Here is a 115,343-nt window from a genome sequence, read left to right on the forward strand (position 1 = left end):
TGGTAGGGCTTGGCACCCTTGAAGGAGGGCAGGAAGGAGTGGTGGATATTGATGACGTTGCCGTGTAGCGTCTCGCACAGGGCAGGGGAGAGGATCTGCATGTAGCGGGCGAGCACCACGAGCTCGACCTCCAGGGAGTCCACGAGCGAGAGCAGCTCGGCCTCGGCCTCCGCCTTGGTGTCCTTCGTGACGGGGATGTGGTGGAAGGGCACGCCGTAGAACTCAGCCACGTCCCGCAGGGTCTCGTGGTTACCGACCACGCCGACGACGTCGATGGGCAGGCCCTGGCTCTTGGCGCGGAAGAGCAGGTCGGACAGGCAGTGGCCCTCCTTCGAGACCATGAGGAGGGTACGGATGGGACGGTCGGCCTCGTCCAGGGACCAGCGCATCTCGTAGGTGGCGGCGAGCTCGGCGATATCCGCCTCCAGCTCGGTGCGCGGGACGCGGGTGAGGACGGCCACACGCATGAAGAACAGGCCGGACTCTGCGTCACCGAACTGCTGGGACTCAGTGATGTTGCCGCCCCGACGGGCCAGTGCCCCTGTGACCGCGTGGACGATGCCGGGGCGGTCCGGGCAGGACAGGGTGAGGACCAGGTGCTGGGCGTCGCCTGGGGTGGGACAGGAGACTGGGGTGGCCGCGGTCGCAGGCGTGGTGGTCGGGGCTGAACTCATGGCCAGAGGGTAGCGGCGGTGATTGACCGGGATGTTTCGGGTCCGCGAGGCGGACTGAGAGGCAGGTGGCCTTGGTAGTCTGTGAGTGTGACGCTCGACTCATCACGAGAAGGCGAGAACGCCGACGTCGACGAGCCGAAGTTGGGGCTGCGTGACCTTCCTGCTCGGGACTGGATCATCATCGGCGTCGTGCTGGGCGCGGTGATCGGTGAGCTCATGTGGCTGGTGCTCTCGCCGATCGGCCCCTACGCGCTGCTGAAATACGCAGGGCGTGTACTGATACCGGCTGCGATGGCGGTGTTCGGCATCGGCGGGATCTTACGTGTGCCTCGGAACGTTCCAGCTCGCCTGGATGGGGAGGGGGCGGCCTCGCGCCCTCGTCGTCACGGGGGTGGCGGGGCTGGTGGTGCTGGTGCCACTGACTGCTGGGGCAAGCGCCTGCACGGTGTGGTGGGCCGCGCCGGTGGTCCAGGACGCGCTCAGCGGGCCGCAACGACGTGTGGTCGAGCGGTGCGAGGGCTGGCAGACGGGGAAGGACTCCAGGACCGAGGAGGAGAGTGGAGCCGCCGGCTACCGACTGGTGATGGCTGACGGCGTGGTCGAGGAGCGTCAGGACGTACTGCGGCACCGATCGGCCTGGGACAAGCGGCTGCCTGCGAGGTTGCAGGAGCTGTGCAGCGGCGAGGGCGGGCCCTCCTTCGAGCTGGTGGTCTACCCGCGCACCGGCGGGATCCGGGACGTGCGGGTGCGCTGAGACGAGACCTAAGGTCTGGGGTCTGTGTTTCCGTGGTCCTGGTGAAACCACGGTGCCTCGTCCTCGCGACCAAAGGGGATACGGCGACCGCAGGACCTGCAGACCCACTCGTAGCGGGTCTGGTCGGTTTTCATCCGTGCATAGCGGCAGCGCCAGCCACAGCTAGGGCCCTCGCCTTCGCTTGCCAGGGTTGAAGCGACGTAGCGGCTGCTACGACCTGGGTGGTCGGTCTGTGTGCGGCGTCTGCGGATGACGGTGCTGAGAGCCCACATCGCCGGGAGCACGACCAGGAGCACGAGCGCTGTGCGCCCGATCAGGAACGCGATGAGGTCGCCAAGGTTGGAAGGCATCAGTCTCGCATGCTGTCTGCGGGTGAGGAACAGATTCGTTCTGTCTGTGGTCTATCGGGGATAGATAGCTGCGAGGTAGACCAGGGACGACGAGGAGGTGAAGTCTCGGTGAGAGGTAGTGGAGCGGGGGTCCCGAGCCCGGACAGGTCCAGGAACAGGCTTAAGACAGCTCGTCGTCGAAGTAGTTGTTATCGATCTTGGAGAGCGTGAAGCGGCGGGTCTCGTGAACAGCGACGCCGTCGCTCCGTAGCGGAGGACAGGGTGACCGGAGGGGATGAACTGATGGTGACGATGACCTCAACGATCTGACGGTTACCATCAGTTCATGAGCGCTATCCAGACGCACGTTGAGGGGACTGACTACGACACTCTCCTCAACGAGGCGCTGGCGGACCTGGAGCTCGACGCGACAGACAGCCTGGACGACGACTGGCACACCTACCGCCACTACGCCGCCCGGTCCCTGGACTTCATCGCCCAGATCCGCGCCCTGGACAACGCATAGAACCACCAGCCAGCACCTGGAAGGCTGCCCGCCGCGCTCGCGGACCGGGTGGTTCTGTTGTCTCAGCTTCCCGTATGCCTGTCTTCCTGGAACGGGCAGAAAGAATCGCTCGCGGGTACTGGGCCCAGGTGGTTTCTAGGACGCCCGTCTGCCGACGATGGGCGAGGCGAAGACCAACGAGGCCGCTCCGTACGCCCAGGTGTCTTCGGACCAGGGCTGGACCGTGACCGGGATGTCCCGGCGGTGGATGGGCAGGCGCGACCTGAACCCGTGGGAGAAGCCGGCCTCCCACAGCGGCCATACATCGACTCCCTCGCCAGAGATCGTGACGGTGTCCGGATCGAGGAGATGGACGAGATTCGCTGCGGCGCGGCCCAGGAGCAGTGCGGCGTGGTAGAAGACTGACCGTGCCGCCTCATTGCCGCTCAGGGCCAGAGCGTTGAGATGATCCTTGCCTTGGGTTGCGGTCAGCAGGCCGGCCTTGCGAGCCTGGCGGACAAGACCGTCGTCGCCGATGAGGGCCTCCAGGCAGCCGGAGAGGCCGCAGGAACAGGGCACGTCGCTCTCAGTGATCATCGTATGGCCGAGCTCTCCGGCACCGCCGCGTCCGCCGTGGATGATCTGCCCCTGGCTGGTGAACGCCGCCCCGATGCCGATACCGATGGTGATGAGAAGGTCGTCTCCTGTGGGCTGGGGTGAGTACAAGCGGTGGGCGAGAAGGAGAGCGTTGACGTCGTTGTCTATGATGACCGGCAGACCCGTGCGCTCACGTACGAGCCGACCCAGGTCCACCTGGTTCCAGCCCAGAATGGGAGCAGTGACGATGTCCGGGTCCTGGGGCTTGCTGAATCCTGGGATCGCAAGTCCGACTCCCATGAGCTCGTCCTGGTGTGAGCGTGCGGCCTGGGCCACGGCCTGGGTGATCTGATCCAGAGCGTCGGGGGAGCGCATGTCAAGGTCGAGCGAGGTGCTGGGTCCTTGCTCCTTGTTCATCTCCACCTCGGTCACGGCGAGGTGGTTGGGCGTGATCTTGACTCCGAGGGCGTAGCGTCGCCTGTCATTGAGGTCGAGCAGGGTCGCTGGGCGGCCTCCGCTGGACGCGTCCGTCCCCGCCTCGCGCAGGACGCCTTCCTCGATGAGAGAACGGGTGAGGTGGGTGATGGAGGCGGGCGAGACGCCTAGCTGTCGTGCAATGGAGGCGCGTGACAGGGGACCTCTGGTGCCGATCAAACCGATGATGGCGTCGGAGAGGTCATTTCCCACGTTGTGTCCCACAAGTCCTCCTCGCTGGTGCTGCCGCAAACATACGTCCCCTTGATCCGGCTCGGAAGTTGCTTGACAGTCATTACTTCATGTCTTACTTTAGCACTTAAGAAAGTACTGAAGGAGTCGAACTGACATGAGTACTGCTGCAACGACGCGGCGCTCGCGGGGTGGACATGGGCGGTGGGCGGTCTTCTTCCTCGCGCCCAGCTTCCTGCCGTTAGCGCTCTTCACCTTCTTCCCCATGGCGAAGTCGGTGTGGATGAGTCTGCACAACTGGAACCTCATCTCCGCGCCGACCTGGGTCGGCGTCGAGAACTACAAGAGGCTTCTCAGTGATTCGGCAACCATCCAGGCCTTCTGGCACACCCTGCTCTACGTCCTGGGATATCTGCCCTTGGTCTACTGCGGTGGTCTGGCTCTGGCGCTTGTGCTGAACACCCGCCTTCCAGCACGAGGCCTGCTGCGGGCGGTCTACTTCCTGCCGGTCATCACCTCCTGGGTCGTGGTGGCGCTGGTGTGGAAGTGGATCCTCAACCCCAGTAGCGGTGTAGTCAACACCGCGCTGGGGGCGCTCGGTCTGCCCGAACCAGGCTGGTGGACGGACCCCCACTGGGCGATGGCGTCAGTCATCCTGGCCTCGGCCTGGAAGGACCTCGGTTTCGTTATGGTCATCCTGCTGGCCGGGCTGCAAGGAATCCCGGGGGAGCTGTATGAGGCGGCACGAATCGACGGCGCGACCTGGTGGGCCCGGCTTCGCTACATCACCGTCCCGCTCCTGACTCCCTCAACGTTCTTCGTCGTCGTTATCAGCCTCATCAACGGCTTTCAGGTATTCGACCAGGTCTTCGTGATGACTGGCGGTGGACCGCAAGGGGCCTCACAAGTCGTCGTCGGGCAGATCTATGACCTCACGTTCCGGTACGGGCGAGCCGGCGAGGCGGCGGCCCTGTCCTGGTTGCTGTTCGGCGTGATCCTGACCATCACCCTCATTCAGATGTGGGGCCAGAGGAAGTGGGTGCACCATGCGTAACCGTCGTCTGCTTGGTCGCGGAGCCTTGACGGTCCTGGTCTGCGCCGGCGCCGTGATCATGGTGTTCCCGTTCCTGTGGACCCTCATCACCTCGATCACACCTGAAGGCTCCTTGGCAGGGGGGCCCTCGCTCGTGGTGAGGAACCCGACTCTTGACGCCTACCGTGAGCTCTTCACAAGCCTGCCGATGATGCGGATCATCGCGAACTCGATCCTGGTCTCCGTGGTCACTACTGGGCTTCAGCTCCTGACCGGCGCTATGGCGGGGTACGGATTTGCCCGGCTCGAGTTCCGTGCCAAGGGACTCCTCTTTGCCCTCTACCTCGCCACCATGATGATTCCGCTGCAGGTCCTGGTGGTGCCCCTGTTCATCATGTTCAAGGACCTGCACCTGCATGACACGTACTTCGCGCTGATCGCCCCGGCGGTGGCGTCAGCCTTCGGTGCGTTCATGCTGCGCCAGGCGGTCGAGGCCGTGCCGCGAGAGCTTGACGAGGCTGCCACGCTCGACGGCGCAGGTCATCTGAGGATCTTTGCGTTCATCATCCTTCCTCTCATTAAGCCCACACTCGCCACCGTCGGCATCCTCGCCTTCATGTCCACCTGGAACAGCTTCCTGTGGCCCCTGGTGGTGATCCGGTCTCCGGAGCTCCAGACGCTTCCCCTTGGTCTAGCGACCTTGCAGGGACAGTTCACCACGCGCTGGGACGTGGTCATGGCGGGCTCGGTGATCTCCATCCTCCCCATCGCACTGGTTTACCTCTTCGCGCAGCGTCACCTCATCGCAGGCGTGGCGCACACCGGCATCAAGTAACTACCCCACTGATGAAAGGTTCACGACAATGACGTCTTTGATGACTCGCCGAGGCTTCCTCGGCGCGACGGCGACGGCGGCCTTGGCCTCTGTGGCTGCATGCACGCAGGGCTCGGCCACCCGCGACAGTGAGGAGGTCGCCGCAGACGGGTCGGTGACCATCACTTATATGAATTTCTCCGCGAACGGAGGCCATGAGGAGGACCTGCAGGCCATCGCAGACGCGTTCCACGAAGAAAATCCTCAGATCACCGTCAAGCTGGAGACCGTTCCATACGACTCCTACTTCACCAAGCTCCAGACTGCTGTGGCAGGCGGGACGGCCTCGGACGCCTTTGAGCTGAACTACGAGAACTTCGTGACCTACGCCTCCAACGGATCGCTCAAGGCGCTCGATGGGATCGACTCCAGCTCGTACAGGCCCTCGCTCTTTGAAGCCTTTACTCGGGACGGCGCCCAGTACGGACTGCCAGAGTCCTTTAGCAATGTGGTCCTGTTCTACAACAAGACGCTCTTCGAGGAGCACGGTCTTGGTGTGCCGACGTCGGAGTGGACCTGGAAGGAGGAGCGGGAAGCGGCCGAGAGGCTGACTGACACTGCCACGCAGACATTCGGCGACTACCAGCCTGTCAGCTTCCACGAGTTCTACAAGGTACTGGCTCAGTCCGGCGGTCAGTTCCTCTCCGATGATGGCACCCGGACGGCTTTCAACTCTCCTGAAGGCGTTGCAGCGGCCTCATGGCTCGTAAGTAAGCCCGGCGCCGTCATGCCGACCGCCGCTGACGGGGCGGGAGCGCCAGACTTCGACTCCGAACTGTTCAAGTCCGGCAAGCTGGCGATGTGGCATTCAGGGATCTGGATGTTCGATGGCCTTCAGGACGTTCCCTTCGACTGGGACATCGTGGTCGAGCATGGTGAGACGACGAAGGCCTCAGCAATGTTCACCAATGGTGCGGTTGTCAGCGCGACGACGGCCAAGGCTGAGGCCGCGACGAAGTGGATCACGTACCTCACCTCCTCGTCCACGATGAGCGAAATCCGGCTCTCGTCTGCCTGGGAGCTTCCTCCCGTAGCCGATGACGCTGCCTTCGAGAGCTATCTTGACAGTGGTCAGCCTGCCAACCGCCAGGCGGTCTTGGAGTCCTTGGACAAGACGGTGCTGCCGCCGGTGATTGCCTCCCAGCAGGAGATGCAGGATGCGATGACCCAGGCGCTGGAGAGCGCGGCAGCCGGGGCGCTGTCGGTGGAGGAAGCACTGGCGCAGGCAGCCTCGAAGATCGACAGCTTGCTGGGCTAGCTCCTCCCTTAACCGAATTCGGGGCCGAGGAGAGTCGAATCCCCCCCCCCGAGCCCGATGCCTGCCTGGTTCGGCCGCTGCTCGCGCGCCGAACCGGGCAGGGAGACCACTGCCCGCAACCGACGAGAGACAACAAGAATATGACCGACATGCAGATTCTCCATCGCCCCTACGGCGTCGAGCACCCCTATGCGCGCTCCTTGGACCAACGCAGCCCTGCCGTCGCGGTAGCAGGGGAGGAGCTCATCATTGCGGCCAGGACGACGGCGCCTGCCACGGCCGTTGAGTGTGTACTCTCGCTGCCGTCAGGGACGGTACGCCTACCAATGGCCGCCGTCGATGGCGCTGACTCCGACGCCGCCTTGCTGGCTGGGGGCGACGGGCACCTCGCGGCTGCCCAAGAGGCCGCCCTGGAGGCGGACAACGGATGGCAGGTGGTACTCGCCGCCACGCCGCACGAGACGGGAACCTACTCGTTCGTGGCCTCCGGCGCCGACGGCGTTGTGCATTCGCAGGAGTTCTCCTTGCGACCGGCCTCCTGGACACAGGAGCCGTGTGGACGCCTTGAGCTGGACGACGAGCGCCTGATTCCTGGCTCGGTACGGTGGCTGCGTTCGGCCGCAGGCATTCACAAGGTCAGGTTCGGCATTCGGTTGGCGAGCGACGAGCACGTCGTTGGATTCGGGGAGCGTTACGACTGGGTGGACCAGCGCGGGCATTGCCTGGACGCCGTCGTATTTGAGCAGTACAAGTCCCAGGGGCAGCATCACCGGACCTACTTGCCGATGCCATGGGCGATGGTCGTCTCTGAGAACACCGGTCGGGCCTGGGGCTTCCACCTTCAGACCTCACGGCGCTCGTGGTACGACGTCGCAGCGTCACAGGACGGAGTCCTCCTCATTGAGGCAGATCTTGACCCCACCACCGATCCTGCCCTTCGTGTCGCGACGTGGAGCGGAACCCCACAGGAGACCCTCAACGGTTTCCTCAACGAGGTGGGGCGAGCGACCCAGATGCCCGAGTGGGTGTTTGGACTGTGGGCCTCTGGAAACGAGTGGAACAGCCAGGCTGCGGTGATGGAGCAGGTGCATCGTCACCAGTCCGAGGGGATCCCGATCAGCGCCGTCGTCATTGAGGCCTGGTCTGACGAGGAGAGCTTTACGGTGTTCCGAGACGCCTCCTACGACGTGGGCGGAGGGCAGCTGCCTGCAGCCGAGAACCTGGTCTATCCCGCAGACGGGGCCTGGCCGGACCCAGCAGGAATGATTCATGACCTTCACGAGCGCGGTATCAAGGTGCTCCTGTGGCAGATTCCCCTGCAGAAGGCGGAGCAGAGCGACAGCGCTCTAGCACAGGCGCAGAGAGACTCCCTGCTCGCCAGCGGGCACATGGTTAGGGAGGCTGACGGGTCGGCCTATCGCAACCGCGGGTGGTGGTTCCCTGGCGCTTACCTGCCTGACCTGTCAACCGCGGCTGGACGGCGATGGTGGACGGAGCAGCGGCGCTACCTGGTTGAGGACCTGGGTGTTGACGGATTCAAGACCGACGGCGGAGAGCACGCCTGGGGGCACGACTTGTGCTATGCCAATGGTCAGCGAGGCGATGAAGCCAACAACCTCTTCCCAGTCCACTACGCGGCGGCCTACGGGGAGCTGCTGCGGTCCGCCGGAAAGGATCCAGTGACCTTCAGCCGTTCAGGCTTTGCGGGGTCACAGCCACATGGGATCTTCTGGGCCGGGGACGAGAACTCGACCTGGGAGGCGTTCCGGTCCTCGATTACCGCTGGGATCACGGCTGGCGCTAGCGGCATCGTGTACTGGGGCTGGGATATCGGAGGTTTCTCCGGGCCGGTCCCGGACGCCGAGCTCTATATGCGTGCCTTTGCTGCGTCGGCGTTGATGCCGATCATGCAGTACCACTCTGAGTTCAACCACCATCGCCGTCCGTGCCGTGACCGCACGCCGTGGAACGTGGCGGAGGCTGCAGGTGAGCCACAGGTGGTGGAGGTAGCGCGTCGGTTTGTGGCACTCCGTCAGCAGCTGCGGCCGTATTTGGCCAGCGAGGCACAGGACTGTGTTGCTGGGGGAGCGCCGCTGATGCGGGCGCTGTTCTTCGACCACGCGGACGATCCGGAGATCTGGAACCACCCGTTGCAGTACAAACTCGGCAGCAAGCTGCTTGTTCATCCTGTCACGCAGCCGGGTGCCAAGGAGTGGCAGACCTACCTTCCTCAGGGTGATTGGGAGGACTTCTGGACCGGTGAGAGGCTCCACGGCGGGCAGATGGTGACCACGGCGGTCGACTTCTTCACGGTGCCTGTGTTCCGACGGGGCTGAGATCGGTGGCCGCGCAGCGCATTGCTGCGCGGCCACCGTCTGCTCTGAGCGGCTCAGTTGGGATCAACGCAATATCCCCGAGACGTCGGGGGGGGGGAAGGTCGCGTTTCTCGGCGCAGGCGCCCATTTGCTCCTTCGCATCTCCGCTCACGCGGGGTCGACTTTGCGGTCACCCACCGGCGGCGGCGCTTGCCGGGCTCATCCCCGCTCACGCGGGGTCGACCTCACCCTCCTGGACGACATCGACGAGGAAGAGGGCTCATACCCGCTCACGCGGGGTCGACTGCGGGGTGCTTTGTCGGTGAGCGGGTCCGGTCGGCTCATCCCCGCTCACGCGGGGTCGACGCCATCGAGGCTGGCGACGCTGGCATCGACGAGGGCTCATCCCCACTCACGCGGGGTCGACAACACGCGCGGGCGGCGCATACACGTCGCAGTGGGCTCATCCCCGCTCACGCGGGGTCGACAGTGCCCCCACCTACTGCAACTAGGTGAGGGCGGGCTCATCCCCGCTCACGCGGGGTCGACAGTGCCCCCACCTACTGCAACTAGGTGAGGGCGGGCTCATCCCCGCTCACGCGGGGTCGACCGCGCCGTACCCAGCCAGGTCGAGGCCCGCCCGGGCTCATCCCCGCTCACGCGGGGTCGACTCTCGCTTCCAAACGGGTTTCCTATCGCTCCTGGGCTCATCCCCGCTCACGCGGGGTCGACCGCGCCGTACCCAGCCAGGTCGAGGCCCGCCCGGGCTCATCCCCGCTCACGCGGGGTCGACCCTGCTGATGGTGGCTCTGACCGCCTGAGATCGGGCTCATCCCCGCTCACGCGGGGTCGACCGAGCCCCCGGCGGCTTGGTGGGCTTCGACGGCGGCTCATCCCCGCTCACGCGGGGTCGACCCGGGGCCGGGGCTTTCATCGCCGCCATGGCGGGGGCTCATCCCCGCTCACGCGGGGTCGACCGCGACGGTGCCATCAGGAGCGCAAGCATTGGCGGCTCATCCCCGCTCACGCGGGGTCGACCAACGATCCCGATGATGCTCGTCTGTGGCGAACGGCTCATCCCCGCTCACGCGGGGTCGACGTCTCTGGCTTCCGGGCCCTTCCAGGAGGTGAGGGCTCATCCCCGCTCACGCGGGGTCGACGTCGTCGTGGGAGTCGAGTGAGGGCGTGCGGTCCGGCTCATCCCCGCTCACGCGGGGTCGACACGAAAGCACCCTCTAATTTGTCGTAGGTGAGTGGGCTCATCCCCGCTCACGCGGGGTCGACTCCAGGGTCGTGGCGGGGGCGGCGGGGGTGGCGGGCTCATCCCCGCTCACGCGGGGTCGACCCCGTCCTCAACTGTCAGATACGGGCCTTGCCCGGCTCATCCCCGCTCACGCGGGGTCGACATTACTCCCCAACTTGCTCAGGAAGATTGAATCGGCTCATCCCCGCTCACGCGGGGTCGACCAGGGGCCCGATCTTCTCCCCGATCCCGGACAGGGCTCATCCCCGCTCACGCGGGGTCGACATCGTCGCGATGTGTTCCTGGCTGTTGAGGTTGGGCTCATCCCCGCTCACGCGGGGTCGACGATCCCCCGCGACGGCATCGTGCGGGACAAGGTGGGCTCATCCCCGCTCACGCGGGGTCGACTTAGCGTAACCGGGTTTACCGTATGCGATCCAGGGCTCATCCCCGCTCACGCGGGGTCGACGCGTGCAGGATCGACGACGGGTCGGCGACGGAGGGCTCATCCCCGCTCACGCGGGGTCGACGCTCTGACCGCCTGAGATCGTTGGCGCTGCGCCGGCTCATCCCCGCTCACGCGGGGTCGACCGCACTGCCATTGCTAGCGGTCTGTGTGCGTGAGGCTCATCCCCGCTCACGCGGGGTCGACGCCCCACCGATGAGACGCCACCAGCGCAGAGGCGGCTCATCCCCGCTCACGCGGGGTCGACGGCCTCCATGCCCTTGTTCTTCAGGATCGTCCAGGCTCATCCCCGCTCACGCGGGGTCGACCGCCCGTGGCTGGGAGTAGGCATCGCATGAGGCTGGCTCATCCCCGCTCACGCGGGGTCGACCGTCCGGAAGTCGAGCAGATCGGGGCCGCTCATGGCTCATCCCCGCTCACGCGGGGTCGACCAGAACAACGCGCTGGCCCTGCAGGAGATGGGGGGCTCATCCCCGCTCACGCGGGGTCGACGGCCTAGGCGAGGCGGGCGACAAGGCCGGCGGCGGCTCATCCCCGCTCACGCGGGGTCGACCCTTGGAAAACGCTGGAACTTCAAGCAAGCCAGTGAGCGTGTGGGCCGTATTCCTTTACTGCTGACCTAGAGAGCGTTCTGCGGAGTTCCGAAAACGCCGTCGTCGTGCTGCGATCGACCAGGACTCCTTGGCCGGCTTGACTGCTCCGGGTATGGCTGTCCAGCCCTCAGCGGCACGATAGGACGAACGCATCACCGTGCACCCCTCGATATCGATAGGTTCACGCTCATGCCCCAACGAGGCTACGGCGAAACGCTGTTCTGAACGGACCGACCAGATCAGGAGAGCGCGTCCGTCCCCGATGTAGGTCTGGACCATCTCCCACAGGTGCTCGCGCACTCGCGCGGACAACCGCCCGACGAATACTCCTGGAGAGACCTCCAGGAGCCATCTGGTCACGGCGCCGCGAAGGGAGGCTGGAGCGGCCGAGAGAATCAGGACGACCACGATGCATCCATCCCGATCGCATAATTGGCTCCACCTGCGACGGACTGCCGTTGGTAGTCCCACAGCGAGACGACATTGACGGTGAGATCCTCAGTATGTTCTTGGCCGAGAAGCCGATAGATGTCCGAGACGGAACGCTCAATGACATGCCGCTCGAAGATCTGGTCCCGCACACGACGACGCGTTGTTGCCGAAAGATCTTCCATACCTTCAGCAACAACGTCGAACGCCACGGGAATCGTCACCTCTGCCTTGTACAGGTCAGCAATGTCGTAGACGAACGATCGTTCGTGGCCGGTGTGGACAAATCCAAGGCCGGGAGAGCATCCGAGGGCCACGATGACCGCGTGCACGACTCCGTACAGGGCCGCGTGTGCCGCAGAAAGCGCCTGGTTGATGGGATCAGAGGCTTCGAAGTCGTCCGGCCGGTAATCACGGCGTGTCCACGGAACTCCGGTGCGACGGGAATGACTCCGGTAAATCTCGCGAACGCGTGCGCCTTCCTTTCCGCGAAGCTGCTGCATTGTCATGCGACTGACATCTTCATTCGCGAATCGCATGCAATACATCTCGCGAGCCACACGAAGCCGCTTCTGTGGCGAGGAAACTCTTGCAGCTTGCTCGAGAAGAAGACGAGTCGACGTAGCCAGGGAACGTCCGTGCGCGTAATAACGCACACCTCGCTCACCGACCCACACGGCAGTGGTACCGCACTCTCCGAGGAGCATCATGGCTTGGTGACTGACTGATGTTCCAGGACCGAAGAGGATCGAGGTCAGCGAGGCAGCCGGGAGCCGGATGATCCCCTTGTCATCCCTCGCCGTCACCGCGCCGTCCTCACGATGGACGACGCAGTGCTCCAGATAGAGAAATGACAACCGGTCCTGGACGCGGGGCAATGCGGAGACCGGAGCAGGAAGCACCCGCACCATGGTGGTTACCGCACTTTCGCGAGTGTCATGAGACCACAACCGTAGGCTTTGGAACGGCCAATGCCGGATATGAGCGCGGTACGCAGGAGATCAGGATCAGTGACCTGCAGAAGGCCTTCAAAGACCGTTCGGTTAATCGTCACGCGGTCCCGTCGTCCCTGTTCTGGATTCGACCGACCAAACACAGGCCGTGCCCGACGAACCACCGTCAGCGAGGACCCCACTGACTCCGCAGCCCCGTTAACTGGAAGCATGCGGAAACCATGTGCCGCCGCTCGCGAGAGCAGCCACTGGCGTTGCTGCTCGACCGTGACGTGCCCTTGTCGTTTGCCTCGAACACCGATGCCCTGCGAAATCGCTCGGGAAGGGTTGGCGGCTAGGCGGAACGCCCACACCTGATGCTCAGTCAGCTTGCTCAGGAATGGCTCATAATCAAGGGTTCGGGCCTGCGCCCCGATGCGAGCGGCCTCGTCGAGGAACTGTGAGCAGTCGGGCCTTGACGGGGTCAGGAGGTACAAGGACATCGTCGAGGATGCCTCATCGACGCGCCACAATACGCGGCCTGGTCCGCTGGAGGCAGTTGCTCCGGCAGCCTTGAGAACGACGGCGTGCATCACCTGAGGGGAGCCGAGGTACCGGCGTGCCTGTCTCCTACTCGGGTCGAGCTCGATCTTCGTCAGGAACACCTTCCCGCCTCCTCGATATCAGACATTGGGTCGTGGCTGTCGGGCCGATCGCTGTCACCGACAGGCACGAAGAGCCTCTCGACTTCCCGAGCTTGGTAGTCACGTCGTCGCGGATCGAAGGAGACGGGGGAGTCGAGCGTTGTGTATCCGGAGCCTCGCTCATCTGGAGCTAGAGAGGCAGCATCGATGACGATCTCGGCGCGGAAGCTGTTGTCTTGCCGTAGGCGGAACCAATCTGCGGCCTGCCACGGCTCATCCGTGAGTGCCTGCAGTAGAGAGGCATGCCGGATACCAAGAGACAACGGTTGACTTGGCGGACAGGAGCGCCGCCCCAGGTAGAGAGGAAACACGGGGTGACGAACAGCTACGTCAAGGCCCTCGAGCAGAGTCTTCTCTCCCTCGATGGCCGCGAGATAGACGGCGTCGGCAAGGTAATACCGCTCAGACAGCGGCATGCTTTGCTTGCCGTCCAGCGTTCGAGCGGTGTGGAAGTCACGCAGCACGGTGCCGGGTTGGTCCTTGCGGACTCCGAAACGTAGCGACAACAAGTCCTCAATCGGATCAGTCCGACGCCGTCCGACGGCGGCAGCCAGCATTCCGATGACGCCGCTCTTGGTGGGAGCGAGTTCAGTCCCACGAACAGTGAATCTGGACTTGACTCCCCACGACTGCAGAGGTCCAGCAAGTCGAAGGAGGAGGACAGACATCAGCTGTGCTCCGGGGTAAGTCCGTGAGCAGCAGCCTCGCACACCTTTCCAGGCAGGTCAGCGAAGGTGATGCGCTCGCCGAGGCTTGCGAGCTCTGGGACATCAGCGAGGGAGACCACGAACGAGGCCTGAGGCTTCAGCCCAAAGTTCTCCTCGATCGTGTGCTCGTACCTAGCCAGGGCCTCGACTGAGCGAGTCAGGAAGCCGTCGGACTCGGTGGTGCGGACGGGCTTCTCGAAGGCACCGACGAGTGAGACCGGCTGGTCGTCCCGCACCGAGACAACCACCGAGTCCGGCAGCGTCCTGTTGGCAAAGGTGTTCTGCTTCCCAGTGGGCATCGACAGGCAGAAGCCCTCAAGAAACACGCTCAGGGCTCGCAGAGCCGCGTCCCGGTCTCCCAGGTTCTCGACCAGCATGTCAAGGTTGACGGTCGCGTAGCGATACATCGTTGCCGAGGAGAACTCGACGGTTCCCATCATTCCAGCACCGGCGTCCTCTTCCATCGCACGTGACTTCTCGTCATCGACGGCGGTGAAGAAGTCATACTCGTTTTCTGCGGCGTGAGTCGAGATGGCGTGCGCGACCTGGCATGCAGCATCGACGTTGAGATCGGCGTCGTCGGCGACCATTCGCCCAAACAGGGCGATATCAACCGCATGCTCTTCCTTGAAGATCTTCTTTGTCTCCTTCGGGTCGATCTTCTCACCTGCGTGAGCAGCGCGGGTAGCCATCTCGGCCAGGCGATTGATCTGACTGGTGGACAGGAAGAGAAGATAGCCAGATTCAGCGGGTGCGTCCTTCTTGCCGCGAGGTGGCGCGACCTTGATCTTGGCTGCGGAGAACACCTGCTCGGCTAGAGCGAGGGCGGAGTCGGCAAGGTCGGGAGCGATCGCGCTGATCCGGTCTGCGAGGAGCTCAACGACTCGTTTGGTGCGGATGCCGACGTCAGTAGCATCGAGGTGCTCGTTGAAGTAGAGACGAGTGGCGCGCTTCCAGGACTGGCTCGAGACCCGCAGGCGTCGAACACCGCCGTAGAGAGCGGACTTGGGAGAGCCCGAGTCATCTCGGTTGACGCACGAGGGCGGAAGGCTCTGAATCAGGTGGATGTCGACGAAGGTGCTCATATCAGTGCTCCAAGGTTGAGTGGGAGTCAGTGGAATCGGTGTTGTCAGGGGTAGGGGTGTGCTCAAGGCCGGCGTACTGCCTCGCCCAGGTGAGTCGGACAGTCTTGGCGCCGTCCGCTTGTTGGAAACGAACAAGCTCGTCAGCTAGCGCTGCGTAGTCGAGTGGAATACGGCGAGCGCGCAGCTGCGAGACGAACGCCTGAAGGTGATGAGTCAGTTCGCTCGTCGTCGTCGAGGTCACGAGTGCGTTGAAACGTGCTCTGGCAGAGGACAGCTCGTCGTCAGGAGGCCCGATCAGGGTGCGGGCGGCCTGGCCGAGGCCTCGGCCAGGAACATGCATCGGTTCAGTGCGTGACTGCTGGTGGATACCGTAGAGAGTCATCGCCGTGTGAACAGCGATTTCTTCTCTCGTCGGAGCGTCGCCGTGTCCGGGTGGCACCGGGCACTCGGTGAGCGCCCACACCTCGGGCAACGCACCAGGGGGCATGCGGGCCGCCCGACGCAAGGCAGCGAGCTCTGCTCTGCCGGAGGACTCTCCGCCGCAGTAGCGCTGCTGGAGGCCTCGTGGTCCGCCCAGCCGCCTTTCGACCAGGGAACCTTCCCGGCGCAGTGGTCGGCGGCGCCGTGTGGCGGAATCCGACGGGCCGCTGGTGCTCTCGGAGGGCTGAGGGTCTGAGATGGGTGCTGTCATTGATCTGCCCTTTCATCGTCATGGGCTGCGGGGATCTGGGAGCCTGGCCTCGGCAGGACTTCTGCGAGCTTTCTGCGGAAGAAGAACAGCGCTCGACCGACGTCCATGCGGGATGTTCCGTCCCCGCGGCCTGTGAATGCCGTGCTGGGTGCGTTCTGTGCGAGATGCTCAGCCTGGCGATGTGCCTCGGAGCGAAGGACCTCCCGCCATTGCTCGGCAACGGACTCGGGGTCCGCGTCTGCGATGTCAGCGAGCCACCGGGGGAAGCGCTCATCAATGGCTTGGTAGAACTGCGCTCCAGCCCGTTGACGGGCGGCAGAACTAGTATCGGGGCTTCCGCCAGCAGCACGGTCCAGGTTGGCCGCGAGGTTTCTCAGTGTTCCCGCCGCCTGCTCAGTGACCTCAATAGCGTCGCTCACCAGGGTCAGGAGCCGTGTGTTGTCCCGGCCGAGCAGGGCCGAGGGCACATGAAGAGTGTCCTCGACGAGCTCAGTAATCACGGCCTCCTGGGCGCCGTATTCCATACCGACGGCGTGGATTGGTAGAAGCTTGCGAGGCGGAATGACGCGCTGATACATGAGCCGCTGATAGAACGTGATCACTGCCGGCGGGAGGAAGCGACTGACCTGGCCCCCGGCTTTGGTCGACACCATCGGGCTGAGATGCGGGACGACCGTCGGGAGACCACGCCACATCGCGCGATCCGTTGGGAGCTTGCGAGGCATGTAGACCGTCGCCTTGGCCTTCTGACTCTGGGGCTCTGAGTAGCGCCAGGCTGTGAGGGGCTCGACGTGCTGCCGGTTTTGTGGCGTCGCCTTGTCTCCATTGCCGAGGAACAGGGAGGTAACCTCCTCCTTGCCGTGGAGAAGAACGCGTCGGGTTTGCCACGTGTAGCAGGACACTGGTCCAGTGGGCTGCTTTGATGCGGACCCTCCCGGTCCGTCTGCGGGGCGCTCCCACGGCGGTAGGTCTCGCGACAGGTCGACTTCCTGCAGCCCTTCGACGCAGTTGCACACCACGGTGTTGAGCAAGAGCGTCTGCTCGAGGTTGTCGCCAGCCAGCGTGATCGTCCCGATCTGTCCCGTCCAACCTGGTCCGATGGGATATCCCTTCCCATTTCTTACCTGAGGGTCCCCAACGGCGCCAGAACGGATTCCTGAAGGATCGAAAGCATGGACATGGATGAGCCAACGTGCTGCCTCGGCCCAGGTCATCTGGGACAAGCCCTCACCCATCCGGGTGGTGAAGAACGGATGCCCGTTCGGGATGTCTGCGATTAATGACTCTAGGCCGGAGCTCTTCCCTGAAGCAGTGTGGATACCGGCAACCTGGAAGAACGGCTGCTCGGGATCGCGCAGATCGAAGCGACTGCGGAACCGCTCCAGGTAGGTCGATGCGTCCTGTCCGAGGCTTCCTGGCGAGCTCCAGTATTCTCTCCAGACCTCGAGATCCTCTGGTCCGTCCATCGTCCTGTGGCAGATCGCCAGGAGTAGCCGAAGGATGGCGATGTTCTGGCTGGCGATCTCGCCGTGAATGCCCTCGATCTGTGTAGCGTCGCGAAACAGCGTCAGCAGCGATACCTCTTCTGACTCACCGCTCAGCCAGGTCACGCGGATCCAGGGTTCGTCAAGAAGATTGAAGCTCGGTGTCATCGGGGTGAGACCTCCTTGAGACCCGTAGACGAGGAGTACTCGAGCGTGATGCCTGCCAGGGTGGCTCGGCCGTGTTCCAGGGGGAGGACTAGCTGGCCAGCAAGCTCAGGAATACTCTGCCAGGCAGGTACGAGCCGTGTCTCAAGTTCGGAGATCACGGTGTCGATCACGCGAGGGTTGGAGAGCCGAGGAGGTAGCCGTACCGCGGACATCGCCATAGCTCGTGCGACTTTGGGCTCAGGAGCGTCGTCGTCAGGAATCGGGAGAGCCGGTGCTCCTGCCGTCGGCAGCGTGTAGAGACCGACCTGCCCGCCCTGCCGTCGAGCGTCGATGAGGATGACCTCGAGAGAGTCCTCGCCGTCGCGTACCTGGGCACGCCCCTTCTCATCATTGTCTAAGGCTGCGGAATGCAGCCATCCGATCAGCGACGATGCGCAGGACGCGCGTGGAGGTGATGACAGGAGGAAGGTCCGTGCGGCATCGGTCTTCGCTCTCTTGAGCTCGTCAGCCTTGCTCGCGGCTTCCGCGAGCGCTTTGTCCCAGGCTGGAGGAGTGGATACCAGCTCTCCGTAGACACCCTCGATCAGGGCGTGCACGTCCTGCGGGATGCGTACTTCTCCTGGTCCTTCCATGACCTTGTGCAGCACGGCAGCGCTGCGCAGCAGGTCCAGGGAGCCGTAGATCGCCTGAGCGCCGCCCTCCAAGGAGGGGCTCTCCGATGTCGGCGTCGGCAGCCAGTCAACGAGGCAGGTCGCCTCTGTCAGGCTTGCGGGTCGAGGTCGTTCATGGCGATGAAGACGTCCCATGCGCTGGAGGATCAGATCGATCGGCGCCAGATCGGTGATGAGCAGGTCGAAGTCGACGTCGAGAGACTGCTCGACGACCTGCGTTGCTACGACGACGGCGCGATGGGGACGGTCAGGGCCGCTGCGGGGAGGGCCGAACTTCTTCAGCAGCTCGTCGTCCTTGGCGAGCCTGTCACCGACCGTGAACCGTGCGTGGTGGACGCTCACCTCCTCTCCGAGCTCTGAGCGCAGCAGCTCGTAGGTCTCCTGCGCACGGCGCACTGTGTTCCTGACGACGAGTGCGCACCCGCCGTCGGACAGTGCCATACGCAGGGTGGGAACGAGCTGGTCCCGTCCGAGCCGATCAACGTGCACGCGGGCCGTACGACCGGCCGATGAGGAACCGACGACGCGGGATCCTGCCAGTCCGGTGGAGACCAGACAGGGGAAGGGCGTGCTCAGAGGATCTGGGGACGGGTGTCGTGGCACCCGCTGACCGTCGGCTAGGGCAAGCCCGTGCCGGTAAGCGGAGGTGAGCTCGGCGCAGCGCGCCTGCGAGAGTGTCGCCGAGAGCAGGATGACAGGTACCCCGTAAGCGGCGAGCCACGTCAGAGCGCGGTCAAGGTAGACGTTCATGTGTGTGGAGTAGGAGTGGACCTCGTCCACGATGACCACTTTGCGGGAGAGACCAAGATGACGCAGTGCCAGGTGTGGGGACCGCATCGCGCCGAAAAGGAGGTGATCAACGGTGGTGACGACGAAGTCAGCCAGCATGGCCTTCTTGCGTCCGTTAAACCACGCGCCGATCGCGATATCTGCGCGCCTGCCGTGGGAGCTGTCGAGCTCGCGACCGGCGCGCGCCTCGATCTCGTCCCAGCCGATCTGACAGGGGTGGGGGAGTGTCGAGTCGTCCCCACCAAGGGAACCGAGAAGCTGGCTGCGCAGCTCATATCCGCGGCGGCGGAGCTGACCTGCCTGCTTGTTCAGACGCGCACGGCCGTGAATGAGCTGGACCGCGAAGGTCGATGGAGCGCCGTCAGAGGCATATGCCTCCTCCAGGCTCTCCAACCAGGACAACTCTCGGGCGAACATGGCGTCTGTAGTGGCTTGGGTGGGAAGGGCGAAGAGCACCCCTGCACGTCCGCTGCGCGCGGCGAGCACCTCTGCCGCCATGAGTGCAGCCTCGGTCTTCCCACCACCGGTGGAGTCCTCGATGATGAGCATGCCTGGCATGGGCATCGTTCGGGCCATCTCGACGGCACGAGTCTGAACCTCGGTGGCCGTGGACCCTTCCGGCAGTGAGAACCGGTGTCTCAGGGTGTCGCTGACGCCAGCCTCCTCGTCCCTGGGCCTCCATGGTGCCGGAAGCTCGATTCGGGCCAGTCCTTGTGTGACGCGCTGGCGGTGTCGGTCAGGGGCAAGAAGGTCTCGGCCGTCGTCGTCGGCAGGGACAAGAGGGAAATAGTCTTCAGTGGAGGCCAGCCAGTCAGCAACGATGACCAGACCGGACAGAATGACCAGGAACGGCTGGGACCACGTGCGCTTAGACCAGTGGGCAAGTAATGAGCTGACCTCGCAGCGCTCCGTCACCAGCTCGAGCAGCTCGTTCTGGACCGTGGTCCACGTGCCGGTGCCGATGAGCGGCTCGCGTCCCTCGCTCTCCTGCAGGCTGGCGTACGTGGGCGGGATGCCATGGTGAGCTCCGACTATGCAGGCCAGTGCCTCGGCGGACTCGAAGGACCATCCGTGAACGTTCTCCAGCCATTGCTGAAAGATGCGATGTCCGGCTAGCCCGTGGGGGACTTTACGGCGCTCGAGTGGATCTACTGGGACGCGCTCGAATCCGGACTCGCACATGCGGTCGTACAGCTCAGGAACCTTGCTGGCGAACGCGGGGGAGGCCTTGCCGATGTCATGGACGCCCGAGATCCATGCGGCTAAGGCAGTGAACTCCTCAGAAGGGGACAGGCCAGATGGGGACGTGGCGAACTCGCGGTCGATGATCGAACAGATCGATGGGGAGAGCCAGTTCTTGGCGAGGTGGCGGGAGACGGCGGCCGTATCAAGAAGATGGATCGGAAGTGGAAGCCATCTTTCGCGCTCAGGGTTGTAGCCAGATTTCGCCCAGGCTGCGGCGGCAGTGCTCGACAGGTTCATAGGGACTCCTTCGTCGTTCGGGTGCCACGATATGACCTGGCGCGAGCTGGGATGAGCCGGCATAACGTAACGGCGACACCGTTCACCCCGCGTCAGCGGGGATCTGCGCAGGCGAGGTGCTGAGACTTCTCACCCTCGCCTGCGCTCTTGGACGTACCATGGCCCCGTCGTCGTGACTGGCGTTTGGGTGGACCACCACCGGGGAGCGGCGATCGTGCTCACGGCCTGACCGTCCACCAGCCTGGCTGGGGGCCTGCCGTACCCGGCCACGAGCACGCACCTGTACCTGGTCGCCCGCCTGGGCCGAGGTCGACGCCCCGCGCGGTACGCCGCGCTCAGACAACGCACCGAGGAGAACCATGACTGGTCCCGCCGCCACCTCACTCAACGCCATGCCGCTGGCCGAGCTCGACCCTGAGATCGCCGCCGTCCTGGACGGCGAGCTCGCCCGCCAGCGCGAGACCCTGGAGATGATCGCCTCGGAGAACTTCGTTCCCCGCGCGGTCCTCCAGGCCCAGGGCTCGGTCCTGACCAACAAGTACGCCGAGGGCTACCCCGGCAAGCGCTACTACGGCGGCTGCGAGGTCGTCGACGTCGCCGAGTCGCTCGCTATCGAGCGTGCCTTGAAGGTCTTCGGTGGTGACTACGCCAACGTCCAGCCCCACTCCGGCGCCCAGGCTAACGCCGCGGTCCTTCACGCCCTGGCGCAGCCGGGTGACACCATCCTCGGCCTGGCCCTGCCCCATGGTGGCCACCTCACCCACGGCATGAAGATCAACTTCTCGGGCCGCCTGTACAACGCCACCGCCTACGGCGTGGACGAACACACCCACCGCATCGAGATGGACCAGGTGCGCGAGGCCGCCCTGCGCGAGCGCCCCAAGGTCATCATCGCCGGCTGGTCCGCCTACCCCCGCCACCTCGACTTCGAGGCCTTCCGCTCCATCGCGGACGAGGTCGGTGCCTACCTGTGGACGGACATGGCCCACTTCGCCGGACTCGTCGCCGCGGGCCTTCACCCCAGCCCCGTCCCCTTCGCCGACGTCGTGTCCACCACGGTCCACAAGACCCTCGGCGGCCCGCGCTCGGGCATGATCATCTCCTCGCGCGGTGAGGAGCTGGGCAAGAAGCTCAACTCCGCCGTCTTCCCCGGTCAGCAGGGTGGCCCGCTCATGCACGTCGTCGCCGCCAAGGCGGTGGCCATGAAGGTCGCCGGCACCGAGGAGTTCAAGGACCGCCAGCGCCGCACCGTCGAGGGCGCCGCGATCCTGGCCGAGCGTCTCCTGCGCGAGGACGTGGCCAAGGCCGGCATCACGCTGGTCACCGGCGGCACTGACGTCCACCTGGTCCTCGTTGACCTGCGTGACTCTGCCCTGGACGGCCAGCAGGCCGAGGACCTCCTCCACGCCGCTGGCATCACCGTCAACCGCAACGCGGTCCCCTTCGACCCGCGTCCGGCCCGCGTCACCTCGGGACTGCGTATCGGTACCCCGGCGCTGGCCACCCGCGGCTTCGGCGCCACCGAGTTCACCGAGGTCGCGGACATCATCGCCACCGCCCTCGTGGCCGGTGCCGCCGGCGCGGCCGACGACGAGCTGCTCGCTGGCCTGCGCGCCCGCATCCAGGCCCTGACCGAGGCCTTCCCGCTCTACCCGGGGCTGGACCAGTGAGGGCCCCCTGGACCGGCGCCGCCCAGGTCCTGGACGGCAAGGCCACCGCGGCCGTCATCAAGGCCGAGCTCAAGGAGCGTGTGGACGCCCTGCGGGAGCGCGGTATCACCCCGGGGCTCGGGACCGTCCTAGTGGGTGAGGACCCCGGTAGCGTCAAGTACGTGGCCGGCAAGCACGCCGACTGCGCCGAGGTCGGTATCGCCTCCATCCGGGTGGACCTGTCGGCCAGCGCCACCCAGGCCGAGATCGAGGCAGCGGTCGATCGTCTCAACGCCGACCCTGCCTGCACCGGCTACATCGTCCAGCTGCCGCTTCCCAAGGGCGTGGACACCAACGCCATCCTGGAGCGGATCGACCCGGACAAGGACGCGGACGGCCTCCACCCGACCAACCTCGGGCGCCTGGTCCTGCGTGGCTCTGAGCCGATGACCTCGCCTCTGCCGTGTACCCCGCGTGCCTGCATCGAGCTCATCACCCGTCACGGGATCGCTCTGGCGGGCAAGGACGTGTGCGTCGTGGGTCGAGGCGTGACCGTGGGCCGCTCCATCGGCCTGCTGCTCATGCGCAAGGACGTCAACGCCACCGTCGACGTCTGCCACACCGGCACCGCGGACCTGGCTGAGCACGTGCGCCGCGCTGACGTCGTCATCGCCGCCGCCGGCTCGGCCGGGATCATCAGCCCTGACATGGTCAAGCCCGGCGCCGTCGTCCTGGACGTGGGCGTGAGCCGCGTCGTGGACCCGGCCACCGGTAAGGGCCGGATCATGGGAGACGTGGCCGACGGCGTCGACCAGGTCGCCTCGTGGCTCTCACCGAACCCCGGGGGAGTGGGACCCATGACTCGCGCCCTGCTGCTGGCCAACGTCGTCGAGACGGCTGAGCGGCAGGCCTGAGACAAGCCTGAGAAACAGGCGGCGCCGTCGTTCCTGCGCTGAGGGACGACGGCGCCGCTCGTCCTCTCGGCCAGGCAGGGCCAGGTGGCCATGGCCGGCTCAGCCAGGCACCACCTGGGTCCCGGCCCGTCCCGCCACGATCTGAGCGGCCTGGCCCAGCGCCCCGATGACAGCGCGCCCGCCGGTGCGCTCGACGAAGGAGGCACACGCCCGCGCCTTGGGGCCCATCGACCCCTCCGGCAGCCCGAGGGCCCGTAGCCGGGCCGGAGTCACCTGCTCCAGCAGCTGTGCCTCGGCGGTCCCGTAGCCCTCCACCACGCCGGGCACATCCGTGAGCACAATGAGCAGCTCGGCCCCGATCTGCTCGGCCAGCACCGCGGAGGCCAGGTCCTTGTCCACCACTGCCTCCACGCCCTCGTGCGTCCCGTCCTCCCAGGTGCGCACGGCAACGCCCCCGCCACCGGTGCACACGACGACGGCGCCCTGGTCGAGCAGGCGGGCGACGACGTCGGCCTCGAGCACGGAGCGGGGCTCAGGGGAGGGGACCACGCGGCGCCAGTGCTCACCGTCGCGCGCCATCGTCCAGCCGCGCTCGGCGGCCAGCAGCCGCGACTCCTCCTCGCTGAGCACCGCGCCCACGAACTTGGTGGGCTGGGCCATCGCTGGGTCAGCGGGGTCGACGAGGGTGCGCGTGAGCAGCCCCGCCACCGCACGCCCGGGCAGGGCGTCAGACAGCGCCTGGGTGATCCAGAAGCCGATCATGCCCTGGGTCTGAGCCACCAGGGTGTCCAGCGGGTAGACATTCGCCGGTAGGTCCGAGGAGGCTGTGGCTGCCGCGAGCAGCCCGACCTGTGGTCCGTTGCCGTGGGTGATGACCAGCTCGTGGCGCGCGGCCAACGGCGCCAGCGCAGCGACCGCCAGGCGTACCTTGGCCACCTGGATCGCCGTGTCGGGCGTCGCGCCGCGAGGAAGCAGAGCGTTGCCACCCAGCGCGAGGACGATCCTCATACCAGTCCCTTCTTCCGGCACCTACTCACCAGGAGCCACCTGAGCGCAGCGCCTGCCAGCCTGCTGGATCGTGCGGGTGGCTGCGCCTAGAGCTGGTACTCCACCACCAGCGGAGCGTGGTCGCTCCACCGCTCGGCGTAGGAGGCGGCGCGGTCGACGACGGCGCTCACCGCCCGGCCGGCGAGGGATGGGGTCGCCACCTGGTAGTCGATGCGCCAGCCGGCGTCATTGTCAAAGGCCTTGCCACGCTGGGACCACCAGGTGTAGGGCCCCTGAGCCTCAGGTTCGAGGTGACGAGCCACGTCCACCCACCCAGAGGCGAACCAGCCCTCTAGGTGCGCGATCTCCTCATCCAGGACACCGGCGACCTTGTTGTGGTTCGGCTTCCAGTTCTTGATGTCCCGCTCGCTGCGCACCACGTTGAGGTCACCGGCCATGACCACCTGCGGCCCGCCGGCCTGGGCACTGGCCAGGAGCTCACCCATCCGGGTATCGACGAGCTCCAGGTGGGCGTACTTCTGGTCCATCTTCTCCGTGCCGATCTGGCCCGAGTGCAGGTAGGCGGACACGACGGTGAGGACGGTCTGAGCATCGGCGTCGGCCAGGTCCACCTCCAGCCAGCGCCCGGAGTCCACGTCCGGCTCCTCGGCCTGGCCAGCCACGCCGTAGCGGGACTCGCCCAGGCGGACCGGCCCGCCCTCGCGCACGGCGACGCCCACCCCAGCGCGCCCCTTGATCCGGCAGGGCCAGATCAGCGAGGAGTAGCCGGGCAGCAGGGCCGCGGCCGTCTCCTCGTCCGCCCGCACCTCCTGCAGCAGCAGGACGTCAGGAGCTGAGGCCTCCAGCCAGGTCCCCATGCCCTTGCGGGCAGCGGCCCGGATGCCGTTGACGTTGACAGTGGCGATTCGCATGCGACCAGACTACGTGGCCCCACGCCTCCTCCAGAGGCAAGCAAGTCATAGAATCGTGCTATCCCGAGGCCGGCGAAGGCGAGGAGACCATGAGGAGCAACGAGACCAGCGCTGCCACCCTCGCGCAGGCGGAGCTGGAGCGCGCGCGGCGCACTGACACCCGCGGTAAGCGGATGCTCATCGCAGGCCTGGTCATCATGCTCGCCGCGGCCCTGTTCCCGGTCCTCGCCTCCTGGGCGCTCGACGGCGAGGCCGCCACAGCACTGTGGCTCGCCTCGATGCCCCTGTGCCTGGCCGGGGCAGCGCTCGCCGCCGTGGGCCACACGCGCCGTCGTAGCGTCTCCAGCCTGCTGCGGGAGGACTGGGGCTGAGGCCGTCAGATCCTGATGGCGTCGATCGGGCGGATCCGCACCGCCACGATCGCCGGGATGATGCCGGCCAGCGCCCCGACCCCGCTGGCTGCCGCCAGGCCGATGAAGGCCGCGGACATCGGGAAGGGCGGGCGGTTCGTGATCTCGGTCTGCATGAGGGTCTCCAGGGGGATCACGCGCATGGCGATGATGGCGATGATGATGCCGACCACGCCGGCCACCACCGTGGCGACCACGGACTCCAGCATGATGGAGAAGAAGATGCGCCGGTTGGTCGCCCCGAAGGAGCGGCGCACACCGATCTCGTGGATGCGCTGGCGCACGGTGACCAGGGAGATGTTGATCAGTCCTAGGGCGCCCAGGACCATGATGAAGACGCCGGCCCCGGTCACGGACAGGGTGAAGACCCGGTTGAAGTCCTCGGACTGGCCGAAGTCGTTGTCGTAGACATTGGTCGCCCCGCGTCCGAAGACGCCGTCGAAGTAGGTCTTGGCCAGCGCGGTCATCTCCTTGCTGCGTCCGGCACCCGCCCACACCTCGAAGGTGGGCTCCTCAGGCTGGACGGTGGCGGGCAGGAGCCTCTCGAAGGGCTCGGCCAGGACGAAGGCCTTGAGCTCCTCGCGGCACACCATCTCCCTGTCCTCCCCCTTCGTGCAGAACTGACCGCCGTCGGGGTCGGCGGGCAGGACGCCCACGACCGTGTAGGTGGCCTTCATCGGTGCCAGGCCCGTGACCTGGACCGGCTCGGTGAGGGAGTCGATGCCTAGCTGGGTCAGCAGCGAGCGGGAGACGACGATGCTGGGGGACAGGTCGTCAGCGTCCTCGGCCCTGAACCAGCGGCCCTCGGCCAGCTGGGTGGGGTGCAGGAGGCCGTAACCGGGTGAGACCACGGTGGTGGACACCGCCGCAGGCCCGTCCGCCAGGCTCAGACGCAGGTTCTGGGAGTAGCTCGTGGCCCACCGCGTGATCTCGTAGCGGCTGACAAAGTCCGTGCGGGCCGCGGCCAGACGAGCCTTCGTGTCCGTGCCGGTGTCCTGGGCCGGGTCCTCCAGGCCAGCCGCGGCGTCGGCGTCCAGGACGCCGGAGGAGCCGTCCTGCGTCCCGGTGGCAGGCGAGACCATGATCTGCACCGTGCCTGGGCGCCCGGCCCACTTCTCCATCAGGTCCTGCTGGACCGCGGAGGAGACCTGCCCGAAGGCGATGATGAAGGTCATGGCGGCTACCGCCACGGCCACGCCGATGAGGGAGAGCATGACGCGCAGCTTGCCGATGCGCAGCTGGGCCCAGGCCTCAACGAGGGCGCCGACGACGCCGGTGACGAACCCGTTCATGCTGGCACCTCCTCCAGGGTCTGGAGCGAGCCGTGCGTACGACGCTCCACGCTGATGGGCGTCAGGCGCCCCTCCTCCAGCCGGTACTGCGTGCGCGCCCGGCTGGCCACGGCCAGGTCATGGGTGATGATGATCAGAGCCGCGCCGGTCTGCGCGCACTGAGCCTCCAGCAGGTTCATCACCGAGGCGCCGGTGTCCACGTCCAGGGCGCCGGTGGGCTCATCGGCCAGAATGATCCGAGGCTTGCGGGCCAGCGCACGTGCGATGGCCACGCGCTGCTGCTCGCCTCCGGACAGGCGGTTGATAGGCCCACCGATCTTGTCCTTCAGGCCGACTGCCTCCAGCAGCTCCTCGGCCCGGGCGGTGCGGCCCCAGAAGGCCAGGCCCCGGTCGTAGAGCAGAGGCGCAGCCACGTTCTCCGTGGTGGTCAGGCCGGGGATGAGGTTGAAGGTCTGGAAGACGAAGCCGAAGGTACGCCCGCGCAGGTGCGCCCGGCGGGACTCGCCCAGCGTCGCCATGTCCACCCCGTCCAGCAGGTAGATGCCGGCGCTGGCCTGGTCAATGAGGCCCAGGATGTTGAGCAGCGTCGACTTTCCGGTTCCCGAACGCCCCACGATGGCCACGTGCTCACCGGGGTAGACGTCCAGGTTGACGTCGGTCAGGATGTGGAGCGGATCGGCGTCGGGCACCTCGAAGGTGCGGGCAATGCCGCGCAGGCTGAGTACCGGCGCGTGGCCGGCGGGTGGTGCCGGCAGCAGGTCAGTGGCCTCTTGCGCCTCCAGCGGCTCCGGCGGTGAGGACGGCGTCGGGGCAGAGGTGGTCACAGGATCTCCTGACCGTTCTCGTCGTAGCAGACGTAGTCGTCACAGGTGTTGGGCTCACCTGTGCGGGTGGTGTCCTTGCCCGGAACGAACAGGAGGATCTCCTCGCCCTCGCTCAGCCCCTCGGTGACCTGGATGTTGACGCCGTCATTGATGCCGAGCGTGACCTCACGCTTCTCGGCCTTTTCGGGCGCCTCGGGGTCGGTGACCACCCAGACGTTGCCCTTGGTCGTCGAGCCCTCGACGGCGGTGACAGGCACCAGCAGCGCCCCGGTGGCGCTGCCGGCGTCGATACCGATGGTCACCGGCAGGCCGGGGAAGACCTTCTGGTCACCCGGTACCGGGCAACGTACCTCCACGCTCGTGCCGTCACCGGTGGTCGTGGTGACGTCTCCGGAGGTCGGGTCGGTCGTCGTCGAGGTCCTGGCCTTGGTACCGATGCTCAGCCCCTGGCACTGGAAGGGCGCCGGGCCGCCCTCGAGCGTGAGCTCGGCCGTGGTGGGAGCGTTGGTCAGCTGGTACTGCTGGGAGGGCGTGATGGTGCCGGTGGCGGAGAAGGTGCCCGGTGTGACGGTAGCGACCACCATGCCGACGTTGGTCTGCTGGTCCTTGATGACGTTGAAGGAGACGACGCCGGCTGCCGGGGCGTAGACGACGGCGCGCGTGACCTTGTCTGGCTGGGGCACCATGCCCTTCTCATCGGTCTCCCCGATGACCTGAGGGTCCTGCGCCTCGGTCTTGACGATCGTCAGCAGCGGCGCCCCCTGAGTGACCGTGGCTCCCTTGTCCACGGCGAAGCCCTCGATGACGCCCTCCAGGGTCGCCTGCGCCTCCAGTGCGGCGTCCTCGACGATCTGTCCCTTGACGTCGATGGTGTTGGAGATGTCGCCGAGCGTGGCCGTCGTCGTCTGGGTGCCGACGCTGAAGCCTGGGGTCGGGCCGGCGGAGGCACCCTCTGTCTGGCTGGGGAAGAAGGCGATCTTGGTCAGTGCCACGGCGATGACCAGGGCGATGAGGATCTTCAGGGCGGGCAGGACGTAACGCTTCACGGGTGCCTCCACCTAGGGCAAGAAGGGACGGGAGTCAGCGGCAGCATAAATAACGCTCGTCCCTCCAGGGCTCATCCTTGAGGAGGAGCTGCCCCTGAGACTCATCACCCGTGGGGCTCAGGGATGTGCCAGGCACATCCCTGAGCCCCACGGGCTGGACAGATCGCGATGGCTCAGGCCAGGCGGCCAGCCGGTGCGGAGGGCACGGCGTCCAGGAAGGCCGGGGCATCGAAGCCTTCACGGGCATAGGCCTGGACGACGGCGCGAGCCACCTGCTCGACGGCGTCGGCGTCCACCAGCGCGATCGCGGAGCCGCCAAAGCCGCCACCGGTCATCCGGGCCCCGTACGCGCCGGCAGCGCGAGCAGCGTCGACGGCGACGTCGAGCTCGGGGCAGGTGCACTCGTAGTCATCGCGCAGGGAGTCGTGGGAGGCGTTGAGCAGCGTGCCGACCTCGGCCAGCTTGTCACCGGCCAGCGCCTGGCCGTCGCTGAGCAGAGCGACCAGGTCCTTGGTTCGCTGGATCTCCGTGACTACGTGACGGGTGCGCTTGACCAGCTCCGCGCCGTCCTCGCCGCTGGCCTCCAGGCGCTCAAGCGCCTGGGGAAGGGCCTCGGGTGAGACCTCGACCAGCAGGTCCACCCCGAGCAGCGAGGCAGCCTTCTCGCAGGCCGCGCGCCGTGAGCCGTACTGGCCGTCAGCGTGGGAGTGCTTGGCCTTGGTATCGATCACCAGCAACGCGAGCCCTGCACCCGCCAGGTCGAGGGGGACCTGACGCACCTGGCCGCTGCGGCAGTCCAGCTCCAGGGCGTGCCCGGCCTGGCAACGCAACGAGGCGGACTGGTCCATCCCTCCGGTGGGGGCGCCGGCCATCTCGTTCTCCGCGCGCACGCAGGAGGTCACCAGCCGCTCGCGCCCGGCGTCATTGGGCTCCTCAGCGCTTCCTGCCAGTCCCAGGGCGTTGACCTCATCCAGCGCGACGACGGTGGCTCCCTCCAGGGCCGCCGAGGAGGACAGCCCGCCGCCCAGCGGCACGCAGGAGTACAGCGCTGCGTCGAAGCCGCTGACCGGTCCCAGCCCGTCCTGCTCCAGGGCCCAGGCCACGCCGGCGACGTAGGCGTTCCAGTGCCGGACCTCGCCCGGGGTGCCCTTGGGGCCGATCTGGTCCAGGTCGAGGACGTCGATCGTCTCGCGCGTCTGGGGCGAGACCAGGCGGATGGTGCGGTCCTCACGGCGACGCAGCGCCATGTGGGCTCGGTGCGGCAGGGCGATGGGCAGGGCCAGCCCACCGTTGTAGTCCGTGTGCTCGCCGATAACGTTGACCCGCCCCGGCGCGTACCACACGCCGTCGGGTTCACAGTCAAAGGCCTCGTGGAACAGTGCGGTGGCGGCAGCAACTCCCTCGTCGGGGGACAGTGCGGGGGAGAAGACAGGGTCGTGGGGGGCGGATGTGCTCTCGTAGGACATGGCTTCATCCTGCCAGATCAGGACGGGGACCGTACGGCCTGTGGTCCCCTCCTGCTCTGCCCGGCGTTAGAGTGGGGCGGCCACCCTCCTGCTGGCCCACCTGACCGTGCCCGCTCCCCACTCTGCCAGGAGACCTCGATGGATGCTGCTCGTGCCCAGGACCGTTCCGCCCCCGACACTCCGCCGGAGGGCTGGGGTGAGCCCGAGCGCGCTGAGGACCAGGAGCCGCGTGGCGCCGTCGGGCGCGTGCTGGAACGTGTCCAGGCCGTGCTGGAGTGGTGGAACCGAAGCCGGCTAGGGCGGATGCTGGCGCGTTACGGCAACGTCCGCGGTGGCCTGCTGGCCGGAGGTATCGCCTACACCGGGCTGTTCTCCGTCTTCGCGGGACTGGCCATCGGAGTCAGCGTCCTCATGGCGACCATCGGCCGCCACCCGCAGATCCGCGACGCGGTCCTCGACTCCATCGGCAGCCTCCTGCCTGGTGTGGTGGACGATGGCAGCGGCGGCGGACTGGTGAGCATCGACCAGCTCACCCTCGACTCCGCCCTCAACCTCGGCTCCGTCCTGGGTCTGCTCACCATGCTCTACTCCGCGATGGGACTGATGGGGGCGCTGAAGAACGGGGTACGGGCCATGTTCGGCATCGTCACTCTGCCCCACAACCCGGTGGTCAACCAGCTGGCGAACCTCGCCGGCTTCCTGGTCATCATGGTGGCGGTGCTGGCCACGGCCATGGCCTCGGTCCTGACCAGCGCGGTAGCCGGAGCGATGGACTTCCTGCCCTCCTGGCTGTCGGGGCCAGGGGTCAAGGCGGCCACGCTCGCGCTGTCCTTCCTCATTGACGCCGGGGTGCTGGCACTGATCATCCGCCTGTCCGGACCACGTGTGCCGCGCCGGGACCTCGTGGCTGGTGCGGCGATCGGCGCGCTGGCCTTCGGAGTGCTGCGCCAGGTGGGAACCAGCGCAGTGGGCTCAGTCTCGAGCAACCCCATGCTGGCCTCCTTCGCAGCGCTGGTGGTGCTCATCCTGTGGCTCCATCTGGCCAGCCGGGTGGTGCTGTACGTCTGTGCGTGGATGGCCAATCCGCCGCGGCCCCAGGCCGTTGACCACCCTGACGAGCTGCATGCCGGCCAGACCCCCAACTACGTCACGCTCTCGGTGCCTGCCACGCTGGCCTGGCCGCGTCAGTCGCTCACCGGCACCCTCGAGGTCGACTCCACTGCCCACCCCGACTACGTGCCTCCGGTGGCGCTGGAGGAGGCGGAGCCGGAGCCGGGCGGAAAGCGAGGGCTGCGGGCGCGCCTGACCCTGTGGCGCTACCACCGCGCCCAGGCCAGGGCGCAGGCGCACCTGGCCCGATATCGTGAGCTCTAGCCTGCGGTCGCCTACGCTGGAGAGGTGACTGAGCCCAACACCGCGCCCCGCATCCACGCGATCATCCCCGCCGGAGGTGCCGGCACCCGGCTGTGGCCGCTCAGCCGCCGCAGCCGGCCCAAGTTCCTCCTCGACCTCACCGGAGCCGGACGGACCCTCCTGCAGGGCACCGTCGCCCGCCTGGAGCCGGTGGCTGACTCCGTCACCGTCGTCACGGGCGTCGCCCACCTCGACGCCGTCGCCAGCCAGCTCCCGCAGGTCCCGGCCGCCAACCTCCTGGCAGAGCCGAGCCCGCGAGACTCGATGGCGGCGATCGGCCTGGCGGCTGCGGTCATCGCCGCCCGCCACGGGCGCGAGGCGGTGGTCGGCTCCTTCGCCGCGGACCAGGTCATCGCCGACGAGGAGGCCTTCGTCGAGGCGGTCCGTCAGGCGGCGACGCTCGCCCAGGAGGACTGGGTGGTCACCATCGGCATCGAGGCCACCGGTCCCTCCACCGCCTTCGGATACATCCACGCCGGCGAGCCCACCACGGTCGCCGGCGCTCCGGACGGTCGCGTGGTCCTGGGCTTCACCGAGAAGCCGGATGCGGACACCGCGGAGCGCTACCTGGCCAGCGGCAGCTATCGCTGGAACGCGGGCATGTTCGTCGCGCGGGCCGGCGTGCTGCTGGACCACCTGGCCCGGCAGCGTCCCGCGCTCGCGGAGGGCATCGAGGAGATCGCCGCGGCCTGGGACACTTCGCAGCGCGATGAGGTCCTGGCCCGGGTGTGGCCGGGGCTGGAGAAGATCGCGATCGACCACGCCATCGCCGAGCCGGTGGCCGCCTCGGGCGGGGTCGCGGTCGTCCCCGCCTCGATGGGGTGGGACGACGTCGGTGGCTTCGACGCGCTGGCCGGTCTGGTCCCGCCCCGCGCGCAGGGGCCGGCTGCCGGGGCGGCGGTGCTCGACGCCGTCACTCCGGGAGGTCAGGCCGGCGACGTCGAGGCGAGGTCCAGCGAGGGGGCCCTGGTCGCCTCGACCACGGGCCGGAAGGTGACGCTGCTGGGCGTGCCGGGGCTCGTCGTCGTCGACACTCCGGACGCTTTGCTCATCACGACGCCGGAGCACGCCCAGGAGGTCAAGGGAGTGGTTGACCGCCTGCGTGAGCAGGGGCGCGACGACCTGCTCTGAGCCGGGGCGCCGCGCGCCTGAGCTGCCGTAGGCGCGCTCGCGTCGACGGGCGCTCAGGGCGGCGGCGACCGCCAGCGGGCGCGGCACCCGGCCGCGGTGCCCTGCCCGGGCGCAGGCGCCTGCACACGGTCCGTCGTCCTCGCCCACGGCACAGCGGGCGCCTCGCGCGGCCGCGAGTGCCCGCGATGTCGTCAGCTCGGTGTGGAAGGGCGCCAAGGGCGCCTCGCGCGGCCGCGGGTGCCCGGCTAGGCCCTCGCAGTGGACTGACTGGGAGTCTGTCGGGAAGGTGTCCAGCAGGTGTCCAGCCGACCCTCACAGCGTTTATCCTGGACCGTGTGCCGCCTGCTTGCCTGACGGCGTCTCCTGCCCCCAACCTCCTCTGGAGATCGCAACCGTGATGAAGAAGACCTACTCCGCCCTCGCCCTGGGCCTGGCCGCGTCGCTGAGCCTCGCCGCCTGTGGCTCGGCCCCGACCGACAACGCCTCCTCCGGCAGCTCCCAGGCCGCTGGCTCCTCCGACTTCAAGGCCTGCATGGTGTCTGACGAGGGTGGCTTCGACGACCAGTCCTTCAACCAGTCCGGCAAGGAGGGACTCGACAAGGCTGGAGCCGAGCTCGGCGTGACGACCGTCGCCGTGGAGTCTGCCGGTAGCGCCGACTACCCGACCAACGTCGACTCCCTCATCCAGCAGAACTGCGACCTCATCATCGGCGTCGGGTTCAACATCGCCAAGGACCTGGGTGACGCCGCCAAGGCCAACCCGGACATCGAGTTCGCCCTCATTGACTCCACCTTCGTGGACGCCGACGGCAACACCGTCGAGTACGACAACGCCAAGCCCCTCATCTTCAACACCGCCGAGGCCGCCTACCTGGCCGGCTACGCGGCCGCCGGGACCACGAAGACCGGCACCGTCGCCACCTACGGCGGCATGGCGATCCCGACCGTCCAGATCTTCATGGAGGGCTTCGCCAGGGGCGTGGAGAAGTACAACGAGGACAACTCCGCCTCCGTCAAGGTGCTGGGCTGGGACCCCTCCAAGCCGGAGGGCGGCTCCTTCGTGGGTGACTTCTCCAACACCACCAAGGGCCAGCAGCTGACCGAGCAGTTCCTCTCCCAGGGTGCGGACATCGTCATGCCGGTCGCCGGCCCGGTGGGTCTGGGCACCCTGGCGGCTGTCAAGGCCGCGAACGCGGACACCAACGGCATCGTGTGGGTGGACGCCGACGGCTACAACTCGACCGACGCCAGCAAGTACATGGTGACCTCGGTCGTCAAGGAGATCGGAACCGCTGTCTACGACACGGTCAAGGAGGCCAAGGAGGGCAAGTTCACCTCCAAGCCCTTCATCGGAACGCTGGCCAACAACGGCGTCTCCATCGCTCCCTTCCACGACTGGGACTCGCGCGTCCCCGCTGAGGTCAAGAGCAAGATCGAGGAGATCCAGAAGCAGATCGTCGACGGCTCCCTCGACGTCTCCACGGCCTACGACCCCTCCTGACGCCTCTGCGGTGGCCGCACCACGGCAACCGCACCGTAGCCCGCGGCGTGGCGACCGGACCGCGGTCACCGCACCGTGGTGACCACGCCGTGGCGACCACGACATGGCGACCACGCGCGAGACGTGACGCCGCTGCCGTGACGCCGCGGACCTGACGCTGACGCCGTCGACCCGACACCGGGCCGGCGGCGTCAGTGCGCAGGTAGGCGCGAGGCTCTATATTTCAGTTCGTCCTCTCCCGGCGTCAGCCCCGACGGAAGCGAGCACACGTGCAGCTGGAGCTCCGTGGGATCACGAAGGTCTTCGGACCTCTCGTGGCCAACGACCACATCAACATCACCGTGGAACCCGGTCAGATCCACGCTCTCCTGGGCGAGAACGGTGCCGGCAAGTCCACCCTCATGAACGTCTTGTACGGGCTCTACCAGCCCGACGAGGGGCAGATCCTCATCGACGGCGAGCCGGTGACCTTCTCCGGTCCCGGCCAGGCAGTGGCCGCCGGGATCGGTATGGTCCACCAGCACTTCATGCTCGTGCCGGTCTTCACCGTCGCCGAGTCGGTGGCGCTGGGGTACGAGCCGGTCGGAAGGGCCGGCGTCATCGACGCACGCGCGGCCGCGGACAGGGTTCGGGAGATCTCCGGGCGCTTCGGCTTCGACGTCGACCCGCAGGCCCTTATCGAGGACCTGCCGGTGGGGGTGCAGCAACGTGTGGAGATCATCAAGGCGCTGTCCCGGGACGCCAAGGTGCTCATCCTCGACGAGCCGACGGCGGTGCTCACCCCGCAGGAGACCGATGAGCTCATCGCCATCATGCGCGACCTCAAGGCCGCAGGCACCTCCATCGTCTTCATCACGCACAAGCTGCGTGAGGTCCGCGAGGTCGCGGACACCATCACCGTCATCCGGCGCGGCAAGGTCGTGGGGACCGCCTCGCCCAGCGCCTCCCAGACCGAGCTGGCCAGCCTCATGGTCGGTCACGAGGTCTCGCTGACCGTGGACAAGGAACCGGCTCAGCCCGGCCGGCCGGGGCTGGAGCTGCGCGACCTCAGCATGGTCAAGGACGGCACCGTGCTGCTCGACGAGGTCAACCTCGCGGTGCACGACGGCGAGATCCTGGGTGTCGCGGGCGTCCAGGGCAACGGGCAGACCGAGCTCAGCGAGGTCGTCCTGGGCCTGCACCGGCCCTCCAGCGGAACGGTGTCCTTCGGTGGACAGGACGTCACCAGCCTCGACGTCCACCGCCGCCTGGGCGCCGGACTCGGCTTCGTCCCGGAGGACCGCTCGAGCGACGGCATGATCGCGGGCTTCTCAGTGGCGGAGAACATGATCCTGGACCGCTATGACGACCCCGCCTTCGGCACCGGCCCCTCGCTCAGCCCGGCCCGCGTCCGCGCCAACGCCGAGGCGCTGCGCCAGGAGTTCGACGTGCGCGTCACCGACGTGGCCGACCCGATCTCGACGCTCTCGGGAGGCAACCAGCAGAAGGCGATCCTCGCTCGCGAGCTCTCCCGGCCGCTGAAGGTCCTGGTGGCCTCCCAGCCCACCCGGGGCCTGGACGTGGGCTCCATCGAGTTCGTCCACCAGCGCATCGTCGCTGAGCGAGACCGAGGCACAGCGGTCCTCATCATCTCCTCCGAGCTGGACGAGATCTACTCCCTGTCCGACCGCATCGCCGTCATGTACCGGGGACGGGTGGTCGGCGTCGTTCCCCCTGACACCCCACGCTCGGTCCTGGGCCTCATGATGGCGGGTGTTCCGCTGGAGGAGGCCACGGCCCGAGCCCAGGACGAGCCCACCACCGCAACCGCTGCTGAGAGCGGAGAGGAGAAGTGATGAGCGAGAAGGCTACCCCCGCTCCCGCCGCCCCCACAGCCCCTGCCGCCCCAGACCAGGGGACCAGGGCCCGCCCCGGCATCGCTCGCCAGGTCGCTGAGTCCAACGGGCTCATGGGCCTGCTCGCCGTCGTCACGGCCATGCTGGTGGGCTCCGTCCTCATCCTCATCGCCGACCCGCACGTGCGGTCCACCGCCACCTACTTCCTCGCCCGTCCCACCGACTTCCTCGGTGCCGTGGGAAGCTCTCTGACGCAGGCCTACACCTCCCTGCTACGAGGAGGGGTCTTCGACTGGCAGGCCAGCACCTCGGCCCGCATGTGGCGGCCCATCACCGAGACCTTCACGGTGGCGACCCCGCTCATCCTGGCGGGTCTGGGCATGGCGGTGGCCTTCCGGGGCGGCCTGTTCAACGTCGGTGGCCAGGGCCAGATCGTCCTGGGTGCCATGCTCGGTGGCTACATCGGCTTCACCTTCCACCTGCCCGCCGGGCTGGGGCTGCTCGCCGCGGTGCTCGGCACGGCCGTGGGCGGCATGCTGTGGGGCCTGATCCCTGGCCTTCTTAAGGCCCTGACCGGGGCGAGCGAGGTCATCACGACCATCATGCTCAACTCGATCGCGACCTTCCTCCTGGCCCACGCGCTGACGACCGACGCCTTCATCGGTGAGGGCAACGCCAACCCCAAGTCCCTGCCGATCATGGTCGGCGCGCAGTACCCCAGGCTGCTGGGGCAGTCCTTCCGGCTCCACCTGGGCATCGTCGTGGCCCTGGCTGCGGCGGTGTTTGTCTGGTGGCTGCTGGAGCGCAGTGAGATCGGCTTCCAGCTGCGGGCCACGGGACTCAACCCCGATGCCGCACGCACCGCGGGAATCTCGGTCCCGAGGGTGACGGTCATCGTCATGCTCATCTCCGGGGCGCTGTGCGGTCTGGCCGCCTCCGGGCCGGTGCTGGGGACCCAGCACTACCTGACGACCTCGATCGCAGGGTCGGTGGGCTTCGACGCGATGACCGTGGCGCTCCTGGGACGCTCCAAGCCCCTGGGCACGGTGCTGGCCGGTCTGCTCTTCGGCGTGCTCACGGCAGGCGGCACGACCATGCAGGCCGCGACGGGGACGCCGATCGACATCGTGCTGGTCCTTCAGTCCACGATCGTGCTGTTCATCGCGGCGCCGCCCCTCGTCCGCGCGATCTACCACCTGCCGGCCCCCGGGTCCTGGAAGCGCTCACGCCGCGAGGCGATGGGCCCGGCCACGGCCGGCGCCGGCGCTGCCTCGACGACTGCCACCCAGGAGGCCTGACATGACTGCCCTGACCACAACGCGGTCCTCCGCAGGCTCCGCCTCTGCCGAGCTCACCGAACCGGTGGCTCTCAAGATGCCGGTGACCGGCGCCGTCGTCACCGTGCTGTCCCTGCTCATGGCCCTGGCCTCGCACGGCTCTACCCGGTTCCAGCTGGCGACCTCGGCAGACTTCTTCACCATCCCGGTCCTGGAGCTCGGTGCGCGCGGCGTCATCGCCGTCATGGTGATCCTGGCTGCCGTGGCGACAGCCGTCATCACTCGGCGAGCCCTGGCACGAGCCAGGAGCTCGGCCTGGGCCGGTGCCCTGCTGGGGCTGGCCTTCATCGTCTCCTTCCTGACCTGGGCCGGAGCGGGCCGTGAGACGGTCATCCCCCTGGTGACCATCCTGTCCTCGGCCCTGGCCCTGTCCGTCCCCCTGGTCTTCGGGGGCCTGTCCGGCGTCGTGGGGGAGCGTTCGGGCACGATCAACATCGCGATCGAGGGGCAGCTGCTCGGAGGGGCCTTCCTGGGCGCCGTCGTCGCCTCGATGACGAAGAACCCCTGGATCGGTATGTGCGCCGCGCCCCTGGCCGGTGTCCTCGTGGCCCTGCTGCTGGCGCTGTTCGGCCTGAGGTACCGGGTCAACCAGATCGTGGTCGGCGTCGTGCTCAACGTGCTGGTCACCGGCCTGACGGGCTTCTTCTTCTCCACGGTGCTCACGGACAACGCCGCGAACCTGAACACCCCCACGCGTCTGCCGGTGCTGGCGATCCCGGTGCTGTCCCAGATCCCGGTGGTGGGGCCGGTGCTCTTCCGCCAGACGATCCTGGTCTACCTCATGTACGCGGCGGTCGGCGTGCTGTCCTTCATGCTCTTCCACTCTCGCTGGGGACTGCGGATGCGCGCGGTGGGTGAGCACCCCCGGGCCGCGGACACGGTGGGGATCAAGGTGATGCGTACCCGCGTCAACAACCTCATGCTCGGTGGTGCGCTGGCCGGCCTGGGCGGCGCCTTCTTCACCGTGGGCTCGGGGCTGGCCTTCACCAAGGAGATGTCAGCAGGAAACGGCTTCATCGCCCTGGCTGCCATGATCCTGGGTGCCTGGAACCCGGTCGGGACGCTGTACGCGGCGTTGCTCTTCGGCTTCGCGACCGCCGTGGGGCAGACGCTGTCGGTCGTCGGGTCACCGATCCCGGCCAACTTCATCCTCATGATTCCCTACGTCGTGACGATCCTGGCGGTGGCAGGCTACGTCGGCAAGGTGCGTGCCCCTGCCGCGGAGGGCGTGCCCTACCCGTGACCGGTGTCGGGGCGCCACCGTGCTCCGAGGGCCTGGACGGTCCGGCTGCCGAGTCAGGCGGCCGGACCGTTCGTCATACCTGGGCGGGACGACGGCGTGGCTCGTGTGAGCCGGCGGCCCACCTGGGGCTCTGCTCAGGTCCCGCGGCTTAGCCCCCGGCGGGTGTATCTTCGGTGTTCCGCTGCGGTCGAGGGACGCCTGCAGCCGAGGAGGACAGGGATGAGCGAGCACTCCGGGCCGGGTCTCTTCGCACCCGCAGAGGTCGATGAGGACACGTGGTCACGTCTGCACGATCTGGCTGTGGAGGCGATGGAGCACGCGTACGCCCCGTACTCCCGCTTCCGCGTGGGGGCGGCGGCCGTGACCGAGGACGGACGCTACGTCTCGGGCTGCAACGTCGAGAACGCCGGCTACGGAGTCACGCTGTGCGCCGAGTGCGGTCTGGTCTCTGAGCTGGTGCGCACCGGTGGCGGACGCCTGGTCGCCCTGGTCTGCGTGGACGGGCGAGGCGAGGCCTGCGCCCCCTGCGGGCGCTGCCGCCAGGTCCTGTCCGAGCACGCCCACCCGCAGATGATCCTGGCGATGCCTTCTGGCCGCATGACGATCGACGAGGTCCTTCCGGGGTCGTTCTCGGTCCAGGCCATGGCCCAGGTCGACGGTGCGGTCGCTCCCACCGACGCCCACTGAGCAGGCCTGGCGCTGCGCCGGTCCCCGGGACATCAGTCCGGATCCCCGCCGGCCCGGCCGCACCGGTCCCCGGCACACCGCCACACCAGCCCTGCCAGACAGGGCCCGAGCCCAGCACCTGCGGGTGCCTTCCCCTCTTGACACTGCACGTCTGACCGCGACCAGGAGCCTTACATGACTACCCAGCCCGCCCACCCGAGCCAGCCCTGCCAGACCGGCGGCCCGAGCCAGCCCGGCGGCCCGAGCCAGCCCGGCGGCCCGAGCCAGACAGCCCACCCGAGCCAGCCCGCCGCCGTCGAGCCCTTCGACGTCGTCGACGTCATCGCAGCCAAGCGCGACAGGCAGCGCCTGACCGGCGCCCAGATCGACTGGGTCGTGGACGCCTACACCCGCGGCGTCGTCGCCGACGAGCAGATGAGCGCCCTGGCCATGGCGATCTACCTCAACGGCATGGACCGTGCGGAGATCGCTCGCTGGACGGAGGCCATGATCCGCTCGGGCGAGCGCATGGACTTCACGGGGCTCGGACGTCCCACCGCGGACAAGCACTCCACCGGCGGCGTGGGGGACAAGATCACGCTGCCGCTGGCTCCGCTCGTCGCCGTCTTCGGCGTGAGCGTGCCGCAGCTGTCCGGCCGGGGGCTGGGGCACACCGGCGGCACCCTGGACAAGCTGGAGTCGATCCCCGGGTGGCGCGCGGCGCTGAGCAACGAGGAGATCATGGAGATGCTCTCCTCCTCCGGGCCCGGTGCCGTGATCTGCGCGGCCGGATCCGGCCTGGCCCCGGCCGACAGGAAGCTCTACGCCCTGCGCGACACCACCGGAACCGTCTCGTGCGTGCCGCTGATCGCCTCGTCGATCATGAGCAAGAAGATCGCCGAGGGCACCGGCGCGCTCGTCCTGGACGTCAAGGTCGGCTCGGGCGCCTTCATGAAGGAGCTGGACCAGGCTCGTGAGCTCGCTGAGACCATGGTGGCTCTGGGCAAGGACGCGGGGGTCACCACACGCGCGCTGCTGACCGACATGTCCACGCCCCTGGGCCTGACGGCGGGTAACGCCCTGGAGGTCCGCGAGTCCCTGGAGGTGCTGTCCGGTGGCGGGCCGGCCGACGTCGTCGACCTCACCGTGGCGCTGGCCGGCGAGATGCTCGACGCCGCAGGCCGACCTGTCGGTCATGACGAGCTGCGTGGGGCGCTGGCGGACGGGCGCGCCATGGACGTCTGGCGTGAGATGATCCGCCGCCAGGACGGGGACCCGGAGGCGCCGCTGCCGGTGGCTGCTGAGACGGAGGTCGTCACGGCTCCCGACGACGGCGTGCTGACGCGCCTGGACGCCCTGGCCGTGGGGGTTGCCGCGTGGCGGCTCGGGGCCGGGCGGGCCCGCAAGGAGGACCCGGTCCAGGCGGTGGCCGGGGTCGAGATGCACGCCAAGCCCGGAGACACCGTGCGCAGGGGGCAGCCGCTGCTCACCCTGCACACGGCCACGCCCGAGCGCTTCGGACGTGCGCTGGAGGCCCTGGCTGGTGGCCTCTGCGTCAGTGAGGCCGGTTCCCAGCCGGCGCAGGAGGCCGTGGCTCGCCGCGAGGCCGGTGTTGTCCTGGACCGCCTGGTGTGATGAGGCCGCTGACTGACGTCCGCCTCCAGGACAGCCTGGCCGGGCGCTTCCTGCGCTACAGCGCCATCGAGTCCCAGTCTGACGCCGCCTGCGACGTCGTCCCCTCCAGCCCGGGGCAGTGGGGGCTCGCCCGGCTGCTGGCGGAGGAGCTCCGCAGCGCAGGGGCGGCCGACGTCCACGTCTCGAGCACCGCCGTCGTGACCGCGCGAGTCCCGGCCACCCAGGCGGGCGTGCCTGCGATCGGCTTCTGCACGCACCTGGACACAGCCGACGCCGGGCTGAGCCCCTCGGTGCGGGCCAGGGTCGTCGACTACGAGGGCGGGGACCTCGTCCAGGGGACCGGGGACGACGGCGTGGAGCGGCGTATCGCTCAGTCCGAGCACCCGGAGCTGGCTCAGTACGCGGGGCAGCGGATCCTGGTTTCGGACGGCACGAGCGTGCTCGGTGCGGACGACAAGGCCGGAGTGGCCACCGTCATGGAGCTGGTGACCCGGATCCTGGCCCAGGACCGTGCAGCTGGAGAGTCCGGCGTTGCCGGCGACGGAAGCGGGGTGCCCGGCGGCGAGGGCGCCGGTGACCGTACAGCCGGTGAGCCCGGTGAGCCCGGTGAGCCCGGTGAGCGCGGCGTGCCTGGCGTGACCGGTGAGCGCGGCGTGCCCGGCGTGACCGGTGAGCGCGGCGTGACCGGTGACGCCGATGACTCTGAGCAGGGACACGGCGACATCTACCTCGCCTTCGTCCCGGACGAGGAGATCGGGCTGCGCGGCGTACGCACCCTGGACCTTGACCGTTTCCCGGTCCGGTGGGCCTACACGCTGGACTCCTGCCAGATCGGGGAGGTCGTGGAGGAGACCTTCAACGCCGCGACGGTGACGATCCGCGTCGAAGGGGTCTGCGCCCACCCGATGAGTGCCAAGGGCGTGCTGGTCAACCCGATCCTCGTGGCTCACGAGGTCGTCGCGCTCCTGGACCCTGCCCAGACGCCGGAACGTACGCAGGGGCGTGAGGGATACACCTGGGTCCACGACGTCCGTGGCAACCAGTCGACCTGTGTGCTCACGGTCTCCGTGCGTGACCACGACCGCGAGCAATACGAGGCGCGTAAGGCGCGGCTCGGTGAGATCGTGCGTCAGGTGGCCCGGGACCACCCGCGCGCGAGGATCGTCATGGAGGTCGACGACGTCTACGCCAACCTCGCTGATGCTCGCACCGCCCAGGCTGAGGAGGCGATCGCCCACGTCTACACGGCCCTGGAGCGCCTGGGTATCCCCCCGATCCCGTTGGCCATGCGCGGCGGGACGGACGGGTCGTGGCTGTCGACGCAGGGGATCTTCACCCCGAACGTCTTCACCGGCGCCCACGGATTCCACTCCTCGGCCGAGTTCCTGCCGCTACCGAGCTTTGAGGCCAGCTACCGGGTGTGCCGCGAGCTCATCCTCCTGGCTGCGGGGCACTGAGGCACCTAGGCTGGCCCATGCACTCGCGCGGCGGCCACCCGGTTGCGACCGGCTGTGTCCTGGCCGTCGACCTGACTGAAAGGACCCTGATGGCCACTCGTGCTGAGATCGCCGCGATCATCGACCACACCCTCCTCAAGCCCGAGGCCACTACCGAGCAGGTGGCCGCGCTCATCGCCCAGGGGGCGGAGCTCGGCGTGTACTCGGTGTGCGTCTCTCCGAACCAGCTGCCTGTGCAGGTGCCGCAGGGCCTGCACGTGGCGACCGTGTGTGGCTTCCCCTCGGGCGCGCACGCCACGAGCGTCAAGGCTGCCGAGGCGGCCGACTCGGTGGCTAAGGGTGCTGACGAGGTAGACATGGTCGTCAACCTCCGGCTGGTCAAGGAGCATGACTACGACGGCGTCGAGGCGGACATCCGTGCCGTCAAGGAGGCTGTGGGGAAGGCGGTCCTCAAGGTCATCATCGAGTCCGCGGCGCTGACGGACGAGGAGATCGTGGCTGTCTGCGAGGCGGCGGAGCGTGCGGGCGCGGACTTCGTCAAGACCTCGACCGGCTTCCACCCGGCCGGTGGCGCGAGCGTCCACGCCGTGGAGCTCATGCGGGCCACGGTCGGTGACCGACTGGGCGTCAAGGCCTCGGGTGGTATCCGTGACGCCGCCACGGCGGTGGCCATGGTGGAGGCGGGCGCCTCACGCCTGGGGGTCTCGGCGACCGAGGCGATCCTGGGCGGGATGTCCCGCTAGCCCGGCGTAGCGCAAGACCCCCGGATCGGGCGGCCCAGGTGGCAGGCCCCTGATCCGGGGGTCTTGTCCGTGACGTGCTCGTGCCGCTGGCCGTGGGCCTGGCAGGCCCCTGATCCGGGGGTCTTGTCGTGTGTGGAATCTGACTCGCAGCGTGGGCGAGGGGACGTGCGCCACAGTTGAAGTTTCGGTTACCCGAAACTAAGGTGGACCTATGATGACAACACGATCTCGGTTCCTGCGCGTGAGTACTGTCGTAGGAGCCCTGGCCCTGACCCTGCCCGCCGTCGCCTCCTGCTCCTCCTCGCCGCAGGCTGGGACGCACGCCTCCAACGGCGAGACGATCTCCGTGGTGGCCTCGACGACGCAGATCTGCGACTACGTCACCCAGATCGCCTCTGGCGGCGAGGAGCTTGCCTTCACCCGCACCGGTGCTGACGGTGCGACTGAGGAGCTCGGTGCGGACCCGTCGTCGGCCTCCACCCACCTGACCCTGACCTGCCTGCTCGCGCCGAACGCCTCCGCCCACGAACACGAGATGACTGCCGCTCAGAGCAAGGCCCTGTCCGAGGCGGACATGTTCCTGGTCAGCGGGGTGGACCTTGAGCACTTCCTCGACGACGCCGTCAAGGCGACCGGGTTCCACGGCACGATGGTCGTCACCTCCGGGGTCCTGACTGCCGACGAGCTCGATGACATGGACGCGCGCAAGGCCAAGGAGAAGGACTTGCCGTACACGGTCGACCGGGGCGTGGCGGCTGTTGAGGTGGCTACCTGGCCGTTCCCGCCCGCGGAGGGCGAGTCGGAGCCGGAGTTCCGCTACGACCCCCACGTGTGGACCTCGCCGGCCAACGCGCTCATCCAGGTCCGCAACATCGGTGCCGCACTGGAGAAGGCGGCACCGGCCAGCGCTGAGACGCTGCGCAACCACGTCGACGGGTACGTCAAGCGTCTGACGGAGCTCGACCAGTGGGCTCAGGAGTCGCTGGACAGTGTGCCCTCGGCGTCTCGGGTGCTGTTCACCAGCCACGACGCCTTCGGCTACTTCTCCGACCACTACGGGGTCAGCTTCGAGGGCGCCGCGCTCAGCGACTTCAACGCCCAGCAGGACGCCACTGCCCAGAAGATCCAGGAGACTGCCGACCAGGTCAAGGCCTCCGGGGCTCCGGCGATCTTCGCGGAGAACTCCAACAACCCCAAGTCCGTGGAGAAGGTCGCGGCCCTGGCGGGCGTCCGCGCGGTGATCGGTGACGAGGCACTGTATGGAGACTCGCTGGGCACGGCTGGGTCGGACGGTGAGACCTACATCGGCTCGGTGGCCCACAACGTCACGAACCTGACTCTGGCCTGGTCGGGAACGGTCGCGCCTCTGCCGCAGGACCTGAGCTCCTGGGCGCCCAAGGAGACGATCAAGTGACCCGTCTGGACGGTCAGGTCCTACAGGCTGATGCTGTGAGTCCGCGACCGGGCAGCGGCCCGTCCTCTCAGCAGCTCGTGCCCACGGTGGACATCCGTCAGGCGAGCCTGGCCTACCGCAGCACCCCGGTGCTCAGTGGGGTCAACGGGTCCGTCGCTCCCGGTGAGGCCCTGGCCCTCGTCGGGCCCAACGGCTCGGGGAAGACGACGCTGCTGCGTGCGCTGGTAGGAATGGTCTCAGTCGTGGAGGGGAGCGTGACTGTCTGCGGGGCCCCCGCCGGTCGCGCACCGCGCGGTTCGATCGGCTACGTGCCGCAGACCGCCGATCTGGACCCAAGCTTCCCGGTGACTGCGCTCGACGTCGTCCTCATGGGAACCTACCCGGCGCTCGGCCTCGGCCGGTTCCCCGGACGGGCGACACGGGCGCGGTGCGTGGAGGCGCTGGAGTCTGTCGGGCTGGCGCACGTGCGCCGTCGTCGATTCGGGGAGCTCTCGGGCGGACAGCGGCAGCGGGTCCTGCTGGCGCGCTGCATCGCGGCTCAGCCGCGTCTGGTCCTTCTCGACGAGCCTTTCAACGGCCTGGACCAGCCCAACCGGCAGGCGCTGCTGGAGGTGCTGCGGTCCATGAAGTCCGAGGGTGTGGCGGTCATCGTCTCCACGCACGACCTTCTTCTCGCGGAGGAGGTGTGTGAGCAGGTCGCCTTGCTCGCGGGTCGGCAGATCGCCTTCGGGCCGCGGGAGGAGGTGCTGGTGCCCCACTACATCGACCAGGCGTTCGGTACGGCAGCACCGTCTGCCGCCGCGGGTGGTCTGGAGGCCGCAGCGGGGGCGCGTGGGGAGGCTCGGGCATCATGATGGTGATCGCCGAGCTCGTGGAGGCTCTGCGCCTCCTCGTGCAGGGGGTGCCAGGCCTGACAACTCTGGCTAGCGCGCCCTACCTGTTCCGCCCTCTCGTGATGCTGGTCGTGCTGGGAGTCGTGTGCGCGATCGTGGGCGTGGCGGTCAACCTACGCTGCGCCGAGTTCCAGGCCGAGGCCCTGGTTCACGCCGTCTTTCCGGGAATCGTGGCTGGCGCCGTCTACCTGGGCACGGAGGGGATCGTCCCTGCTGCGAGCCTTGCGGGCGTCGTGGCGGCGGCGGTCCTCACCTGGGTCGGGTACCGGGCACGGCGCGAGGCCTCGGAGGCGGGGACTGCTGTGGTGCTGACGACCTTCTTCTCGGTCGGTCTCGTGCTGCTTCTGGCCAAGGGGGACATGTCGGGTCAGCTTGAGGCCCTCATGTTCGGACGTCTGCTGAGCGCGACGGACGCGAAGTTCTCGCAGGCGGTGCTGGTCAGCGTCGTCGCGCTGGTCCTGGTCGCACTGACATGGAAGGAGCAGGTGCTGCTCGCCTTCGATCAGGTGGGTGCGTGGGCCGGGGGCCTGCGTCCCCTCGCCCTCGACCTGCTGCTCAACATGTCCGTTGCGGCGATCGTCGTCAGCTCGTCGGTGGCGGTCGGTACCCTTCTTGCGATCGGCTACATCATCCTGCCGGCGGCGACGGGCAGAGTGCTGGGACGCAGCGTGAGGTCCATGACGCTCATCGCTCTGGGCGTCGGCGTGGTCTCGGCGTACCTGGGAATGCTGGCTGCGGTTGCCCCGAGTCCTCATCCCGTCTCTCCGCAGGCGGTAGTGGTTCTCATCATGGCTGTCTTCCTTGTCGCGGCAGTGCCCGTGCGTTCGGTCCTGACGCGTGTCGGCCCCTGGCGGCTCACGGACTCGCCCAGGCAGGCCGCGCAGGACGGGGCTGGACGGCCGGAGAAGGTGGTGGCGCCATGAGTGTCAGCCTGGAGCTGCTGGCTCTGCCGGCTGTGGAGGCGATCATGATGGGCTGCCTGTCCGGCGTGGTCGGCGCGCTGGCCCTGGTGGGTCGCAAGGTCTTTCTCACGGAGTCCCTCACGCACGCCACCTTTCCTGGGGCGGTGAGTCTCGTCGTCGTCGTCACCTCTCTCAGCCGCGTGCTGGGTTCGGGGCGGCCCGGCTATGAGGTGGTGTGGACTGCTGCGCTCATCGGTGCGGTCATCATGTGCGTGCCGATGGCCGCGATGACGGGCTGGCTCACACGCCAGGCCGGGCTGTCCTCCCAGAGCTCTGCCGGAGCGGTCCTCGCGATCGGCTTCGCCCTGGGGTACCTGCTCAACACCTGGTTCGCGCCGCTTCCCCTGAAGATTGACAGCTTCCTCACCGGTTCTCTCCTCAACGTCTCGCACACAGACGTCGTCCTGACGGTCCTGGTGCTGGCCATGACGCTGCTGGTGGTCCTGGCGGGCGGGAGGCACCTCATCTTCTGGTGCTTCGACCCGGTGGGGTACCGGGCCGGCGGGGCGAGCAGCAAGGCCGTCGAGGCGGTCATGCTCGCACTGATCTGTCTGACGATCGGGGCGCTCGTGCCCGCTGTGGGCACGATCCTGCCGATCGCGCTCATCGCGGCTCCGGCGGCGAGCATGCTGCCGTGGGTGCGTACGCCGCGCGCCCTGCTGCTCGGATCGGCGGTGGTCGGCGTGCTGACGTGCCTGGGTGGCCTGGCGCTGGCAGTCGTGATGGGACTGAGCGTCGGGGGTGTGATCGCGGTGCTGGCAGGCGTGGTGTACGCGCTGTCACACGGGGCGTCGACTTTGCGGGGCGCCGTCGGAGCGCGAGCAGTGGCGTGAGTGGCCGGCACCGGTCTGGGGCGTTGGTGCGCTGGGCCGCCGGGTGGAGCACCGGTCCGGGCGGAGGTGCTAGGCCGCCGGCTGGAATACCGGTCCAGGACGGAGGCGCTGGGCCTCCCGACGGAGCACCGATCCGGGGCGGAGGCGCGCCGGTCCGGGGTGTGAATGCTCGGTGCTGACCTGGGGCTGTGTACCGACCTGGCGTGTGAGCGCCAGTTCCGGGCGGGACAGCTCCGGGAGCGTGATGAGGCGTGGTGGCGCGTCGGTCGATAGGCCGGCGTGCCACCACCTGCATCAGGCGGACTCGCGTACGACTACCCGCAGCCCGGGCATGAGGACGTCGATGCCGGCGTTTTCTGAAACCGGATCCCGGACCTCATCCGTCTCGCTGGCCAGGAGCTCTTCCTCGCCCGGCTGCAAGGTGGGCAGCGAGGCTGGCTGCGAGGCGGACTGTGCCCAGGAGAGGTGCCCGGTCGAGCGCTGTCGCGTGCCGGTTCCACCGGGCTGTTGCCGGAGGTAGGACCCGCCGGGCTGCTGACGGAGGTGGGACCCGCCGGGCTGCTGCGGGAGGTGGGACCCGCCGGGCTGCTGACGGAGGTGGGACCCGCCGGGCTGCTGCGGGAGGTGGGACCCGCCGGGCTGCTGCGGGAGGTGGGACCCGCCGGGCTGCTGCGGGAGGTGGGACCCGCTGGGCTGCTGACGGGGTGCGGCCCTGCCAGGCTGTTGCCGGGGGTAGGTTCCGGCGGGCTGACGCTGAGCATCGGCCCTGCCAGGCTGACGGTGATCATCCGTTCCCGTGTGCTGCTGAGCTGCGATCACTTCCATGACAGTCTCGACGACCTGTTGTGTCCAGGCCCCCTGAGCGTCAAGCTCGATCGTCGTGAGCGCTGGGTTCAGATACTGGCCGAGGGCAAGGTTGCCGACGCCGATGACGCAGACGTCGCGCGGGACCTGGCGGCCGAGACGAGCTAGCGCCCGCAGGCAGGCTGCGGCGACGTCGTCGTTGAAGGCGGCGACGGCGTCGAAGCTACAGGCGTGAGTGCGTGCGAGACCGTCAAGCTGATCGCAGAGGTTCTCGACGGATCGTGGTGAGTGCGGGTCGCAGTGAATCGTGCCCACGAGGACGGCCCCGTCACTGTCGCTGACGGTGGAGATGAAGGCGCTGCGGCGCTCGAGGAGAACGGCGCCGTCAGACGGGAGCGCGTCCGACGAGGCGTAGACGAGCCGACGGCGCCCGTGAGAGAGCAGGTAACTGGCCTGCATGACGCCAAGTGCCCGCTGAAGCTCATCGAAAGATGCCTCGTGGTCGCTGCCGGGAGCGACCAGCGGGATCCCGAGTGCGGATACCAGGCTGGAGTCACCGGGGGAGAGGGGGACGAGAGAGAGGATGGCTCGTGGGCGCAACTCCTGGAGCAGGGTGCGTAGCGGCGTTGTCATGCCAGCAGTCCGTGAGAAGACCGTGGTCAGGCCGCGTTCCTGAAAGCCTTGGGCGCAGGCCTGCCACATACTGTCGCTGAGGTCGGCCGCCTCTCCGCCGGCTTGGATCACCAGGATCAGGTCACTGCCGCCCTTGCGCAGTGCTCGGCCGGCGGCCGACGGCACATATCCGAGTGAGGCTGCTGCCTCAAGTACCCTGCGGCGAGTCTCCTCGGGGATCGAGTCGGCACGGTTGTTGAGCACGAGGCTCACCGTGGTCCGGGAGACTCCGGCCCTGTTGGCCACATTCTGGGATGTCACTCTGCGCGCCATGGATGCCTCCGCCAGAGGGCTGCTATCGACGGTCCTATTGTGACGGACAGAGCGCCCCGGGGTAGATATATTGACCACGAGAGTGACACGTGTTACTGATGCGAGTTACTGACACGTGCTACATCGAATCAACATATATGCCTCGGGCGGCCTCGACGTGGCGGCGAGCATAGCGCCGGGTCTGGGGCTGCACGTGCGGGCAGGGTTGGTTCGGCTGGGCACTAGCGTGGTCTGGGTCTGGGTCTGGGTCTGGGCCTGCGCGGGCTCCCGGTCGGCTGGGCTCAAGCCGGCCCGGTGGACGCGCCCCGGCTCATGCTGGCTCGGCGGGTGCGCCCCGGCTCAAGCCGGCCCGGCGCACGCACTCAGGCTCGTGACAGGCCCAGGACCCCTCGCAGATCACGCTTGATCGCCTCGAGGCGATCAGATGCCGTCCGGCGGGCGACCTCGACAGGCTCGTCAACATCCACCGGGACAACAACCTCGCAGTAGCACTTGAGCTTCGGCTCGGTGCCGGAAGGACGAATGACGACTCGGTCGTCAGCAGCAGTCTTGATGATGATGCCGTTCGTAGGAGGCAGCTGGCCGCCGTTCCCGTCCGAGGCGCCGTCGAGCAGGTCAAAGACGTCCACCACCGGGGAGCCCGCCAGCTGGGCCGGTGCTCCGCCCGCCCGGAGCCGATCCATGACGTCGGTGATGAAGGACAGGTCCTCGACCCGCACACTCAGAGGACTCGTCGCGTACAGGCCGTGCTCACGAGCGAGCCTGTCCAGCAGGTCGGTCACGGTGCGTCCCTGCTGCTTGAGCACAGAGACCAGCACCGCAAGCCGCACAGACGCGGAGATCCCGTCCTTGTCCCGCACGTGCTCAGGGTCGACGCAGTAGCCCAAGGCCTCCTCGTAACCGAAGACGAGCCCGGGCACGCGGCTGATCCACTTAAAGCCCGTCAGCGCGTTACGGTGCCCGAGGCCGTGAGCCTGCGCGATCTTACGCAGCAGTCGGGAGGAGACGATCGAGTTAGCCAGGATCCCCGTGCCGGCGAAGGCCGCAAGCTCAGCCGCCTGCTCGCCCAGGACAGAGCCGACCTCGTCGCCAGTGAGCTGACGCCACCCACCAGGAGCGTGCTCGTCCGGAATCGCGGCGGAGCAGCGGTCGGCGTCCGGGTCGTTAGCCAGCACCAGGTCCGCGCCGACCTCTCGCGCCATCGACAGAGCCAGGTCAAGCGCGCCAGGCTCCTCAGGGTTGGGGAAGGTCACCGTGGGGAAGTCAGGGTCCGGCTCGAACTGCTCGGACACCACCTGGACGTCCTCGAAGCCCGCCTGCTGGAGGGCATCGAGGCAGATGCGCCCACCCACGCCGTGCATCGCGGTCAGCACGATCCTCAACGGTGCAGCAGCTCCCATACGAGCGGCGCGAGCGGCAATCTGGGTGTACTCAGTCAGCACCTCCTCGCCGATCGTGTCCCAGCCGGACTTAGGCATCGCGACCTCCGACAACGGGCCCACGGCGGCGATCTTCGCCGCGATCTCGGCGTCGTACGGCGGCACGATCTGCGCGCCCTGGCCGGACCCGGTCACGGCGCGACCGCCCAGGTACACCTTGTATCCGTTGTCCTGCGGAGGGTTGTGGGACGCGGTGACCATGACCCCCGCGTCGTAGCCCAGGTCTCGCAACGCGAAGGCCAGTGCAGGGGTCGGGCACGAGCGATCGAAGAGGATCGCCCGCCCGCCCGCGCCAGTCACCACGGAGGCCGTGTCACGAGCAAAGACCTCCGAGCCGTGGCGAGCGTCGTAGCCGATAACCACCGTGAAGCCGTCGCCGAGCTGCTCGCGCAGGTAGGCCGACAGGCCAGCGGCGGCGCGGATCACGACCACGCGGTTCATGCGGTTCGGACCGCCACCCAGGCGCCCGCGCAGCCCGGCCGTGCCGAACTGCAGGGTGGAGGAGAAGGCGTCGGCCAGCACCGCCGTCGCCGTCGTGTCCCCGTCCTCGTGACGGGCTAGCAGGGAGGTGAGCTCCTCTCGCGTGGTCTCGTCAGGATCCTCGCTGATCCAGGCGGCGACGGCGTCAGTGTCGACAAGCGAGAGGGAGGCGGCCGCAGGAGACTCAGTCATGACAGATGACGGTACCGTTCTCACGGACCTTTCCGAGGACTACGTGACGGCTGTCATGAGTGGTGCCAGACACAGGATCTTCGGCCTCGTGTGCGGGCCTGGCGGGGTGCCGCGCGACGACGGAGATCGAGGCTCCACTCGCCGAACCGGCTCCTGGGACTAAAGGCTCGGGCATGATGGTGGGATGAGCACCGCTGCTGCATCTGTCCGTCCTGACGACGCCTCACCGGTGCGCCGCGGCCAGCGCGTCGTCATCATCGGGGGCGGACCCGCCGGCTACGAGGCTGCGCTCGTCGCCTCCCAGCTCGGGGCGCAGGTCAAGCTGGTCGAGGACCGGGGGCTAGGAGGGTCGGCCGTGCTGACCGACGTCGTCCCCTCCAAGACGCTCGTTGCCGCGGCCGAGGCGCTGGACGCCTCCGCGACCGGGCCGCACGGAGTCAACCACCCCAGCCAGCTGAGTCGGCCTCACCGTCCCGACCAGCCGGACCAGCGTGGCCGGACCAACCAACCAGACCGGACTGACCAGCACGACCGGCATGACCGGACTGACCAGCACGACCGGACTGACCGGCCCGACGAGCTCGACCGGTCTGACGGACCGGACCAGCGTGGCCGGTGCCGCCGGCCTGACGCGGTAGAGCTCAACGCGCGCGTACGGCGCCTGGCCGCGGAACAGTCCCGTGACCTCGCGGCGCTCATGGCGGACCGGGGCGTCGAGGTCCTCGGCGGTCGCGCCCGGCTAGGAGGCCTCGACGAGACGGGAACGCGCACCGTCCACGTGGATCCCGTGACGGGACCCTGGCTCGGCGCTCCCACTGCCACCGACCACCCGCAGGACGAGGGCCTGGAGGACGAAGACCTGGAGGACGAGGGTCTAGAGGACGAGGACCTGGAGGACGAGGGCCTAGGGAACGAGGACCTGGAGGACGAGGGCCTAGGGGACGAGGACCTGGAGGCTGAGACGAGCGCGACGCCCGCTGGTCCGAATGCCGCTCGTCTCTCTCAGGACCTTCACGCCGACGTCGTCCTGGTCGCCACCGGCGCCCGGCCGCGTCGCCTGCCCCGCGCCGAGCCGGATGGTCGCCGCATCCTGACCTGGACGCAGCTGTACGACCTTGACGAGCTGCCCGAGCACCTCATCGTCGTCGGCTCGGGCGTGACAGGGGCTGAGTTCGCGGGCGCCTACCTCGCCCTGGGGAGCCGAGTCACGCTCGTCTCCAGTCGTGAACGGCTCCTACCAACGGTCGATGCCGACGCCGCCGACCTGGTCGACACCCGCTTCCGCGCTCGCGGCATGCAGGTGCTCTCCGGTGCCCGGGCGGTGGCTGCCCACGTCGTGAGGGACGATGGCGACGCCGGGCCTGAGGGAGAGTACGTCGAGGTCGAGCTGGCTGACGGCAGGGTTGTCTACGGATCCCACTGCCTTATGGCGGTGGGGGCCGTACCCGCCACTGACTCCCTGGGCCTGGAGGAGGCGGGTGTCGAGCTGACCGGCTCCGGGCACGTCAAGGTTGATCGAGTCTCGCGGACCACGGCCTACCGTGTCTACGCGGCCGGTGACTGCACTGGAGTCCTGCCGTTGGCCTCGGTAGCCGCGATGCAGGGCAGGATCGCCATGAGACACGCCCTGGGCGACGCGGTGGCTCCCCTGGAGGTCGGCACCGTGGCCCACGCGGTCTTCACGGTGCCGGAGATCGCCTCGATCGGTATCGGGGAGAAGGAGGCTGAGGCCTACGACGCCGTGTCCACAACCGTTCCGCTGGCCCGCAACCCCCGTGCGAAGATGTCAGGAGTCAACGAGGGATTCGTCAAGCTCTTCTCCCGGCGTCGAAGCGGAGAGGTCCTAGGTGGGGTCATCGTGGGCAGGGCCGCCAGTGAGCAGGTGCTGGCAGTGACGCTGGCTGTGACACACCGGATGACGGTCGAGCAGGTGATGAACGCCTTCAGCGTCTATCCCTCCCTGTCGGGAACGATCACCGAGGCGGCACGCCAGCTCCACGTGCGGTGAGGCCTGGCTTTCGGCGCAACCCTCGCAACGGTCTCGTGGAGGCGTCTCCCTGAGGGGTGAGAACTGGCCCCGACCTACCTGGAGGACTGGCCCGTCGTGGAGGCGTCTCCCCGCTTGGCGAGGGCTGGCTAGCACTGTGATCTCGGCGTGTCCGTTTTCGGACCGTCTCCCCGCTTGGCCAGGACTGGCTAGCAGTCAGCCTCCCGGCCGGGCACGGTGCGACACGGCCTAGCACCCCCGAGAGGCTCGGGGTACGAACCAGCGGCCTCGTCCTTCTGGTGCCGGAGCCCCAGCATCCCAACCTGCTCGAGGCACGAGCCGGCAGCCTCGTCCCGCTAGTGCCGGTGTGTCAGCGCCTCGAAGAGCCCGGAGGCACGAGCGTGTGCCACTGCGGCTCCAGCACAAAGCCCAGCGCGCGGTTCATCGCCAGTGACCCGGTGTTCACGGACGCTCCGCCGGTGCCCCAGCAGCGGGCTCCCAGGGCGTAGGTAGTCAGAACAGAGGCAGCCTTGACCGCGACCGCCAGTCCCCGGCGTCGGTGCGCAGCAACGACACCGGTGCGGTCGACCTCCCACCGGTCCGAAAGCCGGTCCATCCAGGTGTACGCCACCGGGCCGTCCCCCTCCGTCCATGCCAGGAACCCGAGGCTCTCACCCGACTGGAGACGGTCTCCGAGGTCCGCCGGCAGCTCCTCGTGGTGGGAGGCTGGCGTCGACGGGAAGTCCGGGGCCACCTGCTCGTCCAGCGCCCGGAGGGCCGGGAGGTCAGACGGTTCTAGACGGCGGACCTGGTAACCAGCGTCCTCGGCGGTGGTGACGGCCTGCAGCAGTGCTGACAGGTCTGCGTCGTCATCTAGGGTCAGCCGAGCGCCCCACGAGCGGTCAGTGATCGCCCAGCCCTGCGCGAGCAGCTCAGCGTGCTCAGGGTCGTCCTCGCGCAGGATCCTCAGGTTCGTGCTCATATCAGGACGATAACGCCGTCGTAGCGGGTGCCTGTAGCGTCCATCCGCTGGCTGAGCAGGCGCGCGCCCCGCGTCAGCGTCGTTCCGGGGCCTGTGTCGACGATGGCTGTCTGAACGTTCACCGGGTGTTTTCCTGTTCCTCAGGAGCGGCAGGGAGAAGAGCGGGCCCCCGTGGGGCAGGATCGGACCCATGAGCAAGAGAGAGTCCTACCGCAAGGGGCCGGTGCTGCTGCGCGGCACCCAGATCCCGTCCCAGACCACGGACGCCAGGCTGCTGTCCAGCCGCGATGACACTGACTGGCTTCACAAGGACCCCTGGCGGGTCATGCGGATCCAGGCGGAGTTCGTCGAGGGCTTCGGGGCCCTGGCTGAGCTCGGTCCGGCCATCAGCGTCTTCGGCTCAGCCCGCACCGCCCCGGACTCCCCGACCTACGCCGTCGCCGAGCAGATCGGTGCCGGCATCGTGCGCGCGGGCTACGCCGTCATCACCGGAGGCGGCCCAGGCGTCATGGAGGCAGCGAACAAGGGGGCGCACCAGGCCGGCGGCGTCTCCGTGGGACTGGGCATCGAGCTCCCGCACGAGCAGGGCATGAACGACTACGTGGACCTGGGCGTCAACTTCCGGTACTTCTTCGCCCGCAAGACCATGTTCGTCAAGTACTCCGACGGCTTCGTGGTCCTGCCCGGCGGCTACGGCACCATGGACGAGCTCTTCGAGGCCCTCACCCTGGTGCAGACCCGCAAGGTCAAGGGATTCCCGGTGGTGCTGGTCGGGCGGGAGTTCTGGGGAGGCCTGGTGGACTGGCTGAGTGACACGCTCGTGAACGAGGGCGTGATCTCGTCCGCCGACCCGGGACTCTTCCACCTGGCTGACACGGCTGAGGAGGCTGTCGACTACGTCGTCGGCGCCGCTCGGCGCGTGCGTGCGGGGGAAGGGCCTCGTGCGGACCACGCCTGACCCGCCTGCAGCCATCGCGAGCGCACAGTAGTCGAACGTAAGTGGACTTGGCCACCTTTTGGAGGTTAGGTCACGGCCCATGTCGTAGAATGAGCGGGGTCACGCGGTGAGGATCCGCGTGTATACACGTGAAAGGGGAGCACATGGCTGCCATGAAGCCCAGGACCGGTGACGGTCCTCTCGAGGTTGTCAAGGAGGGGCGCTCCATCATCATGCGGGTTCCGCTGGAGGGTGGTGGCCGCCTTGTCGTCGAGATCTCACCCGATGAGATCCGTGAGCTCCAAGAGGCTCTGAGCTCAGTCAAGATCTGACGCGATCACAGGCGAAGAGTCTTCGGCCGTGGGCCGGGTCCGGCAGGACCCGGCCCTTTGCTGTGTCCACGAGGCGGGGGAACCGCGCGAGCCCGCGCTCGGTGCGCGCGTGGCCTGGCCGTTGAAGGGGCAGATGCCCGCGACCACGCCCACCCGCGCTCGGTGCGCGCGTGGCCTGGCCACGGTACGCGTGGGGCCCGTGCGAGTGCGGAAGTGTCTAGCGCCTCGCGCGCGCACGGCGACACCCACGAGTGGGTCCGCGCGAGCCCAAAACGGTGCAGGTCACTTGAGCTGCACCGTCCAGCTCAGGCTCGGCGCACGGAGACCAGAAGACCGTCACCCACCGGGAGCAGGCTCGTCAGCAGCGCGTCCTCCTCACGCAGCGCCTTGCCCAGCTCTCGCGCAGCCACCGTCGTCGCGTCGCGCCGGGCAGGGTCCGCCACGTGGTCGTTCCACAGGGCGCGGGTGACAGCGAGCACGCCTCCCACGCGCAGCATCCGCAGCGCCTGACCAGCCAGCGCAGCCGACTCCTCAGGGCCGACGTCCAGGACGACCATGTCGTACGAGCGTGGTGCCATACGGGGCATGACGTCGGAGGCACGTCCTTGAATGACCCGAGTGCGCGAGCTGGCGTACCCGGCGGCGTCGAAGGCCCTGCGGGCCTCACGCTGGAGCTCAGGCTCGACGTCGATCGTGGTCAGGACGCCGTCGGGCCCCATACCGGACAGGATCCACAGGCCGGAGGTCCCCGTGCCGGTGCCGATCTCCGCGACCGAGCGCGCCGCCACCGAGGCGGCCAGCATGCGCAGCGTGGCGCCCGTAGCGGGCGAGACCGGGGAGGTGCCCAGCTCCAGGCCGCGCAGACGCGCCTGGTTCGTCAGCTCGTCCTCGAGGACGAACTCCTCGGTGTAGGACCAGCTCAGCGTCTTGTCGGCACCCATCGGTGTCCTTTCCCTGCGTCAGTTGCGCCCCGGCAGGGCGCGCACGGCCCTATTCTTCCAGGTCCTCGGCCGCCTTGCGGCTGGGCGTCGCCCGTCCCGCCTGTCCCGCCCGAGCTGACCGCGTCGCCGGAGCTGCCCGCGCCGCCCAGTTGCTGCGGCGATCCATCTGGCTGGGCGAGGTCTCGTGCGGGTAGGAATCGGGAAGCGACAGCGGAGAGCTGCGGCCCCTGGGTACCGGGCCGGTGATGAGGCACAGCCCGGGCCGGGAAATGAGGCACAGGTCTGCGGGGGAGGAGCCACAGCCCGGCGGGCGGAAGAGGCGCAGCCCTGGGGGCCAGGAACGCGCAGCCCTGGCCTTGGCCCGGGAGAGGAAGGCGGGAGCGGGGGCACGCGTGGTAGGTGGGCCCTGGCCTCGGCCCGGGGGAGGAAGGCGCTGCGACGTCGCTGTCCTGCGGCAGCAGGACGCTCAGGGCGGACGATGACCACGGGATGCCTGGCGCTCCATATACTGGCGATCGTGTTTGGCATCTCCGGCGGCGAGTTCCTAGCCCTCCTGCTCGTCATTGTGATCGTCGTGGGGCCTCAGCGGCTGCCCGAGTACACGAGCAAGCTCACCCAGCTTGTCCGTCAGCTGCGGCTGTTCATCGACAACGCCAAGGAGCAGATCGCTGAGGAGGTCGGCCCAGAGCTTGGCGACCTCAGTCTCAAGGACCTCGACCCGCGCAACTACGACCCGCGCAAGATCGTGCGGGACGCGCTGGGCGAGGACCTGGACGCCATCCGCAGGGACCTGACCAGCCCCATTGAGTCGGTGCTCTCCACCGTCAAGAAGAACTCCGACGACGCTGCTGCGTCGATCTCACAGGACGCTCAGTCCAGGTCGAACAAGTCCCTGTCGCAGATGATTGAGGACAAGGCTGAGGAGACCCGCCGGGCGAACGCTCAGACGGTTGATCCCGCGCCGTCTGAGACGCCTGAGCAGGGGACGTCTGACCCGCAGCTGGAGGACAGCGACGTCACGCACGCAGAGCTCGACGCCGCCGCGGAGGCCGACGACGCCGGCCTGGGGCAGCCGCGTGCCGACGACGCTACTCAGTACGAGTCCCGCAGCAACAAGCCGGTCGCCGACGACGCCGTCCTGGGTGAGCCGGGTGCCGACGACGCTACTCAGTACGAGTCCCGCAGCAACAAGCCGGAGGCCGACGACGCCGGCCTGGGTGAGTCGGGTGCCGACGGCGCGGGCCAGGAGGGCCTGGAGTCCGACGGCGCCGCTCAGGACGAGCCGGTGCCCGAGAGCGCTGCTCAGGGCGGGCTGGGCACGGACGATGCTGGCCAGGAGGGCCAGGAGGGCCAGGAGGCCACGGAGGATGGCGAGCAGCCCCGCAGCGAAGGGCGGGACGACGATCTCGAGACGGACTCCAGCCGGCGGAGCTTCCTGTCCGAGGCTGTTGAGGCTGTCACGGACGTCGCTAACGACGTCTCCTCCATGGTGGAGATCCCCTCCACCCTGGCGGCCGCGACTGACAGCAGCGCTCGGGACCCGCGTCCAGTCTCGCCCCGCGAGATCGTCCGTGCGGCCAACGCAGCCGCACGCACCCGTCGCGAGGCAGCGACCGCCGTCGTCGACGCATAGCTCTCTCCAGCTCACGGTCAGCGTCTGAGGAGCGGGCCAGGACGTGCCAGAGCGTCCCAGAGTGCGCGACGGTGCGGCCGAGCACACCGAGTGAGTCTGAGCGCGCCAGAGCGACCGCGAGTCCGAGCACGCGGCTCCAGGACGCGCCCCTGCATGCTCGCGAAGCACGGGCTGGCGCGTGCATGAGACCACGCTGATGAAGACAACGCCCCCGCACGCTCGCGAATCGCAGAAAGGCCGGTACGAGACCTCAACGGGTCTGTACCGGCCTTTCCTGCTGGCCTTGCGGGGAGCCCCCCCCTCAATGTGGGGAGAACGGAGGTGGGTACGGACGCGGCGACGGCGTGGGCGGGGGAGCCCCCTCAGTGTGCGGAGAACCGCTCCCCAGCGCACAGCTGGCTCCTCAGCGTGGGGAGCTCCCGGCCCCTCGGTCCGCGAAGGAGTGTCGCCGACTACCTAGAGACCGGGCTGATACCCAGCTTCATGCCTGACAGGCCCCGCTCCTGGTGCCCCAGGCGCTGAGCGACCTGGGCCAGCTCGATCGCGGCCGGAGCGTCAGCCGCCGGCCTGCCCCCAGCGCTGACCGTGGCGGGAACGCCGACGTCCGCACCCTCGCGCAGCTTGATGTCCAGAGGAAGCTGAGCCAGCAGAGGGACCTCGTAGCCCAGCACCTGTGACAGCGAGTCACTGACAGCCTGGCCGCCCCCGGAGCCGAAGACCTCCAGGCGCGTGCCGTCAGGCTGGGGCAGGTAGGACATGTTCTCGATGACGCCGACGACCTTCTGCTTGGTCTGGGTGGCGATCAGCCCCGTGCGCTCGGCAACCTCGGCCGCCGCCGTCTGCGGCGTCGTGACCACGAGGATCTCAGCCTTGGGCAGCAGCTGGGCCACCGAGATCGTCACGTCGCCGGTGCCCGGCGGCAGGTCGAGCAGGAGGACGTCCAGGTCCCCCCAGAAGACGTCAGAGAGGAACTGCTGGACCGCCCGGTGGAGCATCGGGCCCCGCCAGACCACCGGCTGCTTGTCCTCCACGAACATGCCGATGGAGATCACCTTCACGTCGTGCGCCACCGGCGGCACGATCATTCCGTCGAGCTGGGTGGGGACGTGGTCCACCCCCAGCATGCGGGGGACGGAGAAGCCGTAGATGTCAGCGTCCACCACACCGACGCTCAGTCCCTGGGCGGCCATGGCCGCAGCCAGGTTGGTCGTCACCGAGGACTTCCCGACCCCGCCCTTGCCGGAGGTCACCGCGTAGACACGAGTGAGGTTGCCAGGCTTGGAGAAGGGGATCTCAGGCTCCGCCTCCCCACCGCGCAGGTGGCTGCGCAGGGCGGCACGCTGCTCGTCGTTCATGACTCCCATGCGCACCTGCACGTCGGTAACGCCCTCCAGCGCGCCGACCTCCTTGCGGGTGTCGGCCGTGATCGTGTCCTTGAGAGGACAGCCGGCGACGGTCAGCAGGACGCTGACGGTGACCACGCCCTCCGGGCTGACGTCAATGGACTCCACCATGCCGAGATCGGTGATGGGCTGACGGATCTCAGGGTCGATGACGCGTCCGAGCGCCTCGCGCACCTGGTCCTGTGTAGGGATGGTCGACATGGGCCCATCCTATGTACCAGGCAGCGGGCCCCGATCGTGGTGAGGAGCACGTAGCACGTGTACGGCCCTGTCGCACCACGGCACCGGCACCAGTCCTGCCTAGGCTGAGACAGGTCCCGGTCCCGGGACCGCGACCCCAGAGAGACTCGCCGATGCCCACCTTCCCCCTCCCCCAGCTGACGCTCCGTCGTAGCGGGCCGGTGCCCGCCGCGTCCGCTACGCCCGAGGCGCCTGCTGCGCCCCAGGCCCGGGCGGGCAGGCACGTGGCGGGGCTGGACGGTCTGCGTGCGATCGCCGTCGTCCTCGTCCTGGTCTACCACCTCGCCCCCGGGCTCCTGCCCGGCGGCATGGTCGGGGTGGACGCCTTCTTCGTCATCTCCGGGTTCCTCATCACCAGCCTGCTGCTCAGTCAGCACCGTGCCACCGGAACGATCAACCTGCGCCGTTTCTGGACGCGGCGTCTGCGCAGGATCGTGCCCGCGCTCCTTATCGCGGTCGTCGTGGTGGTCTGCCTGGCCGCCTTCCTCGGAGGCGACGTCCTGCTGGGAGTGCGTCGGCAGGTGCTCGGCGCGGCGACCCTGGTCTACAACTGGGTCGAGATCCTGGCGGGCTCGTCCTACTTCGACCTCGCCCAGCCCCTCCTGCTGACCAACGTCTGGTCGCTGGCGGTGGAGGAGCAGTTCTACCTCCTGTGGCCCTTCGTCGTCATCGCTGTACTCCGCCGCGGCACGAGCCGCGACCGCACGCGCCGGGGAGCATGGATCTGCCTGGCGCTGTCGCTGCTCTCAGCGACGGTCGCCCTCGTCGCGACGCTCACGGGTGCCTCAGCCTCGCGGGTCTACATGGGGACGGACACCCACGCCTTCGGCCTCATGCTCGGCGCGGCGCTCGCGCTGTGGCACGGGTACGCCACCGACGACGAGGCCTGCGAGACGCTGGCGGTGAGCACCTCCCAGCGGCTCGCCAGAGGGGTGCTGGGCTGGCTGGGGCTGACGGGGCTGCTGCTGTGCGCCAGGCTGGGTGCTGACGGCAGCCAGGCGGGCGGCTGGCTGGTTGAGCCGACGCTGTGGCTCGTGGGCGCCTCACTGTGTGCGGTGGCGGTCGTCCAGGCCGTGACCGCCGAGGTCAGCCAGTACCCGGGCCCCGCGCGGTGGCTGACTGCCGTGCTGGACCTGCCCCCGATGACCTGGCTCGGCAAGCGCTCCTACGGCCTGTACCTCTGGCACTGGCCCGTCTGGGTCCTGGCCTTCTACGGCGTGCCGCCCACCACGGACCCGCGTCTGGTCGCGGGTGCCGTCATGGCCCTGACCCTGGCCGCCACCGAGCTGTCCTACCGCTACGTCGAGACCCCGATCCGTCTCAAGGGTCTCAAGGGGTGGATCGGGGGCGCGGCCCACGCCGGTCCGCGCTCGGTGCTGGCGATGTCCGGCGTCGTCACTGCTGCGGTGCTGCTGGTGACCCTCGCCTTCTCGGCCCAGCCTCGCCTGTCCACCGCGCAGGAGGCGATCGCCAGCGGGGCCCGGGCGCTGGCCTCCGCCCAGGCTGCCGCACCGTCAGAGACGACGGCGTCGCCCTCACCTACGTCCAGTCCTGAGCCTGTCGCTGAGGTGACGGGGGACCAGGTGGAGGTCGTCGGTGACTCGGTGACCCTCGCCTCGGCGCCGGGCCTGGAGGCGGTGCTGCCGGGTATCGCCATCGACGCGCAGGTCTCACGCTCCTTCTACGCGGCTGTGAGCACCCTGCAGGAGATGGACGCGAGCTACGGGCCCCGCCCCTACGTCGTCGTCGCGCTGGCGACCAACGGCTCGGTGAGCGCGGAACAGCTCGAGGGGCTGCTGAGCTACCTCGGCCAGGAGCGCAGGCTGGTGCTGGTCACCGGCTACGGCCCGGCCCGTACGACCTGGATCCCGGGGGCGAACCAGACGATCCAGGACTACGCGGCGGCCCACCCCGAGCAGGTGGCTGTCGCGGACTGGAACGCCGCCATCACCCCCCACCCGGAGATGCTCGCCCAGGACCAGGTCCACCCCGCTGCCGAGGGCGGCCAGGTCTACGCCGAGACGATTCAGCAGGCCCTGAACACGGTTGCCGGAGCCTGACGCCGGGCTGTCCTCAGCTCCCCGGCGGCCAGCCCGCCTGACCGGGGTCAGGAGCGCTCGTGCTCCTCGTCAGAGAGCTCCTCGACCACCTCGACGACCTCCGCGACGATCTCCTCGCGTCCGCGGCGCTCCTCAGCCAGGATCTCCTCCAGCACGTCCCGCAGCTCTCCACGCACGAAGTCACGGGTCGCGACGTCGTTCATGGCCAGGCGCAGCGAGGCGATCTCGCGAGTGAGGAACTCCGTGTCCTGGAGGTTGCGTTCGGCGCGCTGCCGGTCCTGCTCCGCCGTGACACGGTCCCGGTCGTCCTGACGGTTCTGCGCCAGGAGGATGAGCGGGGCCGAGTAGGAGGCCTGGGTGGAGAAGGCCAGGTTGAGCAGGATGAAGGGGTAGGCGTCCCAGGCGTAACGGTGCGCGTACTGCACCAGGACCACGTTCGCGGTGATCCAGGCGACCACGAACACCGTCATGTAGAGGATGAAACGTGGCGACCCCATGAACCGGGCCGTGGCCTCCGCAAAGCGCCCGAAGGCGTCCCCCTGGCCGGACGAGCGCTGCGTCAGCCAGCGCGGCCGCTTTCCGGTCTCCAGGGGCGTGTCGAGCGACTCAGCCATTGGCGCTCCTCTCGATCGTCTCGTCAGTGACCTCGTCGTCGGCCTCGCGCCAGTCGTCCGGCATGAGGTGGTCGAGGACGTCGTCGACGCTCACCGCGCCCAGCAGGCGGCCGGCGTCGTCCAGGACAGGCAGGGCGGTGAGGTTGTAGGTGGCCAGCAACCGGGTGACGGTGCCGATGGAGTCGTTGGCGTGGACGTCCTCCAGGTCCGTGTCGAGCAGCGCTCCCACAGGCCGTTGGGGGCGCTCACGCAGCGCCCGCTGCAGGTGGACCATGCCGAGGAACCGTCCGGTCGGGGACTCCGTGGGCGGTCGGCAGACGAAGGCCACTGACGCCAGGGCCGGGGGCACCTCGCGCTTGCGTGCGTGAGCGAGGAAGGTCGCCACGGTCGCCTCGGGCGGCAGGATGATCGGCTCGGTGGTCATGAGACCACCGGCTGTGTACTCGTCGTAGGCCATGAGGCGGCGTACGTCGGCGGCCTCCTCCGGCTCCATGAGGGCGAGCAGCTCGGCCGCCTTGGACTGGGGGAGCTCGGAGACCAGGTCCGTGGCGTCGTCGGGCTGCATGTGGTCCAGGACGTCAGCGGCACGGGCGGTGTCCAGGGCGGAGATAAGGGCGACGGCGTCGTCGTCGCTCAGCTCCTCGACGGCGTCGGCCAGGCGCTCGTCCTCCAGCTCAGCCGCGACCTCGACCTGACGGGCCAGGGGCAGGTCGGACAGGACGTCCGCGAGGTCGGCGGCCTTGAGGTCCTCCATGGTGGCGAGCAGGGCGGTGGCACCCTGCTGCGCGTCGCTGGCAGCCAGGCCGGTGACCTCGTCCGGGCGCACGGTGAAGGTCTCGCCACGGCGCAGCCCCAGCGGCCCGGAGGAGGCGCGCTGGACGAACAGGCGCGTGACCTTCCAGTCCTTGTTGCGGTCCACCTCGATGGCGACGTCACGGACGGTGACCTTGCCGGTCCCGTCGCGCAGCGTCACCACCCGGTCCAGCAGCTCGCCGACCACGAGGGTCTCGACCTTGCGCTGGGAGAAGCGTCGGATGTTGACCAGCCCGGTCGTGATGACGGCTCCGGGCTCGATCGCGGTGACGCGGGACAGGGGCAGGAAGACTCGACGGCGTCCCGAGACGTCGATGACGAGGCCGACCGCCCGGGGCTCACCACGCAGCCGGATGAGGACGACGACGTCGTGCACCTTGCCCACCGCGTCCCCCAAGGGGTCGAAGACGGTGGTGCCGACCAGCCGGGCGACGTAGACCCTCGTGCTGCCGCGCGAGGCTGTGCGGGCCATCGTGTTCTCCATGAGCACACACTATGCGCCAGCAGCGTGAACGTCCCACTGGCCGCTGCCGGCCCGGAGGTGGCGTGCGACCATACAGCCATGAGCCAGCCCATCGGAAGCGCGAGCCCACAGCCGTCCGCCACGCCTCGTGGCCGAGCGATGCCTCCGGGCGAGGAGGTGGCCTCCTTCGCGACCTATGCCGAGGCGCAGCACGCCGTCGACATGCTCAGTGACGAGGGGTTTCCGGTTGAGCACCTGGCGATCGTCGGCACGGACCTGCGTCAGGTCGAGACCATCACGGGCAGGATGAGCTGGGGTCGAGCCATCGTCTCCGGGGCCGTCTCGGGCCTGTGGCTGGGGCTCTTCTTCGGTGCGCTGCTGGCGCTGGTGGGGCCGAGCCAGATGGGCGGGGTCGCTCTCATGGGCTCCGCGGTGCTCATGGGGGTGCTGTGGGGCGCCCTCTTCCAGGTCGTGGGATATGCCATGACCCGCGGGCGCCGGGACTTTACCTCCACCAGTGCTGTCGTGGCCTCGCGCTACTCCATCATCGCCGCTGAGCACGTCATGGACGCGGCTCGCGCGCTGTCGGGCCTGGCGGGAAACCTCTCCCGCGGGGGTGAGGCGGCACGTCGTGCCCAGGAGCGCAGAGCGGCTCGTCAGGCAGGCCGAGGCGGCGGCCCGACCACCTTCGGCTCCCGTCCGGACGAGCAGCCCCGCTTCGGGGTGCGCCTCAGCTCGGCGGACCAGGTCCAGTCAGGATCACAGGCCGTCGAGGACGCGCCCGGGCCCGCGGCGCCGGCGGAGCGCTCCGCGGCGAGCACCCCCTCGGTGACCGAGGCCAGCCCCGCTGCGGGCACGGAGCCGGACAGGGGGCCAGCCCCGGACAACGGCGAGTCGACGACGGACCCGGCAGCACCGTCGTCGGACCAGGACGACTGAGCCGGGCACGTCCCGGACAGGCATAGCGCCTCGGAGGAAGGAGGCTGGATGAGTACCCCGGTCGGGCTGTCGACCGCCTCGTGCCCCCTGGGCAAGGCGGAGTACACCTTCCGTCTGGCTGCTGAGCTGGGCTACGACGGTGTGGAGGTCATGGTCTGGTCCGAGCGCTCGACGCAGGACCCGAAGGCGCTCGCGGAGCTGGCGCGCCGCTACGACCAGCCGGTGCTGGCGGTGCACGCCCCGACCCTGCTGCTCACTCGCTCCGTCTTCGGCGCGGACCCGTGGCGCAAGATCGACCGCTCAGCCGAGCTGGCGATCGCAGTAGGGGCGCCGACGGTCGTGCTCCACCCGCCCTTCTTCTGGCAGACCCGCTACGCGCGTTCCTTCGTGCGCGGTATCGCCGACAGGGAGCGGAAGGGCAGCGTCTTCTACGCGGTGGAGAACATGTTCACCTGGCGGCCCCGGGACCCGCACTCCACCCGGGACTTCCAGGCCTACTCCCCGACCTGGGACCCGGTTGGCCAGGGGTACCGCTCCGTGACGCTCGACGTCTCGCACGCGGCGACCGCCGGGTGCGACGCGCTGGCGATGGCTCGATCGCTGGGACCGACGCTGCGGCACCTCCACCTCACCGACGGCATGCCCGGCTTCCGCGACGACCACCTCATGCCGGGCGAGGGAAACCAGGACTGTGCGGGGCTGCTGCGCTACCTCGACCGGACCGGCTTCGCCGAGCGCGGCGGGCAGGTGGTCGTGGAGGTGAACACCCGCGGAATGAGCGAGGAGGAGCGTCGCGAGGGGCTGGCAGGGGCGCTGGCCTACGCGAGGACTCACCTGGACGGCTGAGGCTGTTCCGGGTAGGTCCGCTGCGCTACCTCGATGCCGGTGGCCGCGTGGCTGAGCCCTGGCCGTGGGCCGAGACCCTGGCCGCGGGATCTGCCTCCGCGTTGAGTGGCGGCGTCCCGTGTGGCAAGCCCTAGCCGCGGGCCGTGGGACCTGCGGCCAGGGCACAGGCGACCGGCAGCGCCTAGCTGCAGCCGGCGGCCTCGTGCTCGCGGTGACCGTCCGGCTCGATCTGGAAGGTCGCGTGCGTGATGCGGACCGGGAAGTGCTCGGCCACGCACTGCTGGAGGGCGTCGAGCACCTCCTCGCTGCGGCCGGCGTCGAGGCAGGAGTCATGCACCACCACGTGAGCCGTCAGGACTGGCAGGTCACTGGAGACCCTCCAGGCATGCAGGTCGTGGACGGCCAGGACCTCGGGCAGCTCGCTGAGGTGTCGGCGTACCTCCGCCAGGTCCAGCTCGGTGGGGGTGAAGTCCATGAGCACCCGCCCGGCCGCGCTCAGGAGGGTGACCGCTCGCGGGACGATGAGGGCCGCGATGAGCAGGGAGGCCACGGCGTCGGCCTGGACCCAGCCGGTCAGGCGGATCACGAGCCCGGCGACGATCACGCCGAGGGAGCCGAGCGCGTCCCCCGCCACCTCGAGGCACGCCGCGCGCATGTTGAGGCTGGTGCCCCGCCCGCCCATGAGGACGGAGAGGCTGACCAGGTTCGTGGCCAGGCCGATCACCCCCATCACGAGCATCCCCTCGGCGTGGATCGTCTCGGGCTGGATGAGGTTGATGACGGCCCGGACGGCGACGGTGACACCGACGATGCTGAGCATGCCGGCCTGGAGGGTGGCACCGAGGACCTCGGAGCGCCGCATGCCCCAGGTCGAGCGGTCGGTGGAGGGACGGGAGGCCAGGTGGGCGGCGAGTAGCGCGACGACCAGCCCGGCTGAGTCCGTGGCCATGTGGCCGGCGTCGGCCAGGAGTGACAGTGAGCCGGAGAGCCAGCCGACGACGGCCTCGCCCACCAGGACGACGGAGGTCAGTGCCAGGGCGATCGACAGGCGGGTGCGGCCAGCGCCCTGACCGTGGTTGTGGGCGTGTCCGTGACCGTGGTCGTGGGAGGAGCCGGCGTCGTGACCGTGGTCGTGAGGGGAACCGGCTCCGCGTGAGTCCCGCAGCGCATCGGTGAGTCTCGAAGAGTCGTGCGTCTCAGAGATCGGGGTATTGCGGGGGGAAGTCATGCGTGCGCTCCCTCGGTAGGCACCTGGGCTGCTCGCGCCAGGCAGGAGGTGGCGACGAGCACGGCCGTGAGCTCGTCGGCGTGCTCGAGCTGGCTGACGTGGGCGCGGCCGTGGGCGTGCGTGGAGATGAGGCCGGCACCGCGCAGCACCTCTAGGTGCTGGGACACGGTGGACTGAGCCAGGCCCAGGTGGCTGGCGAGCTCGCCGACCCGGTGCTCGCCACCGCGCAGGTGGGACAGGATGGCCAGGCGGGTGGGGTCACCGAGGACCGCCAGGAGGTGGGCCAGTGAGCGAGCCCGGGCGACGGCGTCGTCATCCTGGGCGACATCAGTAGGTAGAAGCTCGTGAACTATCGTCATGCGGCGATAATATCGCTAGGTAACGATGGATTGTCAAGGGTGGCGACGGCGGACAGGCGTCGGGGCGTTGGTGGTGGGGTGGGGTCGTTGGAGCGTGATGCTGCTGCGGGGCACGGGCTGACTCATGCCGCGCGCCCGTTGAGGACGGGCCTTTGCGTCGTGTGAACGAGTCTTTGTGGCGTGCGAACGCGCCTGCGGTGTGGTCGTGCGTGTCTCGCTCGATCTCACGCCGCAGGCGCGTTGTCAGGGGTGGGAGGCTCGATCTCAGCCGTCGATCAAGCCACTGACCCAGGCCTCGACCTCGTCCGCGGTCCGTGGGACCCCCGCCGTCAGATACTCCACGGTGCCGTCCTCACGCACGACGACGTCGTCCTCGATACGCACGCCGATGCCGCGCAGCTCCTCGGGCACGAGCAGGTCGTCCTCCCGGAAGTACAGGCCCGGCTCGATGGTGAAGACCATGCCAGGCGCGAGCTCAGCATCCATCGACATCTCGCGGCGTGCCTGAGCGCAGTCGTGGACGTCCAGGCCGAGGTGGTGGCTGGTTCCGTGGACCATCCAACGGCGGTGGTACTGCCCGTCGGCGGACAGGGAGTCCTCAGCACTGACGCCCTCAGGCAGCAGCCCCCACTGCGCCACCTTCGCGGCGATGACCTCCATCGCCGCGGTGTGGACGTCGCGGAAGCGGCAGCCGGGCTCGTTGGCGCGGGCGAAGGCAGCGTCGGCCGCCTCCAGCACCGCCTCGTAGACACGTCGCTGAGGCTCGGTGAAGCGGCCGTCCACCGGGATGGTGCGGGTGACGTCAGCGGTGTAGAGAGAGTCGACCTCGACGCCGGCGTCAACGAGCACCAGCTCGCCGGGGCGAACAGGCCCGTCGTTGCCGATCCAGTGCAGGGTGTTCGCGTGGTTGCCGGCGGCGGCGATGGTCTCGTAGCCCAGGCCGTTGCCCTCCTCGCGCGCCTTGGCGCCAAAAGCCCCTTCGAGGACCCGCTCGCCACGCCAGTGGCCGGTGGCTCGGGGGATGGAGCGGATGAGGTCGTCGAAGCCTGCCTTGGTGATGTCCACGGCCCTCTGAAGCTCGGCGACCTCCCAGGGGTCCTTGCAGATGCGCAGCTCGCTGGCAGCCTCGGCCAAGGCGTCATCGACCTGCGTCGCCTCCTGCCCGCTGGCCAGTCCCGCGGCCTGACGCACCTGGTCCACCAGGGAGGTGACGGCCTCGTCAGCCTCGGCGATGACGCGCAGCTGCACGCCGTCGACCCCGGCGTCCTTGGCCAGAGCGTCCCCCAGGGTGTCGATGTGGGCGGCGCGGATCCCGGTGACGGCCTCAACCTCCTTGATAGAGGGCCGCACCCCCACCCACAGCTCGCCGTAGCGCGGGTTGGCGTAGAACTCCTCGCTGGAGCGTGAGGCGCGGGGGCGGAAGTAGAGGACGGCCTCGTGAGTGACCTCGCCCTCGGCTGGTGCCTGCCCCGGTGCGGTCAGCGGCTCCAGGACGAGCACGGCGTCGGGCTCAAAGTCGGTGCCGGTGCCGGTCAGGTGGGCGAAGGCCGAGTGCGGACGGAAGCGGTAGTCGTTGTCGTTGTTGCGGGTCTTGAGGGGACCGGCGGGGATGACGAGCCGCTCGCCGACGAACCTCGCCCCGAGGGCTGCCTGCCGCTTGGCTGCCCAGGGCGCCGCCGCTCCCTGGGCGGGTAGGTCTGCCGGGCGCGGGCCCCAGCCTGAGCCGATGAAGTCTCGGAAGGCCTGGTTGGTGGGCTGGCGCGAGCGGTTGCTGCCGCGCTGGGCGAGGGACTGTGGTTCCTCCTCGGAGGAGGTCGAGGTGTGCTGGGTGTCGTTCATAACCGCATCCTGTCACTGCTGGACAGCCTGGGCCACAGCGCCGCTGCCGCTCTGGCCGGGCTACCGGCGTGAAGGGCGCCAGGTCAGCGGACCCCAGGTCAGAGGGCGCCGTGGCGGCCGGGTACGGGGCGGGCTCGGTTGCCTGGACGACGACGGCGCGCGGGTTGCGGAGATAGGGGGCCTGGCCGGGCGGTTGCTGACGACGACGGCGTGGGCGCGGCTGGCTCCGGCCGGCGGCTTCGTGGGTGGTGGGGGTTCCCATCGGCCGGTTCGTGGCCGGCGGACGCGTGGTCGGCGAGGGTCGCTGTCGGTGGGCGTCGTGGTCGGCGAGGGTCGCTGTCGGTGGGCGTCGTGGTCGGCGAGGGCCGTCGTCGTCGGCCTCCTAGACTGCGTGAGTGCGTATCGACCCACACACCCACTCCTCCTGCTCCGACGGCACGGACAGCCCCTCGCAGCTCATGCACGCCGCCGCCCGGGCGGGCCTCGACGTCATCGGCCTGACCGACCACGACACCGCCCAAGGATGGGACGAGGCGGCTGCTGCGGTCGCCGAGACGGGGGTGAGCCTGCTGCGCGGCGTCGAGGTCTCCTGCATGGACCGCGGGGTCACCCTCCACCTGCTGGCCTACCTGCCCGACCCGGAGTCGCCGGGCCTGGAGGAGGCCTTCGAACAGGCTCGCTCCTCGCGCACGAGCCGGGCGCAACGCATCGTCGAGCTCCTCGGTGAGGACTACCCGATCAGCTGGGAGGACGTGCTGGCCCAGTCGGAGCACGCTGCCACGATCGGGCGCCCGCACATCGCCGACGCCCTCGTGGCGGCAGGCGCCTTCCCGGACCGGTCGGCGGCCTTCGCCGGGCCGCTGGCCACCGGCAGCCCCTACTACGTCGGTCACTGGGCGCTGGATCCGGTGCGTGCCTGTGAGCTCGTCCGGGCTGCGGGAGGCGTGCCGGTGGCGGCGCACCCTCGGGCTGGTGGGCGGCAGCGTCGTCTCGTGCCCGACGAGACCTTCGCACGCATGGCTGAGGCGGGCCTGGCCGCGCTGGAGGTAGACCACCGGGACCACGACTCCGCTGAACGGCAGCAGGCACGTGATCTTGCCCATCGACTGGGACTGGCCTGCTCAGGAGCGTCTGACTACCACGGTCAGGGCAAGCCGAACCGGTTGGGGGAGAACCTCATGTCTCCACAGCTGCTGGAGCAGATCGTCGACGAGGGGTGCCTTCCGCTCCTCACGCCGTGACGACGGCGCAGCCGGCTCGTGCTCAGGTGACCGGCTGCCTCCGAACCGTCTACGCTGCCTGTCATCCGCCCCCTAGTAGAGGATCGCAAGACCCCGCATGCTCGACTCGATCTTCAGTCTGTCCCTGTTCGCAACGTCATTCACCACGATCCTGGTGATTCAGGACCCGCTAGGCGCGGTGCCGATCTTCCTGTCGCTGACCAGTCGGCAGACCGACACCCAGCGCAGGTCCTCAGCCCGGCAGGCGACACTCGTCTCATTCGCTGTCATCGTGGCCTTCGCGCTCTTTGGCCGCTACATCCTCACCTTCCTGGGGATCTCTGTACCGGCGCTGCAGTTCTCCGGCGGGTTGCTCCTCCTGCTGGTGGCCCTGGAGCTGCTGACGGACCGGACCGACGAGAACCCGGACCCAGACGCGGTGTCGGCCAACGCCGCCCTGGTGCCGCTGGGTACACCGCTGCTCGCGGGCCCGGGTGCGATCGTCGCGGCGATGGTGGCCGTGGACTCTGCCAGGACGCCAGTGGTGGGGTGGGTGAGCATCGTGGCAGCCCTGGTCGCCACTCACGCCGTCATCTGGCTGTCGCTGCGCTTCTCCCTGCCTCTGCACCGGGTGCTTGGGGAGTCTGGGATCCGTGTGCTCACGCGCATCTTCGGTTTGCTGCTGGCCGCGATCGCGGTGCAGATGATGGGTGACGGGATCCTGGCCTGGCTGCACCAGCACTTCTGAGCGCGGTGGAGGGTCCGCCCGGTGCCGGAGGCTGCCGTTGGTGTCCTGAGAACTGCGCCGGTACCAGTGCGGGCCGCTCTTTGTGAGCAGCGGGTCCGTGGCTGGCTGACGGAGGCGCTCACACGGTGTGGGGTCCGGCAGCGGTGCTCGGCTCAGGGACAGTGCTAGGTCTGGATACAGTGCCGGCTTTGTACGAATGGTGGTCTTCGCCTGGAGATGGTCTGTGTCTGGAGATGGCCGGCTCGTGTGATGGGCGTGTTGAGGGGTGGGCCAGCGGCGGCCAGTGTCTGGAGACGACGATCGTGGGCGCCGGGTCTACCCCGACGCCCACGACGTCACCGCTCATTCCCGCTGGCTCGTTGCCTGCTGGCGCAGCCTCAGTCCGTGCTGGCTGAGCCGCCGGCAGGGCGACCGCCACGCGTGCGCTTGCGGGTCCGCGTCCGAGGCTTGCGCTGCGCGCTGGAGCTGCCCTCGGAGCCGGTTGCCTCGCTCCCGCGAGACCGCTCACCGTCACGGCGGCCGCGCGAGCCACCCCGCTCCGCCGAGCCACCCCGGCTCGTCGAGCTGCCGCCGCGCGCACCGCGTCCGCCGCGGCCACCGGAGCGCGAACCGCGCCCGCCCTCGCCGTCGCGGCGACGCTTACCGGTCTCTCCCAGGTCCTCGATCTCCTCCGCTGCCAGGCCAGCCAGCGTGCGCTGGCTCTTGGGCAGCGTGCCGGTCACGCCCTCGGGGATGTCCAGGTCAGCGAAGAGGTGCTCGCTGGTGTGGTAGGTCTCCACAGGCTCCTCGGCCTCCAGGCCCAGGGCCTTGGCGATCAGGCGCCAGCGGGGCACGTCGTCCCAGTCCACGAAGGTGACGGCGGTACCAGAATTGCCCGCTCGCCCGGTACGGCCGATCCGGTGGACGTAGATCTTCTCGTCCTCGGGGCACTGGTAGTTGATGACGTGGGTGACGTCGTCGACGTCGATGCCTCGGGCGGCGACGTCCGTGGCCACCAGGACATCGACCTTGCCGTGGCGGAAGGCGCGCAGCGCCTGCTCGCGAGCACCCTGCCCCAGGTCCCCGTGCAGGGAGGCGGTCGCGAAGCCGCGCGCGCTCAGGTCCTCGGCCACGCGCGCCGCAGTGCGCTTGGTGCGAGTGAAGATGATGGTGCGTCCACGCTCGTGGGCCTGGAGGATACGTGAGACGACCTCGACCTTGTTGAGGGCGTGGGTGCGGTAGACGACCTGCTTGACGCTGGTGACCGTCATCGACTCGTCACCCGGGTCCTGGGCGCGGATGTGGGTCGGCTTGGACATGTAGCGGCGGGCCAGGGCGACGACGGCGCCGGGCATGGTCGCGCTGAAGAGCATGGTCTGGCGGTCGGGCCTGGTGCGGGCCAGGATCTTCTCCACGTCCGGCAGGAAGCCGAGGTCGAGCATCTCGTCGGCCTCGTCCAGCACCACCGTGGTCACGTGGTCCAGGGACAGGACGCCCCGCTCCATGAGGTCGATGAGGCGTCCGGGCGTGCCGACCACGACCTCCGCGCCTTTCTCCAGCGCCTCGATCTGGGGCTCGTAGGCGCGGCCGCCGTAGACCTGGACGATGCGCACCGTGCGCTTGGCGGCGGCCTGGGAGAGCTCGGTCGCCACCTGCTTGGCCAGCTCGCGCGTGGGCAGGACCACCAGGGCCTGCGGTGAACCGGAGGCCGGGTCCTCGTCCCAGCCCTCCTCACCGGGGCCCAGCGTGTCCATGAGCAGCGGGATGCCGAAGCCGAGCGTCTTACCGGTGCCGGTCTTGGCCTGGCCGATGACGTCGCGGCCCTCCAGGGCGACCGGGAGGGTCAGGGCCTGGATCGGGAAGGGGTGGAGGATGCCCTTGTCGGCCAGGGCCTGGCTGATCTCAGGCTCGACGCCGTAGTCGGCGAAGGTCTTGGCGCTCAGGTCGGTCTCGTCGCCCTCGTCGGTGATGTCGGGGGTGGCCTCGTCCAGGACGGGCGCGTGGGCCTGGCTGGTCTCGATGACCCCGGAGCTCGGCTGGGCCGGGGCGGCGTCGGTGGTGGGCTGGGCGCCGGGCTCGCTGGCGTCCTGGGCGGTGATGTCGTCAGTCACGACGTTCCTTCAGTCTGATCGGCCGCGTGCGTTCCCGTGCCGGACAGCGGCACAGGCTCGCTAGCCGCGGCCTGCCGGGTCTGAGGCGGTGGGCCTCGGGCTGACAGGCGGCGGCGAGGGCGGCCTGGCATCGATGGCAGCCGATCGTGAATCTGCTCCGCTCAGGGCCTCGAGCCGGCGGGGCGTGGCTGCTGGACGACCGGGCAACCGTGGACAGGGCCACCTTAGCGGCCCGTCATCGCTTCCGTCCTGGTCAGCGGCGGCCCTACGGGGCCGGCGTGGGCGAACTCACGGCGAGAGTGGGGGACCTACGCTGTGTCCATGACTGATGCCCCATCGCCCCTGTCAGCGCCGTCCTCCACCGGGTACCTGCCCGCGGTCCTGGGCATGGTTGCCTTCGCCTCCTCGGTGGCGAGCATCCGGCACGCCAAGGACGCGGACAAGGCTCCCTCGATGGCCCTGAGGATCGAGCTGCTGCAGACGGCGGCGCGCCGTGTGGACTCCTTCGCTCAGGTGGAGGCGGTCTGCGCGGAGCAGGGATGGCAGGCCACCACGCTCGCAGAGGTCTTCCGTGGCTCCCTGGGTGAGTTTGACGAGCGCCTGCGCCCGGCCGACTGGCCCGAGCGCCTGCTCAAGACCTACCTGAGCCTGGGGCTGCTGAGTGACTTCTGCCTGACCCTGGTCGCGGGCCTGGGGCAGGAGCACGCCGGAGAGCTGGCGGGACTGGTCCGCGAGGACTCTTTTGACACCCTGGCGGTGGCCCAGCTGCTGCCCGGCATCGAGGCCGACGCCCAGCTGGCCGGTCGCCTGGGCCTGTGGGGACGACGCGTGGTGGGGGAGGAGATCGGCACCCTGCTGGGCATGCTGGCCACCTACCCGGCTCTGCTGGAAGGACCAGCAGACCGCGCTGACCTCCACGAGGCACTGTCGCAGGGTGCCGTACAGCGCATGCGTGGGATTGGTCTGCGCGTGTGAGACCGCCTCGTCGGCTTGGACGCGGCAGCGCCCGTCCCCACCGAGGGGACGGGCGCTGCCGCGCATGAGCCGGGGCGGGCCGGGGCAGGAGGTCCCTGCCCCGGCCCACCGTGGCTCAGGCCTGACGACGGCGGCGAGCCGCCAGGACCAGGCCCGTGGCGACCACCATCGTGGAGGCCAGGAGGAGGGTGCCGGAGTCAGCGCCCGTGCGTGACAGGGAACCACGCTGGCTGCGTCCGGTCGCAGAGCCGGATGCAGCGGCGGTCGAGCCCTGGCAGGAACCGGTCACGACGGCGTCGGGAGCCTGACCCGGTGCGACCAGTAGGTAGGTCGCCCGCGAGGGACCGGTGAAGGTCACCACGCCCTCGGCCCAGGTCGAGGCCACCGGGACCTCACGGCCGTCAGCCAGCACGCGCCACACGCTGGTGCCCTGCACGGCGGGGGCGGTGATGACCGCCTCGATGGCTGCCAGACCCTCCCGGTTGGACACCACCAGGCGGCCATCGCTCACGGTGGCGCTCAGGGCGTCGTCGCGGCGGAAGGTTCCCGTGGCTGTGACCTGGCCGTCGTGCAGGGTCAGTGTCTCCAGGGTGAGCGTGAGCGTGACGGTGCGTCCGGCGGTGTCGGTGGCCACGAGCGTGACCGTCTGCTCGCCCTCGGTCAGGACCGTGCCCGCCAGCAGGGACAGGGCGTCGGCTCCCTCGATCTGCGCCGCGGCGTCGACGACGAAGCTGACGGTCTGGGTCGACTCGTTGCCGGCCAGGTCGCGTGCGGTGACCGACACCGTGTGACGGCCCAGCGCCAGGTCCGCGGTGGGTACCTGGGCGCTCAGGACCGGGGAGTCAGCTTCATCGACCGCGCGGGCGGCCTGCCCGGCCTCGCCGCGAGCCTCCTCCTGGGTCGCCTCGTCCGGGACCGCCTGCTGCGACGCCGCTGTATTGGGCTCCTCGCCCTCCTGCGAGGAGGCTGACGAGCCGGCGGGAGCCAGCGCGCCCTGAACGGTGCCGGCCTTGGCGGTGGTCGGGGTCGACAGGGAGTCGACGACCTTGCCGTCAACGGTGGCCTGGGCGGTGGCCAGGTGCTGGTCCGTGGCCGAGACGGTCAGGACCCGCTGGTCGGCGACGGTCTCGCCCTCACTGACGGTGCTGATCTGGGTGTCCGGCGCCTGGGTGTCGACGACGACCGGGATCCCACCGGCCAGGGTGTTGCCCATCGAGTCACCCGCCACGATCAGCAGGATGTCGCCGTCGGCGACGGTGACGTCCCGGGAGAACTCCCGCTTGTTGGACTCAGGTCCTGTGCCGGAGCCGTTGTAGACGTCGATGACGGCCGAGTCGTTGATCTTGAGCTGGTAGCCCCAGCCGTCGTCCTCAGCGCTGCCCGCGAAGGTGACGGGGCTGTCCTTGGTGTACAGGACGCCGTCGTAGAGCGTGGGCGTGGCGAAGGAGAGAGTCGGCATCGTGACGTCGAGGTAGAGGAAGAAGGCGTGGTCGTAGCCGGGCACGACCGCCCCCGTGCTGTCCAGGACCTCCAGCCGGAACTGGTTGATACCCGGCTGCGTGGGCAGATCGAGGGAGAAAGTGCCGTCGCCGTTGTTCCGGGCCTGGATCGGCTCGGGGTTGATGACCGAGCCGTCCTCGCTGACGCGCGTGGCTGGGGTCAGGCGGATGACGGAGGCGTCACCCATCGAGCCAGTCAGCGTGTAGCTGGTGGCTGTGGCCCCGCTGTCCGCGGCCGAGACGAAGCAGGCACTGAGGTTCGCCTGGCAGCTGCCGTTGAAGGTCGGCGGTGTGAAGGCGGCCTCGGTCTGCCCCGAGCGGCCGGCGATCGGCAGGCTGGTGGAGGCGGTGTTCGCCCCGTCGGAGGCGACGACGGGGACGGTCACCAGCTTCTCGTCCGGGGTGAAGGTGACAGAGAAGGACCCGTCAGGGCCGACCTCGACCTTCTGACCGGCCACCGTGACTGACAACGCGGCGTCACCACGCTCGTCACTGACCGAGCCCGTGACGGTGACGGTGCCGTCCTGTGCCAGGGCGAGGGCGCCGTCGTCGTCCAGCTGTCCGGTCACCGTGAGAACCGGCGCCTGGGAGTCGTAGGTGACCGGGACCGTCAGGGTCTGGAGGACCGTCCCGTCCGCGGCGTAGGCCACGACCTCGATCTCCTGCCGGCCCTCAGTCAGCGGGACGAAGGCGTTGGCGCGTCCGTCGGCCACCTCGACCTCCTGGCCGGCCACGGTGAGGTGGTCAACCGTGGAGGAGACGAAGGCCTGCAGGTGCAGCTGGCCACCGGACACCAGCGGCGAGGCCGAGACGATGACGGAGGAGGACAGAGTCTCAGCGTCAGGGATGACCAGGTCGGTGTCCGGTGCCAGGATCGTGGTGGCAACAGCGAGGTTGAACCCGCGGTCGACGACCGAGGCGGTGAGGTAGGGCGTGCCCTGCGGGACCTCGACGACGAAGGTGTTCTCACCGGTCGAGGTCACCGTGAGGTCCTTGCCGTCGGGGCCGGTGACGGTGGGCACGTCCATCAGCCCGGAGCCGGTCTCGGTGACCGTGATGGTTAGGCGGCCGTCCTGGAGCGTGCCGAAGGTGAGCACCGGGGCCGTGGCATCGATTGTGAAGGGCATCTCGGTGGTCTGCCACGCTGTGTCTGCGCTCAGGCGGGTACGCACCCGGAAGGTGTACTGGCCGTCGGGAACGCGGACGAACTCGGCGCTGGCCGGGTCCCACACGGTGCCATCGAAGGTCTGGGAGGTGGCGACGTAGGCGCTGGAGCCATCGGCCACCGAGACCTCGGAGCCGGTGGAGCGGCGCAGCCCCTGCTCCTGACCGATGACCTTGAGGACCTGGCCGGAGGAGTCGACGACCTCGTACTCGGCGTCCGAGGCGTTGCGCATGAGCACCAGGCTCGGGGCGACGACGTCCATGTCACCCTCGCCGTTGGGGGAGACCGCGAAGGTGCCCAGCTCAGAGCTCAGCGGAACGGTCATTCCGCTCCATGTGGCTACCAGCCCGGTGGCCGAGGCGTTGGGGTCGTAGGAGGCGGGCAGGGGGTCGCCCGGCGCGCGCACGATCGCCTCGGCGTTCCAGTCGCCCACCAGGCCCAGGTAGGGCACGGACAGGTCCGGGGCGCCCTCGGTGACCGAGACCAGACGCGCCCAGCCCTCGATGTAGTGGGTGGAGGAGGTGTCAGGTGTCAGCGTGAAGCTGAGCGTGGCGCTGCCTCCGGCCGGGACGGTGACCTCGGAGGCGTCGGCGACCAGGGACTCAGACGAGACGTGAGTGGTGGTCTGTGCTCCTGCCTCGTTGGACTCGCCCACCACCTGCTGGGCCGGGACCGTGTAGCGCACGTCCTTGTCCGAGCGGTTGGTGAGGGTCACCGTGAAGGAGCGAGCGCCGTCGATCTGGCGCAGGGCGACGGCGGCCTTGTCAGGCTGGTCCTCGACCGTGGCGTAGACGCTGGTCGCCATGGCCTTGTCCACCTGGGCCAGGCCCGCGCCGACCTGACGCGGGGAGTAGGGAACGGACTGGGCGTCGGTAGGGATCTGCGCGGTGTTCATCAGCGCCACGCGGATGAGCTCAGCGCGCTCGGTGGCGGACAGGGAGGGGAAGCGCTGGGCGTACTCCTCGACCATGAGCGAGGCCATGCCCGACACGTTCGGGGTTGCCATCGAGGTGCCCGACTTCGTGCCGTAGCGGTTGTCGTTGAGGGTGGAGTAGACCTCACCACCGATGCCGGCGAGCTGGGGCTTGAAGTCCAGCGACGGTGTCGGTCCCCAGGAGGTGAAGGAGGAGGGCGTCAGGGCCTTGTCGTTGTCCGAGACCAGGACCTCGGTCGTCAGACGGATGCTCACGTCCTTGTTCTGCTCGAGCGCCTGGCGAAGCTCCAGGGCCTTGCTGCGCGGGATCGAGCCGCCCGCAACCGTGTAGGAGTCGATCCCGGCCATGGACAGCAGCTCGTCACCGCCCGCAGCGTTGTTGAAGACCAGCACGCCGCCGGCGCCGTGCTCGACCGCGTTGGCGAGCTTGTCCGCGAAGGTGATCTCGCCGCGCTCGACCAGCGCGTAGGCGCCGGCAAGGTCCTGGCCGGCGGTGTAGTTCTCGGGCCGGCCCAGGCCCACGTCCACCAGCGGGTGGTCCTGGCCGTCAGCCGTGCCGGACTGCAGGGAGTAGAGCATGCCTTGCTCTGAACCGTCGATGACCCGATAGGCCTGGGGCTGAGTCACCGTCGTGTTCTCGATCGAGGCGATCGTGAAGGCGTCGGCGTTGGAGGAGGGCGAGCCCAGGGCGGCGTCGTCAAGGACGCCCAGCAGGTCAGAGGTCGACTCGTCGGAGGAGAAGCTGAGACCGGCGTTGCCGGCGGCGATGTCCACGATGGCGCCGGCCTGGCGTGCCTTGGCCAGGGCGCGGTAGGTGCCGTCGGAGGTGTCGTTGAGGCCGTTGGGCGAGCCCAGGGAGAGGTTGAGCACGTCCGCGCCCAGCTTCGCCGAGTCCTCGATGGCAGCGATGATGTCCGCGTCGCGGGCGCCGCCGCCGGAGTTGGAGAAGACCTTCATGGCCAGCAGCTGGGCGTTCGGGGCGACGCCGTCCAGACGCCCCTTGGCCCACGCCTGCTCGGCGGTCTCGCCGTCGAGGGAGCCGTTGGCGGCCACGATGCCGGCCACGTGCATGCCGTGCTGGTCCTTCGTGGCGTCCTTGACGACGTAGTTCTCGTCGGCGTAGTTGTAGCCGGCCGGGACCTTCTCGTTGAAGTGCGCCTCAGGGGCCGGGTTGACGGTCTTGATCTTGGCCTTGTCTCGCGCGCTGGAGTCCAGGTGCATGTCCTGGTGCTCGGGATCGATCCCGGAGTCGATGATGGCCACGACCGTCCGGTGCCGTCCGCGCCGTAGTCCTTGAGCGCCGTCGGCACTCCCTGCGCCACGCGCGCGGAGTGCTGGGACGGGGTGAGCTCCAGGGACTGGGACGAGGCGAGGTCAGGGGCGTCTCCGGTCTCGACGTGGTCGTAGACACGCTCGATCTTGACCGAGGCGACGGCGCTCTCCTGAGCCAGGGCCAGCATCTTGCCGGCCGGCATCGAGGCGGAGAAGCCGTTGACGAGGTAGCCGAACTGACGCTCGACGCTCAGGTCGTAGCGGTCGGACCACGCGGCGATCAGCGCGTCCTGGTCGGCGACGTTGCTCTTCTCCTGGCCGGTTGAGGGTGTGGCCGGCTGGTCCTTGAGCAGGACGACGACGTTGACGCGCTGGTCGGAGGAGGCGGAGGCGGAAGCGGTCGATGGTGCAGGCACAGCGGGAGCAGCGCTCGCGGTGGCTGAGGCTGGCGCCAGGAGCGCCAGAGCCAGCACCGCTGCGAGCCCGCCACGATATGAAGATCTCGCAGGGACGCCTTCGGGTCGGGTGCACAGGGTGCCGGAAGGCTAAAGGGTGGTGTGTGTCATATATGTGACGTGCCCGTTTCATGAGACAGGGCGGGTCACCCACCCTGGAGGTGAGCGACCCGCCCTGGTTCAGCGGCCAGATCTGCCGCGTTGCGGTGCGCTGTGGCTGAGGCCTTCAGATGCCGAAGCCGACGCGGCGAGGGGTGGCCTCGCCCAGCTCGACGTAGGCGAGGGAACCGGCCGGGACGAACACCTTGCGGCCCTTGTCATCAGCCAGGGTGATGTCCTGGGTGGCGGCGCCCGCCAGCGTCGCCAGGACCTCGTCCTGGCTGGCGGAGGTCTCCAGGGCCAGTTCGCGGCCGGAGTGCTTGATTCCGATGGTGACCTGCATGGGTGCTCCTCATGGTCGACGACGGGGTGACGGCGGCGTGGCGCCGTGGCGTGGGCGGTTGCCCACCTGCAGCGTGATGCCTGGGATCCTAGGCGAGCCGTGAGGCTCGGGCGGTGCGGTGGGAGCGCTGGCGCCCGCTTTTCGCGCCACGCGGACGCCGCTGGTCCCTCAGGTGAGGTGACGGCGGGTCCGGCACGGCTCAGCGCGTCGAGCACGAGTTCGTGTCGGTGGGTCGTGATGGGATTGCCTCATGTCCGACGACGTCATGACCCAGCCCATCCGGCTGCTGCCACCGCTGCCTGTGGTCCCGCTTCCTGAGCCTGACGAGCAGACCGCCCAGGTCCTGGAGCAGGTGCGCGGGGGCAGCAACCTGGTGGTGCTCGGGGCTGCTGGCACCGGCAAGTCGAGCCTGGCCCTGCGGCTCCTGGTCGAGGCCGTGGAGCAGGGACGCGATGCGCTCATCCTGGCCCCGACCCGTGGCAGGGCCGAGCAGCTGCGTGAGCGTGCGGCTCAGCTCCTGGCCGGGCAGGGCAGCGGTGCGGTGAGGGTGCGTACGCCGGGTTCCTACGCCTTCATGGTGCTGTCCACCTCGCTGTCATCCCGGCCGGACCCGCTTCCGGCCCCGGTCCTGCTGGTCGGGGCGGAGGAGGACGCGGCCCTGGCGCAGATGCTCCACCCTGCCCACTGGCAGCCGCTGCCGCCTGAGGCCGTGACCTCGCGCGCCTTCAGGTCCGAGCTGCGCAACCTGCTGGCTCGCGCTGGGGAGCTGGGAGTGGGAGCGGCCGAGCTCGCAGAGCTGGCTGAGGAGCTCGACGTCGAGATCTGGAGGCAGGCGGTGCCGCTGCTGCGTGCCTGGGACGCTCAGGGGCGCCCGAGCTCCTCACGGCGCAGTCAGACCCGCAAGATGGACTCGGCCCGGATCCAGGACCGTGCCCGCGAGGCCCTGGAGCGCTGGAATGCTGACGGCGTCCAGGTTCCTCCGCCCGTTCCGGACCTCGTCATCGTGGACGACTACCAGGACTGCACGGCAGCCACCTCCAGGCTCCTGGCACGCCTGGCGCGTCCAGACTCCTCCGGGCACCGTAGCCAGGTGGTGGTCCTGGGAGATCCGGACGTTGCGGTCGAGACCTTCCGCGGGGGCACACCCAGCCTGCTGGTGGAGGCTGAGGACCGTTCCGGCCTGGCCGCCACCAGGATGACACTGCGTACCCGCTACCGCGGCGGTGCCGAGCTCGTGCGGGTGTGGGAGGACCAGGCCGATCGGGTGCCGGTGACCGGTAGCCCGGTGCACCGCCACCCGCGGCTCGCGGAGCAGGAGGTCTCCGGGGGCTGCCAGCCCTCGGAGACCTGCACAGTAGTGGCTGGGGAGCGCACTGCGGCCGTGACGGCGATCGTGGCCTCCAGCGCCTGTCAGGAGACCGCGCATGTGGCGCGGGTGATGCGTAGCGAGCACGTTCTCCACGGCACCGCCTGGGACCAGATGGCGGTGATCGTGCGGTCGGCCGGCGCCGCCCAGGCGGTGGCGCGTGAGTTGCGACGGCGCGGCGTACCCCTGTCCGCCTCCAGCCCAGCGGTGCTGCTGCGCGCTGAGCCAGCCGCGGCAGCGGTGACGGACGTGGCCAGGTCCGCTTTGGCTGGTGAGCTGGGGCAGGACGATGCGCCGGCCCAGCGCGAGGCGGTGCTCAGGCTGCTGACGAGCCCCCTGATCGGGTTAAGCGTGCTCGACCTGCGGCGGCTGCGTCGTCGGCTGCGCACGGCCTTCCCGCAGCAGGAGGCTGATGAGGTGCTGGTGAGGACCGCCTGCAGCCTGCAGCTGGCGCGGGCGCTGCTCGAGCAGCTGCGCCAGGACCCGTTGGTGTCTCAGGCCAGGAGCCTGGAGCGGGCCGCACGCATCGTGACCGAGGTCCGCGCGGTGGTCCAGGCCTGCCATGACGCGCGGCCCCAGGGGGATGAGGGGACCGGCCAGGGGCGTGTGGATGCAGAGGAGCTGCTGTGGGCGGCGTGGCAGGCCTCCGGATGCGCCGAGCAGTGGCGTCAGGTCTCGCTCGGTGGGGACACCGGTAGCGGTGAGGATGGTGTGCTCGCTGAGGCCGCTGAGCACGATCTGGACGTGGTGACGGCGCTGTTCAAGCGTGCTGAGGTCTGGGCCGAGCGTCATCCAGGCCAGGACGCTGCGGTGTTCCTCAGCGAGTTGGCCGGCGAGGTCCTGCCGTCAGACTCCGTGGCCCCCACGGGTGTCAGGCCTGCAGGCGTCAGCGTGCTGACCCCGGCAGCCGCCGCAGGACGCCAGTGGGAGGTCGTGGCCGTCACCGGTGTCAACCGGGACCAGTGGCCGGACCTACGACTGCGTGACTCCCTGACCCGCGCTGGTCTCCTGGTGGAGGCGGTGACGGACCGGCTGCCCCGTGAGCCTGGTGGACGGCGCAGCGCGCAGATGGACCGCGTCTCGGCACGTGCCCAGGTACGCGCTGATGAGCGTCGGATGCTCCTGGCCGCGCTGACCCGGGCCACGCGTCGCCTGGTGGTCACGGCCTGCCAGGACGAGGAGCACGCTCCGTCAGGCTTCTTCCTGGAGGTGGCTCGCAGCGCAGGTGTGCAGGTCAGCGATGAGGACGGCCAGGTGCTCACCAGCCCCGACGTCGGTGAGCTGACCCTGCGCGGCCTGGTGGCCGAGCTGCGGCGCGCGACGGTGAGGGGGCACCTTCCTACCGCCACGGAGCAGGAGCGCCAGCAGGGCCGCCAGGCGGCGGCGCTCCTGGCCTCGGTGGCCCAGGCGGGGATCGGCCAGGCAGACCCGAGCTCCTGGCCCCACGGCGTGGCGACCTCCGCCACGGCCTTGGTGGCGGACGGCGAGCGTGTCCGGGTCAGCCCCTCCGACGTCGACAACCTGTCAACCTGCCCCTTGCGGTGGTTCCTTCAGCGCCATGGTGGGGACACCGGGACCTCCGGCCAGCAGCGTCTGGGCAACGTGGTCCACGCCATCGCTGAGCGGGCACAGCGTGAGGGGCTGCGCGGCGAGAGCCTGCACGAGCTCCTGGAGGCCCAGATGCCTGAGCTGTCCGATCCTGGGACCTGGATCGAGCAGCTGGCCCGGCAGCGCGCCCACGACATCATCGACCGCCTGGACTCCTACCTCGCCTCCGTGCCCGGGCAGGTCCTGGTGGAGAAACGGATCGACGTCGAGCTGGACCTGCCCCTGCCTCCGTCTGAGGATACTGACGACGAACCGGGGCGTGACGGCGTGATCGGGGTGCGGCTGGCCGGCCGGATCGACCGGATCGAGATGGTCGAGGCCCTGGACGAGATGCAGTCAGGAACCCAGGAGCTGGACCAGCTTCCTGCGGGCCAGGGCAGGCGTGTGAGAGTGATGGATCTCAAGACCGGGCGGCGTCCGGCTGGTGACGTGGCGCGCAACGCGCAGCTGGCGACCTACCGCATGGCCCTGGAGGCACTGGGCTATGAGGTCAGCGGCGCTGGGCTGGTGGCCTTGGGGGAGAGTGCGGACCGCAACGGACAGACCCGGATCTATCCCCCCGGTGCGGCCTTGGCTGCCAGTCCTGATGCACAGACGGGGGAGGACTGGGCCAGCCAGCTCGTTGCCGGTGCGGCTGTAGACGCCTCGGGCGCCCGCCTGGAGGCGCGCGTTGGCGACCACTGCCGGTTCTGCTCGGTCAAGAGCTCGTGCCCGGCTGTTCCCGAAGGTCGAAGGAGTGTCGCATGATGTCCACCACCCCCGCTGCCTCCTCTGCTCCCCAGGCGGAGCTGACCCCCGCCTACCTGGCACGGGCGCTGGGCATCCATGAGCCCACGCCTGAGCAGGCTGCCGTCATCTGTCATCCCTTGAGCCCTGTGCTGGTGGTGGCAGGTGCCGGCAGTGGCAAGACGGCAACCATGAGCCAGCGCGTGGTCTACCTTGTGGCCAGTGGCGCGGTCGAGCCTGGCGAGGTCCTGGGACTGACCTTCACCCGCAAGGCGGCGGCCGAGCTGGCCCAGCGCATCAGCGTGCGCCTGGACGCCCTGGCTGGCTCGGGTCTGATTGAGCGAGACGAGGAGGGGCTGGACCCGACGATCGCCACCTACAACTCCTTCGCCGGCACCATCGTGCGAGACCACGGCCTGCGCATCGGGGTGGACCCGGACGCGACGCTCATCACCGAGGCACGGGCCTGGCAGGTGGTCTCCGCCATCGTCGAGCGACGCCGGCAGCCCCTGCCCCTGGAGTCTCCCGCCCGAGTCACCGAGCTGGTGCTCGCCTTGGACGGTGCCCTGTGCGAGAACCTGCTGGAGGTGGATCAGGCCCGCGAGCAGTTGGGTGAGCTGGACTCATTCTTCGAGTCCCTGGCCACGGTGCGGGGGCTCAAGACTGCGGTCAAGGGCTTTGACACCGCGATGAAGACGCGTCTGGCGCTGCTGGACCTGGTCCAGGAGTACCGGGACGTCAAGCGCTCCCAGGGCATGCTGACTTTCGGGGACCAGATTGCCCTGGCCTACCGGGTTGTCAGCGCACCGGGATCACAGGAGGTCGTTGCGGCGCTGCGCGAGCAGTACCGTGGCGTTCTGCTCGACGAGTTCCAGGACACCTCGACGGCGCAGGTCAGGCTCCTGGCCCGTCTCTTCGCCGATAGCGGCGTGACCGCCGTCGGCGACCCCAACCAAGCGATCTACGGATGGCGTGGTGCCAGCGCCGCGGCGCTGGATGAGTTCCACCGTGCCTTCAATCCCGCTGGTTGCCAGGCGGTCCACAGGGGCGCGGACCCGCTGACCACCATCCCGGTCCTGCCCTTGTCCACGGCATGGCGCAATGACAGTCGGGTCCTTGAGGCAGCGAACGCCCTGTCTGCCCCGTTGCGGCACCACACCCCGGCACCCGGGGACGCGCCGGCACCGCGGGTGCCTGTGGAGCAGCTGCACGCCAGGCCCCGCCAGGCGGGCCTGGCTGAAGGAGCCGTACTTGGTGCCTACCTGGCCGATCCGCTCCAGGAGGCAGAGGTGGTCGCGAGCTTCCTGGCGGACAGGTGGAACCCACAGGCGCAGCTGGCCGTGCTCAGCCGTACCCGGGACTCGCTCCTGCCCGTGGCTGAGGCGCTGCGAGCACGCTCGCTGCCTTACGAGATCGTGGGGATCGGAGGCATGCTCACGATTCCGGAGGTCGCGGACGTGCGCGCCCTGCTCACGGTGGCCGCCAACCCTGAGCGCGGCGACTGGCTGGTCCGTCTGCTGACCGCAGGCGGCATCGGCGCAGCGGACCTGGCCGCCCTCTACGCTCACGCTCGCCGTCAGATGCGCGGCACCTCACCATTCCAGCCGCCCGCTGACAAGAGCTCACAAGGGGCAAGCAGCGTCGCGCAGATTCCGGACGCCGAGCCGGACTCTCCGATGCTGGCTGAGGCGATCGAGGCCGTGGCCCGCAGCGCGGACCGTCATCCAGACGGGCTGGCGGGCGTCCGCGTGCCTGGACTGAGCCCGGCAGCCACGCGCCTGGCTGACCGCCTGGCGCGCCAGCTGCGTCGGGTACGCCGGGCGATGCGGTTGCCGCTGGCGGACCTCGTGACGCTGGCCGAACAGTGCCTGGACCTTGATATCGAGGTCGCGGCCAGGGTCGATGACCGGATCGGACGGCGGGGACTGGACGGGCTGCGCGAGGTCGCCGAGCAATTCACCCGGGACCTGGACTCTGCGAGCCTCCCGAGCTTCCTAGAGTGGCTGGACGCGGCAGAGGCTCACGAGCGTGCCCTGTCTGCCCCGGAGGTCGAGCCCGAGCCGGGCGCGGTCCAGCTCATGACGATTCACGCCTCCAAGGGGCTGGAGTGGGACCACGTGGCGGTGATCGGCATGAATGAGAAGGGTTTCCCGCTCTACTCCACGCAGCCGCGTGAGGACCTCTCCGTGCGCTCGAAGTCCTGGATGGGCTCGGCCGATGAGTTCCCGCACCCGCTGCGGATGGACGCTGCCACCTTGCCACCTTTCACTTTGGGTGTCCTTGAGCCGCCTGAGGTGGACAAGGACGAGGTCAAGGACCTGTTGGATCAGTACTGCCTGGCGCTGGGGCGCTACGGCGTCTCGGAGGAACGTCGCCTGGCCTACGTGGCCCTGACACGCGCTCGCCATGACGTTCTGCTCACGGGCTCCCATCTGTCCAAGAGCTCGACGACGCCGCGGCCAATGAGCCGGTTCCTGGCTGAGCTGCGACGCCGTGACCTGGTCCAGCCCTATGGCCCTGGATGGGTCGACTTCGATCCTGAGCACGGCAACGGCCTGGTGACGCGTCGTGCGCGGGTGCTGTGGCCGGTGCAGCCGGGAGCTGCTGACGAGGCGGAGGACCGTGACGGTGTGGCCCTGGCGCGTCAGCAGGCTGCGGAGGAGGTCGCTCAGGCCTGCCAGGATGCCTCTGTCCGGCTTCGCCATGAGTCTGAGCACAGCGAGGGTGATCAGCAGGCAGCGCCTGAGGCGGAGGTCGATGGCGAGCCGAGCACCCTCGTGGCGCGCTGGTGCGAGGAGGCGCGTGTTCTGCTGGCCGAGCGCGAGCAGGAGGCCAGTGCTCCGCGTCAGCTTCACCTTCCTGCCCACTTGGCTGCCACGCAGCTCGATGCCTTGCGCACCGATCCAGAGGAGCTGGCCCTCCACCTGCGCAGGCCCCTACCTTCCCGGCCCAGTGCCTCGGCGCGGCTGGGCACGGTCTTCCACGACTCCGTCACGCAGCGCTTGTCACCGCATTCGGCCCTGTTCAGCCTGGAGGAGGCTGGCGTACCGGACACTGTCTCGGCTCAGGACCGGCAGACCCTGGAACGCTGGCTCGCCACGGCGCAGGACCTTGACCTGCTCCAGGGCTACCTCCTACATGACACGGAGGTTGAGCGTGAGATGACGATCAGCGGGGTCACCTTGCGCTGCCGGATCGACGCGGTCTTCCGGCGGGAGGGCAGCGGCGAGGATGAGCCGGCCGCCTGGCTCATCGTCGACTGGAAGACGGGCCGTCACCACGTGCCGGTGGACCAACTCAGTGTCTACGTCCACGTCTGGGCTGCCTCACTCGGCATCCCGGCCGAGGCGGTCAGGGCCGCCTACGCCTACGTCGACTACCCCGGTGGCAAGGTCGATGAACTGAGCGGCCAGGAGCTGCTGAGCATGGAGACGCTCACCCGCACGCTCAGTCTTGCGCACGCTCCTGGGCGCTGAGCGGGACCACGGCGGCCAGGTCCGTGGTGGGGGTCTGGTCCGCCGCCAGGTCGGTGCGCGCCGAGACAGCGGCGTCGCCGGTGACCTCGGCGTCGGTGCCTGAGTGATCGGCCTGGCGTTCGACCATCGTGATCTCGCTCGTGGCCTCGTCAGGGCCGGCGCTCGTCCGAGTTCCCGGAACGGGGGCCAGACGCGGCTCGTGGGGCTCGACCAGCGGCTCGTCGCCGACCTGGTCGAGCAGGTCGGCCAGCATCGAGACTGCGTCGTCGATGATCTCCTGGTCCTGGGAACGCACCCCGTGCAGCAGCCACTTGGCCAGGCTCATCTCGCTGACCAGCTCGGCTCGGTCACGCAGGTGCTTGTCCACGCCCTCGGTCCGGGCCAGGTCGTAGGCCGCCTCGATCGAGTCCAGACAGTCCACCGGAGCGGTCGAGTAGATCCAGGCCAGGTCCTCGGCCGGGTCGCCAACGTGGATCTGTGACAGGCCCTGCAGCGCCACGACACCGCCACCGGCCGTCAGCACATTCTCCTCGGCCAGGTCCCCGTGGACGACCGTGGGGCGGAAGCGCCACAGCGCGGTGTCGTCCAGGACCTGCTCCCATCGAGACAGCAGGGAGGCGGGCACCTTGCCGGTGGCGGCGACGTCGTCGAGCAGGGTAAGCCAGTTCGTGCGGACCTCGTCGGCGTCGTAGACGGGCAGACCGGCCTCGGAGACAACCGTGGTGGACAGCTCGTGGAGCTCTCCCAGTGCTCGGCCTAGCCCTGCTGACAGGCCGGGGCCGGGCCGAAGGGAGGCGATGCTGATGGGCTTTCCCTCGATGTGCGAGCGCACCTGGACGTGGAGACCCTCGCGTCGCAGTGAGCCTGCGGGGCGGGAGACGTCGAAGGAGACCAGGCCGTCGTCATGGCTGCGGGCGATGCGGCGCAGAACCTCGGCCTCGGCGTCGAGCGAGGCTCCGGCCGCGTCCGAGCGCGCCTGGAGCACCTCCCAGTGACGGCCGCGGGAGTCGATGACGCCGACGGTGCGCAGGGAGGCCGAGGCCTCTTGCGGCAGGGCGAGGCGGGCCGGATCGAGCCCAGGAACGGCGACGGCGGCCATGGCTGCCAGCGTGAGGGCCGAGGGCTCCCGCTCCGGCGTGGTCGAGGTGTGGCTGTGTGACGTGCCTGCGGCAGGCTCATCCACGCGCTCAGCCTCGGTCGCGGGGGCTGGGGCGTCCTGTGGGACCGGGGCATCCTGTCCGGCATCCGGCGTGGCCTCGGTTGCGGGCCGGGTCGGGTCAGTTGGCGTGGTCGACATGCTCCCACCGTAGGCGAGGACTCCCAGGGGGTGGCGGTGACGCGCTGACCGCCACCGTGGCAGAGCCCGTGAGGGCCGTGGCGGGGCGCCAGAGAGACCGGGCGCGAATCTCGACGGAGATTGTCCGCGCAAAGCCCCACGAAGAGGAGTGAGCCATGTCATAGTGTGGATGTGCCCTCCTCAAGGATGAGCGGGGCACACCTTCCCCTATCCCTCATCTGCGCACAGAGGTGCCTCATGCACGCGATGTGTCGGCGCCCTTGCCGTGCCTGCCAGTGCGCCAGGGCGCCGAGGCTCGGGTGTCTGTTCCGGCGGGTTTCGCACTGGCTTGGGCAGGTGGCGGCCTCGCCGTCCACGCGTGCTGGCTGGGCGCTGGTGCTTGGGCTCGTCATGGGCGTGGGGGTGCAGGCTGCGGCGCTGCCATGGGCTGCGACGGCGGCGGTTTGCGTGGCCTCGATGGTGGTGGTCGTCCTGGCGCTGCGCCACGGTGTGGAGGTGCGCCGCAGACGTCAGGTGGAGAGCTGGCCTGAGGCTGTTGACCTGCTGGGTGCGGCCTTGAGTCAGGGAGTGGGCCTGCCGGAGGCCCTGTCCGGGCTCGCCGAGGCGGGACCGCCAGCCCTGCGCCCTGCATTTAGGGCCTTCGCGCTCAGCTACACCCTGTCCGGGATCCTCGACGAAGCACTGGATCGTCTCGATGGCGAGCTGGATGACTGGGTGGGGGAGCACCTCATGGCGCTGGTGCGACTGGCTCAGGAGACGGGCACGGCTGGGCTGGCGACGGCGTTGCATGAGCTCTCGGCGACGCTGCGGGTGGAGCGCGCCTCGCGCCGGTTGATGGTCAGCTCACTGGCCTGGGGTGCCCGTGGGTCCTGTCTCCTGGCGTTCGTGCCGTGGTTGGTCATCGGTGCCCTGCACTGTTCGGTGGTGCACCTCACGCCCCACGCCTCCAGTACGCGGCAGCTGCTGGCTGGGGCCTGCCTGTCAGGCGCGGCGGGGATCCTGGCCTGTGTGGCGGGTGGGTTGCCGCAGGGAGCGAGGAGGCCGTGATCTGGCTGGTGCTCGCCGTCCTGCTTCTGGCGGGAGTGGGCGCCTGGGGGTACTGGCGCGAGCGACGCCGCAACGTCCTGTTGCGCCGGACCTTGCCGTATCTCTCGCGTCCGCCGGTCCGGTCTCGCCAGTGGCGGCCGTGGCTCGTGGTGTCCGGGTGGGCGTGGGCTGCCACCGGCCCCATGGCGCGGGTCCTGGGGCTGCGTACCGGCCTGCCGGGATGGGTGCGAAGGCGGCAGATCGAGGCGAGCCTGCCTGAGGCGCTGGATGTCCTTGCCCTGGCTGTTGATACGGGGTGGCAGCCGGTGCAGGGTGCGGAACGTCTGATGGTCTCCACCTTCAATGCTGCGTTCGCGCACGAGCTGGCCGGGATCCTGCCTCCCGATGGGGCTCCGCTGATACCGGAGCTGGTGTCGAGGCTCGGCGCTGAGCCGGGAGCGTCGGCCCAGGTGCTACGGCTTCAGCGGGCCTTTGTCAGCGCGCCTGAAGGGGGAGAGGTCCTGTCCGGGCTCTTGCGTGCCCAGGCCGCAGACCTGCGTGAGCGGCGTCGTCAGCAGTTGGCGCGACGTGTTGGGTGCAGGCTGGCGTTCCAGGCGGCGCTGGTTCTCCTGATCCAGGTTCCCGTCATGGTGGTGGCGTTCGCGGTGCTGGTGCGCGCCCTCCTGGAACCAGGGTCCTGGTGGGCTGGGTGATTGGCGCGATGAGGTGACTGCGTGAGGGGAGGGAGAGGAGGGGCGGAGCTGCCTCAGGCCCGGCGGAGGCTGAGGTCGGCGTGGTCGCGGCGGTGCAGGCGTGCGCGCAGGTCCTGGCTGTGGTGGCGGGCCAGCTGAGCGATGTAGGCGCGCTTGACGGTCGCCAGGATGTTGACGCCGACGAAGACGTAGAAGACGTTGGCGATGGCGCTGGGCCAGGCCCCGGTGTGTGCGCAGTTGATGAGCAGCAGCACGGAGGCGGAGAGGTTGAGGGCCTGATACTTCAGGGAGTCTCCGGCGATGCGGCCCTTGGAGACCAGGAAGTAGGCGAGGAGGAACTCGGCGGCGCCGATCCATCCGCCGATGGCGATGAGGGTGGGAATCACGTCAGTCATGCAATGATCTTGTCCTGTCCTGGACTACAGTTCAATCTAAGGTATCTGCATCCGGCATGAAGAAAAGCTGAAGTAGGGCGCTCATGGATCTGTCTGCACACCGCCTGGCCCTCCTGCTGGCCGTCCACCGTGCCGGAGGCATCGTGGCTGCCGCAGAATCACAACGTTTGTCTCCTTCCGCCGTCAGTCAGCAAATCAAGCTGCTGGAGAAGGAGGTCGGAACGCATGTGCTCGATCGCACACCCTCCGGCTCGGTTCTGACGGAGGCGGGCCGCATCCTCGCCGACACGGCTGAGCGCATCGAGGATGAGCTGACCTCAGCGCGCCGGGAGCTTGCGGAGCTGGATGACTCCACCCCGACCGGGCGTGTGCGCATCGGGTCCTTTGCCACGGCGATCCGCGCGCTGCTGCTGCCCATGCTTGATCATGCGGCCGTCAGCCACCCGGGCCTGCACCTGACGATCGAGGAGACTGAGGAGCGCGCTGGTCTGGCGCGGCTGCGGCGCGGTGAGCTGGACCTGGTCCTGCTGGAGCGTGACGTGCACTCGTTGACGACGGCGCCGCGTGCCATGGCGGACGTGCCGCTGCTGGATGAGTCCTGGCTCATCGTGGTTCCGCCCGAGCAGCCGGCTCCCTCGACGCTCGCGGACCTGGTGCGGGCGACCTGGATCGACCTGGATCCCAACACGGCCGGTGCCGAGGCCTTGGTACGCCTGTCACGCCAGCTGGGCACGCCCCTGACCACGCACCACGTCGGCTACGACTACGACGTCGTCCTGGCGATGGTGAGCTTCGGACTGGGCTACGCCCTCCTGCCTGAGCTCGCAGTCGTCTCCGGGCAGGTTCCTGAGGGAGTGAGTGTGGTGCGTCTGCCTGGGCTGGGTACGCGTCAGCTCGTCGTGCGCCACCGAGCCACCCGCACGGACCCGAGCTCTGCGACCCGCGCGGTGCTTGACCTCCTGCTGGCTCAGGCGCAGGCGATGGAGCTGGGGTAGGCGGCGGCCGAGGTCCTGGAGGGCGAGGCGGGTGCGCCCTGCCGTAGACTCGCCTCCGTGGCCACTGACTTTCCTGCAGAAATCGAGCGACTCCGACACACTCACGCCTCCATCGAGGCGGTGACTGACCCGCAGGCGCTGCGTGCGCGCATCGCTGAGCTCAGCGAGCAGGCGGCTGCACCGGACCTGTGGGACGATCCTGACGCCGCTCAGGTGGTGACCTCGAACCTCTCTCACGCCCAGGCAGACCTCAAGCGTGTGGAGGACCTCGGCTCACGTATTGATGACCTGGAGGCCATGGTGGAGATGGCCGGTGAGGAAGAGGGGGACGACGCCGCCGAGCTGCTGGCGGAGGCAGAGTCGGACCTGGCCTCGATCTCCAAGGACCTGTCCGAGCTGGAGATCCGCACGCTGCTGAGCGGCGAGTACGACCAGCGCGACGCCGTCGTCACCATCCGCTCGGGCGCGGGCGGCGTGGACGCGGCGGACTTTGCCGAGATGCTGCTGCGCATGTACCTGCGCTGGGCTGAGCGCCACGGCTACGCCACCAAGGTGCTGGACACCTCCTACGCCGAGGAGGCGGGCTTGAAGTCGGTGACCTTCGAGGTTCACGCGCCCTACGCCTACGGCACGCTGAGCGTGGAGGGCGGTACCCACCGCCTGGTGCGCATCAGCCCCTTCGACAACCAGGGGCGTCGTCAGACCTCCTTCGCCGCCGTCGAGGTCATCCCGCTCATCGAGTCCACGGACCACATCGAGGTCCCTGAGACTGACATCCGTATTGACGTCTTCCGCTCCTCCGGCCCTGGCGGCCAGTCCGTCAACACCACCGACTCGGCCGTGCGCATCACGCACCTTCCCACCGGCCTCGTGGTCTCCATGCAGGACGAGAAGTCCCAGATCCAGAACCGCGCCGCCGCGATGCGCGTGCTGCAGTCGCGCCTGCTGCTGCTCAAGCAGCAGGAGGAGGACGCCAAGAAGAAGGAGCTGGCCGGGGACGTCAAGGCCTCATGGGGTGACCAGATGCGCTCCTACGTCCTCAACCCCTACCAGATGGTCAAGGACCTGCGCACCAGCTACGAGGTCGGTAACCCCGACTCGGTCTTCGACGGCGACATCGACGGCTTCATTGACGCCGGCATCCGTTGGCGCAAGCAGCAGGAGCAGGCCGAGGAGGACTGAGCCTGCCGGATCAGCCTTCCGCGGTTGCCCGCTCTGAGATGACGACGGCGCCGCCCACCTTCACTGTGGTGGGCGGCGCCGTCGTCATCACCGGCATCCCTTGGCCGGGTCGCGCGTGCTCGGCCTGCGGCCTGCAACGCGACTCAATCGCCTCGGATACTAGAGCAAGCCAAGCTCGGCATCCCTCGGCTCAATCGCGCGTGAGCTTCCTGTAGGTGACTCGGTGCGGGCGGGCGGCGTCGGCACCCAGGCGCGCGACCTTGTTCTCCTCGTAGGAGGCGAAGTTGCCCTCGAACCAGTACCAGGAGGCCGGGTTCTCCTCGGTCCCCTCCCAGGCCAGGATGTGGGTGGCCACGCGATCGAGGAACCAACGGTCGTGGGTGATGACCACGGCGCAGCCGGGGAACTCCAGCAGCGCGTTCTCCAGGCTGGACAGGGTCTCCACGTCCAGGTCGTTGGTGGGCTCGTCCAGGAGGATGAGGTTGCCGCCCTGCTTGAGGGTCAGCGCCAGGTTGAGGCGGTTGCGCTCACCACCGGAGAGCACCCCGGCCGGCTTCTGCTGGTCAGCGCCCTTGAAACCGAAGGAGGCCACGTAGGCACGCGAGGGCATCTCCACGTTGCCGACCTGGATGTAGTCCAGGCCGTCGGAGACGACCTCCCACAGGGTCTTCTTCGGGTCAATACCGGCGCGGTTCTGGTCCACGTAGGACAGCTTGACCGTCTGACCGATCTTGAGGTCCCCGCCGTCCAGCGGCTCCAGGCCCACGATGGTCTTGAACAGGGTGGTCTTACCCACGCCGTTGGGACCGACGATGCCCACGATGCCGTTGCGCGGCAGCGTGAAGGACAGGTCATCAATGAGCGTGCGCCCGTCGAAGCCCTTGGTGATGTGGCTGGCCTCAAGGACCACGTTGCCCAGGCGCGGACCCGGCGGGATCTGGATCTCCTCGAAGTCGAGCTTGCGCGTGCGCTCGGCCTCGGCAGCCATTTCCTCATAGCGGGCCAGACGGGCCTTGGACTTGGCCTGGCGCCCCTTGGCGGACGAGCGCACCCACTCCAGCTCCTCCTTGAGTCGCTTGGCGAGCTTGGCGTCCTTCTTGCCCTGGACCTCCAGGCGCTTCTCCTTGGTCTCCAGGTAGGTGGAGTAGTTGCCCTCGTAGGGGTAGAGGTGACCGCGGTCGACCTCCGCGATCCACTCGGCCACGTGGTCGAGGAAGTAGCGGTCGTGGGTGACGGCGATGACGGCACCCTTGTAGGTGGACAGGTGCTGCTCCAGCCACAGCACGCTCTCGGCGTCCAGGTGGTTGGTGGGCTCGTCCAGCAGCAGCAGGTCAGGTGCCTCCAGCAGCAGCTTGCACAGGGCCACGCGGCGGCGCTCACCACCGGACAGGTGCTTGACCTCGGCGTCCGGCGGCGGGCAGCGCAGGGCGTCCATGGCCTGCTCGAGCTGGGAGTCCAGGTCCCAGGCGTTCGCGGCGTCGATCTCGGTCTGGAGCTTGCCCATCTCCTCCATGAGAGCGTCGAAGTCCGCGTCAGGATCGGCCATCTGGGCGGAGATCTCGTTGAAGCGGTCCAGCTTGCCCTTGATCTCGGCCACGCCCTCCTCGACGTTGCCCAGCACCGTCTTGTCCTCGTTGAGCGGAGGCTCCTGCATGAGGATGCCGACCGTGTAGCCCGGGGTCAGACGAGCCTCGCCGTTGGAGGGCTGGTCCAAGCCGGCCATGATCTTGAGGATGGAGGACTTACCGGCGCCGTTGGGACCGACCATGCCGATCTTGGCGCCGGGCAGGAAGGACATGGAGACGTCGTCGAGGATGACCTTGTCTCCGTGGGCCTTGCGGGCCCGGATCATCTGGTAGATGTACTCAGCCACGGGGGAGGTACGCCTTTCGTGTGGTGGTAAGGGTCGAGTCGCCGGGGCTCCTCGCGCGCAGTCCGACGGCGCAGCGTGCCTGGCGTCCTCGGGTGCGGTTCCGGCGCCTAGCCTACGTGAGGCACGGCCTCGCCGTCGGCCGGCCGGCTCAGTGACTGGCGCCGGTGGTGCCTTCAGGGCCAGCGCCGTCGTCCATGCGGATCTCCCAGCGGCCGTGGCCTGCCTGGCCATGCGCCTGCTGACCAGGCGAGGGCGTGCGGATCATGCCCTCCTGGGCGATGGTCGAGACGAGCTGCCCGGCAGCGTTGAAGACCTCCGCCCTGGCCATGGCGCGCCCGCCCTGCGAGGTCGGGGAGTCCTGGACGAAGAGCAGCCAGTCATTGACATCGACGTCGCGGTGGAACCACTGGGCGTGGTCGAGCGTGGCCAGGCTCATCCCGGGGGTCTGCCAGCACAGCCCCTGGCTGCGTAGTGCGGGCTCCAGCATGATCTGGTCACACATATAGGCCAGCAGTGCCCGGTGCACGGTCTGGGACGCCTGGGCGGGTACGACGCCGCGGGCACGTGCCCACAGGTGCTGGCGCCCCACGCGCTCGGCGGCAGGACGCAGGTAGAGGTTTCCCTCCACGTGCCGCAGGTCGAAGGCAGCGGTGCGTCCCAGGAACTTGGCCACCGGGTGGTTGATGGTCCGGAAGATCTCCAGGGCGCTGCGCAGCTCCTCGGGCGCGGGGACCTGGGGCGCGTCCAGCTGGACCTCAGCGCCGGGCTGGGTCTCCTGGAAGGAGGTGATCATGGACAAGATCGCCTTGCCGTGCTGGAGGGCAGTGGCGCGCCGCTGGGTGAAGGAACGGCCGTCGCGCAGCCGCTCCACCTCGAAGCGGATCGCCTCGTCCGGCAGGCCGCCTCGCATGAAGGAGGCGTGGACGGAGTGAGGTAGCCGGGGCCCGTCCTCGTCCTCCACCACGGTGGCCGCCGCGGCGAGCAGCCCTTGGGCCACCACCTGGCCGCCATAGACCCGCCCCGACAGCTGGGGCAGGCTGTGACCGGAGAAGACGTCCCAGGGCTCATCCGTGGTGAGGGAGCCGGCCCTTGTCACGGGCGCGTCCTTGCCGCGGGGGACCGGGCTCAGCGCCAGGACGCGGGTGACCGAGCCCAGCGGCTCCTCCGACGCCGGTGGAACCGGGTAGGGCTGCGTGGCGGACTGGGCCTGGGGCGTGGGCCGCGTACCGGCCGTCACAGGCCCAGCTCCTCCAGGATCGGCAGCTCGGCACGGACGGCCTGACGGGCCTGCTCGGCCGTTGCAGCCGCCACGGCGAGGGAGGCGATGCGTTGGCACTCAGCCAGGGTGACCGACTTCAGCACGGCGTCCACGTCCGGCAGGGCGCGGGCCGTCATGGACAGGCTCGCAACCCCCAGGCCCACCAGGACGACGGCGAGCGCCGGGTCCGCGGCTGCCTCACCACACACGCCCACGGGGCGGCCGTGGGGCTCGGCTCCCTGGCAGGCGGTGGCGATCAGGCGCAGGACGGCGGGCTGCCAGGCGGTGGACAGGTCTGCCAGCGAGGACAGCAGCCGGTCGGCAGCCATGACGTACTGGGTGAGGTCGTTGGTGCCCACCGAGGCGAAGTCGGCGTGCTCGAACATCTTGTCCGCCATGAGGGCGGCCGAGGGGACCTCGATCATCATGCCGGCCGTCTTCAGCCCGTAGGAACGGGCCTTGTCCGTGAAGGCCTTGGCCTCCTCGACGGTGGAGATCATGGGAGCCATGACCCACACCTTCGCCTCCGTCAGGGCCTCAGCCTTGGCCAGGGCCTCCAGCTGGTGGTCGAGGACCTCGGGGTCGCGTCGGGTCGTGCGGTAGGCGCGCACGCCCAGTGCCGGGTTGGCCTCGGTGGCGTCGGTGAGGAAGGGCAGGGGCTTGTCCGCGCCCGCGTCCAGGGTGCGCACCACGACCTTCTTGCCAGGGAAGGCCTCCAGCACGCTGCGGTAGGCCTCGACCTGCGCGTCAACCGTGGGCTCCTCGGGCTGGTCCAGGAAGCAGAACTCGGTGCGGAACAGACCGATGCCCATCGCACCGGCCTCGGCAGCGGCACGGGCGCCGGCGCCGTCTCCGACGTTGGCGAGCAGCTGGACCTCATGGCCGTCCTTGGTGGCGCCGTCGCCCTTGAACTCGCGCACCCGGCTGGCCAGCTCTCGGGCGTGGTCGATCTCGGCCTGGCTGGGGGAGCGTGTGATCGTGCCCTTGGTGCCGTCAACCAGGATGGTCTCGCCCTCGATCAGGGCCTGGGTCACCTGGGCGCCGGTTCCCACGATCGCGGGGATGCCCAGCGCGCGGGCGAGGATGGCGGTGTGGGAGGTGGGGCCGCCCTCGGAAGTAATGAAGGCCACGACCTTCTCGGGGTCGAGCAGCGCGGTGTCGGCCGGAGCCAGGTCCTCGGCAACCAGGACAAAGTGCTCAGCCATCTGCGGGATGCCGGGCATGGGGGAGTCGGTGAGGACCGCGACGATGCGGTCGCGCACGTCAGCGACGTCGCGCGTGCGCTCAGCCATGTAGCCGCCCAGGGACTCCAGCATGTCTGAGAGCGTGCCCGCGGCCTCCCACACGGCGCGCTCAGGCACCAGGCGACGCTCACGGATGATCGCCTGGGCGGTGGAGGTCAGCGTCGGGTCGGCGGCCATCTGTGCCGTCATCTCCAGCAGGGTGCGCCCCTCGCCCTTGGCCTGGGCGGCTGAGGCCTCCAGGTTGCCCTTGACAGTCTGGGCCGCCTCAGCGACCCGGTCACACTCGTGCTCGGTGGGACGACTGGGGTCCAGGGTCTCGATGGCAGGCTCCTCGATACCGAGCGCCATGTGGGCGACGGGCCCGGCTACCAGGCCCGGGCTTACGCCGATTCCGGTTAGTGCGGTGGGGGTGGCGTCTGGCGTAGGCATAGGGGGTGCTCCTCAGCGGTACCGGAGAGGTGGACACTCTCATTGTGCCCCGGACGGGCGGTTACATGCGCCATTCCGCCCTCGGGTGAATGGGGAGAAGGCAGATCTGAGATAAAGTGAGAACGGACACTACGCAGTGGAAGGGGAACAGGATGAGCAGCGCTCAGCAGATCGTCGAGGGACTGGGTGGACGCGAGAACATCACGGACCTGGAGCCGTGTATCACGCGGCTGCGCGTCGAGGTCGTCGACCAGGACAAGGTTGATGAGGAGGCGCTGCGCGCGACCGGCGCCTTCGGTGTGGTGCGCTCGGGCCGAGTGGTGCAGGTCGTCGTCGGCCCGACGGCGGACGAGCTTGCCGCTGAGATCGCCGCGCTCGACTGAGCCGACCGGATGCGTTGACCACGGCGTGCGATGGCTGTTGCAAGTCAGGAGGACGCCGTGACACTCGAATCATCTTGGCGCCGCGCCACCTTCAGGGTTGGCGCGGCGCTAGAGTGTGTGAAACGCTTGCAGCAAGGTGCAAGGAACCCCTCCCGACGGTGCGCCGTGGCACCGACGAACCGCTCCTCGGGCGTTCCGGCTCCTTCACCCCGCTGGTCCACCTGCGCCGTCGGCGCCTGAGCACAAGGCAGTTCCTGTCATGACTGACGCTTCCCCCGCTTCTGCCCCCGCCTCCGAGCGGCTCCGACAGCTTGCCGAGGCCCACGGGGTGACGACCCGGCACTGGGACTTTCACGGCAACCCGGCCTCGCCGTCTCGCCAGACCCTCGTGGCGGTTCTCGCCGCGCTCGGGGTAGCCGCAGCCACGGACGAGGAGATCGAGGCCTCGCTGCGTGAGGCCGAGACCGCCCCCTGGCGTCAGGTCCTGCCGGCCACGGTGGTGGCTCGGGCCGGAGCCCAGACCCCCGTGGTCGTCCACCTGCCCGACGGCGCCCCGTTACGTGTCCAGGTCCGTCTGGAGGACGGCGGGGTGCGTGAGCTCAGTCAGGCCGATGACTGGACGCCGGCCCGCGAGGTTGACGGCGTCATGACCGGCCAGGCCACCGTCTTAGTCCCTGCGGACCTGCCGCTGGGGTGGCACGAGCTCGTGGCCGAGATCGGTCAGAGCTGGGCAGGACCGGCCCGCACCGCCACCGCGGCGCTGGCGGTCACGCCGGACCGCCTGGAGCTGCCCGCGGCGCTGGGAGGCCGGGGCTGGGGCGCGATGGCTCAACTCTACTCCACGCGTTCACGCGGTTCGTGGGGCGTCGGGGACCTCGATGACCTGACGGAGATGCTCAGCTTCCTGGGCGACGAGGGTGCTGACTTCCTGCTCATCAACCCGCTGCACGCCGCCGAGCCGACCGTGCCGATGACGCCCTCGCCCTACCTGCCGGTCACGCGTCGTTTCGTCAACCCGATCTACATCCGTCCCGAGAACATCCTGGAGGTTTCCCGGCTCTCCGGGCCACGGCGCTCGCTGGTCCAGTGGGCGGCCGAGGAGGTCCATCCCGCCAACCTGTCAGCCGCTCCGATCGACCGCGACGCCGCGTGGAAGGCCAAGAGCGAGGCGCTGGAGGTGATCTTCGCCGCCGGCCGCTCACGCGCGCGCCAGCGGGACTTCGAGCGCTTCCGCGCCGAGCAGGGGCAGGGGCTGGAGCGCTTTGCCCTGTGGAGCGCGCTGACGGAGAAGTACGGGCCGATGCGGCAGTGGCCCGAGCACCTGCGTGAGGCTGACTCCGCCTTCGTGGCCAACGAGGCGCGCACGCTGACCGAGCGCATCGACTTCTTCGCCTGGCTGCAGTGGATCGTGGACGAGCAGCTGTGCCGGGCCCAGGCGCAGGCCAAGGCCTCGGGGATGGCGCTGGGCGTCATGGAGGACCTGGCCGTGGGAGTCCACCCGCGCGGCGCGGACGTGTGGACCACGCCTCAGGCCTTTGCCTCTGGTATGGCTGTGGGGGCGCCCCCGGACATGTACAACCAGCTGGGGCAGAACTGGTCCCAGCCGCCATGGAGCCCGGTCTACCTGGCCGAGCACGCCTACCAGCCGTTGCGGGACATGGCCCGCACGGTGCTGCGCCACGCCGGTGCGCTGCGCGTGGACCACATCATCGGTCTGTTCCGCCTGTGGTGGATCCCTGAGGGGATGGGCGCTGACCAAGGCGCCTACGTGCGCTACGACCACGAGGCCATGGTCGGGATCGTCATGCTGGAGGCATACCGCGCGGGTGCCGTCATCATTGGCGAGGACCTGGGAACGGTGGAGCCGTGGGTGCGTGACTATCTGGCCAGCCGCGGGATCCTGGGCACGGCTGTGCTCTGGTTTGAGAACCAGGACGACGGCTGGCCCAAGCAGCCCGAGGCCTACCGGCACCTGTCTCTGGCGACCGTGACGACTCACGACCTGCCTCCCACGGCCGGCTACCTGGCTGACGAGCACGTGGCCCTGCGTGAGAGCCTTGGCCTGCTGACGGAGCCGGTGGACCAGGTCCGCGCTCAGGCACGCCTGGAGCGCGAGCGCATGCTCGCCCGCCTGCGGGAGCACGGCCTGCTGGGGGAGCAGCCCTCCGAGCGCGAGATCGTCGAGGCCCTGCACCGCTACGTCGCGCGCACGCCGGCGGCGCTCATCGCGGTGGCGCTGGTGGACGGGGTCGGGGACCGACGCGCCCAGAACCAGCCCGGGACGGACCAGGAGTACCCCAACTGGAAGCAGCCCTTGTGCGACGGCTCAGGCGACGTCGTGCTCGTGGACGACCTTCCTGCCAATGCGCGCCTGGCCAGTCTCTTGGCGACGGTCCGCCAGAGCCTGGGGCGCTGAACCTGGGCACTGATCCTGCGGCTGCCTGCGCCCGCCTGGGCGCAGGCAGGTCGACGCGAGGAGGCCCTCAGCCAGAAACGGTCTGGCTGAGGGCCTCCTGGCGCGAGTAGCTCGGGATCAGGCCCAGCTGAAGGCCTCGTCCCCGGCAGCGAGCTGCGTGCCGGCCTCTGTGAGCCTCAGCGCGCTGTCCTGAGCCTCCAGGGCGATGACGGGAACGATGGGGTTGAGGCCCTTGGCCTCGACCTCGGCGGGGTTCCAGGTCACCATCGGTGCTCCGGCCTCCACCTGGTCACCCTCGGTGGCGTGGAGGATGAATCCCTCGCCAGCCAGGCTCACGGTGTCCAGCCCGAGGTGGGTGAGCACTCCGCGTCCCGCAGAGTTGACGACGATAAAGGCGTGCGGGTGGACCTTGGCGACGGTGCCGCTGATGGGGGCGACCGCCGTGACCTCACCCTCGCGGGCGGGGTCGATGGCCAGTCCCGGGCCGACGAACTGCCCGGCGAAGACCGGGTCCGGCACGTCCTGGACCGCGACGACCTTCCCGGCCAGGGGAGCCAGGACGGACAGGCTCATCGCAGGTCCTCGATGTCCTCGGCGATGGTGTCAGCGTTGGGGCCGACGATGACCTGGACGGTGTCGCCCATGGTGACCACGCCGTGGGCGCCGGCCTCCTTGAGAGCGGCCTCGTCGATGACCGAGCCGTCCTCCAGCTCGCAGCGCAGACGGGTGATACAGGGCTCGATCTCGACGATGTTGTCGAATCCGCCGAGAGCGTCAACGATCTTCTGGGCCTGAGACATGGGGTCCTCCTGAGGTTGGTGCCACTAAGGGCAGATGCGGTGGACGGACAGGTTGGGCGCGGGCGCCGTCGCCCGGTACCGGACGAGTGGTCCATACCAGTTGTCATGGTACCGGCTGCCACGCGGTTGTCCAGTCCTGACTGTGACCAGCGCGGGCCGTGGCTTAGCGGGGCCGTGGGGCGATTGCAGCGCCCTCGGGCCGGCGACGCCGCGGGCCGGGGGCAGCCACCGGCACCCACAGGGTGTAACGGTCTGCCCGGTACAGGGACCGGGAGTAGTCCACCGCCAGGTGCTCGTGGAAGGTCCGGCGGGTGATGTCCAGGGCGGGGGAGCGCTCAGGCACGCCCAGCAGGGCCGCCTCCTCTGAGGTGATGGTGTGGCCCTCGATCACGTCCTCACCCCACTGGGGCGGTGTGCCGGCGCGGGTCAGCTCGTTGTAGACCGAGAAGGTCAGGGGCCCGGAGAGGAGGTCGGGGAGGATCGAGGCGGGGATCCAGTTCTCCTCGATCGCCATCGGGGCCGCGTCCGCCGTCAGCAGCCGGCGCAGGTGGTGGACCATCGCGCCAGGCTCCAGCTCCAGGGCCTTGGCGACCGATGCGGGGGCGGGCACCGTCTCCGCCGTGAGGAAGACGGCGCCTGGCTCCATCCCCCGGCGCTGCATCTCCTCACGAAAGGAGGTCAGGCGCAGCTGCAGGTCCATCTTGGGCGGGGCGACGAAGGTGCCCTTGCCCTGGTGGCGCTCCAGGACGCCGTCGGCCACGAGGGCGTCAACGGCCTGCCGTACGGTCATGCGGGAGACCGTGAAGGTCTCGCACAGCTCGCGCTCGGAGGGGATCGCGTCTCCGGGGCGCAGGCCGTCGGCGATGAGGGCGAGAAGGTGGTCGCGCACGACGACGTGCTTGGCTCGCGTCTTTGCGGAGCCGGGGGGCGTGAGGGGCAGCATAGGTGACTCGTGACGTGGAGGGACAGGGTGGACAAGACCATTGTGCCCCGATTCATGCCGCGCAGGTAAACCTCTGGAGCGGTAATTTTCCGAGTCCTTGGCGTGACGCGGAAAAACGCGGTACTTGACATGGGTGAGGTGGCGGGCTTTGCTGGTGCCACTGGTCCAGACCTGTGCGTCGCAGCCCAGCCGGACCATGGCTGCCCACCTGGGCAGCACCCACGCGGCACCGCTGCCGCTTCCCTCCCGAACACTGGAGAACAACGTGTCTGACAAGAAGAAGTCGGGCGGCGCCTTTGCCGTCGCCCAGCGGCTCGGGCGCTCTCTTATGCTCCCGATCGCGACGCTGCCTGCCGCAGGCCTCCTCCTGCGCCTGGGACAGGCCGACATGCTGGGAGCCGATGGGCTCGCCAAGCACCTGAGCTGGATGCAGCCGGTGGCGGACGTGCTGGCAGCGGCCGGTAACGCGGTCTTCAACAACCTCGCGCTCATCTTCGCCGTCGGCGTCGCCGTGGGCTTCGCCAAGAAGTCTGATGGCTCGACCGGTGTGGCCGGACTGTTCGGTTACCTGGTCTTCCAGGGCGTGCTGTGGGTGCTGGCCCCGCTGATCCTGGGCAAGCCGGCCGCTCCGACGGCCGACCAGCTGGACTGCCTGCACAACTTCGATCCGGCCGTTGACTCGATCGGCCAGGTGGGCCCCTGGAACCAGGGCGTGAGCGTGTGCGGTCTGGCCACCCAGCAGCCGATCAACTACGGCGTCCTCGGCGGTATCGTCATGGGTATCACCGCCGCCCTGCTGTGGCAGAAGTACTACCGCATCAAGCTGCCTGACTGGCTGGCCTTCTTCGGCGGGCGCCGCTTCGTTCCGATCGTCACCTCGGTGGCTGCCGTGGTCATCGCCCTGGTCATGGGCCTGATCTATCCCGCCTTCAACTGGCTCATCAACGAGCAGCTTGGTGGCTGGCTCATGACGGCCGGCACCGAGGGCGGCATCGGCGCCATGCTGGCGGCCTTCGTCTTCGGCACGGCCAACCGCCTGCTCATCCCCTTCGGCCTGCACCACCTGCTCAACTCCATTCCGTGGTTCCAGCTGGGTCAGTGCGAGACGGCTGACGGCGGAGTCGCTCACGGTGACCTCACCTGCTTCTTCTCCGGTGTCAACGGCTCCAACGCCTGGACCGGCTCCTTCATGACCGGCTTCTTCCCGATCATGATGTTCGCCCTGCCGGCCGCCGCCCTGGCCATCTGGCACACCGCCAAGCCGGCCAAGCGCAAGGCCACCGGTGCCCTCATGGTCTCGGTCGCCCTGACTGCCTTCATCACGGGTATCACCGAGCCCTTGGAGTACGCCTTCGCCTACGTGGCGTTCCCGATCTACGCGGTCCACGCCGTGCTCACGGGTACCTCGTTGGCCCTGGTCAACGCCCTGGGCATCAAGGACGGCTTCTCCTTCTCCGCCGGTGCGATCGACTACGTGCTGAACTTTGGCAAGTCGGCTGAGCTGTCCGGCGGCGCCGTGGGTGGCCCGCTCCTGCTGGTGGTCATCGGCCTGGTCTACGCCGTCATCTACTACTTCCTCTTCCGGTTCCTCATCACGAAGTTCGACTTCAAGACCCCGGGCCGCGAGGACGACGACGTCGACTCCTTCAAGGCTGCCCAGGCGGCTGCGGCTGAGTCGACCGGCAAGAACGCCGAGGCTGCGCGCAAGCGCTGAGCCACCGCCGCTCTCCTGCACGACGACGGCGCCGCTCGCCTTCCCCACGGAAGGCGGGCGGCGCCGTCGTTCATACACGCCTCAGGCTGGGCCTCCTGGCGTCTCAACCGTGGTTTCCTGTGCTGGACCGTCGGCTACGAGGCGCCGAGGGGCCGGTGGTGCACAGGAAACGACGATTGAGATGGTGCGCGGTGCGTATCAGCCCTGCAGCTCGCGAGCCTGGACCGCCACCACGCGGCGGGTGTCGTCCAGGTTCTCGCTCACGATGCGACGGAAGGCGTCCGGGGCGTCAGCGTGGGAGGCCAGCCACGCCTCCAGCGCCCCCACCGGGTCCACGCCCTCGAGCCCCACGGTGGCCACCGACCACAGCCGCGACAGGAGGTTCTCAGCCATGTGGAAGGTCCGCGAGGCCCAGATGGCGTCCGCCTCGCGCACGTACTCGCTCACGAAGGGCACGAGCAGCTCAGGGTGACGCTCGACGGCGGCAAAGCCCAGCAGGGTCTTGACCTGGGTCTCGTTGGGCATGGCGGAGCTCTCCACGAGCTCGCGCCAGGTCGCGGCCTTGGCCTCGGGCGTGGGCAGGGCCGCGCGGGCCTGGGCGGCGCGCTCACGGCCCGTGGTCGTACGGTCACGCTGCTCCTCGGCAGCGATCTCGGCCTCGCCGGCCTGGCCCGCCGCGACGAGGCCGATGAGCAGCTCCCAGCGCAGGTCCTGGTCCACCGTCAGGCCCTCAAGGACCTCGGAGCCGTCCAGCCACGCGGCCACCGTCGCGGTCTGCTCAGGCGTGACGGCGTGGGCGGCCACGGCGCGCACCAGCTGCAGCTGCTTGTCGCCGTCCGGCTCGGCAGCACGCGCCAGCCCCAGCAGCGACTGCGCGGCGCCGGAGGCCGCGGCCTTGCGGGAGGCTGGCGGCAGGTAGAAGGACAGACAGGTCGTGATCCGCGCGAGCAGGCCCTGGACCACCGAGGAGTGGGTCTCGACCTCAAGCGCCTTCAGCGCCGCGGCAAGGTAGCGCGAGGCCGGCATCTCGGCGTCGCGCACCATGTCCCAGGCCGAGGCGAGCACGATCGAGCGGGGCAGGGAGTCGGTGAAGGACGCAATACCAGCCAGGCCGGCCTCCAGGGAGGCCTCGTCCAGGCGCACCTTGGCGTAGGTGAGGTCGTCGTCGTTGAGGACGAGCACGTCGGCACGAGTGGTACCAACCAGCTCGGAGACCTCGGTGCGAGCCCCCTCCACGTCCAGCTCCACGCGCCCGGTGCGAGCAAGCGCCCCGTCGGCCAGGCTGTAGCTGCCGATCGCCACCCGGTGCGGGCGCAGGCTCGCCGGAGAACCCTGCGGGATCTCCTGGAGGACGGCGGCGGAGGTGATGACGCCGTCGGCATCGGTGTCCAGCTCCATGCGCAGGGTGGTGACCCCGGCCTCCTGCAGCCAGACCTTGGTCCAGGCCCCCAGGTCACGCCCGGAGGTCTTCTCCAGCTCGGCCAGCAGGTCAGCCAGCGTGGCGTTGGAGTAGGCGTGGGCGGCCAGGTAGGAGGCGATGCCCTTGAAGAAGGCCTCGCGGCCCACGTAGGCCACCAGCGCCGTGAGCACCGAGGCGCCCTTGGCGTAGGTGATGCCGTCGAAGTTGACCTCGACGTCGTGCAGGTCCTTGATCTCAGCGGCGATGGGGTGGGTGGAGGAGAGCTGGTCCTGGTTGTAGGCCCAGGTCTTCTCCAGCGCCTGGAAGGTGGTCCAGGCATCGGTGAAGCGCGTGGTCTCCGCGGTGGCCAGGGTGGAGGTGTACTCGGCGAAGGACTCATTGAGCCACAGGTCGTTCCACCACTTCATCGTCACCATGTCCCCGAACCACATGTGGGCCAGCTCGTGGAGGATGGTGACGGCGCGGCGCTCGACGCGGGCCTCGACGGGCCGTGAGCGGAAGATGTAGTCGTCGCGGTGGGTCACGCAACCAGCGTTTTCCATCGCTCCTGCGTTGAACTCAGGTACGAAAACCTGGTCGTACTTGGTGAAGGCGTAGGGGGTGCCGAACAGCTCCTCGTAGAAGGCGAAGCCGCCCTTGGTGATGTCCAGGATCTCCTCGGCGTCCATGTACTGCGCCAGCGAGGCGCGGCAGTAGGTGCCCAGCGGGATCTCGCGGCCGTCAACGCTGGTGTAGGAGCCGGTCACTCCCTCATACGGGCCGGCCACGATCGCGGTGATGTAGGAGCTGATGCGCTCGGTGGGGGAGAAGGCGAAGACCTGCGTGCCCTCGTGGGCGCCCGAGGTGGGTGCGGGCGTGGGGGAGTTGGAGAAGACCGTCCAGCCGGCCGGGGCCGTGACGGTGAAGGTGAAGGAGGCCTTGAGGTCAGGCTGCTCGAAGACGGTGAAGACCCGGCGCGAGTCCGGCACCTCGAACTGGGAGTAGAGGTAGGTCTCGCCGTCAGCGGGGTCGGTGAAGCGGTGAAGGCCCTCGCCGGTGTGCATGTAAGCGCAGTCAGCGACGACCGTCAGCTCGTTGTCAGCCTTGAGGTCACCCAGGACGATGCGCGAGTCCACGTAGACCTCGGCCGGGTCCAGGTCCTTGCCGTTGAGCACGATCGAGTGGACGGTGGGGGCGATGAGGTCGATGAAGGTGGTGGCCCCGGGCGTCGCGCTGAAGCGCACGGTGGTGGCCGAGTGGAAGGTCTCCTCACCGCGGGTCAGGTCCAGGGCGATGTCGTAGCTGGCGACTGAGAGGAGCTCGGCGCGCTTGGCCGCCTCCTCGCGGGTCAGGTTCTGACCGGGCATGGGGTCTCCTTCGTCTGGGTCTGCTGGTGGTGCGCGTCTTGTGACCGGCGCGCCCCGCCGCAGGAGTAGCCCGACGGCGGAGCGGCACCGCCGGCCATCCTCTCACCGCCCGGTGCGTGACCCAAGCCGCACCGTGCCCCGGCCTCGGCTAGCCTCGGTGGCAGCGACCCGCGAGAGGAGCAGGTATGAGGATCGTGGCAGCGCCGGACTCCTTCAAGGAGTCCATGACCGCGCGCCAGGCGGCCCTGGCGATGGAGCGGGGAGCGCACGCGGTGCTGCCCGAGGCTGAGGTCGCCAGCGTCCCGATGTCCGACGGCGGAGAGGGCTTCGTTGAGGCTGTCGCCTCAGCCTGGGGCGCCCGGCTGGTCGAGGTGGACACGGTCGATGCCCTGGGGCGCCCGATACGGGTGCGCTACGGCCTCGATGCCGGCCGCGCGGTGATGGACGTGGCCAGCTGTGCCGGGCTGCAGCTCGTGGCGCCGGCGGATCGTGACGTCATGGCCTCCACGACGGCGGGGCTGGGGCTCGTCATCCGTCACGCGCTGTCCCGCGGCGCGCGCCACCTGCTGCTGGGGATCGGTGGCTCGGCCACCAATGACTGCGGCATGGGCATGCTCGCGGCGCTGGGAGCCCGGCTGGAGGACTCCGGCGGACGTGAGGTGGCTCCCGCCTGCCCCTCGCAGCTGGCACGCGTGGTGAGGATCGACGTATCTGGGCTGGACCCGGCGCTCGCGGACACCGATCTGGAAGTGGCCTGCGACGTGACCAACCCGCTCACCGGTCCGCACGGAGCCACGGCTGTCTTTGGGCCGCAGAAGGGGGTGCGTGCTGATCAGGTGGGGCAGTTGGACGCCCTGCTGGGACACCTGGCGCAGGTCAGTGGGCACCAGGCCGTGGCTCAGGAGGCCGGGGCCGGCGCAGCGGGTGGCCTGGGTTTCGCGCTGCGGGCCTTTCTGGGGGTGCGCCTTGTGCCGGGCACGGAGCTGGTGGCTCGCGCCGTCGGCCTGGAGGAGGCTGTCAAGGGCGCTGACCTCGTGCTCACGGGTGAGGGCTCGGTGGACGCCCAGACGGCCGCAGGTAAGACCCCGGCCGGCGTGGCGGTGCTGGCTCGCCGAGCCGGCGTGCCGTGCGTGGTCTTTGCCGGCAGGATCGGCCCGGGGGCGAGCGCGCTGGAGGAGCTGGGCGCGCGAGTGGTGCCGATCGTGGACGAGGAGGTCGCGGTCGAGCAGGCGCTGCGAGAGGGGCCGCGCAACCTCGCGCGGGCGGTGGCGCGGTACCTGGAAGGCACTGCGCAGAGTTGACGGCGAAGGGCGGCCCGAGTGGCGCCGTCGCGCTCCTCAGGCCGCCCTCGTCCCGTTCTCAGTCCTGGGCGCTGTAGCTCACCAGATGCTGACTCGCTCCTTGGGGTCAAGCCACAGGCCATCACCCTCGACCACGCCGAAGGCCTCGTAGAAGGCCTCGACGTTGCGCACGATCCCGTTGCAGCGGAACTCCGCCGGGGAGTGCGGGTCGATCGTCAGGAGCAGCTCGGCCTGCTCATCGCGGTTCTTGCCTCGCCAGATCCGGGCCCAGGAGTAGAAGAAACGCTCCAGCGCGCTGAGCCCGTCGATGACCGGTGCCTCGCCCACCGAGCTGACGCCCTCGCGTGCCAGCGCCAGGCGGTAGGCCTTGAGCGCGATACCCAGCCCACCCAGGTCACCGATGTTCTCCCCGATGGTCAGCGCGCCGTTGACGTGCGGCACCTCGGCCACCGGCGTGCCCTCACGCTCGGCCCGGGCCACGAGCGAGGCGGGCTGGAAGGCGTCGTACTGGGCGATGAGTGCCTTGGTGCGCTCAGCGAAGGCCTCACGGTCCTCGTCGGTCCACCAGTCCACCACCTTTCCGGTGCCGTCGAAGGTCGAGCCCTGGTCATCGAAGCCGTGCCCGATCTCGTGCCCGATCACCGCGCCGATGCCGGCGTAGTTCACGGCGGCGTCGGCCTGCGGGTCGAAGAAGGGAGGCTGGAGGATGGCGGCGGGGAAGACGATCTCGTTCATCGTCGGGTTGTAGTAGGCGTTGACCGTCTGCGGGGTCATGTGCCACTCGTCGCGGTCCACCGGGCCAGCGAGCTTGCGCAGCGCTCGGGCCAGGTCGAAGTCCTCCACGCTGCGCACGCTGGCCAGCAGGTCCCCGGGCGTGATGACGACGGCGGAGTAGTCGCGCCAGGTGGTCGGGTAACCGATCTTCGGGGTGAACTGGGCCAGCTTGTCCAGCGCGCGCTCGCGCGTGGCCGGCCCCATCCACTCCAGCGAGGAGATGGACTGGCGGTAGGCCTCGATAAGGTCGGCGACCAGCGTCTCCATGGCCTCCTTGTGCGAGGGCGGGAAGTGCCGCTCAACGTAGATCTCGCCCAGCGCCTCGCCCAGGCACGCCTCGACCAGGCCGACGCCCCGCTTCCAGCGGGGGCGCAGCTCGTCCACACCCTGCAGGCGCTGGGAGTAGAAGGAGAAGTTCTCGTTGACGAAGGAGGAGGACAGCAGCGTCGCGCGGCCGTGAACCACGTGCCAGGCCGCCCACAGCCTCAGGTCCTCCAGGTCGGTCGCGCGCCACACGCTGGCGGCGTGGGCGAGGTAGTCAGGCTGCTCGACGATGGCGTGTGCAAGGAAGTCGCCCATCTGCGCGCCCGCGGCACGGGCTGCTGCCTCGATGCCCTCGCGCCAGGCCTGCCAGGGGAAGCCTGCTCCAGCCTGGACGATCTCCTGCCAGGAGCGTGGGTTGTTCATCTTCTCGATGTCGCGGCAGGCCACGCGGTCCCAGTGCCCCTTGGCCAGCGCGGTCTCCACGGCCATGACGCGCGCTACAGCGCGTGCGGCGGCTGCCTCGTCCTCGGCGATCCCGGCCAGGCGCAGCATCGTGGCGATGTGTGCCACGTAGGCCTGGCGGACCTCGGCCTGGGCCTCCTCGCGGTAGTAGGACTCGTCAGGCAGGCCGATACCGGCCTGGCCCACCCAGGTGGTGTAGCGCTCGGGGGCGTTGAGGTCGTTCTCCACGTCCACGCCGACCACGCCGCTAAACCCGGTGGGGATCAAGGAACCGAGCAACCGCGCCAGCTCCTCCTTGGTGGTGGCGGCCAGGACCGGGGCAAGCTCTGCCTCCAAGGGCTGGGCGCCGAGGGACTCGATGTGCTCGGCATCCATGAAGGTGGCGTACAGGCCGGCGATCTTGCCTGCTGGCGTGGTTAGATCGGGCTGGGAGGCGGCCAGCTCCTCCAGGATCGCGTGGCAGGCCTCTTCGGAGGCGTCACGCAGGTCGTAGAAGGAACCGGCGCTCGGGCGGTCTGCAGGGATCGGGGCGGTGGCCAGCCAAGTGCCGTTGACGTGGCGGAAGAGGTCGTCCTGGACGCGGACGGAGGTGTCAGCGGCGGCGGTGTCCAGCACGCCGGCCAGGATCGGGGAGGCGTCGGTCGGTGTGGTCTCAGTCATGGTGACAACCTAGTGGTCGCCGCGTCCCGTGCTCGATCGTGCTCACGGTCGGCGGTGACTGTTCGCGTGAGGCACAATTGCGCCCATGCGTATTCACATTGGAACGGACCATGCTGGATTTGAGCTCAAGGGTGTGCTCGTCAGCCACCTCACTGAGCAGGGTCACGAGGTTGTGGACCACGGCTGCTACGTCTACGACCGCCTCGATGACTACCCTGAGTTCTGCTTTGCCGCAGCCGAGGCCGTCGTCGCTGACCCCGGCTCGCTCGGCATCGTGCTGGGCGGATCGGGCAACGGTGAGCAGATCGCCGCCAACAAGGTCGACGGCGTGCGCGCGGCACTGGTCTGGAACGTCGAGACCGCCAGGCTCGCCCGCCAGCACAACAACGCCAACGTGGCGGGCCTGGGCGCGCGTCAGCACTCCACCGAGGAAGCCATCGAGATCCTCGACGCCTTCGTGGCCGAGCCCTTCTCTGGCGAGGAGCGTCACCAGGGCCGCATTGACCAGGTCCTGGACTACGAGCGCGCCCACCACAGCGCCTGAGCCAGGCCGGGTACCGTCTGGCCCATGCCTGAAGGTCATACGATCCACCGGCTCGCCGCCGCCCTCAGCGAGCTCTTTGGCGGCCAGCGCCTGCACGTGTCCTCCCCACAGGGGCGTTTTGCTGCCGGCGCCGCGCGCCTGGACGGCCAGGTACTGGTGGGGGCCGAGGCCCACGGCAAGCACCTCTTCGTTGCCTTCGCTCCGCAGGCTGATATTCCCTTCGAGCTGCCCGGCGCGGGCAGCGTTCGTGCTGGATCGGGTCAGGCGCGCCCTCGCAGGCTGACTGAGAGCGCTGACTGCCCGCCAGCCGACGGGCCGGCGCCGGTGACATGGCTGCGGATTCACCTGGGCCTGTACGGCTCGTGGACCTTCGACGGCGACTCCACCTTCACCGCGCCCCACGCCATCGGGGCACCCCGCCGGCGGGTGGGGGAGCGTGGTGAGCACGCGCTGGCCCACGGCGGCGGCTCGGCCCTGTCAGGTCTGTCTGGCGGGCAGGACGACGCCGCAGGCCTCCCTGCGGAGCCTTCGCCCGGCCAGTGGCAGGCGCCCGAGCCCCGAGGTGCGGTGCGAGTACGCCTGGAAGGTGATCACGGCGTCGCCGACCTGACCGGACCGGCGGCATGCGAGATCCTCGATACCTGCGAGGTGGCGCAGGTCCGCCGTCGCCTTGGCCCTGATCCGCTGAGGCCCGACGGCGACCCGCAGGTCTTCGTGGACGCCGTGCGCCGTCGTCGTAAGGCGGTCGGCGAGCTGCTCATGGACCAGTCGGTCATCTCCGGAGTCGGCAACATCTACCGTGCCGAGTCCCTGCTGCGCAGGGGCGTGAGCCCCTTCGTGCCCGGCAACCGGGTGAGCGAGAAACGTCTGCACGGGCTGTGGGAGGACCTGGTCCCGCTCATGGAGTACGGCGTGGCCACAGGCTTCATCACCACCGTGGAGCCCGAGGACGTGCCCGAGCCGGTGCCGGCCGGGGACGAGGAAGCGGCCCGCTGGTACGTCTACCACCGCACGGGCCGGCCCTGTCTACGTTGTGGCACGCCCGTGAGCGAGAGGGAGGTCGCCGGACGGCGCCTGTTCTGGTGCCCCCGCTGCCAGGCTCGCTGAGCTGCCGGGCTCGCTGAGCTGCCGGGTCTGCTGAGCCGGGAGGGTCTGGCTGCTGCCTGGGCGGCGAGTGGGTAGCGTGAGGCCTATGAGCACCACCTCGCGCCTGATCACCGGCCCCTGGACCACCTCCGTCGCGGGACTGTTCTGCCGCGACCTGCACCTACGGGTGCCGCTGGATCGCTCTGGAGCCGGGGACACCCTGCCTGATGGCAGCCGCGAGATCACCGTCTACGCCCGTGAGGTCGCCCGGCGCTCGGCCCTGGAGGCAGCCCCGAGTGAGCTGCCGGCGCTCGTCTTCCTCCAGGGAGGACCGGGCTGCGAGTCACCGCGCCCGGGCGGCGACGGCGGGGCGGGCTGGCTGAGCGCGGTGCTCGAGCACTACCGCGTCATCCTGCTTGACCAGCGAGGCACAGGTGCCTCCACGCCGATCGACCGGCCCGATGCCGGGGGAGATGCCCGAGGCACAGCACGCCTGCTCACTCATTTCCGCGCTGACGAGATCGTCGAGGACTGCGAAGACCTGCGCCGGGCGATGGGGATCGAGCGGTGGAGCCTGCTGGGCCAGTCCTTCGGGGGCTTCTGCACGATCCGCTACGCCAGTGCTCATCCCGACAGCCTGGAGACCATCTACCTCACAGGAGGCCTGCCCGCCGTCGGGCGCTCGATCGACGAGGTCTACGCCCTCACCTACGAGGCGATGCGGGCCAAGTCCGAGGAGCACTACGCGCGCTACCCCGGTGACCGTCAGGCGATGGCGCGCCTGGCCGAGCTGGCGGGGCGCGGCGAGCTGACGACGTCGAGCGGGGAGGTGGTGGGACCGGAGCGGCTGCGGTCGCTGGGCTCGCTGCTGGGGGCCAGCGGCGGTACGGACACGCTGCACTACCTGCTGGAGCGGGACCCGGAGAGCTGGGCCTTACGCTACGGCCTCGGCCAGCTGCTGGCTTTCGGCGGGCGCTTTCCGCTCTACGCCGTCATCCACGAGTCCTGCTGGGCCGATGGCGGCGTGACCGGCTGGGCCGCGGCGCGTGTGCGTCCGGCGGTCTTCGATGACGATCCGACGCTGCTGACCGGTGAGCACGTGCGCCCGGAGTTCTTCACCGAGGACGCCACGTTGCGGCCCTGGCGTGAGGTCGCTGAGCTCGTGGCGCACCAGGAGTGGCCGGCGCTCTACGACCCGGCGAGCCTGGCCAGCGGAGGCGTGCGCGGGGCGGCGGCGGTGTATGCCAGGGACGTGTACGTGCCGATGCAGACCTCGCTCGCCACGGCGGCGCTGGTGCCCGGCCTGCGCACCTGGGTGACCAGCGAGTACGAGCACAACGGCTCGCGCGCCAGCGGGGGAGAGGTCTTCCGTCGCCTGCGGGACCTGGCCGGCGGCGTCGTCGTGCGCTGAGCGCCCCTGGGGGCGAGGGAGTCTCAGATATAGATCGTGGGGTCGAGCATGAGCTCGGGATCGGTGCGTGGGTCGCGCACGCGCGCGGGCACGCCCACGCCCACGTGCTCAGCCGGCAGGTTCTTCACCAGCACCGCGTTCGCCCCGATCTTGGCGCCGTCCTCGACCGTGACAGGGCCGAGCACCTTCGCGCCGGCCCCGATCTGGACGTTGTTGCCGATCGTGGGGTGCCGCTTGCCGGGGTTGGTGGAGACACCGCCCAGGGTGACGCCGTGGTACATGAGGACGTCGTCACCCACCTCGGCGGTCTCCCCGATGACCACACCCATGCCGTGGTCAATGAAGAACCTCTGGCCGATCGTGGCGCCGGGGTGGATCTCGATACCGGTGAGGTTGCGGGCCGTCTGGGAGATCGCCCGCGCAGCGAAGGTATGCCCGGATCCCCACAGGTGATGGGCCAGGCGATAGGCCCATACCGCGTGTACGCCTGGGTAGAGCAGGGCGACCTCCAGGTTGGAACGGGCTGCCGGGTCCTGACGCCGTGCGGCGGCCAGGTCCTCCTTGGCCGTGCGGAGGAGAGAACGGTGGGTGGATCGCATGGGTAGTCCTGGTCGTGGAAGAAGCTGGTCACTAGACGAACGCCGACGGCGGCTCCCCTGTTCCCAGGGGAGCCGCCGTCGTATGACGGGACAGCTCGGGAGTGCTCACCCCGCAGCGGGACCGCGCCTTGGCCGGCAGGTCTTAGCTGAGGTAGTCGGCGTACAGCGGGGTGGACAGGTAGCGCTCGCCGGTATCAGGAAGCACCGTCACGATGGTCTTGCCCTCCAGCTCCGGGCGCTGGGAGAGCAGGTCCGCGGCGGCCAGGGCGGCACCGGAGGAGATGCCGACCAGCAGGCCCTCCTCCTTGGCGGCGCGGCGGGCGTAGGTCAGCGCGTCCTCGGAGGAGATGTGCAGCAGCTCGTCCCAGATGCCCTGGTCGAGGACCTCCGGGACCATGTTCGGGCCCAGGCCCTGGATCTTGTGCGGGGCAGCGTGGCCCTCGCTCAGCAGCGGGGACTCGGCAGGCTCGACGCCGTAGATCTTGACGCCGGGAACCCTCTGGCGCAGCACGGTGCCCACGCCGGTCAGCGTGCCGCCGGTGCCGATTCCGGCGACGAAGGCGTCCACCGTGCCGGCCTGCTCCAGGATCTCCAGGGCCGTGGTCTCGCGGTGGACCTTGGGGTTGGCCGGGTTGGTGAACTGGGAGGCGAGGATCGAGTTCTCGGTGGCTGCCTGGATCTCCTGGGCCTTCTTGACCGCTCCGGCGACCCCTCCCTCGGAGGTGAGCACCAGCTCGGCGCCGAAGGCGCGCATGATGGCGCGGCGCTCCTTGCTCATGGTCTCAGGCATGGTGATGACCACGCGGTAGCCGAGGGCAGCGCCCACCATCGCCAGTCCCACGCCCGTGTTGCCACTGGTGGCCTCGACGATCGTGCCACCGGGCTTGAGCGCCCCGGCGGCCTCGGCCGCGCGCACGATCGACAGGGCGATGCGGTCCTTGACCGAGCTGGCGGGCTCGAAGGCCTCGACCTTGGCCAGGACGGTGGCGGGGCCGGAGATGACGCGGTTGATCTTGACCAGCGGGGTGTTGCCGACGGCCTCGGTGATGTTGGACAGGTAAGCCATGATGCTTCTTCCTTGTGATGTCCCGGGTACTCATGTCCCGGCAGATGGGTCAGTCAGAGGTGCGAGTGTGGGGCAGGGGTGCTGCTGATGCAGGGGTGGGCTGATGCCCTGAGCGCCGGGCAAGTACGCGTCATCGCGCGCACTCAAGCTCGTGGCCTGGCGCCCTACCGACACTGGCAGCAGGAGAGGGACATCGCACACATGACGCCGTTGGCCACCATGGGGGTCCTCCTCTCCTGAGGCGTGGCTCGGTGCTGTGCCAAGCCTGACTGGTTGAGGTGACAATAACCCTCGCGGTAGGAGGGACGTCAAGGCGTCCGCATAGTGACCTACGCCGGTCGCGGGGTGCTAGCGCTCAGACGGGCAGCTCGACGACGGCGCTTCCGGCCGGCTCGGGAACCGCCTCGCCCTGGGTAAGGGAGGCGAGCAGCTCAGCCAGGGGTGCAGGGTCGGGTGAGTCGGTGGCCAGCAGGACGACGGCGTGGGTCGGCCCCCAGATCGTCTCCTTGACGCTGAGGTCTGGATGGGCACGCAGGTCCGCCTCCAGGCGGCCGGCGTCGGTGACGGGCACGCGTACGTCCCACAGGTAACGGGTGGCGAGGCGGACCTGGGACGCCGCTGCCAGACCCTGGGCAGCGGCGTCGGAGTAGGCGCGGACCAGCCCTCCGGTTCCCAGCAGCGTGCCCCCGAAGTAGCGGGTGACCACGACGGTGGTGTTCGTCAGTCCCGTTCCCCGCAGGACCTCCAGCATCGGCTGACCGGCGGTGCCGGAGGGCTCGCCGTCGTCCGACGAGCGCTCGATGGGCAGGGCGCCGGGGACCGAGACGATGAAGGCCGAGCAGTGGTGCCGGGCCGTGGGGTGGGCTGCGCGTACCGAGGCGATGAAGGCCCGGGCCTCCTCCTCAGAGTCGGTGCGGGCTGCGCGAGCCAGGAAGTGGGAGCGCTTGACCTCCAGATCAGTCTCCGGGTGAGGCTGGCGGGCCAGTGTCAGCATGGCAGGGGGAGTGGAGGCGGCGCTGGAGGGAGATGCGGAGGGCATGACAGGATCCTCCCAGACGCCGCGTGTGGCTCAGATGCCAGGCGGCTGACGGCGCAAGGGACTGATCTCACATGCCGAAGCGGGGTAGCGGGGTGGAAGCCGCTCCATGGAAGTCGTTATGGTGTCCCTCGGTCCAGTTTTCGATGGATCGTGCGATCCCCAGACTTTGGAAGGAGCGGGCTCATGGCAGTGCCGAAGCGGAAGATGTCCCGCAGCAAC

Annotated in this window: 89 protein-coding genes, 1 CRISPR repeat array and 1 riboswitch (2 of these 91 only partly in view); of the genes, 47 read left to right on the plus strand and 42 right to left on the minus strand. The window is 69.0% G+C overall.

All coding sequences use genetic code 11. The annotated features are described in order from the left end of the window. Window positions 1-674: the 5' portion of a formyltetrahydrofolate deformylase gene (purU, locus tag CYJ26_RS05270; RefSeq protein WP_244902032.1), read on the minus strand. Its footprint begins 238 nt before the window's first position; the window shows 674 of its 912 coding nt (coding positions 1-674); it begins with the start codon at window positions 672-674; the stop codon falls past the left edge of the window. A 322-nt stretch (window positions 675-996) separates the two neighbouring features. Between purU and CYJ26_RS10725 the strand changes: the two genes are divergently transcribed. Both CYJ26_RS10725 and CYJ26_RS05275 read left to right on the plus strand, forming a co-directional pair. Next, on the plus strand, window positions 997-1,428 hold the full coding sequence (locus tag CYJ26_RS10725) for a hypothetical protein (RefSeq protein ID WP_024036065.1): 432 nt from the start codon (window positions 997-999) through the stop codon (window positions 1,426-1,428). Window positions 1,429-2,103: 675 nt separating this feature from the next. Continuing rightward, window positions 2,104-2,283 (plus strand): hypothetical protein, encoded by a 180-nt coding sequence (locus tag CYJ26_RS05275; protein WP_034237050.1) that lies wholly within the window; start codon window positions 2,104-2,106, stop codon window positions 2,281-2,283. 135 nt (window positions 2,284-2,418) lie between these two features. On the opposite strand, the gene CYJ26_RS05280 is transcribed toward CYJ26_RS05275, so the two are convergent. Further along, window positions 2,419-3,558 (minus strand): ROK family transcriptional regulator, encoded by a 1,140-nt coding sequence (locus CYJ26_RS05280; protein ID WP_101638090.1) that lies wholly within the window; start codon window positions 3,556-3,558, stop codon window positions 2,419-2,421. A gap of 124 nt (window positions 3,559-3,682) precedes the next feature. Between CYJ26_RS05280 and CYJ26_RS05285 the strand changes: the two genes are divergently transcribed. From CYJ26_RS05285 to CYJ26_RS05300, 4 genes are all read left to right on the plus strand, one after another. Beyond that, window positions 3,683-4,579 (plus strand): carbohydrate ABC transporter permease, encoded by an 897-nt coding sequence (locus tag CYJ26_RS05285; protein WP_006548528.1) that lies wholly within the window; start codon window positions 3,683-3,685, stop codon window positions 4,577-4,579. Then, entirely contained in the window at window positions 4,572-5,393 is an 822-nt protein-coding gene (locus CYJ26_RS05290; protein WP_034237049.1) for a carbohydrate ABC transporter permease, read from the plus strand. The genes CYJ26_RS05285 and CYJ26_RS05290 overlap by 8 nt, the downstream gene beginning before the upstream one ends. 28 nt (window positions 5,394-5,421) lie before the next feature. Further along, window positions 5,422-6,690 (plus strand): ABC transporter substrate-binding protein, encoded by a 1,269-nt coding sequence (locus tag CYJ26_RS05295; protein WP_101638091.1) that lies wholly within the window; start codon window positions 5,422-5,424, stop codon window positions 6,688-6,690. A 140-nt stretch (window positions 6,691-6,830) separates the two neighbouring features. After that, on the plus strand, window positions 6,831-9,026 hold the full coding sequence (locus CYJ26_RS05300; protein ID WP_101638092.1) for a glycoside hydrolase family 31 protein: 2,196 nt from the start codon (window positions 6,831-6,833) through the stop codon (window positions 9,024-9,026). A 134-nt stretch (window positions 9,027-9,160) separates the two neighbouring features. Then, window positions 9,161-11,267: a CRISPR direct-repeat array (repeat unit 28 nt; unit sequence GGCTCATCCCCGCTCACGCGGGGTCGAC). A gap of 55 nt (window positions 11,268-11,322) precedes the next feature. Here the strand turns inward: CYJ26_RS05300 and cas2e are convergent. The 8 genes from cas2e to CYJ26_RS05340 are packed head-to-tail and all read right to left on the minus strand — an operon-like array spanning window position 11,323 to window position 20,449. Continuing rightward, window positions 11,323-11,778, minus strand: coding sequence for a type I-E CRISPR-associated endoribonuclease Cas2e (gene cas2e / locus CYJ26_RS05305; protein WP_316262849.1), 456 nt, complete (start codon window positions 11,776-11,778; stop codon window positions 11,323-11,325). Then, window positions 11,703-12,647, minus strand: a complete 945-nt coding sequence (cas1e, locus tag CYJ26_RS05310) for a type I-E CRISPR-associated endonuclease Cas1e (protein ID WP_034237046.1) — start codon at window positions 12,645-12,647, stop codon at window positions 11,703-11,705. Before cas1e ends, cas2e begins: the two co-directional genes overlap by 76 nt. 5 nt (window positions 12,648-12,652) lie before the next feature. Then, window positions 12,653-13,333: a type I-E CRISPR-associated protein Cas6/Cse3/CasE gene (gene cas6e / locus CYJ26_RS05315; RefSeq protein WP_081944995.1), complete on the minus strand. Its 681-nt coding sequence runs from the start codon at window positions 13,331-13,333 to the stop codon at window positions 12,653-12,655. After that, on the minus strand, window positions 13,324-14,040 hold the full coding sequence (cas5e, locus tag CYJ26_RS05320; RefSeq protein WP_081449153.1) for a type I-E CRISPR-associated protein Cas5/CasD: 717 nt from the start codon (window positions 14,038-14,040) through the stop codon (window positions 13,324-13,326). Before cas5e ends, cas6e begins: the two co-directional genes overlap by 10 nt. Continuing rightward, window positions 14,040-15,164: a type I-E CRISPR-associated protein Cas7/Cse4/CasC gene (gene cas7e, locus CYJ26_RS05325; protein ID WP_006548545.1), complete on the minus strand. Its 1,125-nt coding sequence runs from the start codon at window positions 15,162-15,164 to the stop codon at window positions 14,040-14,042. Before cas7e ends, cas5e begins: the two co-directional genes overlap by 1 nt. A 1-nt stretch (window position 15,165) precedes the next feature. Next, window positions 15,166-15,855, minus strand: a complete 690-nt coding sequence (gene casB, locus CYJ26_RS05330; RefSeq protein ID WP_034237044.1) for a type I-E CRISPR-associated protein Cse2/CasB — start codon at window positions 15,853-15,855, stop codon at window positions 15,166-15,168. Beyond that, window positions 15,852-17,507: a type I-E CRISPR-associated protein Cse1/CasA gene (gene casA / locus CYJ26_RS05335; RefSeq protein ID WP_006548547.1), complete on the minus strand. Its 1,656-nt coding sequence runs from the start codon at window positions 17,505-17,507 to the stop codon at window positions 15,852-15,854. Before casA ends, casB begins: the two co-directional genes overlap by 4 nt. Further along, window positions 17,504-20,449 (minus strand): CRISPR-associated helicase/endonuclease Cas3, encoded by a 2,946-nt coding sequence (locus CYJ26_RS05340; protein ID WP_101638093.1) that lies wholly within the window; start codon window positions 20,447-20,449, stop codon window positions 17,504-17,506. Before CYJ26_RS05340 ends, casA begins: the two co-directional genes overlap by 4 nt. A 162-nt stretch (window positions 20,450-20,611) precedes the next feature. Next, a riboswitch (ZMP/ZTP riboswitch) is annotated at window positions 20,612-20,687 on the plus strand. A gap of 121 nt (window positions 20,688-20,808) precedes the next feature. On the opposite strand from CYJ26_RS05340, the gene glyA reads away from it, so the two are divergent. Together glyA and CYJ26_RS05350 are read left to right on the plus strand one after the other, a co-directional pair. Next, window positions 20,809-22,119 (plus strand): serine hydroxymethyltransferase, encoded by a 1,311-nt coding sequence (gene glyA / locus CYJ26_RS05345; protein WP_101638094.1) that lies wholly within the window; start codon window positions 20,809-20,811, stop codon window positions 22,117-22,119. Beyond that, window positions 22,116-23,012: a bifunctional methylenetetrahydrofolate dehydrogenase/methenyltetrahydrofolate cyclohydrolase gene (locus CYJ26_RS05350; protein ID WP_101638095.1), complete on the plus strand. Its 897-nt coding sequence runs from the start codon at window positions 22,116-22,118 to the stop codon at window positions 23,010-23,012. Before glyA ends, CYJ26_RS05350 begins: the two co-directional genes overlap by 4 nt. Before the next feature lie 99 nt (window positions 23,013-23,111). On the opposite strand, the gene CYJ26_RS05355 is transcribed toward CYJ26_RS05350, so the two are convergent. Together CYJ26_RS05355 and CYJ26_RS05360 are read right to left on the minus strand one after the other, a co-directional pair. Then, window positions 23,112-24,020: a carbamate kinase gene (locus CYJ26_RS05355; protein WP_006548551.1), complete on the minus strand. Its 909-nt coding sequence runs from the start codon at window positions 24,018-24,020 to the stop codon at window positions 23,112-23,114. Window positions 24,021-24,106: 86 nt separating this feature from the next. Then, window positions 24,107-24,931, minus strand: a complete 825-nt coding sequence (locus CYJ26_RS05360; protein WP_024035825.1) for an exodeoxyribonuclease III — start codon at window positions 24,929-24,931, stop codon at window positions 24,107-24,109. An 89-nt stretch (window positions 24,932-25,020) separates the two neighbouring features. Between CYJ26_RS05360 and CYJ26_RS05365 the strand changes: the two genes are divergently transcribed. Beyond that, window positions 25,021-25,302, plus strand: coding sequence for a hypothetical protein (locus CYJ26_RS05365; RefSeq protein ID WP_006548553.1), 282 nt, complete (start codon window positions 25,021-25,023; stop codon window positions 25,300-25,302). 5 nt (window positions 25,303-25,307) lie between these two features. On the opposite strand, the gene CYJ26_RS05370 is transcribed toward CYJ26_RS05365, so the two are convergent. The 4 genes from CYJ26_RS05370 to galK all read right to left on the minus strand — a co-directional run bounded on the left by CYJ26_RS05370 (window position 25,308) and on the right by galK (window position 29,969). Continuing rightward, window positions 25,308-26,633, minus strand: a complete 1,326-nt coding sequence (locus CYJ26_RS05370; protein ID WP_006548554.1) for an ABC transporter permease — start codon at window positions 26,631-26,633, stop codon at window positions 25,308-25,310. Further along, window positions 26,630-27,415 (minus strand): ABC transporter ATP-binding protein, encoded by a 786-nt coding sequence (locus CYJ26_RS05375; RefSeq protein ID WP_180950860.1) that lies wholly within the window; start codon window positions 27,413-27,415, stop codon window positions 26,630-26,632. Before CYJ26_RS05375 ends, CYJ26_RS05370 begins: the two co-directional genes overlap by 4 nt. Before the next feature lie 38 nt (window positions 27,416-27,453). Further along, window positions 27,454-28,503, minus strand: coding sequence for an efflux RND transporter periplasmic adaptor subunit (locus tag CYJ26_RS05380; RefSeq protein WP_034237038.1), 1,050 nt, complete (start codon window positions 28,501-28,503; stop codon window positions 27,454-27,456). Window positions 28,504-28,676: 173 nt separating this feature from the next. Continuing rightward, window positions 28,677-29,969 carry a galactokinase gene (galK, locus tag CYJ26_RS05385; protein WP_034237037.1) on the minus strand — a complete coding sequence of 431 codons (1,293 nt, stop codon included), beginning with the start codon at window positions 29,967-29,969 and terminating at the stop codon, window positions 28,677-28,679. 246 nt (window positions 29,970-30,215) lie between these two features. Between galK and CYJ26_RS05390 the strand changes: the two genes are divergently transcribed. From CYJ26_RS05390 to CYJ26_RS05460, 14 genes are all read left to right on the plus strand, one after another. Continuing rightward, window positions 30,216-31,343: a YihY/virulence factor BrkB family protein gene (locus CYJ26_RS05390; RefSeq protein ID WP_231550267.1), complete on the plus strand. Its 1,128-nt coding sequence runs from the start codon at window positions 30,216-30,218 to the stop codon at window positions 31,341-31,343. Window positions 31,344-31,367: 24 nt separating this feature from the next. Further along, window positions 31,368-32,513: a mannose-1-phosphate guanylyltransferase gene (locus CYJ26_RS05395; RefSeq protein ID WP_034237036.1), complete on the plus strand. Its 1,146-nt coding sequence runs from the start codon at window positions 31,368-31,370 to the stop codon at window positions 32,511-32,513. Window positions 32,514-32,910: 397 nt separating this feature from the next. Further along, on the plus strand, window positions 32,911-34,014 hold the full coding sequence (locus CYJ26_RS05400; RefSeq protein ID WP_034237035.1) for a BMP family lipoprotein: 1,104 nt from the start codon (window positions 32,911-32,913) through the stop codon (window positions 34,012-34,014). Between the two features lie 269 nt (window positions 34,015-34,283). Further along, window positions 34,284-35,849, plus strand: coding sequence for an ABC transporter ATP-binding protein (locus CYJ26_RS05405; RefSeq protein ID WP_034237034.1), 1,566 nt, complete (start codon window positions 34,284-34,286; stop codon window positions 35,847-35,849). Continuing rightward, window positions 35,849-37,147, plus strand: a complete 1,299-nt coding sequence (locus CYJ26_RS05410) for an ABC transporter permease (protein ID WP_024034884.1) — start codon at window positions 35,849-35,851, stop codon at window positions 37,145-37,147. Before CYJ26_RS05405 ends, CYJ26_RS05410 begins: the two co-directional genes overlap by 1 nt. A gap of 1 nt (window position 37,148) precedes the next feature. Beyond that, window positions 37,149-38,429, plus strand: a complete 1,281-nt coding sequence (locus tag CYJ26_RS05415; RefSeq protein ID WP_024034885.1) for an ABC transporter permease — start codon at window positions 37,149-37,151, stop codon at window positions 38,427-38,429. 219 nt (window positions 38,430-38,648) lie between these two features. Continuing rightward, the gene (locus CYJ26_RS05420; RefSeq protein ID WP_024034886.1) at window positions 38,649-39,116 is read left to right on the plus strand and encodes a cytidine deaminase; all 468 of its coding nucleotides are present in this window, start codon (window positions 38,649-38,651) and stop codon (window positions 39,114-39,116) included. A 174-nt stretch (window positions 39,117-39,290) separates the two neighbouring features. Continuing rightward, window positions 39,291-40,730: a thymidine phosphorylase gene (locus tag CYJ26_RS05425; RefSeq protein WP_229082995.1), complete on the plus strand. Its 1,440-nt coding sequence runs from the start codon at window positions 39,291-39,293 to the stop codon at window positions 40,728-40,730. Continuing rightward, on the plus strand, window positions 40,730-42,187 hold the full coding sequence (locus tag CYJ26_RS11035) for a peptidase T (protein WP_024035738.1): 1,458 nt from the start codon (window positions 40,730-40,732) through the stop codon (window positions 42,185-42,187). Before CYJ26_RS05425 ends, CYJ26_RS11035 begins: the two co-directional genes overlap by 1 nt. 89 nt (window positions 42,188-42,276) lie before the next feature. Then, entirely contained in the window at window positions 42,277-42,930 is a 654-nt protein-coding gene (gene deoC / locus CYJ26_RS05440) for a deoxyribose-phosphate aldolase (RefSeq protein WP_034237033.1), read from the plus strand. 211 nt (window positions 42,931-43,141) lie between these two features. Next, window positions 43,142-44,344, plus strand: a complete 1,203-nt coding sequence (locus CYJ26_RS05445) for a metal ABC transporter substrate-binding protein (protein WP_024034724.1) — start codon at window positions 43,142-43,144, stop codon at window positions 44,342-44,344. Between the two features lie 35 nt (window positions 44,345-44,379). Beyond that, window positions 44,380-45,198, plus strand: a complete 819-nt coding sequence (locus tag CYJ26_RS05450; RefSeq protein WP_048684319.1) for a metal ABC transporter ATP-binding protein — start codon at window positions 44,380-44,382, stop codon at window positions 45,196-45,198. Further along, complete coding sequence (locus CYJ26_RS05455) at window positions 45,195-46,160, plus strand: metal ABC transporter permease (protein ID WP_024035277.1); 966 nt, start codon at window positions 45,195-45,197, stop codon at window positions 46,158-46,160. Before CYJ26_RS05450 ends, CYJ26_RS05455 begins: the two co-directional genes overlap by 4 nt. Further along, window positions 46,157-47,032 (plus strand): metal ABC transporter permease, encoded by an 876-nt coding sequence (locus CYJ26_RS05460; protein WP_034237032.1) that lies wholly within the window; start codon window positions 46,157-46,159, stop codon window positions 47,030-47,032. Before CYJ26_RS05455 ends, CYJ26_RS05460 begins: the two co-directional genes overlap by 4 nt. A 294-nt stretch (window positions 47,033-47,326) precedes the next feature. Here CYJ26_RS05460 and CYJ26_RS05465 read toward each other — a convergent pair whose 3' ends face one another. Then, window positions 47,327-48,769: a LacI family DNA-binding transcriptional regulator gene (locus CYJ26_RS05465; protein ID WP_180950855.1), complete on the minus strand. Its 1,443-nt coding sequence runs from the start codon at window positions 48,767-48,769 to the stop codon at window positions 47,327-47,329. A gap of 374 nt (window positions 48,770-49,143) precedes the next feature. Beyond that, window positions 49,144-50,892 carry a phospho-sugar mutase gene (locus CYJ26_RS05470; RefSeq protein ID WP_034237030.1) on the minus strand — a complete coding sequence of 583 codons (1,749 nt, stop codon included), beginning with the start codon at window positions 50,890-50,892 and terminating at the stop codon, window positions 49,144-49,146. 184 nt (window positions 50,893-51,076) lie between these two features. Between CYJ26_RS05470 and CYJ26_RS05485 the strand changes: the two genes are divergently transcribed. Then, the gene (locus tag CYJ26_RS05485) at window positions 51,077-52,900 is read left to right on the plus strand and encodes an NAD(P)H-quinone dehydrogenase (protein ID WP_081944992.1); all 1,824 of its coding nucleotides are present in this window, start codon (window positions 51,077-51,079) and stop codon (window positions 52,898-52,900) included. 349 nt (window positions 52,901-53,249) lie between these two features. Here CYJ26_RS05485 and CYJ26_RS05490 read toward each other — a convergent pair whose 3' ends face one another. Continuing rightward, window positions 53,250-53,861 (minus strand): GNAT family N-acetyltransferase, encoded by a 612-nt coding sequence (locus CYJ26_RS05490; protein WP_024034677.1) that lies wholly within the window; start codon window positions 53,859-53,861, stop codon window positions 53,250-53,252. 190 nt (window positions 53,862-54,051) lie between these two features. Between CYJ26_RS05490 and CYJ26_RS05495 the strand changes: the two genes are divergently transcribed. Continuing rightward, the gene (locus CYJ26_RS05495) at window positions 54,052-54,819 is read left to right on the plus strand and encodes an LOG family protein (protein ID WP_024034679.1); all 768 of its coding nucleotides are present in this window, start codon (window positions 54,052-54,054) and stop codon (window positions 54,817-54,819) included. A gap of 143 nt (window positions 54,820-54,962) precedes the next feature. After that, window positions 54,963-55,130: a DUF3117 domain-containing protein gene (locus CYJ26_RS05500; protein WP_006548579.1), complete on the plus strand. Its 168-nt coding sequence runs from the start codon at window positions 54,963-54,965 to the stop codon at window positions 55,128-55,130. Between the two features lie 305 nt (window positions 55,131-55,435). Here the strand turns inward: CYJ26_RS05500 and CYJ26_RS05505 are convergent, their stop codons facing one another. Then, a complete protein-coding gene (locus tag CYJ26_RS05505; RefSeq protein WP_024034680.1) occupies window positions 55,436-56,071 on the minus strand; it encodes an O-methyltransferase in 636 nt (211 codons plus the stop codon). A gap of 478 nt (window positions 56,072-56,549) precedes the next feature. On the opposite strand from CYJ26_RS05505, the gene CYJ26_RS05510 reads away from it, so the two are divergent. After that, the gene (locus tag CYJ26_RS05510) at window positions 56,550-57,704 is read left to right on the plus strand and encodes a twin-arginine translocase TatA/TatE family subunit (protein WP_065425885.1); all 1,155 of its coding nucleotides are present in this window, start codon (window positions 56,550-56,552) and stop codon (window positions 57,702-57,704) included. A gap of 452 nt (window positions 57,705-58,156) precedes the next feature. On the opposite strand, the gene CYJ26_RS05515 is transcribed toward CYJ26_RS05510, so the two are convergent. Beyond that, window positions 58,157-59,308: an Mrp/NBP35 family ATP-binding protein gene (locus CYJ26_RS05515; RefSeq protein WP_024035687.1), complete on the minus strand. Its 1,152-nt coding sequence runs from the start codon at window positions 59,306-59,308 to the stop codon at window positions 58,157-58,159. 152 nt (window positions 59,309-59,460) lie between these two features. Here CYJ26_RS05515 and CYJ26_RS05520 point away from each other — a divergent pair, with 152 nt between their 5' ends. Continuing rightward, window positions 59,461-61,407 (plus strand): acyltransferase family protein, encoded by a 1,947-nt coding sequence (locus CYJ26_RS05520; protein ID WP_081944989.1) that lies wholly within the window; start codon window positions 59,461-59,463, stop codon window positions 61,405-61,407. A gap of 47 nt (window positions 61,408-61,454) precedes the next feature. On the opposite strand, the gene CYJ26_RS05525 is transcribed toward CYJ26_RS05520, so the two are convergent. After that, complete coding sequence (locus CYJ26_RS05525; protein WP_024034511.1) at window positions 61,455-62,021, minus strand: DUF1003 domain-containing protein; 567 nt, start codon at window positions 62,019-62,021, stop codon at window positions 61,455-61,457. After that, window positions 62,014-63,318, minus strand: a complete 1,305-nt coding sequence (locus tag CYJ26_RS05530) for a magnesium transporter MgtE N-terminal domain-containing protein (RefSeq protein ID WP_034237028.1) — start codon at window positions 63,316-63,318, stop codon at window positions 62,014-62,016. Before CYJ26_RS05530 ends, CYJ26_RS05525 begins: the two co-directional genes overlap by 8 nt. 78 nt (window positions 63,319-63,396) lie before the next feature. On the opposite strand from CYJ26_RS05530, the gene CYJ26_RS05535 reads away from it, so the two are divergent. Then, complete coding sequence (locus tag CYJ26_RS05535) at window positions 63,397-64,236, plus strand: YflT domain-containing protein (RefSeq protein WP_229083003.1); 840 nt, start codon at window positions 63,397-63,399, stop codon at window positions 64,234-64,236. A 48-nt stretch (window positions 64,237-64,284) separates the two neighbouring features. Further along, window positions 64,285-65,082, plus strand: coding sequence for a sugar phosphate isomerase/epimerase family protein (locus CYJ26_RS05540; protein ID WP_024036301.1), 798 nt, complete (start codon window positions 64,285-64,287; stop codon window positions 65,080-65,082). A gap of 181 nt (window positions 65,083-65,263) precedes the next feature. Here the strand turns inward: CYJ26_RS05540 and CYJ26_RS05545 are convergent, their stop codons facing one another. The 3 genes from CYJ26_RS05545 to CYJ26_RS05555 all read right to left on the minus strand — a co-directional run bounded on the left by CYJ26_RS05545 (window position 65,264) and on the right by CYJ26_RS05555 (window position 68,508). After that, complete coding sequence (locus CYJ26_RS05545; protein WP_101638097.1) at window positions 65,264-66,310, minus strand: cation diffusion facilitator family transporter; 1,047 nt, start codon at window positions 66,308-66,310, stop codon at window positions 65,264-65,266. After that, complete coding sequence (locus CYJ26_RS05550; RefSeq protein WP_024036303.1) at window positions 66,307-66,669, minus strand: ArsR/SmtB family transcription factor; 363 nt, start codon at window positions 66,667-66,669, stop codon at window positions 66,307-66,309. Before CYJ26_RS05550 ends, CYJ26_RS05545 begins: the two co-directional genes overlap by 4 nt. 264 nt (window positions 66,670-66,933) lie before the next feature. Then, window positions 66,934-68,508, minus strand: coding sequence for an aminopeptidase P family protein (locus tag CYJ26_RS05555; RefSeq protein ID WP_034237027.1), 1,575 nt, complete (start codon window positions 68,506-68,508; stop codon window positions 66,934-66,936). Window positions 68,509-68,903: 395 nt separating this feature from the next. Between CYJ26_RS05555 and CYJ26_RS05560 the strand changes: the two genes are divergently transcribed. After that, window positions 68,904-69,749, plus strand: coding sequence for a PHP domain-containing protein (locus CYJ26_RS05560; protein WP_034237026.1), 846 nt, complete (start codon window positions 68,904-68,906; stop codon window positions 69,747-69,749). A gap of 97 nt (window positions 69,750-69,846) precedes the next feature. Further along, complete coding sequence (locus CYJ26_RS05565; RefSeq protein WP_024035217.1) at window positions 69,847-70,476, plus strand: MarC family protein; 630 nt, start codon at window positions 69,847-69,849, stop codon at window positions 70,474-70,476. A gap of 377 nt (window positions 70,477-70,853) precedes the next feature. On the opposite strand, the gene CYJ26_RS05570 is transcribed toward CYJ26_RS05565, so the two are convergent. Next, window positions 70,854-72,566 carry a DEAD/DEAH box helicase gene (locus tag CYJ26_RS05570; protein WP_034237025.1) on the minus strand — a complete coding sequence of 571 codons (1,713 nt, stop codon included), beginning with the start codon at window positions 72,564-72,566 and terminating at the stop codon, window positions 70,854-70,856. 321 nt (window positions 72,567-72,887) lie between these two features. Here CYJ26_RS05570 and CYJ26_RS05575 point away from each other — a divergent pair, with 321 nt between their 5' ends. Further along, window positions 72,888-73,541 (plus strand): ferritin-like fold-containing protein, encoded by a 654-nt coding sequence (locus CYJ26_RS05575; RefSeq protein ID WP_034237073.1) that lies wholly within the window; start codon window positions 72,888-72,890, stop codon window positions 73,539-73,541. 115 nt (window positions 73,542-73,656) lie between these two features. On the opposite strand, the gene CYJ26_RS05580 is transcribed toward CYJ26_RS05575, so the two are convergent. Continuing rightward, window positions 73,657-78,402, minus strand: a complete 4,746-nt coding sequence (locus CYJ26_RS05580; protein ID WP_034234697.1) for a S8 family serine peptidase — start codon at window positions 78,400-78,402, stop codon at window positions 73,657-73,659. A 690-nt stretch (window positions 78,403-79,092) separates the two neighbouring features. After that, the gene (locus CYJ26_RS05590; protein WP_006548596.1) at window positions 79,093-79,308 is read right to left on the minus strand and encodes a DUF3107 domain-containing protein; all 216 of its coding nucleotides are present in this window, start codon (window positions 79,306-79,308) and stop codon (window positions 79,093-79,095) included. A gap of 250 nt (window positions 79,309-79,558) precedes the next feature. On the opposite strand from CYJ26_RS05590, the gene CYJ26_RS05595 reads away from it, so the two are divergent. Then, entirely contained in the window at window positions 79,559-83,029 is a 3,471-nt protein-coding gene (locus CYJ26_RS05595) for a PD-(D/E)XK nuclease family protein (protein WP_006548597.1), read from the plus strand. Further along, on the plus strand, window positions 83,029-86,484 hold the full coding sequence (locus tag CYJ26_RS05600) for an ATP-dependent DNA helicase (protein WP_101638117.1): 3,456 nt from the start codon (window positions 83,029-83,031) through the stop codon (window positions 86,482-86,484). The genes CYJ26_RS05595 and CYJ26_RS05600 overlap by 1 nt, the downstream gene beginning before the upstream one ends. Here the strand turns inward: CYJ26_RS05600 and CYJ26_RS05605 are convergent. Further along, window positions 86,456-87,781 (minus strand): phosphotransferase, encoded by a 1,326-nt coding sequence (locus tag CYJ26_RS05605; RefSeq protein WP_006548599.1) that lies wholly within the window; start codon window positions 87,779-87,781, stop codon window positions 86,456-86,458. The two genes, CYJ26_RS05600 and CYJ26_RS05605, sit on opposite strands and share 29 nt — an antisense overlap. 336 nt (window positions 87,782-88,117) lie before the next feature. Between CYJ26_RS05605 and CYJ26_RS05610 the strand changes: the two genes are divergently transcribed. Continuing rightward, window positions 88,118-88,828 (plus strand): type II secretion system F family protein, encoded by a 711-nt coding sequence (locus CYJ26_RS05610; protein WP_048684726.1) that lies wholly within the window; start codon window positions 88,118-88,120, stop codon window positions 88,826-88,828. Continuing rightward, window positions 88,825-89,520 carry a hypothetical protein gene (locus CYJ26_RS05615; protein ID WP_006548601.1) on the plus strand — a complete coding sequence of 232 codons (696 nt, stop codon included), beginning with the start codon at window positions 88,825-88,827 and terminating at the stop codon, window positions 89,518-89,520. Before CYJ26_RS05610 ends, CYJ26_RS05615 begins: the two co-directional genes overlap by 4 nt. 53 nt (window positions 89,521-89,573) lie before the next feature. On the opposite strand, the gene CYJ26_RS05620 is transcribed toward CYJ26_RS05615, so the two are convergent. Then, window positions 89,574-89,915 (minus strand): CBU_0592 family membrane protein, encoded by a 342-nt coding sequence (locus CYJ26_RS05620; RefSeq protein WP_006548602.1) that lies wholly within the window; start codon window positions 89,913-89,915, stop codon window positions 89,574-89,576. Between the two features lie 83 nt (window positions 89,916-89,998). On the opposite strand from CYJ26_RS05620, the gene CYJ26_RS05625 reads away from it, so the two are divergent. Together CYJ26_RS05625 and prfB are read left to right on the plus strand one after the other, a co-directional pair. After that, window positions 89,999-90,910 (plus strand): LysR family transcriptional regulator, encoded by a 912-nt coding sequence (locus CYJ26_RS05625; protein ID WP_006548603.1) that lies wholly within the window; start codon window positions 89,999-90,001, stop codon window positions 90,908-90,910. A gap of 57 nt (window positions 90,911-90,967) precedes the next feature. Beyond that, window positions 90,968-92,092, plus strand: a complete 1,125-nt coding sequence (prfB, locus tag CYJ26_RS05630; protein ID WP_006548604.1) for a peptide chain release factor 2 — start codon at window positions 90,968-90,970, stop codon at window positions 92,090-92,092. Between the two features lie 190 nt (window positions 92,093-92,282). On the opposite strand, the gene ettA is transcribed toward prfB, so the two are convergent. The 3 genes from ettA to ptsP form a co-directional block, all read right to left on the minus strand. Beyond that, on the minus strand, window positions 92,283-93,965 hold the full coding sequence (ettA, locus tag CYJ26_RS05635; RefSeq protein WP_006548605.1) for an energy-dependent translational throttle protein EttA: 1,683 nt from the start codon (window positions 93,963-93,965) through the stop codon (window positions 92,283-92,285). Window positions 93,966-94,113: 148 nt separating this feature from the next. Then, window positions 94,114-95,202 carry an acyl-CoA thioesterase gene (locus CYJ26_RS05640; protein ID WP_006548606.1) on the minus strand — a complete coding sequence of 363 codons (1,089 nt, stop codon included), beginning with the start codon at window positions 95,200-95,202 and terminating at the stop codon, window positions 94,114-94,116. Continuing rightward, on the minus strand, window positions 95,199-96,896 hold the full coding sequence (gene ptsP / locus CYJ26_RS05645) for a phosphoenolpyruvate--protein phosphotransferase (RefSeq protein WP_034234692.1): 1,698 nt from the start codon (window positions 96,894-96,896) through the stop codon (window positions 95,199-95,201). The genes CYJ26_RS05640 and ptsP overlap by 4 nt, the downstream gene beginning before the upstream one ends. Window positions 96,897-97,048: 152 nt before the next feature. Between ptsP and CYJ26_RS05650 the strand changes: the two genes are divergently transcribed. Beyond that, complete coding sequence (locus tag CYJ26_RS05650; protein ID WP_006548608.1) at window positions 97,049-97,279, plus strand: PTS sugar transporter subunit IIB; 231 nt, start codon at window positions 97,049-97,051, stop codon at window positions 97,277-97,279. A 259-nt stretch (window positions 97,280-97,538) separates the two neighbouring features. Further along, a complete protein-coding gene (gene malQ / locus CYJ26_RS05655) occupies window positions 97,539-99,695 on the plus strand; it encodes a 4-alpha-glucanotransferase (RefSeq protein WP_034234690.1) in 2,157 nt (718 codons plus the stop codon). Between the two features lie 117 nt (window positions 99,696-99,812). Here the strand turns inward: malQ and CYJ26_RS05660 are convergent, their stop codons facing one another. The 3 genes from CYJ26_RS05660 to CYJ26_RS05670 form a co-directional block, all read right to left on the minus strand. Beyond that, window positions 99,813-100,268 (minus strand): PTS sugar transporter subunit IIA, encoded by a 456-nt coding sequence (locus tag CYJ26_RS05660; protein ID WP_006548610.1) that lies wholly within the window; start codon window positions 100,266-100,268, stop codon window positions 99,813-99,815. Further along, window positions 100,265-100,495, minus strand: a complete 231-nt coding sequence (locus CYJ26_RS05665; protein WP_006548611.1) for a PTS sugar transporter subunit IIB — start codon at window positions 100,493-100,495, stop codon at window positions 100,265-100,267. Before CYJ26_RS05665 ends, CYJ26_RS05660 begins: the two co-directional genes overlap by 4 nt. 163 nt (window positions 100,496-100,658) lie before the next feature. Further along, window positions 100,659-101,438: a GntR family transcriptional regulator gene (locus CYJ26_RS05670; protein WP_006548612.1), complete on the minus strand. Its 780-nt coding sequence runs from the start codon at window positions 101,436-101,438 to the stop codon at window positions 100,659-100,661. A gap of 265 nt (window positions 101,439-101,703) precedes the next feature. Between CYJ26_RS05670 and CYJ26_RS05675 the strand changes: the two genes are divergently transcribed. Continuing rightward, window positions 101,704-103,152 (plus strand): PTS transporter subunit EIIC, encoded by a 1,449-nt coding sequence (locus tag CYJ26_RS05675; protein ID WP_034234698.1) that lies wholly within the window; start codon window positions 101,704-101,706, stop codon window positions 103,150-103,152. Window positions 103,153-103,350: 198 nt separating this feature from the next. Here the strand turns inward: CYJ26_RS05675 and pepN are convergent, their stop codons facing one another. Next, complete coding sequence (gene pepN / locus CYJ26_RS05680) at window positions 103,351-105,918, minus strand: aminopeptidase N (protein WP_101638098.1); 2,568 nt, start codon at window positions 105,916-105,918, stop codon at window positions 103,351-103,353. 185 nt (window positions 105,919-106,103) lie between these two features. On the opposite strand from pepN, the gene CYJ26_RS05685 reads away from it, so the two are divergent. Continuing rightward, window positions 106,104-107,219, plus strand: a complete 1,116-nt coding sequence (locus CYJ26_RS05685) for a glycerate kinase (RefSeq protein ID WP_101638099.1) — start codon at window positions 106,104-106,106, stop codon at window positions 107,217-107,219. A gap of 78 nt (window positions 107,220-107,297) precedes the next feature. Here the strand turns inward: CYJ26_RS05685 and CYJ26_RS05690 are convergent, their stop codons facing one another. Further along, window positions 107,298-109,379, minus strand: a complete 2,082-nt coding sequence (locus tag CYJ26_RS05690; RefSeq protein WP_081944888.1) for a M13 family metallopeptidase — start codon at window positions 109,377-109,379, stop codon at window positions 107,298-107,300. An 85-nt stretch (window positions 109,380-109,464) separates the two neighbouring features. Between CYJ26_RS05690 and CYJ26_RS05695 the strand changes: the two genes are divergently transcribed. From CYJ26_RS05695 to CYJ26_RS05705, 3 genes are all read left to right on the plus strand, one after another. Continuing rightward, the gene (locus CYJ26_RS05695; protein WP_006548617.1) at window positions 109,465-109,923 is read left to right on the plus strand and encodes a ribose-5-phosphate isomerase; all 459 of its coding nucleotides are present in this window, start codon (window positions 109,465-109,467) and stop codon (window positions 109,921-109,923) included. A gap of 24 nt (window positions 109,924-109,947) precedes the next feature. Continuing rightward, window positions 109,948-111,030, plus strand: coding sequence for an Fpg/Nei family DNA glycosylase (locus CYJ26_RS05700; RefSeq protein WP_024034879.1), 1,083 nt, complete (start codon window positions 109,948-109,950; stop codon window positions 111,028-111,030). 85 nt (window positions 111,031-111,115) lie between these two features. Then, window positions 111,116-112,420, plus strand: coding sequence for an alpha/beta fold hydrolase (locus tag CYJ26_RS05705; RefSeq protein ID WP_006548619.1), 1,305 nt, complete (start codon window positions 111,116-111,118; stop codon window positions 112,418-112,420). A 23-nt stretch (window positions 112,421-112,443) separates the two neighbouring features. On the opposite strand, the gene epsC is transcribed toward CYJ26_RS05705, so the two are convergent. The 3 genes from epsC to CYJ26_RS05720 form a co-directional block, all read right to left on the minus strand. Further along, entirely contained in the window at window positions 112,444-113,019 is a 576-nt protein-coding gene (epsC, locus tag CYJ26_RS05710) for a serine O-acetyltransferase EpsC (protein WP_006548620.1), read from the minus strand. Between the two features lie 142 nt (window positions 113,020-113,161). After that, a complete protein-coding gene (cysK, locus tag CYJ26_RS05715) occupies window positions 113,162-114,085 on the minus strand; it encodes a cysteine synthase A (RefSeq protein ID WP_101638100.1) in 924 nt (307 codons plus the stop codon). A gap of 355 nt (window positions 114,086-114,440) precedes the next feature. Then, entirely contained in the window at window positions 114,441-115,124 is a 684-nt protein-coding gene (locus CYJ26_RS05720) for an IMPACT family protein (protein ID WP_034234678.1), read from the minus strand. A gap of 183 nt (window positions 115,125-115,307) precedes the next feature. Between CYJ26_RS05720 and rpmF the strand changes: the two genes are divergently transcribed. Then, window positions 115,308-115,343 carry the beginning of a 50S ribosomal protein L32 gene (gene rpmF, locus CYJ26_RS05725; RefSeq protein WP_006548624.1) on the plus strand. It continues 129 nt past the right edge of the window, so the window shows 36 of its 165 coding nt (coding positions 1-36); its start codon is at window positions 115,308-115,310; its stop codon lies off the right edge, out of view.

It is taken from the genome of Actinomyces urogenitalis, assembly GCF_002861525.1.
GTDB classification, from domain to species: Bacteria; Actinomycetota; Actinomycetes; order Actinomycetales; family Actinomycetaceae; genus Actinomyces; species Actinomyces urogenitalis.

Coding starts and splice junctions, on each gene's coding strand:
- CYJ26_RS05275 (WP_034237050.1), top strand. CDS start 2,104: ATGAGCGCTATCCAGACGCACGTTGAGGGGACTGACTACGACACTCTC.
- CYJ26_RS05285 (WP_006548528.1), top strand. CDS start 3,683: ATGAGTACTGCTGCAACGACGCGGCGCTCGCGGGGTGGACATGGGCGG.
- CYJ26_RS05290 (WP_034237049.1), top strand. CDS start 4,572: ATGCGTAACCGTCGTCTGCTTGGTCGCGGAGCCTTGACGGTCCTGGTC.
- CYJ26_RS05295 (WP_101638091.1), top strand. CDS start 5,422: ATGACGTCTTTGATGACTCGCCGAGGCTTCCTCGGCGCGACGGCGACG.
- CYJ26_RS05300 (WP_101638092.1), top strand. CDS start 6,831: ATGACCGACATGCAGATTCTCCATCGCCCCTACGGCGTCGAGCACCCC.
- cas1e (WP_034237046.1), bottom strand. CDS start 12,647: ATGGTGCGGGTGCTTCCTGCTCCGGTCTCCGCATTGCCCCGCGTCCAG.
- cas5e (WP_081449153.1), bottom strand. CDS start 14,040: ATGTCTGTCCTCCTCCTTCGACTTGCTGGACCTCTGCAGTCGTGGGGA.
- cas7e (WP_006548545.1), bottom strand. CDS start 15,164: ATGAGCACCTTCGTCGACATCCACCTGATTCAGAGCCTTCCGCCCTCG.
- casB (WP_034237044.1), bottom strand. CDS start 15,855: ATGACAGCACCCATCTCAGACCCTCAGCCCTCCGAGAGCACCAGCGGC.
- casA (WP_006548547.1), bottom strand. CDS start 17,507: ATGACACCGAGCTTCAATCTTCTTGACGAACCCTGGATCCGCGTGACC.
- CYJ26_RS05340 (WP_101638093.1), bottom strand. CDS start 20,449: ATGAACCTGTCGAGCACTGCCGCCGCAGCCTGGGCGAAATCTGGCTAC.
- glyA (WP_101638094.1), top strand. CDS start 20,809: ATGACTGGTCCCGCCGCCACCTCACTCAACGCCATGCCGCTGGCCGAG.
- CYJ26_RS05355 (WP_006548551.1), bottom strand. CDS start 24,020: ATGAGGATCGTCCTCGCGCTGGGTGGCAACGCTCTGCTTCCTCGCGGC.
- CYJ26_RS05360 (WP_024035825.1), bottom strand. CDS start 24,931: ATGCGAATCGCCACTGTCAACGTCAACGGCATCCGGGCCGCTGCCCGC.
- CYJ26_RS05365 (WP_006548553.1), top strand. CDS start 25,021: ATGAGGAGCAACGAGACCAGCGCTGCCACCCTCGCGCAGGCGGAGCTG.
- CYJ26_RS05370 (WP_006548554.1), bottom strand. CDS start 26,633: ATGAACGGGTTCGTCACCGGCGTCGTCGGCGCCCTCGTTGAGGCCTGG.
- galK (WP_034237037.1), bottom strand. CDS start 29,969: ATGTCCTACGAGAGCACATCCGCCCCCCACGACCCTGTCTTCTCCCCC.
- CYJ26_RS05400 (WP_034237035.1), top strand. CDS start 32,911: ATGAAGAAGACCTACTCCGCCCTCGCCCTGGGCCTGGCCGCGTCGCTG.
- CYJ26_RS05410 (WP_024034884.1), top strand. CDS start 35,849: ATGAGCGAGAAGGCTACCCCCGCTCCCGCCGCCCCCACAGCCCCTGCC.
- CYJ26_RS05415 (WP_024034885.1), top strand. CDS start 37,149: ATGACTGCCCTGACCACAACGCGGTCCTCCGCAGGCTCCGCCTCTGCC.
- CYJ26_RS05420 (WP_024034886.1), top strand. CDS start 38,649: ATGAGCGAGCACTCCGGGCCGGGTCTCTTCGCACCCGCAGAGGTCGAT.
- CYJ26_RS05425 (WP_229082995.1), top strand. CDS start 39,291: ATGACTACCCAGCCCGCCCACCCGAGCCAGCCCTGCCAGACCGGCGGC.
- CYJ26_RS11035 (WP_024035738.1), top strand. CDS start 40,730: ATGAGGCCGCTGACTGACGTCCGCCTCCAGGACAGCCTGGCCGGGCGC.
- deoC (WP_034237033.1), top strand. CDS start 42,277: ATGGCCACTCGTGCTGAGATCGCCGCGATCATCGACCACACCCTCCTC.
- CYJ26_RS05445 (WP_024034724.1), top strand. CDS start 43,142: ATGATGACAACACGATCTCGGTTCCTGCGCGTGAGTACTGTCGTAGGA.
- CYJ26_RS05455 (WP_024035277.1), top strand. CDS start 45,195: ATGATGGTGATCGCCGAGCTCGTGGAGGCTCTGCGCCTCCTCGTGCAG.
- CYJ26_RS05460 (WP_034237032.1), top strand. CDS start 46,157: ATGAGTGTCAGCCTGGAGCTGCTGGCTCTGCCGGCTGTGGAGGCGATC.
- CYJ26_RS05470 (WP_034237030.1), bottom strand. CDS start 50,892: ATGACTGAGTCTCCTGCGGCCGCCTCCCTCTCGCTTGTCGACACTGAC.
- CYJ26_RS05485 (WP_081944992.1), top strand. CDS start 51,077: ATGAGCACCGCTGCTGCATCTGTCCGTCCTGACGACGCCTCACCGGTG.
- CYJ26_RS05490 (WP_024034677.1), bottom strand. CDS start 53,861: ATGAGCACGAACCTGAGGATCCTGCGCGAGGACGACCCTGAGCACGCT.
- CYJ26_RS05495 (WP_024034679.1), top strand. CDS start 54,052: ATGAGCAAGAGAGAGTCCTACCGCAAGGGGCCGGTGCTGCTGCGCGGC.
- CYJ26_RS05500 (WP_006548579.1), top strand. CDS start 54,963: ATGGCTGCCATGAAGCCCAGGACCGGTGACGGTCCTCTCGAGGTTGTC.
- CYJ26_RS05505 (WP_024034680.1), bottom strand. CDS start 56,071: ATGGGTGCCGACAAGACGCTGAGCTGGTCCTACACCGAGGAGTTCGTC.
- CYJ26_RS05510 (WP_065425885.1), top strand. CDS start 56,550: ATGACCACGGGATGCCTGGCGCTCCATATACTGGCGATCGTGTTTGGC.
- CYJ26_RS05515 (WP_024035687.1), bottom strand. CDS start 59,308: ATGTCGACCATCCCTACACAGGACCAGGTGCGCGAGGCGCTCGGACGC.
- CYJ26_RS05520 (WP_081944989.1), top strand. CDS start 59,461: ATGCCCACCTTCCCCCTCCCCCAGCTGACGCTCCGTCGTAGCGGGCCG.
- CYJ26_RS05525 (WP_024034511.1), bottom strand. CDS start 62,021: ATGGCTGAGTCGCTCGACACGCCCCTGGAGACCGGAAAGCGGCCGCGC.
- CYJ26_RS05530 (WP_034237028.1), bottom strand. CDS start 63,318: ATGGAGAACACGATGGCCCGCACAGCCTCGCGCGGCAGCACGAGGGTC.
- CYJ26_RS05535 (WP_229083003.1), top strand. CDS start 63,397: ATGAGCCAGCCCATCGGAAGCGCGAGCCCACAGCCGTCCGCCACGCCT.
- CYJ26_RS05540 (WP_024036301.1), top strand. CDS start 64,285: ATGAGTACCCCGGTCGGGCTGTCGACCGCCTCGTGCCCCCTGGGCAAG.
- CYJ26_RS05545 (WP_101638097.1), bottom strand. CDS start 66,310: ATGACTTCCCCCCGCAATACCCCGATCTCTGAGACGCACGACTCTTCG.
- CYJ26_RS05550 (WP_024036303.1), bottom strand. CDS start 66,669: ATGACGATAGTTCACGAGCTTCTACCTACTGATGTCGCCCAGGATGAC.
- CYJ26_RS05555 (WP_034237027.1), bottom strand. CDS start 68,508: ATGAACGACACCCAGCACACCTCGACCTCCTCCGAGGAGGAACCACAG.
- CYJ26_RS05565 (WP_024035217.1), top strand. CDS start 69,847: ATGCTCGACTCGATCTTCAGTCTGTCCCTGTTCGCAACGTCATTCACC.
- CYJ26_RS05575 (WP_034237073.1), top strand. CDS start 72,888: ATGACTGATGCCCCATCGCCCCTGTCAGCGCCGTCCTCCACCGGGTAC.
- CYJ26_RS05590 (WP_006548596.1), bottom strand. CDS start 79,308: ATGCAGGTCACCATCGGAATCAAGCACTCCGGCCGCGAACTGGCCCTG.
- CYJ26_RS05595 (WP_006548597.1), top strand. CDS start 79,559: ATGTCCGACGACGTCATGACCCAGCCCATCCGGCTGCTGCCACCGCTG.
- CYJ26_RS05600 (WP_101638117.1), top strand. CDS start 83,029: ATGTCCACCACCCCCGCTGCCTCCTCTGCTCCCCAGGCGGAGCTGACC.
- CYJ26_RS05605 (WP_006548599.1), bottom strand. CDS start 87,781: ATGTCGACCACGCCAACTGACCCGACCCGGCCCGCAACCGAGGCCACG.
- CYJ26_RS05620 (WP_006548602.1), bottom strand. CDS start 89,915: ATGACTGACGTGATTCCCACCCTCATCGCCATCGGCGGATGGATCGGC.
- CYJ26_RS05625 (WP_006548603.1), top strand. CDS start 89,999: ATGGATCTGTCTGCACACCGCCTGGCCCTCCTGCTGGCCGTCCACCGT.
- ptsP (WP_034234692.1), bottom strand. CDS start 96,896: ATGCCTACGCCAGACGCCACCCCCACCGCACTAACCGGAATCGGCGTA.
- CYJ26_RS05650 (WP_006548608.1), top strand. CDS start 97,049: ATGAGCAGCGCTCAGCAGATCGTCGAGGGACTGGGTGGACGCGAGAAC.
- malQ (WP_034234690.1), top strand. CDS start 97,539: ATGACTGACGCTTCCCCCGCTTCTGCCCCCGCCTCCGAGCGGCTCCGA.
- CYJ26_RS05660 (WP_006548610.1), bottom strand. CDS start 100,268: ATGAGCCTGTCCGTCCTGGCTCCCCTGGCCGGGAAGGTCGTCGCGGTC.
- CYJ26_RS05665 (WP_006548611.1), bottom strand. CDS start 100,495: ATGTCTCAGGCCCAGAAGATCGTTGACGCTCTCGGCGGATTCGACAAC.
- CYJ26_RS05670 (WP_006548612.1), bottom strand. CDS start 101,438: ATGCTGCCCCTCACGCCCCCCGGCTCCGCAAAGACGCGAGCCAAGCAC.
- pepN (WP_101638098.1), bottom strand. CDS start 105,918: ATGCCCGGTCAGAACCTGACCCGCGAGGAGGCGGCCAAGCGCGCCGAG.
- CYJ26_RS05685 (WP_101638099.1), top strand. CDS start 106,104: ATGAGGATCGTGGCAGCGCCGGACTCCTTCAAGGAGTCCATGACCGCG.
- CYJ26_RS05690 (WP_081944888.1), bottom strand. CDS start 109,379: ATGACTGAGACCACACCGACCGACGCCTCCCCGATCCTGGCCGGCGTG.
- CYJ26_RS05695 (WP_006548617.1), top strand. CDS start 109,465: ATGCGTATTCACATTGGAACGGACCATGCTGGATTTGAGCTCAAGGGT.
- CYJ26_RS05700 (WP_024034879.1), top strand. CDS start 109,948: ATGCCTGAAGGTCATACGATCCACCGGCTCGCCGCCGCCCTCAGCGAG.
- CYJ26_RS05705 (WP_006548619.1), top strand. CDS start 111,116: ATGAGCACCACCTCGCGCCTGATCACCGGCCCCTGGACCACCTCCGTC.
- epsC (WP_006548620.1), bottom strand. CDS start 113,019: ATGCGATCCACCCACCGTTCTCTCCTCCGCACGGCCAAGGAGGACCTG.
- cysK (WP_101638100.1), bottom strand. CDS start 114,085: ATGGCTTACCTGTCCAACATCACCGAGGCCGTCGGCAACACCCCGCTG.
- CYJ26_RS05720 (WP_034234678.1), bottom strand. CDS start 115,124: ATGCCCTCCGCATCTCCCTCCAGCGCCGCCTCCACTCCCCCTGCCATG.